This window comes from Xanthomonas sp. F1 (assembly GCF_014199855.1).
Map to the genome: position 1 here is coordinate 230686 of NZ_JACHOK010000004.1, position 112071 is coordinate 342756.

The 112071-nt window shown below is 69.6% G+C and carries 106 protein-coding genes and 1 riboswitch (2 of these 107 cut by a window edge); of the genes, 34 read left to right on the forward strand and 72 right to left on the reverse strand.

Going from position 1 to position 112071, the window contains the following annotated elements:
- The 39 genes from fliJ to GGR71_RS11860 all read right to left on the reverse strand — a co-directional run.
- Positions 1 to 388, reverse strand: partial view of a flagellar export protein FliJ gene (gene fliJ / locus GGR71_RS11670; protein ID WP_160947166.1) — the 5' portion only. It extends 74 nt beyond the left edge of the window; the window shows 388 of its 462 coding nt (coding positions 1-388); the start codon lies at positions 386 to 388; the stop codon falls past the left edge of the window.
- A gap of 3 nt (positions 389 to 391) precedes the next feature.
- Positions 392 to 1768 (reverse strand): FliI/YscN family ATPase, encoded by a 1377-nt coding sequence (locus GGR71_RS11675; protein ID WP_160958720.1) that lies wholly within the window; start codon positions 1766 to 1768, stop codon positions 392 to 394.
- A complete protein-coding gene (locus GGR71_RS11680) occupies positions 1765 to 2388 on the reverse strand; it encodes a FliH/SctL family protein (protein WP_048489841.1) in 624 nt (207 codons plus the stop codon). Before GGR71_RS11680 ends, GGR71_RS11675 begins: the two co-directional genes overlap by 4 nt.
- A complete protein-coding gene (gene fliG, locus GGR71_RS11685) occupies positions 2385 to 3374 on the reverse strand; it encodes a flagellar motor switch protein FliG (RefSeq protein ID WP_160958722.1) in 990 nt (329 codons plus the stop codon). Before fliG ends, GGR71_RS11680 begins: the two co-directional genes overlap by 4 nt.
- 10 nt (positions 3375 to 3384) lie before the next feature.
- Positions 3385 to 5106 carry a flagellar basal-body MS-ring/collar protein FliF gene (fliF, locus tag GGR71_RS11690; protein WP_160958725.1) on the reverse strand — a complete coding sequence of 574 codons (1722 nt, stop codon included), beginning with the start codon at positions 5104 to 5106 and terminating at the stop codon, positions 3385 to 3387.
- 12 nt (positions 5107 to 5118) lie between these two features.
- The gene (fliE, locus tag GGR71_RS11695) at positions 5119 to 5481 is read right to left on the reverse strand and encodes a flagellar hook-basal body complex protein FliE (protein ID WP_048489838.1); all 363 of its coding nucleotides are present in this window, start codon (positions 5479 to 5481) and stop codon (positions 5119 to 5121) included.
- A 242-nt stretch (positions 5482 to 5723) separates the two neighbouring features.
- Positions 5724 to 9248, reverse strand: coding sequence for a glycosyltransferase (locus GGR71_RS11700; protein WP_160958727.1), 3525 nt, complete (start codon positions 9246 to 9248; stop codon positions 5724 to 5726).
- 194 nt (positions 9249 to 9442) lie between these two features.
- Positions 9443 to 10726, reverse strand: a complete 1284-nt coding sequence (locus GGR71_RS11705; RefSeq protein WP_237474292.1) for an FkbM family methyltransferase — start codon at positions 10724 to 10726, stop codon at positions 9443 to 9445.
- A 144-nt stretch (positions 10727 to 10870) separates the two neighbouring features.
- A complete protein-coding gene (locus GGR71_RS11710; protein WP_160958730.1) occupies positions 10871 to 11488 on the reverse strand; it encodes an LbetaH domain-containing protein in 618 nt (205 codons plus the stop codon).
- Positions 11485 to 12624 carry an aromatic ring-hydroxylating oxygenase subunit alpha gene (locus GGR71_RS11715; protein WP_160958732.1) on the reverse strand — a complete coding sequence of 380 codons (1140 nt, stop codon included), beginning with the start codon at positions 12622 to 12624 and terminating at the stop codon, positions 11485 to 11487. The genes GGR71_RS11710 and GGR71_RS11715 overlap by 4 nt, the downstream gene beginning before the upstream one ends.
- A 25-nt stretch (positions 12625 to 12649) precedes the next feature.
- Positions 12650 to 13297, reverse strand: coding sequence for a NeuD/PglB/VioB family sugar acetyltransferase (locus GGR71_RS11720; protein ID WP_160958735.1), 648 nt, complete (start codon positions 13295 to 13297; stop codon positions 12650 to 12652).
- A complete protein-coding gene (locus GGR71_RS11725; protein WP_160958737.1) occupies positions 13294 to 14055 on the reverse strand; it encodes an SDR family NAD(P)-dependent oxidoreductase in 762 nt (253 codons plus the stop codon). The genes GGR71_RS11720 and GGR71_RS11725 overlap by 4 nt, the downstream gene beginning before the upstream one ends.
- Positions 14056 to 14069: 14 nt before the next feature.
- Entirely contained in the window at positions 14070 to 14831 is a 762-nt protein-coding gene (locus GGR71_RS11730) for an SDR family NAD(P)-dependent oxidoreductase (RefSeq protein ID WP_160958739.1), read from the reverse strand.
- A gap of 2 nt (positions 14832 to 14833) precedes the next feature.
- Complete coding sequence (locus GGR71_RS11735; protein WP_160958742.1) at positions 14834 to 15874, reverse strand: ketoacyl-ACP synthase III; 1041 nt, start codon at positions 15872 to 15874, stop codon at positions 14834 to 14836.
- A 1-nt stretch (position 15875) separates the two neighbouring features.
- Positions 15876 to 16100, reverse strand: coding sequence for an acyl carrier protein (locus GGR71_RS11740; RefSeq protein ID WP_048489828.1), 225 nt, complete (start codon positions 16098 to 16100; stop codon positions 15876 to 15878).
- Positions 16097 to 17275 (reverse strand): DegT/DnrJ/EryC1/StrS family aminotransferase, encoded by a 1179-nt coding sequence (locus tag GGR71_RS11745; RefSeq protein WP_160958744.1) that lies wholly within the window; start codon positions 17273 to 17275, stop codon positions 16097 to 16099. Before GGR71_RS11745 ends, GGR71_RS11740 begins: the two co-directional genes overlap by 4 nt.
- A gap of 290 nt (positions 17276 to 17565) precedes the next feature.
- Positions 17566 to 19053: a sigma-54 dependent transcriptional regulator gene (locus GGR71_RS11750; protein ID WP_160958747.1), complete on the reverse strand. Its 1488-nt coding sequence runs from the start codon at positions 19051 to 19053 to the stop codon at positions 17566 to 17568.
- Complete coding sequence (locus GGR71_RS11755; RefSeq protein WP_048489825.1) at positions 19050 to 19433, reverse strand: response regulator; 384 nt, start codon at positions 19431 to 19433, stop codon at positions 19050 to 19052. Before GGR71_RS11755 ends, GGR71_RS11750 begins: the two co-directional genes overlap by 4 nt.
- 15 nt (positions 19434 to 19448) lie before the next feature.
- Positions 19449 to 20852 carry an RNA polymerase factor sigma-54 gene (gene rpoN, locus GGR71_RS11760; protein ID WP_160958750.1) on the reverse strand — a complete coding sequence of 468 codons (1404 nt, stop codon included), beginning with the start codon at positions 20850 to 20852 and terminating at the stop codon, positions 19449 to 19451.
- A 268-nt stretch (positions 20853 to 21120) separates the two neighbouring features.
- Positions 21121 to 21753: a response regulator gene (locus tag GGR71_RS11765; RefSeq protein ID WP_017908534.1), complete on the reverse strand. Its 633-nt coding sequence runs from the start codon at positions 21751 to 21753 to the stop codon at positions 21121 to 21123.
- Positions 21754 to 21842: 89 nt separating this feature from the next.
- Complete coding sequence (locus tag GGR71_RS11770) at positions 21843 to 22421, reverse strand: PilZ domain-containing protein (protein ID WP_160958752.1); 579 nt, start codon at positions 22419 to 22421, stop codon at positions 21843 to 21845.
- Complete coding sequence (locus GGR71_RS11775) at positions 22418 to 22717, reverse strand: hypothetical protein (RefSeq protein WP_160958755.1); 300 nt, start codon at positions 22715 to 22717, stop codon at positions 22418 to 22420. The genes GGR71_RS11770 and GGR71_RS11775 overlap by 4 nt, the downstream gene beginning before the upstream one ends.
- Complete coding sequence (fliS, locus tag GGR71_RS11780; RefSeq protein ID WP_010341674.1) at positions 22714 to 23133, reverse strand: flagellar export chaperone FliS; 420 nt, start codon at positions 23131 to 23133, stop codon at positions 22714 to 22716. The genes GGR71_RS11775 and fliS overlap by 4 nt, the downstream gene beginning before the upstream one ends.
- Positions 23134 to 23279: 146 nt before the next feature.
- A complete protein-coding gene (fliD, locus tag GGR71_RS11785) occupies positions 23280 to 24602 on the reverse strand; it encodes a flagellar filament capping protein FliD (RefSeq protein ID WP_160958757.1) in 1323 nt (440 codons plus the stop codon).
- Positions 24603 to 24800: 198 nt separating this feature from the next.
- Entirely contained in the window at positions 24801 to 25988 is a 1188-nt protein-coding gene (locus GGR71_RS11790) for a flagellin (RefSeq protein ID WP_184451966.1), read from the reverse strand.
- Between the two features lie 95 nt (positions 25989 to 26083).
- Positions 26084 to 27271, reverse strand: coding sequence for a flagellin (locus GGR71_RS11795; protein ID WP_184451968.1), 1188 nt, complete (start codon positions 27269 to 27271; stop codon positions 26084 to 26086).
- Between the two features lie 951 nt (positions 27272 to 28222).
- Positions 28223 to 29410: a flagellin gene (locus GGR71_RS11800; protein WP_048489817.1), complete on the reverse strand. Its 1188-nt coding sequence runs from the start codon at positions 29408 to 29410 to the stop codon at positions 28223 to 28225.
- Positions 29411 to 29743: 333 nt separating this feature from the next.
- Complete coding sequence (gene flgL / locus GGR71_RS11805) at positions 29744 to 30949, reverse strand: flagellar hook-associated protein FlgL (protein WP_160960889.1); 1206 nt, start codon at positions 30947 to 30949, stop codon at positions 29744 to 29746.
- Entirely contained in the window at positions 30946 to 32820 is a 1875-nt protein-coding gene (gene flgK / locus GGR71_RS11810) for a flagellar hook-associated protein FlgK (RefSeq protein WP_160960887.1), read from the reverse strand. Before flgK ends, flgL begins: the two co-directional genes overlap by 4 nt.
- Positions 32821 to 32831: 11 nt before the next feature.
- Positions 32832 to 34040 (reverse strand): flagellar assembly peptidoglycan hydrolase FlgJ, encoded by a 1209-nt coding sequence (flgJ, locus tag GGR71_RS11815; RefSeq protein ID WP_160960884.1) that lies wholly within the window; start codon positions 34038 to 34040, stop codon positions 32832 to 32834.
- 1 nt (position 34041) lies between these two features.
- Positions 34042 to 35160: a flagellar basal body P-ring protein FlgI gene (locus GGR71_RS11820; protein WP_160960881.1), complete on the reverse strand. Its 1119-nt coding sequence runs from the start codon at positions 35158 to 35160 to the stop codon at positions 34042 to 34044.
- 8 nt (positions 35161 to 35168) lie between these two features.
- Positions 35169 to 35870, reverse strand: a complete 702-nt coding sequence (flgH, locus tag GGR71_RS11825; RefSeq protein ID WP_048489813.1) for a flagellar basal body L-ring protein FlgH — start codon at positions 35868 to 35870, stop codon at positions 35169 to 35171.
- Positions 35871 to 35893: 23 nt separating this feature from the next.
- Positions 35894 to 36679, reverse strand: coding sequence for a flagellar basal-body rod protein FlgG (flgG, locus tag GGR71_RS11830; RefSeq protein WP_048489812.1), 786 nt, complete (start codon positions 36677 to 36679; stop codon positions 35894 to 35896).
- Between the two features lie 102 nt (positions 36680 to 36781).
- Positions 36782 to 37537 carry a flagellar basal body rod protein FlgF gene (locus tag GGR71_RS11835; protein WP_160960879.1) on the reverse strand — a complete coding sequence of 252 codons (756 nt, stop codon included), beginning with the start codon at positions 37535 to 37537 and terminating at the stop codon, positions 36782 to 36784.
- 148 nt (positions 37538 to 37685) lie between these two features.
- Positions 37686 to 38909, reverse strand: a complete 1224-nt coding sequence (flgE, locus tag GGR71_RS11840; protein ID WP_160960876.1) for a flagellar hook protein FlgE — start codon at positions 38907 to 38909, stop codon at positions 37686 to 37688.
- Between the two features lie 30 nt (positions 38910 to 38939).
- On the reverse strand, positions 38940 to 39614 hold the full coding sequence (locus GGR71_RS11845; protein WP_160960874.1) for a flagellar hook capping FlgD N-terminal domain-containing protein: 675 nt from the start codon (positions 39612 to 39614) through the stop codon (positions 38940 to 38942).
- 41 nt (positions 39615 to 39655) lie between these two features.
- Positions 39656 to 40063 (reverse strand): flagellar basal body rod protein FlgC, encoded by a 408-nt coding sequence (flgC, locus tag GGR71_RS11850; RefSeq protein WP_160960872.1) that lies wholly within the window; start codon positions 40061 to 40063, stop codon positions 39656 to 39658.
- 2 nt (positions 40064 to 40065) lie between these two features.
- Entirely contained in the window at positions 40066 to 40464 is a 399-nt protein-coding gene (flgB, locus tag GGR71_RS11855) for a flagellar basal body rod protein FlgB (RefSeq protein WP_048489807.1), read from the reverse strand.
- 139 nt (positions 40465 to 40603) lie between these two features.
- Positions 40604 to 41551, reverse strand: coding sequence for a chemotaxis protein (locus tag GGR71_RS11860; RefSeq protein WP_048489859.1), 948 nt, complete (start codon positions 41549 to 41551; stop codon positions 40604 to 40606).
- 113 nt (positions 41552 to 41664) lie between these two features.
- On the opposite strand from GGR71_RS11860, the gene flgA reads away from it, so the two are divergent.
- The 4 genes from flgA to GGR71_RS11880 all read left to right on the forward strand — a co-directional run bounded on the left by flgA (position 41665) and on the right by GGR71_RS11880 (position 44336).
- The gene (flgA, locus tag GGR71_RS11865) at positions 41665 to 42309 is read left to right on the forward strand and encodes a flagellar basal body P-ring formation chaperone FlgA (RefSeq protein ID WP_160960870.1); all 645 of its coding nucleotides are present in this window, start codon (positions 41665 to 41667) and stop codon (positions 42307 to 42309) included.
- A gap of 66 nt (positions 42310 to 42375) precedes the next feature.
- Entirely contained in the window at positions 42376 to 42693 is a 318-nt protein-coding gene (flgM, locus tag GGR71_RS11870) for a flagellar biosynthesis anti-sigma factor FlgM (protein WP_160960867.1), read from the forward strand.
- Positions 42690 to 43034, forward strand: coding sequence for a flagella protein (locus tag GGR71_RS11875; protein WP_048489804.1), 345 nt, complete (start codon positions 42690 to 42692; stop codon positions 43032 to 43034). Before flgM ends, GGR71_RS11875 begins: the two co-directional genes overlap by 4 nt.
- A gap of 84 nt (positions 43035 to 43118) precedes the next feature.
- Positions 43119 to 44336 carry an ATP-binding protein gene (locus tag GGR71_RS11880; RefSeq protein WP_160960865.1) on the forward strand — a complete coding sequence of 406 codons (1218 nt, stop codon included), beginning with the start codon at positions 43119 to 43121 and terminating at the stop codon, positions 44334 to 44336.
- 173 nt (positions 44337 to 44509) lie between these two features.
- On the opposite strand, the gene GGR71_RS11885 is transcribed toward GGR71_RS11880, so the two are convergent.
- Both GGR71_RS11885 and GGR71_RS11890 read right to left on the reverse strand, forming a co-directional pair.
- Positions 44510 to 46234 carry an EAL domain-containing protein gene (locus GGR71_RS11885; RefSeq protein ID WP_160960862.1) on the reverse strand — a complete coding sequence of 575 codons (1725 nt, stop codon included), beginning with the start codon at positions 46232 to 46234 and terminating at the stop codon, positions 44510 to 44512.
- Positions 46235 to 46238: 4 nt separating this feature from the next.
- A complete protein-coding gene (locus GGR71_RS11890) occupies positions 46239 to 48341 on the reverse strand; it encodes a PAS domain-containing sensor histidine kinase (protein WP_237474397.1) in 2103 nt (700 codons plus the stop codon).
- Between the two features lie 163 nt (positions 48342 to 48504).
- Here GGR71_RS11890 and GGR71_RS11895 point away from each other — a divergent pair, with 163 nt between their 5' ends.
- The 3 genes from GGR71_RS11895 to GGR71_RS11905 all read left to right on the forward strand — a co-directional run bounded on the left by GGR71_RS11895 (position 48505) and on the right by GGR71_RS11905 (position 54909).
- Positions 48505 to 51294 (forward strand): EAL domain-containing protein, encoded by a 2790-nt coding sequence (locus tag GGR71_RS11895; RefSeq protein WP_160960859.1) that lies wholly within the window; start codon positions 48505 to 48507, stop codon positions 51292 to 51294.
- A gap of 521 nt (positions 51295 to 51815) precedes the next feature.
- Complete coding sequence (locus GGR71_RS11900; RefSeq protein WP_160960856.1) at positions 51816 to 53573, forward strand: ABC transporter permease; 1758 nt, start codon at positions 51816 to 51818, stop codon at positions 53571 to 53573.
- Positions 53574 to 53589: 16 nt separating this feature from the next.
- Positions 53590 to 54909 carry an ABC transporter ATP-binding protein gene (locus GGR71_RS11905; protein ID WP_048489799.1) on the forward strand — a complete coding sequence of 440 codons (1320 nt, stop codon included), beginning with the start codon at positions 53590 to 53592 and terminating at the stop codon, positions 54907 to 54909.
- A 652-nt stretch (positions 54910 to 55561) separates the two neighbouring features.
- On the opposite strand, the gene GGR71_RS11910 is transcribed toward GGR71_RS11905, so the two are convergent.
- The 6 genes from GGR71_RS11910 to GGR71_RS11935 all read right to left on the reverse strand — a co-directional run bounded on the left by GGR71_RS11910 (position 55562) and on the right by GGR71_RS11935 (position 60054).
- Positions 55562 to 55861 carry a hypothetical protein gene (locus GGR71_RS11910; protein WP_160960853.1) on the reverse strand — a complete coding sequence of 100 codons (300 nt, stop codon included), beginning with the start codon at positions 55859 to 55861 and terminating at the stop codon, positions 55562 to 55564.
- 131 nt (positions 55862 to 55992) lie between these two features.
- On the reverse strand, positions 55993 to 57183 hold the full coding sequence (locus GGR71_RS11915) for a methyl-accepting chemotaxis protein (protein WP_160960851.1): 1191 nt from the start codon (positions 57181 to 57183) through the stop codon (positions 55993 to 55995).
- Positions 57184 to 57342: 159 nt separating this feature from the next.
- Positions 57343 to 57957, reverse strand: a complete 615-nt coding sequence (hflD, locus tag GGR71_RS11920; protein WP_160960848.1) for a high frequency lysogenization protein HflD — start codon at positions 57955 to 57957, stop codon at positions 57343 to 57345.
- On the reverse strand, positions 57954 to 59096 hold the full coding sequence (gene mnmA, locus GGR71_RS11925; RefSeq protein WP_160960845.1) for a tRNA 2-thiouridine(34) synthase MnmA: 1143 nt from the start codon (positions 59094 to 59096) through the stop codon (positions 57954 to 57956). The genes hflD and mnmA overlap by 4 nt, the downstream gene beginning before the upstream one ends.
- Positions 59093 to 59551 carry an NUDIX hydrolase gene (locus GGR71_RS11930; protein WP_048489794.1) on the reverse strand — a complete coding sequence of 153 codons (459 nt, stop codon included), beginning with the start codon at positions 59549 to 59551 and terminating at the stop codon, positions 59093 to 59095. The genes mnmA and GGR71_RS11930 overlap by 4 nt, the downstream gene beginning before the upstream one ends.
- Positions 59551 to 60054, reverse strand: coding sequence for a hypothetical protein (locus GGR71_RS11935; RefSeq protein ID WP_160960843.1), 504 nt, complete (start codon positions 60052 to 60054; stop codon positions 59551 to 59553). Before GGR71_RS11935 ends, GGR71_RS11930 begins: the two co-directional genes overlap by 1 nt.
- 76 nt (positions 60055 to 60130) lie before the next feature.
- Between GGR71_RS11935 and clpS the strand changes: the two genes are divergently transcribed.
- Both clpS and clpA read left to right on the forward strand, forming a co-directional pair.
- Positions 60131 to 60451 carry an ATP-dependent Clp protease adapter ClpS gene (gene clpS, locus GGR71_RS11940; protein WP_019796528.1) on the forward strand — a complete coding sequence of 107 codons (321 nt, stop codon included), beginning with the start codon at positions 60131 to 60133 and terminating at the stop codon, positions 60449 to 60451.
- Positions 60452 to 60574: 123 nt separating this feature from the next.
- A complete protein-coding gene (gene clpA, locus GGR71_RS11945; protein WP_160960840.1) occupies positions 60575 to 62857 on the forward strand; it encodes an ATP-dependent Clp protease ATP-binding subunit ClpA in 2283 nt (760 codons plus the stop codon).
- 125 nt (positions 62858 to 62982) lie between these two features.
- Here the strand turns inward: clpA and infA are convergent, their stop codons facing one another.
- The 5 genes from infA to trxB all read right to left on the reverse strand — a co-directional run bounded on the left by infA (position 62983) and on the right by trxB (position 66997).
- On the reverse strand, positions 62983 to 63201 hold the full coding sequence (infA, locus tag GGR71_RS11950; protein WP_004425677.1) for a translation initiation factor IF-1: 219 nt from the start codon (positions 63199 to 63201) through the stop codon (positions 62983 to 62985).
- A 92-nt stretch (positions 63202 to 63293) separates the two neighbouring features.
- On the reverse strand, positions 63294 to 64031 hold the full coding sequence (aat, locus tag GGR71_RS11955) for a leucyl/phenylalanyl-tRNA--protein transferase (protein WP_160960837.1): 738 nt from the start codon (positions 64029 to 64031) through the stop codon (positions 63294 to 63296).
- Positions 64032 to 64053: 22 nt separating this feature from the next.
- Positions 64054 to 65193, reverse strand: coding sequence for a GNAT family N-acetyltransferase (locus GGR71_RS11960; RefSeq protein WP_160960834.1), 1140 nt, complete (start codon positions 65191 to 65193; stop codon positions 64054 to 64056).
- Positions 65190 to 66005 (reverse strand): hypothetical protein, encoded by an 816-nt coding sequence (locus tag GGR71_RS11965; protein ID WP_160960831.1) that lies wholly within the window; start codon positions 66003 to 66005, stop codon positions 65190 to 65192. Before GGR71_RS11965 ends, GGR71_RS11960 begins: the two co-directional genes overlap by 4 nt.
- A 20-nt stretch (positions 66006 to 66025) precedes the next feature.
- Positions 66026 to 66997 (reverse strand): thioredoxin-disulfide reductase, encoded by a 972-nt coding sequence (gene trxB / locus GGR71_RS11970; protein ID WP_160960828.1) that lies wholly within the window; start codon positions 66995 to 66997, stop codon positions 66026 to 66028.
- A 287-nt stretch (positions 66998 to 67284) separates the two neighbouring features.
- Here trxB and GGR71_RS11975 point away from each other — a divergent pair, with 287 nt between their 5' ends.
- From GGR71_RS11975 to lolA, 3 genes are all read left to right on the forward strand, one after another.
- Entirely contained in the window at positions 67285 to 69642 is a 2358-nt protein-coding gene (locus GGR71_RS11975) for a DNA translocase FtsK (RefSeq protein ID WP_017909556.1), read from the forward strand.
- Between the two features lie 53 nt (positions 69643 to 69695).
- Entirely contained in the window at positions 69696 to 71639 is a 1944-nt protein-coding gene (locus tag GGR71_RS11980) for a DUF3857 domain-containing transglutaminase family protein (RefSeq protein WP_456362617.1), read from the forward strand.
- A gap of 87 nt (positions 71640 to 71726) precedes the next feature.
- Positions 71727 to 72353, forward strand: coding sequence for an outer membrane lipoprotein chaperone LolA (gene lolA, locus GGR71_RS11985; RefSeq protein ID WP_160960825.1), 627 nt, complete (start codon positions 71727 to 71729; stop codon positions 72351 to 72353).
- 48 nt (positions 72354 to 72401) lie between these two features.
- On the opposite strand, the gene dmeF is transcribed toward lolA, so the two are convergent.
- Positions 72402 to 73517, reverse strand: a complete 1116-nt coding sequence (gene dmeF / locus GGR71_RS11990) for a CDF family Co(II)/Ni(II) efflux transporter DmeF (RefSeq protein WP_160960823.1) — start codon at positions 73515 to 73517, stop codon at positions 72402 to 72404.
- Between the two features lie 105 nt (positions 73518 to 73622).
- On the opposite strand from dmeF, the gene GGR71_RS11995 reads away from it, so the two are divergent.
- Both GGR71_RS11995 and crcB read left to right on the forward strand, forming a co-directional pair.
- Positions 73623 to 74996: a replication-associated recombination protein A gene (locus tag GGR71_RS11995; protein ID WP_160960820.1), complete on the forward strand. Its 1374-nt coding sequence runs from the start codon at positions 73623 to 73625 to the stop codon at positions 74994 to 74996.
- A gap of 1 nt (position 74997) precedes the next feature.
- Positions 74998 to 75067: riboswitch (Fluoride riboswitch) on the forward strand.
- Positions 75068 to 75177: 110 nt separating this feature from the next.
- Positions 75178 to 75597 carry a fluoride efflux transporter CrcB gene (crcB, locus tag GGR71_RS12000; protein ID WP_160960817.1) on the forward strand — a complete coding sequence of 140 codons (420 nt, stop codon included), beginning with the start codon at positions 75178 to 75180 and terminating at the stop codon, positions 75595 to 75597.
- 13 nt (positions 75598 to 75610) lie between these two features.
- Here the strand turns inward: crcB and GGR71_RS12005 are convergent, their stop codons facing one another.
- The 3 genes from GGR71_RS12005 to GGR71_RS12015 are packed head-to-tail and all read right to left on the reverse strand — an operon-like array spanning position 75611 to position 77891.
- Positions 75611 to 75943, reverse strand: coding sequence for a DUF3325 domain-containing protein (locus tag GGR71_RS12005; RefSeq protein ID WP_160960816.1), 333 nt, complete (start codon positions 75941 to 75943; stop codon positions 75611 to 75613).
- The gene (locus GGR71_RS12010; protein ID WP_160960815.1) at positions 75940 to 77556 is read right to left on the reverse strand and encodes a PepSY-associated TM helix domain-containing protein; all 1617 of its coding nucleotides are present in this window, start codon (positions 77554 to 77556) and stop codon (positions 75940 to 75942) included. Before GGR71_RS12010 ends, GGR71_RS12005 begins: the two co-directional genes overlap by 4 nt.
- Positions 77553 to 77891: a DUF3649 domain-containing protein gene (locus GGR71_RS12015; protein WP_160960814.1), complete on the reverse strand. Its 339-nt coding sequence runs from the start codon at positions 77889 to 77891 to the stop codon at positions 77553 to 77555. The genes GGR71_RS12010 and GGR71_RS12015 overlap by 4 nt, the downstream gene beginning before the upstream one ends.
- Before the next feature lie 420 nt (positions 77892 to 78311).
- Here GGR71_RS12015 and GGR71_RS12020 point away from each other — a divergent pair, with 420 nt between their 5' ends.
- The 3 genes from GGR71_RS12020 to GGR71_RS12030 all read left to right on the forward strand — a co-directional run bounded on the left by GGR71_RS12020 (position 78312) and on the right by GGR71_RS12030 (position 80382).
- On the forward strand, positions 78312 to 78767 hold the full coding sequence (locus tag GGR71_RS12020; protein WP_160960813.1) for a hypothetical protein: 456 nt from the start codon (positions 78312 to 78314) through the stop codon (positions 78765 to 78767).
- Between the two features lie 310 nt (positions 78768 to 79077).
- A complete protein-coding gene (locus GGR71_RS12025; protein ID WP_160960812.1) occupies positions 79078 to 79863 on the forward strand; it encodes a hypothetical protein in 786 nt (261 codons plus the stop codon).
- 159 nt (positions 79864 to 80022) lie between these two features.
- A complete protein-coding gene (locus GGR71_RS12030) occupies positions 80023 to 80382 on the forward strand; it encodes a response regulator (protein WP_160960811.1) in 360 nt (119 codons plus the stop codon).
- A gap of 38 nt (positions 80383 to 80420) precedes the next feature.
- Here GGR71_RS12030 and GGR71_RS12035 read toward each other — a convergent pair whose 3' ends face one another.
- From GGR71_RS12035 to GGR71_RS12100, 14 genes are all read right to left on the reverse strand, one after another.
- Positions 80421 to 81071 (reverse strand): TPR domain-containing protein, encoded by a 651-nt coding sequence (locus GGR71_RS12035; RefSeq protein ID WP_160960810.1) that lies wholly within the window; start codon positions 81069 to 81071, stop codon positions 80421 to 80423.
- A complete protein-coding gene (locus GGR71_RS12040; RefSeq protein ID WP_160960809.1) occupies positions 81068 to 81544 on the reverse strand; it encodes a cytochrome c-type biogenesis protein in 477 nt (158 codons plus the stop codon). Before GGR71_RS12040 ends, GGR71_RS12035 begins: the two co-directional genes overlap by 4 nt.
- Positions 81541 to 82083 (reverse strand): DsbE family thiol:disulfide interchange protein, encoded by a 543-nt coding sequence (locus tag GGR71_RS12045; protein WP_160960807.1) that lies wholly within the window; start codon positions 82081 to 82083, stop codon positions 81541 to 81543. Before GGR71_RS12045 ends, GGR71_RS12040 begins: the two co-directional genes overlap by 4 nt.
- The gene (locus GGR71_RS12050; protein WP_160960805.1) at positions 82080 to 84050 is read right to left on the reverse strand and encodes a heme lyase CcmF/NrfE family subunit; all 1971 of its coding nucleotides are present in this window, start codon (positions 84048 to 84050) and stop codon (positions 82080 to 82082) included. The genes GGR71_RS12045 and GGR71_RS12050 overlap by 4 nt, the downstream gene beginning before the upstream one ends.
- Before the next feature lie 37 nt (positions 84051 to 84087).
- Positions 84088 to 84567, reverse strand: coding sequence for a cytochrome c maturation protein CcmE (gene ccmE, locus GGR71_RS12055; protein WP_160960803.1), 480 nt, complete (start codon positions 84565 to 84567; stop codon positions 84088 to 84090).
- A complete protein-coding gene (gene ccmD / locus GGR71_RS12060; RefSeq protein WP_160960801.1) occupies positions 84551 to 84760 on the reverse strand; it encodes a heme exporter protein CcmD in 210 nt (69 codons plus the stop codon). The genes ccmE and ccmD overlap by 17 nt, the downstream gene beginning before the upstream one ends.
- The gene (locus GGR71_RS12065; RefSeq protein ID WP_160960799.1) at positions 84757 to 85563 is read right to left on the reverse strand and encodes a heme ABC transporter permease; all 807 of its coding nucleotides are present in this window, start codon (positions 85561 to 85563) and stop codon (positions 84757 to 84759) included. The genes ccmD and GGR71_RS12065 overlap by 4 nt, the downstream gene beginning before the upstream one ends.
- A gap of 8 nt (positions 85564 to 85571) precedes the next feature.
- Entirely contained in the window at positions 85572 to 86894 is a 1323-nt protein-coding gene (locus GGR71_RS12070; RefSeq protein WP_160960797.1) for a S8 family serine peptidase, read from the reverse strand.
- Complete coding sequence (locus GGR71_RS12075; RefSeq protein ID WP_160960795.1) at positions 86891 to 87532, reverse strand: zf-HC2 domain-containing protein; 642 nt, start codon at positions 87530 to 87532, stop codon at positions 86891 to 86893. Before GGR71_RS12075 ends, GGR71_RS12070 begins: the two co-directional genes overlap by 4 nt.
- Entirely contained in the window at positions 87532 to 88113 is a 582-nt protein-coding gene (locus GGR71_RS12080) for an RNA polymerase sigma factor (RefSeq protein ID WP_048489770.1), read from the reverse strand. Before GGR71_RS12080 ends, GGR71_RS12075 begins: the two co-directional genes overlap by 1 nt.
- Before the next feature lie 63 nt (positions 88114 to 88176).
- Positions 88177 to 88977 carry a hypothetical protein gene (locus GGR71_RS12085; RefSeq protein ID WP_343160826.1) on the reverse strand — a complete coding sequence of 267 codons (801 nt, stop codon included), beginning with the start codon at positions 88975 to 88977 and terminating at the stop codon, positions 88177 to 88179.
- A 129-nt stretch (positions 88978 to 89106) separates the two neighbouring features.
- Entirely contained in the window at positions 89107 to 89502 is a 396-nt protein-coding gene (locus GGR71_RS12090) for a c-type cytochrome (RefSeq protein WP_160960918.1), read from the reverse strand.
- Between the two features lie 23 nt (positions 89503 to 89525).
- The gene (locus GGR71_RS12095; protein ID WP_184451970.1) at positions 89526 to 90890 is read right to left on the reverse strand and encodes a cytochrome C; all 1365 of its coding nucleotides are present in this window, start codon (positions 90888 to 90890) and stop codon (positions 89526 to 89528) included.
- Between the two features lie 67 nt (positions 90891 to 90957).
- A complete protein-coding gene (locus GGR71_RS12100) occupies positions 90958 to 91470 on the reverse strand; it encodes a cytochrome b/b6 domain-containing protein (protein WP_184452001.1) in 513 nt (170 codons plus the stop codon).
- Between the two features lie 277 nt (positions 91471 to 91747).
- Between GGR71_RS12100 and GGR71_RS12105 the strand changes: the two genes are divergently transcribed.
- From GGR71_RS12105 to GGR71_RS12175, 15 genes are all read left to right on the forward strand, one after another.
- Complete coding sequence (locus tag GGR71_RS12105) at positions 91748 to 92164, forward strand: sugar 3,4-ketoisomerase (RefSeq protein WP_048489766.1); 417 nt, start codon at positions 91748 to 91750, stop codon at positions 92162 to 92164.
- Positions 92165 to 92167: 3 nt separating this feature from the next.
- Entirely contained in the window at positions 92168 to 92833 is a 666-nt protein-coding gene (locus tag GGR71_RS12110; protein ID WP_160960791.1) for an acetyltransferase, read from the forward strand.
- Between the two features lie 5 nt (positions 92834 to 92838).
- Positions 92839 to 93798: a glycoside hydrolase family protein gene (locus GGR71_RS12115; protein ID WP_160960789.1), complete on the forward strand. Its 960-nt coding sequence runs from the start codon at positions 92839 to 92841 to the stop codon at positions 93796 to 93798.
- Complete coding sequence (locus tag GGR71_RS12120) at positions 93785 to 94720, forward strand: GNAT family N-acetyltransferase (protein ID WP_160960787.1); 936 nt, start codon at positions 93785 to 93787, stop codon at positions 94718 to 94720. Before GGR71_RS12115 ends, GGR71_RS12120 begins: the two co-directional genes overlap by 14 nt.
- Positions 94717 to 95847 (forward strand): DegT/DnrJ/EryC1/StrS family aminotransferase, encoded by a 1131-nt coding sequence (locus GGR71_RS12125; protein ID WP_160960785.1) that lies wholly within the window; start codon positions 94717 to 94719, stop codon positions 95845 to 95847. The genes GGR71_RS12120 and GGR71_RS12125 overlap by 4 nt, the downstream gene beginning before the upstream one ends.
- Positions 95844 to 97097: an O-antigen translocase gene (locus GGR71_RS12130; RefSeq protein ID WP_160960783.1), complete on the forward strand. Its 1254-nt coding sequence runs from the start codon at positions 95844 to 95846 to the stop codon at positions 97095 to 97097. The genes GGR71_RS12125 and GGR71_RS12130 overlap by 4 nt, the downstream gene beginning before the upstream one ends.
- Entirely contained in the window at positions 97097 to 98038 is a 942-nt protein-coding gene (locus tag GGR71_RS12135; RefSeq protein ID WP_160960781.1) for a glycosyltransferase family 2 protein, read from the forward strand. Before GGR71_RS12130 ends, GGR71_RS12135 begins: the two co-directional genes overlap by 1 nt.
- Positions 98035 to 99201 (forward strand): hypothetical protein, encoded by a 1167-nt coding sequence (locus GGR71_RS12140; RefSeq protein ID WP_160960779.1) that lies wholly within the window; start codon positions 98035 to 98037, stop codon positions 99199 to 99201. Before GGR71_RS12135 ends, GGR71_RS12140 begins: the two co-directional genes overlap by 4 nt.
- A gap of 11 nt (positions 99202 to 99212) precedes the next feature.
- Positions 99213 to 100058, forward strand: a complete 846-nt coding sequence (locus GGR71_RS12145) for a Wzz/FepE/Etk N-terminal domain-containing protein (protein WP_160960915.1) — start codon at positions 99213 to 99215, stop codon at positions 100056 to 100058.
- A 108-nt stretch (positions 100059 to 100166) separates the two neighbouring features.
- The gene (locus GGR71_RS12150; RefSeq protein WP_160960777.1) at positions 100167 to 101015 is read left to right on the forward strand and encodes a methyltransferase domain-containing protein; all 849 of its coding nucleotides are present in this window, start codon (positions 100167 to 100169) and stop codon (positions 101013 to 101015) included.
- A 2-nt stretch (positions 101016 to 101017) separates the two neighbouring features.
- Positions 101018 to 102250 carry an amidohydrolase family protein gene (locus GGR71_RS12155; protein WP_160960775.1) on the forward strand — a complete coding sequence of 411 codons (1233 nt, stop codon included), beginning with the start codon at positions 101018 to 101020 and terminating at the stop codon, positions 102248 to 102250.
- On the forward strand, positions 102247 to 102942 hold the full coding sequence (locus GGR71_RS12160) for a class I SAM-dependent methyltransferase (RefSeq protein WP_160960773.1): 696 nt from the start codon (positions 102247 to 102249) through the stop codon (positions 102940 to 102942). The genes GGR71_RS12155 and GGR71_RS12160 overlap by 4 nt, the downstream gene beginning before the upstream one ends.
- Positions 102943 to 102965: 23 nt before the next feature.
- Positions 102966 to 104477: a B12-binding domain-containing radical SAM protein gene (locus tag GGR71_RS12165; protein WP_160960911.1), complete on the forward strand. Its 1512-nt coding sequence runs from the start codon at positions 102966 to 102968 to the stop codon at positions 104475 to 104477.
- A gap of 2 nt (positions 104478 to 104479) precedes the next feature.
- Complete coding sequence (locus GGR71_RS12170) at positions 104480 to 105628, forward strand: glycosyltransferase family 4 protein (protein ID WP_184451972.1); 1149 nt, start codon at positions 104480 to 104482, stop codon at positions 105626 to 105628.
- Positions 105625 to 106761: a glycosyltransferase family 4 protein gene (locus GGR71_RS12175; RefSeq protein ID WP_160960771.1), complete on the forward strand. Its 1137-nt coding sequence runs from the start codon at positions 105625 to 105627 to the stop codon at positions 106759 to 106761. Before GGR71_RS12170 ends, GGR71_RS12175 begins: the two co-directional genes overlap by 4 nt.
- Positions 106762 to 106902: 141 nt before the next feature.
- Here GGR71_RS12175 and GGR71_RS12180 read toward each other — a convergent pair whose 3' ends face one another.
- Complete coding sequence (locus GGR71_RS12180; protein WP_456362618.1) at positions 106903 to 108186, reverse strand: nucleotidyltransferase family protein; 1284 nt, start codon at positions 108184 to 108186, stop codon at positions 106903 to 106905.
- Positions 108183 to 109691: a B12-binding domain-containing radical SAM protein gene (locus GGR71_RS12185; RefSeq protein WP_160960769.1), complete on the reverse strand. Its 1509-nt coding sequence runs from the start codon at positions 109689 to 109691 to the stop codon at positions 108183 to 108185. Before GGR71_RS12185 ends, GGR71_RS12180 begins: the two co-directional genes overlap by 4 nt.
- A gap of 184 nt (positions 109692 to 109875) precedes the next feature.
- Between GGR71_RS12185 and GGR71_RS12190 the strand changes: the two genes are divergently transcribed.
- Both GGR71_RS12190 and GGR71_RS12195 read left to right on the forward strand, forming a co-directional pair.
- The gene (locus GGR71_RS12190) at positions 109876 to 110937 is read left to right on the forward strand and encodes a phosphoenolpyruvate carboxykinase (ATP) (RefSeq protein WP_160960767.1); all 1062 of its coding nucleotides are present in this window, start codon (positions 109876 to 109878) and stop codon (positions 110935 to 110937) included.
- A gap of 99 nt (positions 110938 to 111036) precedes the next feature.
- Positions 111037 to 112071, forward strand: partial view of an ABC transporter ATP-binding protein gene (locus tag GGR71_RS12195; protein WP_160960764.1) — the 5' portion only. The gene runs 687 nt beyond the window's last position; only the first 1035 of its 1722 coding nucleotides appear in the window; its start codon is at positions 111037 to 111039; its stop codon lies beyond the right edge, outside the window.

Sequence of the window (112071 nt, forward strand, 5' to 3'; positions counted from 1 at the left end):
TCTCGCGCTGGCTGCGGCGGTCGTCGACCTTGCGTTCCTGCGCGCGGTAGCTGGCCGCGAGCTGTTCCAGCACCTGCTTGTCGCGGCTGGCCAGCAGCAGCCGGCTGCGCTCCATCTCCACCTTTTCGCGGTTGCGGTCCACGGTCTGGCACTGCTGCTGCACCGCGCTCTCCAGCCGGTCCAGGAAGGCGCGGCGGTTGGCCAACTGCGCCAGGCTGGTCGCCGCCATCTGGCTGTTGGCGTACTCCTCGGCGTAGCGGCGCAGTTCCTCCAGCCGCGACTCGTGGGTGGCCAGGGCACGCTGGCGCTCGGCGAGATCGCGGGCGACCTCGTCTTCGTGCTGCTGGGCCCGGCGGAGCAGGGGATCGAGACGTTGCGATTGCATCATGGCTTAGTTCTCGCGGTCGACCAGGCGCTTCAGGGCGGCCTGGCTGTGGGGCAGATCTGCGGCTTTGGCGACGTCCTGTCCGAGGAATTCCATGATCTCCGGCCAGCGCTCCAGCGCTTCGTCCACCGCCGGGTCGTTGCCGCGCTGGTAGGCGCCGATGGTGATCAGGTCGCGGTTGGCCGAGTAGGCCGACACCAGCCGCTTCAGCGAGCGGATGCGCAGGCGCCACGGCTCGTCGGCGATGTCCTGGACCACGCGGCTCACCGAGGACTCGACGTCGATGGCCGGGTACAGCCCGCTGTCGGCGACGCGCCGCGACAGCAGGATATGGCCGTCGAGGATGGCGCGGGCGGCGTCGGCGATCGGGTCCTGCGGATCGTCGCCTTCGGTCAGTACGGTGTAGAAGGCGGTGATCGAACCACGGCCCTTGGCGCCGTTGCCGGCGCGTTCGACCAGCGCCGGCAGCTTGGCGAACACCGACGGCGGATAGCCGCGGGTGGTCGGCGGCTCGCCCACCGACAGGCCGATCTCGCGCTGGGCCTGGGCGAAGCGGGTCAGCGAGTCCATCAGCAGCAGCACGTTCAGGCCCTGGTCGCGGAACCACTCGGCGATGGCGGTGGCGCGGTAGGCGCCATGCAGGCGCGCCAGCGGCGGACGGTCGGCCGGGGCGGCGACGACCACGGCGCGGCGCAAGCCTTCCTCGCCCAGCGTGGTCTCGACGAAATCGCGCACTTCGCGGCCGCGTTCGCCGATCAGCCCGACCACGATCACGTCGGCGGCGGTGTAGCGGGTCATCATGCCCAGCAGGGTGGACTTGCCGACGCCGGAGCCGGCGAACAGGCCCACGCGCTGGCCGCGGCCGATCGGCAGCAGCGCGTTGATCGCGCGCACGCCGACGTCCAGCGGGGTGGTGATGGGTTCGCGCGCCAGCGGGTTGATCGACACGCCGGCCATGCCCACCGAGCCTTCGGCGCGGATCGGGCCCTTGCCGTCCAGCGGCACGCCATCCGAATCGATGACCCGGCCGAGCAGGCCTTCGCCCACTTCCACGCCGCCGCGGCGGTGCAGCGGCACCACCCGCGCATTGGGCAGCAGGCCGTGGGTTTCGGCGCTGGGCATCAGCGAGGTGCGGTCGCCGGAGAAGCCGACCACTTCGGCGTCGACCCAGCCGCCGTCGACCTCGACCTTGCAGGTGGCGCCCATCGGCGCCTCGCAGCCGACCGCTTCCAGGGTCAGGCCGACCGCCCGGCGCAGGATGCCTTCGCGGATCAGGCCGCGGCCGGCGGCCGCGTCCAGGTCGAGCCTGCCCAGGCGGCCGGCCAGGCGCAGGTTGCGCGCATCCAGCCAGTCGGCGGGGTGGGTGCCGGACAGCGCACTCACAGGCCCGCTCCGGACTTGCGCATCACCGTCTCCAGGGCCGCGCGCAGGCGCGCCTCCAGGGTACCGTCGATGCGCACCGATTCGGCGTGCACGCGCAGGTCGCCGCGGCTCAGGCTCAGGTCCGGCACCAGCCGGATGCCCTGGTCCATCATCGTCAGCAACGGGGTCAACGCGGCGATGTCGTCCGGGTGCAGGCGCACCTCGACGTCGCGGCGCGCGCCGCCGACCGCGTCCAGGGCCTCGGCGACCAGTTCCGACAGCAGCACCGGGTCGGCCTGGTAGGCGCGGCCGACCAGGCTGCCGGCGATGCGCACGGCCAGTTCGCCGAGCGCGCCGACCACTTCGTTCTCCAGCCGCGCCAGCGGCCGCGAGAAGTTGTCCAGGATGCCTTCGATCTGCGCGGTCAGGCGGCGGATCTCGGCCTGGCCCTGGGCCAGGCCTTCGGCGTGGCCGCGTTCGAAGCCTTCGTGCTGGGCCGCGGCCTCGATCGCCTGGATCTCCTCCAGGCTCGGCGGGCGCAGCACCGGCTCGTCCGGCAGCACGTCTTCGTACGGCTGCGCCGCCGACAGCGGCGGGGCATCGAGTTCCGGCGCCAGCCAGCGCACCACATTGCCGTTCATACCATGGCCTCCGCACCACCGCCGCCGAGGCTGATCACGCCCTCATCGGCCAGGCGCCGCACGATCGCCAGGATCTCCTTCTGCGCGGCCTCCACATCGGCCAGGCGTACCGGGCCGCGCGCCTCCATGTCTTCCAGCAGGATCTCGGCGGCGCGCTGGGACATGTTCTTGGTGATCTTGTCGCGCACCTTGATGTCGGCGCCGCGCAGGGCCAGGCCGAGGCGATCGCCGCTGACCTCGCGCAGCATGGTCTGCAGCCCGCGGTCGTCCAGCTCCACCAGGTTGTCGAACACGAACATCAGGTCCTGGATGCGGCTGCCCAGGTCGGCGTCGATCTTGCTGATCGCCGCCAGCACGCCCTGGTCGGCGCCGCTGTCCAGGAAGTTGAGGATGTTCGCCGCGACCTTGACCCCGCCCACGTTCGAGGACTTCAGGTTCTGGTTGCCGGAGAACTGCCGCTCCATGATCTCGTTGAGTTCGTTGAGCGCGTGCGGCGGGATGCCGTCGAGGGTGGCGATGCGCATCAGCACGTCGGCGCGGGTGCGCTCGGGCAGCAGCTTCAGCGCCTCGGCGGCCTGGTCGTTGTCCAGGTGCGCCATCACGATGGCGATGATCTGCGGATGCTCGTTGCGCACCAGGTCGGCGATCGCGCGCGGATCCATCCACTTCAGCGTGTCCAGGCCGGTGGTGTTGCGGCCCAGCAGGATGCGGTCGATCAGGCTGCCGGCCTTGTCGGCGCCAAGCGCCTGCACCAGCACGTTGCGGATGTAGTCGTCGGCGCCCACGCCCAGCGAGGTCTTGCTGCCCAGCTCGGCATTGAACTCTTCCATGACCTTGTCGACCTGGTCGCGCGAGATGCCGCTCAGCGTCGCCATGGCGATGCCGATCTTCTGCACCTCCTTGGGGTCCATGTGCTTGAGCACCTCGGCCGCGTCGGCCTCGCCGAGCGACAGCAGCAGCACGGCGGCGCGCTGGGTGCCGTTCATTGCATTCGCATCAGGCTTCACTGGCGACCCATCCCTTCACGACCTGCGCCACGCGCTTGGAATCCTGTTTGACCGCTTCGCGGGCCTGGCGCAACCGTTCTTCGTAGGCGTCGGGCAGGGCGATGGCGGGGTTGCCGCCGGTGCCGCCGCTGAGGCTGGCGGTGTCCTCGCCCAGCGACGGCAGCAGCGGGTTGTCGTCGTCGAGCATCGACAGCTTGGCGTCGCGCGGTTCGTTGCCGTCGCGGTCGTGGCCGACCGATGCGGCCGGCGCGGGACCGGCGATCTGGCGCAGCGCCGGGCGCAGCACGCCGAACAGCAGCGCCAGCACCACCGCAGCACCCAACACCAGGCGCAGGCCGTTCATCACCCGCGGATCTTCCCACCAACCGGGCTTGTCGGCCGCTTCCGGCGCCTGGCGGACGAACGGGGCGTTCATCACCGAGACGGTGTCGCCGCGCTCGGCGTTGAAGCCCACCGCCTGCTTGACCAGGCCTTCGATCCGGGTCAGCTCGGCGGCGCTGAGCGCCTGCTCGGTCATCTTGCCCTTGGCGCCCGGGCGCATCACGTGGTCCACCAGCACCGCCACCGAGACGCGCTTGATGCGGCCGGCCGGCTGCCGGGTGTGCTGCAGGGTACGGTCCAGTTCGTAGTTGCGGGTGGCGCTCTTGGAACTTTCGGTCGGCGTCGCGGCGGCGGTCTGCTGGGTGCCGGCAGTGCCGGGGGCGGGCGGGGCGCCGGTGGCGCCCGGCTGGCCCGGCGCGCTGCCCGGCGAGTTGCTGGTCGCGCCCGGTGCGCCCTGCGGACCGCTGGTGCTGGTGCTGCTGTCGCTGACCTGCTCGCTGCGCAGCTTCGGCGGGTCGCCGTTGTACAGCTCACGGGCTTCCTCGACCACCGAGAAGTCCATGTCCACGTTCACTTCCGGGTTGACCCGGCCGGGGCCGGTCATCGGCTCCAGCAGTTCGCGGATGCGCTGGTTGTAGGCGCTTTCCTGGCGCCGCACCTGGTCGAACTGGGCGGCGTTGAGCGCGGCGTCGCTGTTGGGGTCGGCGATGGTCAGCATGCGCCCGCTCTGGTCGACCACGGTGACGCGGTCCGGCGCCAGGTCGGGGATGCTGGAGGCGACCATGTTGACGATCGCATCGACCTGGTTGCGTTCCAGGGTGGTGCCGCCGCGCAGTTCCAGCACCACCGAGGCGCTGGCGGCCTCGCGCTGGCGGGTGAACGCGCTCGGCTTGGGGATGGCCAGGTGCACCCGCGCCTCGCGCACCGGGCGCAGGCTGGCGATGGTGCGCGCCAGTTCGGTTTCCAGGGCGTGCTGGTAGCGCGCGTTCTCCACGAACTGGCTGACCCCGAAGCCGGGATCCTTCTCCATCACCTCGAAGCCCATGTTGCCGTTGTCGGTCAGGCCGGAGCCGGCCAGCTTCAGCCGCGCGTCGTACAGCTTGTCCTCCGGCACGGTGATCGCACCGGTGGCCTGGTCGAGCTTGAACGGGATCTGCGCGGTGCGCAGCAGGTCGGTGGCTTCGGCGGTGCCTTTCTCGTCCAGGCCGGTGTACAGCGGGGTGTAGGCCGGCTTCTGCGACCAGAAGAACACGAACAGGCCGGCCGCCACGGCCACCGCGATCATCGCCATCAGGCCGATGCGACGGGTGAGCTGCAGGCTCTGCAGGCGGTCGAACCAGGCGCCCGCCTTCTCGGTGTTGAATGTCTCTTTGCTGATCGCAAGCGCCATCGTCTTCTACCCTTACAGCGGCATGTTCATCACGTCCTGGTACGCCTGGACGAGTCGGTTGCGGACTTCCACGGTAGCGCGAAACGCCACCTGGGACTGTTGTGCGGCCAGCATCACCTTGGCCAGGTCCGCGCTGGGATCGCCCAGTTCGAAGGCCTTGGCGAGCTCGCCGGACTTCTGCTGGGCCTCGTTCACGCCGCCGATCGCGTTGCGCAGGGTCTCGGTGAAGCTGGGGCCCTGCACGCCCTGGTTGCCGGCCAGGCCTTCGATCGCATTGCTGCGGCCGACATCGCCCACCCGCGTCTGCGCCGCCTGGCCGACCTGGCCCTGGTAGCTGCGGATCTGCGAAAGGATGGAGCTGATGGAGTCGCTCATACGGTGAAGTCCCTGCCGGGAGGCGGCTTGCCGGTATGCAATGCAAGCGGTGTGCCGAAACGGCATTCACGTGCCGCGCGGCTCCCGAACGGGCAGGGGCGGGGAAGTCCAGCGGCCGGTGACGGGTTCCCGGCGCAGGCAGCATGGAAGGCGCGGGTTAGGCAGCGGCTGCGCGTCGGCAGGTTGACGCTGTGCGCGTCGTCACGGTCGGGCGCCGGCGCGGCGATCCTGGTTGGCGGGTGCTAGTCCGGCAGCCAGGCGGTCCGCCACTCCTCCAGGTTGTCGCCCTGCAGCAGCCAGTCGCGCTGCACCGCCGCGCGCAGGGCGGTGCCGGCCGCAGCGCGTGCGTCGGCGTCGGCCAAGTGCGCGCGGATCGCATTGACCCAGTCGCGGAAGCGGTTCTTGACCAGGGTCACCGGCAGTCCGCCATCGCGGTAGGGCGGCAGGTCGCTGGCCACCACCGGATAGCCGCAGGCGCCGTACTCGAGCAGGCGCAGGTTGCTCTTGCAGCGGTTGAACAGGTTGTCTTCCAGCGGCGCCAACGCCAGGTCCAGGCCCAGCGCCGCCAGCGCCTGCGGATAGCGGGCGAAGTCCACGCCTGCGTGCACCTCGTGCACGTGCCGGCGCAGCCGCTCCGGGCACAGGCCCATGAACACCCAATGCACCTCGCCGGCCAGCGCCTGCACCACGTCGGCGATCAGCTCCAGGTCGCCGGTGTGGCTGAGCCCGCCGGCCCAGCCGACCCGCGGCTTGGCCGAGCCGGACGCCCCCGGTGCCGGCAGGGCGCCCCACAACTGCGGCTCCAGCCGGTTGCGCACCACGCGGATGTCGCCGTGCAGGCCGGCCAGCGCCTCGGCCAGGTCCGGCGTGGAGACGGTGACCCGGTCCACCAGCGTGGCGGCACGCCGCAGCGAACGCAGCACGTCCTTGGGCATCTGCTCGCGATGCGCGCTCTTCAGCGGCAGATTGGGCAGGTAGTCGTCCAGTTCGTAGACCATGAAGGCCTTGCCGAAGCGGCGCATGCGCTCCATGCGCGCCAGTTCCGCGTCGCCCACCCGGCGCTGCAGCACCACCGCATCGGCGCCGATGCGCGCAAGCTCCACCGGGTCGAGCAGGCGTGCGTAGTACAGGCCGTCGATCTGCGCGGACGCGGCCAGCGCCTGGAACGGCTGGATCACCCGGTACTGCCCACTGCCGAAGGTGTCGCCCGGATGGGCGAGCACCCGCGGCAGCGGCTTCCACGACAGCGGCTGCCAGGAGAATTCGGACTCGGTGAGCTGGAATCCGCCAGGCTGGTCCAGGCCCAGGCTGGGCGAATAGGCCGGATCCTGCGCCAGCACCGGCAACCAGCGCTGCAACAGGGCCTCGTCGGCGGCGTCGCTGCGGGTAGCCGGGGCCGGCTGCAGCAGCAGCGCCTGCGGCGTCCACACGGTCCAGGCGCCCACCGCGGCCGCGCGCAGGCACAGATCCACGTCGGCGCCGCCCTCGGCGAAGCCGGCCGCGTCGAATCCGGACAGGTGTTCGAACAGCGCCCGCCGCACCAGCAGGCAATGCGCCGACACTGCGCTGTAGCGATGGGCCACCTGCAGCCGGCCCATGTAGCCGGGCTGGGCCATCGCTTCGCCGGCGAAGGCGTGGCCGGCGCCGGGCAGCAGCCCTGGCAGCAGGCCGGCGTGGGTGATGCGGCCGTCGGCGGACACGCCCTTGGCGCCGACGATGCCGACTTCGGGTCGCTGCGCGTGGTTCATCAGCGCGTGCAGCCAACCGTCCTGCACCGCGGCGCTGTCGGCATCCAGGAACAGCAGGTATTCGCCCTGCGCCTGGGTGGCGGCGAGGTTGTGCGCCTCGGCCAGGGAGACCCGCTGTTCCAGCGCGAACACGCGGATGCGGCCGTTGCCCAGTTCGGCCACCGCCTGCATCCACGCGGTGGTCTCCGGGACCTGGCTGGCGTTGTCCACCAGCAGCAGTTCGTAGGCCGGGTAGGCGGTCTGTTCGAGCAGGCTGACCACCGCGCGCTGTAGTGCTGGCAGGTTGTCCTGTGCCAACAGGACGATCGAGACCGGCGGTTGCGCGGGATGGCCGTAGTCGATGCGGAACAGGCCGCCCGGCAGCGGTTCGACCGTGGCCTGCGGATAGCCGCGGGCCTGCAGGTGCGCGGCGATCGCGCGCTGGCGCGCTTGGCTGCCGGCCTCGGCGCTGGCCGGCGTGGCGACCAGCAGCGGCTCGGGCAGATGCGCGATGCCGTCGCCGCCGTCGCGCAGGAACAGGCGCAGGATCAGTTCGAGTTCGCTGGCGCCATCGTAGGCCGGGTCGAAGCCGCCCAGCGCCTGCACCGCGGCGCGGCGGAACACCCAGTGGCCGGCCGTGGCCAGCGGATTGCCCAGCAGCAGGTCCAGGTCCGGATCTGGCCGCAGCAGCGGCGCGAGGGTGTCCGCATCCACGGCCAGCCATTCGTCCGCATACAGCGCGTTGCATTGCGGCTGCTGTGCCAGTTCCAGCAACAGCCGCAGCAGGCCGCCGGCGTAGAAACGGCTGCCGGCCGCCACGCGCAGGCACCAGTCGCTGGCCGGTGACGCGTCCAGCGCGGCGGACAGCGCCGCGGCATCGGCCTCGGCCGGCAGCGGCGGCAGGCTCCGGACCCGCGGGTCCGGCCACGCTGCGCTGGAGGTGTCGCCCAGCACCAGCGCCTGCACCTGCGCGAACGCCGCGCCCTCCAGCAGCAGGCTGTCCAGGGTCGCCGCCAGCGCGGTGCGCTCGGCGCCACGTGCGTCGACCAGGACAGCCAGCCGCGGCGCGCCGCCGAGGGCGGCCAGGCGCGCGTCGAGCAGGTCGCGTTGCGCTGGCGTCACTGTCCGCCGCGCCTGCCAGTCGCGCAGCGCCGCTTGCACGCAGACGCGCGCGTAGGCGTCCTGGATCGCCTGCAGCAGGTCCACCGGCGTGCCCGGGCCGCCGGCCAGCGGCGTCACCGTGACCTGGCGGACGTCGCCATTGCCGCGGTACCAGCCCATCGCGCGCACGCCCTGGCGGAAGTTGGCATGGCCCTGGTCGCCGATGCCGGGCTGGTCGCGGCCGGCCTGGCTGTATTGCTCCTCCGACACCCGGAAGCGGGTCAACGGCCGTGCCAGCAGCGCCAGGTGGCCGCGATGCAGCAGCTTGGCGTACAGCGCCAGGTCGCCGACCCAGTTGATCACCTTGCCGGCCAGCGTCATCAGTTCGTCGCCGATCTCCAGCAGGTCGCTGCGCCGGCACAGCACGCAGCTGGGCTCGCCGACGAAGTTGATGGTGTGGTCGGCCAGGAACGACAGCAGCTCCGGCCCATCCAGCAGTACGTCGCCGGCGAACGGGAAGGCCGTGGCCGGGATGTCCTCCAGCGGCGCGCCGTGGCTGTCGATGCGCTGCCGGCGCGAGGAGGCCAGCAGCACGTCCGGCGCGGACTGTATCGCCGCGACCAGTGCGGCCACGCAGTCCGGCGCCAGCACGTCGTCGTCGTGCAGGAACTTCACGTACTCGCCCTGGGCCAGGGCGATGCCGCGGGCGGTGCTGCCGAGTTCGCCGTAGCGCTCCGGATTGCGGTGGTAGCGGATCGGGAACCGGGCAGTGGCCGCACGGCGTTCCACCACCTCGGCGAGCGCCTCGGTCGGGTTGTCGTCGCAGATGACCAGTTCCAGCGCCGGATAGGTCTGGGCCAGCACGCTGTCGAGCGCCTGCTCGAAGTAGCGCAGCTTGTAGGCCGGCATGACCACGCTGACCAGGGGCGGGTGGGGCATGAACGATGGACCGTGTCGGGAGGGGGCGCGGAGCGCACGCCGCGCCCGATCCATCGCGGATGCAACAACCATGCCGCTCGTCAGCCAGGTTGCAGCCGACATGGCTGGACCGCCGCGCCGCGATGGTTCCCATTTGTTACTGCCCGTGCGAAGCGGCAGAGGGAGGCCAGCGCGCCGCTAGCGGTCGCGGCAACTCATTCCACGTAGAGCACGGTGTCGTAGAAGTACAGCGAGTACTGGCGCAGGCGCAGCTTGGCATCCGGCAGGATCCGGTCCAGTTCGGCGACGATGTCCAGCAGGTCGAGCGCGTGGTGGTAGCAGGTGATGGCCATGCGCGGGCGGCAGCGCCGGATCAGTTCGGTGGCGCCGCGCAGCACCGTGGGCTCGAACCCCTCCACATCCATTTTCAGCAGGGTGGCGCGTTCGAGCACGTCGTCCAGGCGCAGGCAGGCGACGCGTGCGGCGCCGCTGCCGTCGAGCCGGCTGCCCATGGTGCCCTGGGCATCGAACGCGAGGGTGCCGGCGACATCGGCGACCGCCGCGTTGTACAGGGTGGTGCGGCCGCCGTCATCCGCAAGCCCTTGCTGCAGGGCGGCGAAGTTCTCCGGGTCCGGCTCGAAGGCGTGGATGGCCGCATAGCGGTCGCGGGCGGCAACGCGGAACTTACGCACGGTGTCGCCATCGTAGGCGCCGATGTCCACGTAGTGCTCGTTCGCCGCGATCCGGATCGGATGCGGGTTGCCCTGGAACATGGAGAAATACTCCTGTTCGCCCGGACACAGCACATCCAGCAAGGGTCGCCGATCGCCGTTCATGCGCATCTGCAGCACCGCATCGAGCGTCCGCACGCTCAGGGCGTCGGCCAGGCGATGGCGCACGGCGTCGAACCGTTGCGCATGCGCCAGCGTCTGCGCGCGCGTCGTCGGTCCGGTCTCGTAGATCAGGGTCATGTCCAGGGCGTACATGAGCTCCGGCAGATCGACGGCGCGGCCGCCGACCTGCTGCACCAACTGCGCAAAGTGCAGCCAGGTCGGGATCGAGTAGCCGCAGTTGATCGCGGGCAGACGGGCCAGGCTTGGGTCCTGACGCAGCGCTGCCGTCGGCAGCACCGCGTCGAAACCGTCGACCGGCATGGCCTGCGCATGCAGGACGTCGTCCAGCGCGAGGATGCTGATTCCCGGCGCTCTGGCGAGCAGCGCCGTGGCCGCAGCGGACGCGAAAAGTTTTCCAAGATGGGAGCTCGGGGCCAGGAAGATCGCACCGCCAGCGCGCTTGCAGGCATCGATCAGGTCGGCTTCGCGCTGACGCGCGGCCAGGTGGTCGGTCATGGGTCCACTCGAAAGGACGCGCCATCGGAGGCGCGCGGATGCTGGGAAGACGGATGCGAGGGGCGTGTCGCGTCGTAGCGCAATCAGGCCGCACGGCGATCGCCGCCCGCGAGCGATCCTAGCGAAGCCGGCTGCGCCAGAATCGTGCATGCATCCCAGCCCGGCGTGCTGTCGCACTTCGCGCCGTTTTGGGCAAAGTGAATCGACGAGGTCGGCACAGCGACGCCAATCCGTTGCTGGCGGAAACGCATATGTTCAAGAACACCACGACGCGCGCATTCGCGCGCGCCTGCGTCAACGCAGGATGCGGGCGCCGCCAGGCATCAGTGCGTCGTGGAAACAGCGGTCCGGCAACACGTCCGGCACGGTACCGGGCAGCAGCCATTCGCAGTGACGGCCGATCTTCGCACCGCTGCGGGTCATGCTGCCGCCGCCCAGGGTGCTGCCCTGACCGATCTGGGTGCCGCGGCCGAGGTGCACGCCGGCATGCAGGGTGACGCAGGCGCCGACGCGCGCGTCCTGTTCGACGATCACCTGGCGTTCCAGCCAGCTGCCGGCGCCGATGCTGCTGCCGGCCGCCAGGTTGCAGCCGGGGCCGACATGCACGTTGCCGAGCAGGCGCACGCCGTCATCGACGTGCGATTGCGGCCACACCAAGTCGATGCTGCCGTAGCCGGCCAGGCGCACGTCGGCGAGCAGCTTGTGCCGCGACTGGTTGACCGCGCGTTCGTCCATGGCGACGAACACGTCGGTCGCAGCGGGCGCATGGTTGGCGTGCAGGGCGCCAAGATCGAAGTTGTAGCGGTCCGGCGATTCCAATGCGATGACGACGTGGTCCAGCCCGCAGGCCTGCGCGGTGCGTTGCGCCTGCTCCAGCGCATGGCCCTGGCCGATCAGCACCAGCGTCTTCATGCCGCTTGCTCCAGCACGTTGGCGCGGTACCACAGGTGCTGGCGCACCAGCTCGGTCTCGTAGTCGCCGTGCATGAAGGAGCGCGAGTGCGGACCCAGGCCGGCCTGCAGGCGTTCCAGCACTGCGGTGTCCTCGGCGATCACCTGATGCTCGATGCGCATCAGTGTGCTGAGCAGGGCGGTGAAATCGGTCCGCTCGCTTTTACGCCGGGCGGTGGCCACCCACAGGTGGTAGTCGGTCTCGTCGGGCGAGACCGGGTCGTACTGCTGCAGCACGAAGGAGTCGCCACGCACGCTGTAGAAGTTCACGTTCGGATAGAGGAACCAGTTGTAGAACGCCGAATCCTCGCCGTAGCGCTCGCACAGCGGCCGGTACCAATGATCCTGCACCGCGATCTCGGCCTTGGCCGGGAAGCTCAGCGCATGCAGCGGGACCGGATCGCCGCCCTGCAGCAGTTGTTCCACCACCGAGGGGACTTCGGCGGGCCGCTCGACGTGCGCCGAGGGCTTGGGCGCCGCAGTCATCAGCGGGTTGAAGGTCTTGGGATGAATGAACGGGATATGGTTGTAATCCTTCACGTTCTCCATGTTGAGCTTCCAGTTGTAGCGCACGCGGTGGCAGCTGTAGATCAGCTGCGAATCCACGTGCGATGCCGCGGCGCGCAGGGTCTCCAGGAACGCAGGCGCGAACTGATCCTCCAACGGCAGCGGGTGCTCGGCCATGTTCACGAACAGCAGCTCGCCGACCTGCTGCACCTGCAGCTTGGTCAGGCAGATGCCGGCCTTCTCCTCGGCGGTGAACTGGTACAGGCCGGAGTTGGGCATCCCGCGCAGTTCGCCCTCGGCGCCGAACGACCAGGCGTGGTACGGGCACACCAGAGGACGCTTGCCGTGCGACTCGGTCTGGATCGCCGACTGCCGGTGCGGGCACTGGTTGAGGAAGGCGCGGATGCCGGCCTCGGTGCGCTGCACCAGCACCGGCACCCCGGCCACCTGGCGCGCGAAGAACTGGTTGCGCTCGCGCACCATGGAGGCGAAGCCGACGAAGATCCACAGCTTGCCGAACAGCCGCTGTTGTTCCAGGCGCAGGCTGTGCGGGCTGATGTAGTGCTCGGCGTCGAGGGCGTGGCGGGTCATGCGGAACGGCGTCCTGGGTGCTGGGTCAACGGCTGAAGATCGTACGCGCCGGATTCCCGGCGACGGTGACGTTGGGCGGCACGTCCTTGACCACCACGCTGCCGGCGCCGATCACCGCGCCGTCGCCGATCGCGATGCCGGGCAGCACGGTGGCATGCGGGTGGATGACCACGTCGTGGCCGATGCGCGCGCCGCCACCGATGAACACGAAGTTGCCGATCTGCACGTAATCGCCGATCACCACGTCGTGGCCGACGATGGTGGTGGCGAGGATGGTGACGAATTCGCCGATGCGGCTGTCCGCGCCGATCGACACGCCGACCTCGAACAGGCTGCCGCGTCCGATCGGCGTCTCCGACGCTTCGCGCAGGCGCGGGCGCAACACCATGAAGTCGGCGCCGCGCTCCAGCAGCGGTCGGCTGTAGCGGCGGCGCGCGGCCGGATCGCCGAGCGCGCAGACGAACAGGTCGCCGGGCACCGGCTGGTAGGTGTCCGGGTCGCCGAGCAGCGGCCAGCGCAGGCCGGCGCCGAGTGCGTTGCGGCTGTCCAGGAAGCCCTTGATGTCCCAAGCCTGGCCGTAGCCCGGATCGTCGTTGCAGGCCATCGCTGCGATGCCGCGGCCGAAGCCGCCGGCACCGACGATCAGCACGTGTTGCGGCGGCGCATCGCTCATGCGAACTCCACGCCGCCGTCCATGCTGAAGGCTTGGCCGGTGACCTTGCTGCTGGCGTCGGAGAGGAAGTACAGGCAGGCCAGGGCCACGTCCTCGGGGTCGCCGATGCCCAGCGGATAGCGCTTGCGGCTCTCCTCGAACCAGGCCTTGTCCTCGTTGATCAGGGTGGTCTCGACCAGGCCCGGGCACAGCGCATTGGCGCGGATCTGGCGCCGTGCCAGTTCCAGCGCCAGCGGCCGCAGCATGCCGATCAGCGCCGCCTTGGAGCCGGCGTAGGGGCCGACGCCGACGGTGCCGGTCAGCGCGGCGATCGAGGCGAGGAAGACGATGGAGCCGCCGGGGCGCAGCGCTTGGCGCGCGAGCAGATGGCGGGTCAGCATCGTCGGCGCGACGTAGTTGATCGTCATCACCTCGGTGAGGAAGCGCTCGCTGACCAGCTTCATCGGCGACAGGCCGCGGATGCCGGCGCTGTGCACCACACCGTCGAGCGGCCCGCTCTCGGTGGCCAGGCGCTGCACGGTGGCGGCGTCGCACAGGTCGCCGGCGAACAGGCGGTGGCCCTCGCCCGGCAAGGCGTCGAGCAGGGCCTGCAGCCGCGGCAGGTCGCGGCCGGCCACGAGCAGGTGCGCACCGGCGCCGGCGCAGGCCTTGGCCACCGCCTCGCCGATGCCCTTGGAGGCGCCGGTGACCAGGATGCGCTTGCCGTGCACGCCGTACAGCGTCTTCAGCAGCGCGGCGGGCGTTTCCGCAACGGACATGGGGGTCTCCGGGCTCATAGGCGAATCGGCAGGGACAGCCCGCCGTCGATGGTCAGGGTGCTGCGGGTGATCCAGCGGCTGGCGTCGGACAGCAGATAGGCCGCGCCGTTGGCGACATCGGCCGGGTCGATGCGGCCGAGCGGCGTCAGGGCGATCTTGTCGTCCATGTCGGCGGTGCTGCCCAGCCTGCTCAGCATCGGCGTGTCGACGTAGCCTGGGGCGATGCAGTTGGCGCGGATGCGGTGCCGGGCCTGTTCCAGCGCGAAGGACCGCACCGCGGCCTCCAGCGCCGCCTTGGACCCGGCGTAGCCGGCGCTGGCCTGCGGCGCGGCGCGCGCGGTCAGTGCCGAGACGTAGACCAGCGAGGCGCCTTCGTGCAGCTTGCGCTTGGCCAGCAACTGCTGGGTCAGGACGACCGGTGCCAGGTAGTTCACCGACAGCATCTGCTGCAGGTGCTTCTCGGCGGCCATCCGGAACGGCACCAGCGCGGCGATGCCGGCGCACGAGGCCAGGCCGTGATAGCGCTCGGCCGCCTCCAGCAGGCGTGTCCGGGTCGCGTCCTCGGTGAGGTCGCCGACGACGCTGCGGTGGCCCTCGCCGGGGAGCGCATCGGCGACCGCCTGCAGACGTTCCGCGTCGCGCCCGTTGAGCACCAGCGTCGCGCCCAGGCGCGCGCACAGACCGGCCACGGCGGCGCCGATGCCCGAGGAGGCACCGGTCACCAGGAGGGTCTTGCCCTGCAGCCCGAAGGCATCGGTCGTTGCAGAGAACGCCATCGTCAGGACTCGATCAGGTCGGGGAACACCGCGCCGTCGATATCGACCAGGCAGGTGCCCCAGGACAGGCCGATGCCGAAGCCGCACAGCAGCACGCGCTTGCGGCCTGCTTCCAGTTGCTTGTTGATTCGCGCGGTCATGGTCACCGGCAGCGAGGCGCCGCTGGTGTTGCCGAAATCGTGCAGGGTGGAAGGCACCTTTTCCGGCGGCAGGCCGAGCTTCTTGCGGATGGTTTCGTTGATCATCCGATTGGCCTGATGGAACACGAAGTAGTCGATCTCGTCCTTGGACACGCCGCTGTAGTCGAGCAGCTTCTGCACCGCCGGCGGCACCCGCTGGGTGGAGAAGCTCAACACCGCCACGCCGTCCAGTTGCAGGTCCACGCCGCGGTGCCAGTGGTCGTGCTCGTCGGCGCGGTACGGGATCAGGTGCTGCACCCCGACCGGTTCGCGGTGGCCGCCGACCGGCAGGATGATCGCGCGGTAGCCGCTGCCGTCGCTGTTGAGATCGAAATGCATCGGCGCCGCATCGGCGCTGAACTCCAGCGCGGTGGCGGTGCCCGAGTCGGAGAAGATCGGATCGTCGAAGTTGGCGCTGCGGTCGCCCACCAGCAGCAGGCCCTTCTTGACCCCGCCGGCGGCGATCATCGAGCCGAGCAGGTTGATGCCGAACGGGTAGGCCGAGCAGCCCAGATTGACGTCGAAGGCCACGGTGGCGTGCGACAGGCCCAGGCGGTCCTGCAGGATGATCGCGGTGGCCGGGATCGGATAGTCGGGCGACTGGGTGACCACGATCAGCGCATCGACCTCCTCGCGCTGCCACTGCAGACGCTCCAGCAGCACCTGCGCCGCGTCGAAGGCCAGGTCGGAGAAGCATTGCCAGTCCGCGGCCATGCGCCGGGTCTCGATGCCGATGTTGCGCACCAGCCGCTCGCGCTCGGAGCGGATCTGCGGCCGGCAATCGGTGAGGTTGGAGACGACGCGCTTGGGCACGCAGGTCGCCATGCCGGCGAAGCGCACGTTGTGCAGCGTGGAGGTCGGCATGCTACGCCCCGGTCAGCTGGTAGAGATCGCCCAGGGTGACCACGGCGGCGAGGTGCTCGCCGGTGATGGTCTTGCCGTACTCCATGTCGAACATCACGATCACGCCCAGCGCGGCCAGCGAATCCCACTCGGGCAGTTCGCGCAGGACGGTGTCCATGGTCACCTCGACCGGATTCTGGAAATCCGTGGCCGACAGGAAATTCTCGATAAACGTCTCTTGGCTCATGCTGCGGGTTCCACGGGTTGGGCGAAGGAGGGAAGGGCGAGGGTGCTGGCGGAGTCGGACGCGGGCATGACGCCGCCCGCCGCGGCAATCAGGTCGACGATGGCGTCCACCTGGTCGGCCGCCAGTCCGGGGAAGATCGGCAGGCACAGCACGCGGTCGGCCATCTGCCGGGCCACCGGCAGGCCGGCCGGGGCGGAGGAGGGCAGGCTACGGTACATCGGGAAATCGCTGATCAGCGGGTAGAAATAGCGGCGCACCAGGATGTCGTGGCTGCGCAGCAGCCGGTGCAGTTCGTCGCGGGCCAGCGGGAAGGCATCCTCGACCAGGATCGGGAACGAGGCGTAGTTGGACAGCGCCGGCGCCCGTGGCGCCAGGCAACGGATGCCCGGCACCTGCGCCAGGCGTTGCCGGTAATGCGCGTCGATCGCCCCGCGTTGTGCCAGCGCCGCATCGATGTGCTGCAGTTGCAGCAGCCCGAAGGCGGCGTTGATCTCGCTCATCTTGCCGTTGATGCCGGTCGCCACCACCGTGGTCTCGTCGACGAAACCGAAGTTCTTCAGACGGCTGATGCGCTGGTAGGTCTTGGCGTCCGGGCAGACGATGGCGCCGCCCTCGAAGGTGTTGAACACCTTGGTGGCGTGGAAGCTGAGCACGCTGAGGTCGCCGTGGCGCAGGATCGAGCCGCCTTCGTCCTTGACCCCGAACGCGTGCGCGGCGTCGTAGATGACCTTGAGGTTGTAGGTGTCGGCGATGCGCTCGATCGCGCTGGTGTCGCAGGGCGTGCCATAGCAGTGCACCGGCATGATCGCGGTGGTATGCGGAGTGATCGCCGCCTCGATCTTGAGCGGATCCAGATTCATGGTCTGCGGATCGATGTCCACGAACACCGGCTTGATGCCGCGCCACAGCAGCGAATGCGCGGTGGCGACGAACGAGTACGGCGTGGTGATGACCTCGCCGGTGATGCGCAGCGCCTGCAGCGCGGTCAGCAGCGCCAGCGTGCCGTTGGTCAGCAGCGCCAGATGGTTCACCCCCAGGTACTCGGCCAGCGCCTTTTCCAAGGCGCGGTGCATGTCGCCGCCGTTGGTCAGGATGCGGCTGCGCCAGATCTGCTCCAGATAGGGGACGAACGCCTCCAGGGGCGGCAGCAGCGGGCTGGTGACGGGGATGGACATGGGACCTGCCTGGCGACGGGTGGAAGTCCCCGGTGCGGAATGCGCCGCCCGGTGCTATGGAAACGTGAAGCAAGCCACATGCCAAAGAGGCTGTCTACTGCCGTGACGCCTCCCGGGAGGCAGCGACTGGCAGGACAACGGGCCGCGTGGCGAACGGTGATCGCGGGATGCGCGGCAGCGCCCACGATGCGCCGGTCGTGCCGCCGCGGGGATCGATGACAGGGGAGGGAGGTGCGTCGCGCTGGAGGCTGGCGCGCCGGGTGCGGCCGCACCCGGCGCCGTGCGCCGGCTCAGCTGGCCAGTTCGGTCTGGTCGCGGTCGATGCCGTACTTGCGCAGCTTCTCGACCAGCGTGGTGCGTCGCAGGCCCAGCAGTTGCGCCGCATGCGCGACCACGCCCTGGGTGCGCTCCAGCGCCTCGTTGATCAGCGCCAGCTCGATGTTGGCCATATGTCCGCGCAGGTCCAGGCCGCTTTCCGGCAGTGTCGCCGCGGCCGCGGCAGGCGCATCGGCATCCGCGCCGCCCGGCTTGCCGCCGGCGTGCAGGTCCACCACATTGGGCACGCGGCGCGCATCGGCGGCGATCGGCGCCGGCGGCGCGGACACGTCGATGGACGAGGCGAAGTCGCCGCGGTAGCGTGCCGGCAGGTCCTGGACCCGCACCAGGCCGCCCGGATGCAGCACCGCCAGACGCTCGACCAGATTCGTCAACTCGCGCACGTTGCCCGGCCACTCGTAGCTGCGCAGCGCCTGCAAGGCCTCTTCGGAGAAGCGCACTTCGCCGCGTCCGGTCCGCGCCAGCTGCGCGGCGATGGTGTGCACCAGCGCCGGCAGGTCGTCGCTGCGCTCGCGCAGCGCCGGCATCTCGATCGGGAATACGTTGAGCCGGTAGAACAGGTCCTCGCGGAACTGGTTGCCGGCGATGCGCTCTTCCAGGTTGCGGTGGGTGGCGGCGATCACCCGCACGTTGCAGCGGATGGTGACGTTGCCGCCGACCCGCTCGAAGCTGCGTTCCTGCAGCACGCGCAACAGCTTGACCTGCATCGGCAGGCTCATGTCGCCGATCTCGTCGAGCAGCAGGGTGCCGCCCTCGGCCATCTCGAAGCGGCCCTTGCGCGCGCTCAGCGCGCCGGTAAACGAGCCCTTCTCGTGGCCGAACAGTTCGCTCTCGAGCAGGTCCGGCGGGATCGCGCCGCAGTTGATCGCCACGAACGGGCCGTCGCGGCGCGGCGACTGCTGATGGATCGCGCGCGCCACCACTTCCTTGCCGGTGCCGGACTCGCCCAGCACCAGCACGGTGGTGTCGAAGGCGGCGACCTGGTCGATCAGCCGGCGCAGGCGGGTGACCGCCGCGCTGGTGCCGGTCGGGCCGTTGTCCTGTGCGGCACCGGCCTGGTGCTCGGCGTCCAGCCGCTTGAGACTGGCGCGGCGCAGCAGGGTTTCCAGTTGCGCGTGGCGCAACGGCGCTTCCAGTTGCCACACGTTGGCTTCGTGCAGACCGTGACGCTGGGCGAAGGCCTGTGCATCGCCGTTGAGCAGCAGCACCGGCGGCGGCAGCGAACTGCGTGCCACCCAGCCGAAGAAGGCATCGGCCTGCTCCTGGTCGTCGAGCCCGCCGACCAGGATCGCCATCCATTCGGTCTGCCGGTGACGGCCGGGCTGCACGTCGGCGACATCGGTGACCCAGCGCGGGTTGAGGTCCATGAATTCGAGCAGGCTCACGGTCCGCTCGGCGCGCACCGCATCGTCATCGATCACCAGGATCCGCGATTCGCTCATGCCGGCACCCCTTCGGTCCGAAGCCCCTCCAGGATCGGCATCACTTCCTGGATGTAGGACAGCTTGCTGACGAAGTTGTCGGCGCCGGCGCGCATGGCATGCTCGCGGTGCTCGGCATCGTCGAAATGGCTGGCGATCACGATGTACGGCGCCTGGTCCTGGGTCTTGATCAGGCGCGTGGCCTGCAGGCCGCCCATCTCCGGCATGGCCAGGTCCATCAGCACCACCTGCGGCCGCAGCGACTCGGAGCGCTCGATGGCCTCCAGGCCATTGGCGGCGCTGCCGATCACTTCCATCCACTCCAGCTTGCGGAAGTGGCGCATGGCGGCGTTGATGAAACCTTCGTGGTCGTCGACCAGAAGCACGGACAGTTTGTTCATATGCGTCGTTTTTCCTTAGCCCACACGGGCCAGCAGCGGTTTGCTGCCGCGGCGGCGTTCGCGTGCGGGAGCGATGTCCAATTGTTCACGATACTTGGCAACTGTGCGCCTTGCCACGTTTACGCCCTGTCGCGACAGCAGCCCGGCGATGGCCTCGTCGGCCAGGGGCCGCCCGGCCGGCTCGGATTCGATCAGGCGCCGGACCATGGCCCGCACCGCCTGCCCGGACACCGCGGCGCCTTCCAGGCGCACCGCAAAGAAGTGCTTCAGCTCGAAGGTGCCGCGTGGGGTCTGCAGGTACTTGCCGGTGGTGATGCGCGATATCGTCGACTCGTGCATGCCGATCGCCTCGGCCACTTCCTTCAGGGTCAACGGCGCCATCGCTTCCTCGCCCTTGACCAGGAACGCCGACTGGCGCTCGACGATGGCGCGAGTGGTACGCAGCAGGGTTTCGTAGCGCATCGACAGGCCGCGGGTCAGCCAGCGGGCCTCCTGCAGCATTTCGCGCAGCGGCTGCGCGGCGTCGCCGGCCTCGGCCAGGGCGCGCTCGTGCATCGGGTTGACGGTGACGCGGTGGGTGGTGGCCGGGTTCAGCGCCACCCGCCAGGTGCCGTCGGCATGCCAGGCGACCACGTCCGGCAGCACATGGCCAGCGTCCTGCGGCTGCAGGCTGTCGCCGGGCCGCGGCTGCAGCGACAGGATCAGCCGCACCGCCTCGCGCACGTCGTCGGTCTCGGCATCGAGCTGGCGCCCAAGCAGGGCGTAGTCGTGGCTGGCGAGCAGGTTGAGGTCGCCCTCTAGGATGCGCGCGGCGAGATGGCGGCCGGGCACGCGGCCGGGCAGGTCGCTCAGCTGCGCCTGCAGGCACTCGCGCAGGTCGCAGGCGCCAAGGCCGGCCGGGTCGCCGTGCAGCAGGCGCTGGCGTACCGCTTCGGCCTGCGCCACGGACAGGCCAAGGCGTGCGCTGGCCAATTGCTGCAGGGTGTCCAGCGGGCCGTCCAGGTAGCCGGCATCGTCGCAGTGTTCCAGCCAGAACGCGGCGGCTTCCAACTCCAGTGCCGGCAACTCCAGGGCCAGCCGCTGCAGCACGCGCAGGTGCGGATCGGTGGACTCGCCGGCGGCGATGCGCTGCATGCGGTCGTCTTCGCCGTCGTTCCAGCCGGCGGCCGGGATGTCCCACATCGAGGATTCGGGCAGTTCGTCGAACGCCGCCGTTTCCAGCGCCGCATCCTCGTGCTTCACCAGCGGCTCGATCACGCCCTCGGGCTCTTCCAGTTCGAGCAGCGGATTGGTCTCCAGCGCGCGGCGGATTTCCAGTTCCAGTTGCATGCCGTCGAGCTGCAGCAGCCGGATCGACTGCAGCAGTTGCGGGGTCAGATGCAGTTGCTGGCCCAGTTGGGCGGAAACGGTCGGCTTCATGCGGACTCCCTCGGTTCGGCGCCAACCCTCTGGCGCCCGTGGAACGCATACTGCTTGTCGCCCGACGGTAACAGAATCAGGGGGTTCCTGAGTAGAGTGGGTAAATTCCCGACAGGGTGTCAGGGATTTCCCGACCTGCGGGTGGTGAGCGCCGGACAGTCGACGGCGCAATGCCTTATCTGGCGGGCCTCGCCGGGAGCGGAACCCCCTGCTGACCGGTTAAGGCAAACACCATGCCAATGTCCCGTGTCGGGATGTCGTCCCCAGTTCAGCTCAGTTCGCCCTGATGGCGCGCGGCCAGCAGGACCAAGTCATTGGCGCGTCGGCAGCCCAGGGACTCCATCATCCGTGCGCGATGGGTCTCCACGGTCTTGACGCTGATGCCCAGGTCCGAGGCGATTTCCTTGTTGCTCTGGCCGCGGCCGATCTGGCGCAGGATCTCGCGCTGCCGCGGCGACAGGGCGGCGATGCCCACCGGACGCTCGCGGCCGAGCATCGGCGCGATCATCTTGGAGGAGATCTGCGGGCTCAGGAACACCTGGTTGGCGCTGGCTGCACGCAGCGCCAGCTCCAGTTCCAACGGGGCGGCGTCCTTGACCACGAAGCCGGTGGCGCCGCGGTCCAGTGCGTCGCGCACGTGCACCGGGTCGTCGTGCATCGACATCATCACCACCCGGGTCTTGGGCGAGCTGTGCAGCACGTCGGTGAGCGCGTCCAGGCCGCTGCGCCCGGGCAGCGACAGGTCCATCAGCACCAGATCGGGGCGGTGCAGGGTGGCCAGGTCCACGGCCTGCTGCGCGTTGCTGGCCTCGGCGACCACGTCGACGTCCGCAAACGTCTGCAGCAGCCGGCTCAGGCCGGCGCGTACCAGGGTGTGATCGTCGACGATGATGACTCGCACGGTGAGGTCCTTCTATTCAGATCCGCACCTTAGCCGAGCCGCTCGCCGCCGCCAACCTCGTCGCGGTGGCCGGGGCGGCGGGAGCCGGCTCAGCGTGCGCGCCGGCTGTCGGCGATCTGCCGGCGGTGCAGCCGGAACAGGTGGCGTTCCAAGGCCTCTTCCAGGCCGGGCGGCTGTGTCTCGAACCGTAGCCAAAGTTGCACGACGCCGGCGGTGGTGGCCTCGGCCAGTACCCTTACCGGCAGTTCCAGGTGGTCCGGCAGCCAGTCCGAGGGCTGCAGGCGCAGCAGGCCGGCGGCGCCGGCGCTGGCGCCGGAGCGCGCGCCCAGGTCCAGCCGCACTCCCCGGCGCGACCAGCACAGCGGCCGCAACGGCAGGGCATCCTCGTGCTGGCGGGCCAGCCGGCTCAGCAGCACCAGCATCAGGTCGAGCTTGGCCTCCATCCGCTGGGTCTGCGCGGTGGCCTCGCTGCGGTCGTCGCTGCCGTCCTCGCCGCGCAGATCCTCGATCTGCGCCAGGCTGCGCAACAGCGCCTCGCCGGCAGCGAGCCGGCCGGCGCCGTTGCCCAGGCGGAAATCCGCGGGCAACGCCAGTTCGCAACTGAGGGTGTCATGGAACAGTTCGGCGTCGGCCGGATGCTGTGCGGCGCCGTCCGAGCCGGTGTTCATCCCAGCAGTCCGGCCTGCGAATAGAGCCGCGCGGCATGGCTGGACTGGCGGCTGCTGCGCAGCCAGGCCGCGGCATGGTCGCGCTCCATGCGCATCTGCGCGGTCACCGCCTGCTGCAGGGCGAGCAGCGGCTTGAGCGCTTCGCGCGAGCGGTCGGCGCCGTCCTGCTGCAGATACGCCTGCAGGCGCCGCTCGTGGTCGGCGATCATGGCTTGCGCCAGTGCGTAGTCGTCGCCACGCAGGACCTCGCGCAACTCGTGCAGGTCGTTATGCAGGTCGGCGAGCTGGATGCTCACGACGCGTTCGCCGTGGCCAGTTCGCGCTGCTGTGCGGGAATCGCGGCCCAGGCCGCGTCGATCTCGCTGAGCAGTTCCAGCGCTTCGGTCAGCGCGGCGTCGTCGTTGTGCAGGTTGGCTTCGGTCAGCCGGTGCATCACGTAGTCGTAGAGCGCCGACAGGTTGCCGGCGATCTCGCCGCCGGCCTCGTGGTCGAGCGAGCCGTTGAGATGGCCGACGATGGCGCAGGCCTCGCCGATCGCCTTGCCCTTGCGCGCCTGGTCGCCCTGCGCGAGGCAGGCCTGGGCCTGGCGGATGCGCTGGCAGGCACCAGCGAACAGCATGGCGACCAGCTTGTGCGGATCGGCATCGGTGACGCTGGTGGAAATGCCCATCTTGCGATATTGCTCGGCGTACTGGCGGCTGGAACCGTACATGGAAAACTCCTCGGTGGATCGGCTGGCCTCCGCGCCGTGCCGGTGAGCGGCGACGCTGTGGTTGCTGCGGCCAATCCGTAATGACTGTCGATACTCTTCTATCGGCCGCAACGCGTCTCGACTTGAGCCGTGCGGCCGCGTGCGCGTCAGCTGAACTGCTTGGTCAGGCCGTCGCTCACGCTCTGCATCTGCGTCACCAACGTCTCCATTGCGGTGAAGCGCGCGGTGTACTGGTCGGTCAGGGTCTGCATGCGCTTGTCGAGATCGCTGAGCTGGTCGGTCAGATCGGAAATGTGCTTGTTGAGCGCGTCGGTGCGTTGGGTCAGCGTGCCGCTGGTGCTGTCCAGATTGCTCTTCAGCAGCGTGCTCATGCCGGTGCCGAAGCTGCCGTTGTTGCCGAGCAAGGTCTTGGCCGCAGACGGATCGGCCGCCGCGGCGGTATCGAACTTGGCGCTGTCGAAGCTCATCACCCCGTCCTTGTCGATGGTCACGCCCATCGCCATCAGGCCGCTGACGTTGTCGCTGACGAGCCGGCGCAGCGACTGCTGCAGGCCGCGCACCATCGCATCGCCGGTCATCGGCGAGGCCTTCTTGTTGGTGGCGTCGTAGGCGCTGGACGACTTGAGCACGCTGTTGGCGGAGTTGTAGGCGCTGACCAGGGCGGTCAGATTGGCCTTCAGCGGGGTGTTGTCGTTGGTGATGTTGAGATTGAAGGTGGTGCCGGCCACCGCCTTGGTGAGGTTGATCGCCACACCGGGCACCAGGTCGGCGATGGTGTTGCTGCTGGAGGTGCGCTGGAAGCCGTCCACCTTCACCACCGCGTCGGCGGCGGCAATGGTCTGGGTCAGGCCGCCGCTGTTGCCGGGCGGGTAGGTGAGATTGGCCAGGCCGCCGTCGCCGCCGGAGGTGGTGATGGTCAGCGCGCCCTTGGTGCCGGTGTCGACCGCGTTGAGCACCAGGTGGTCGCCATCGTCGGCGGTGACCACGCTGGCGGTCAGGCCGGCACCGTTGGCGGCCTTGTTGATGAAGGCGGCCACGTCGCTGAGCTTGCTGCCGGCATCGACGTTGACATTGAGCGTGGTGCTGCCGTAGGCGATGGTCAGGGTGCCGCCGCCGACCACGGCGCCGCTGGCGTAGGCCGACGAGGTGAGTTTCTGCGACTGCGCCAGCTTCACCACTTCGATGCCGTACCGGCCGGCATTGGCGCTGGAGGTGACGGTGGCGGTATAGCCGGCGCCATCGTCGATGGTCGCCTTGTAGGCGCCCTTGTCGGCGCTGTCGGACACCGTGCTCATCGCCGTCTGCAGGTTGGACAGCGCGCTCTTGATCGTGCTCAAGGACGACAGCTTCGCACTGGAGGCGGTACCGTCGCGATTGATCCGGTCTTCCTGCGGCTGGCGTTCCTTCGATACCAGTTTGGCGACGAAGGTCGGGATGTCCAAGCCTGAGCCGATTCCAGTGGTGGACATGGTGGCGGTCCTTGAGGTGGCCGGCGCGCGGTGCGCCAGCGGCTGAGGGGAGTATCGGCGCGCGGGGACGCTTCTTGAGCGTCGTCCGCGCGTCGCGACGGCTCCCCCTGGCAATGCAAATCCTGTGCCGCGGCGAGGCGTCAAAAAAAAGCCCCTCCTTGCGGAGGGGCTCCGGTGGTGCGGTGCGGCGGGCGACGCTTAGCCCTGGAGCAGGCTCAGCACGCTCTGCGGCGCCTGCTTGGCCTGGGCCAGCATCGCGGTGCCGGCCTGCTGCAGGATCTGCGTGCGGGTCAGCTCGGCGGTTTCCTTGGCGTAGTCGGTATCGCGGATGCGGCTGCGCGAGGCCGACAGGTTCTCCGAGGTGGAGCTCAGGTTGGCGATGGTGGAGGTGAAGCGGTTCTGGATCGCACCCATGTCGGCGCGCGAGGAGTTCACCGAGGTCAGCGCGTTGTCGATGATGCTCAGTGCCTTCTGCGCGCCCTGGAAGGTGGAGATGTCCACGTCCGCCAGGTAGTTGGTGGTGCCGGCGGTAGCAGTGGCGCTGGCGGCGATGCCGGCGTTGCTGAAGGTGATGCCGGTGGCGCCGGTGGCCGAGCCCGCGGTGAACGAGAAGTCCTGGCCGCCCTTGACCGATTCCAGCTTCAGCGCGCTGGTGGTCGGGTCGATCGAGGCGTACACGCCGGTCTGCGCCAGCTTGTCGTTGATCGCCGAGGCGATCTTCTTGGCGACATCCGCGCCGGCGTCGCCGTTGGCTACGGCGACCGAAGCGATGCTGACGCCGTTGACGACCATGCCGGAAAAGCTGCCGCTGGCGGTCGCGGTACCGGAGGCCAGGGCGGCCGAGCCGGTCTGGGTGGCGGCGAAGCCGGCCTTGCCCAGTGCGCTCGCGCTGGCGTTGACGATGCTGTTGATGCCGATGGTCTGGCCGGCGTCGGCGCCGACCTGGAACAGCGCGCCGGAGAACGAGCCGTCCAGCAGCTTGGTGCCGTTGAAGTTGGTCTGCTTGGAGACGCGGTCGATTTCCGAGGCCAGCTGTTTGACTTCCGAGTTCAGTGCGCCGCGGTCGGTGGTGGAGTTGGTCGCGTTGGACGACTGCACCGCCAGTTCGCGGATACGCTGCAGGTTGTTGCCGATTTCGACCATCGCGCCTTCGGCGGTCTGCGCCAGCGAGATGCCGTCGTTGGCGTTGCGCGAGGCCACGTCCAGACCACGGATCTGGGTGGTGAAGCGCTCGGAGATCGCCAGGCCGGCGGCGTCGTCCTTGGCGCTGTTGATGCGCAGGCCCGAGGACAGGCGCTGGATCGTCGTCGCCAGGCTGGCGCTGGTGGTGTTGAGGTTCCGCTGAGCGTTCAGCGACATTACGTTGGTGTTGATGACCTGTGCCATTTGGATACCTTAATTTTTAACGTGTGATATGGCTTCCGCTGCGAGGGCTTCTAATGGCGTAGAAGCCCTCGGCGGTGCATCGCGGCTTGCTGCGCTTAGCCCTGGAGCAGGCTCAGCACGCTCTGCGGTGCCTGCTTGGCCTGGGCCAGCATCGCGGTGCCGGCCTGCTGCAGGATCTGCGTGCGGGTCAGCTCGGCGGTTTCCTTGGCGTAGTCGGTGTCGCGGATGCGGCTGCGCGAGGCCGACAGGTTCTCCGAGGTGGAGCTCAGGTTGGCGATGGTTGAGGTGAAGCGGTTCTGGATCGCACCCATGTCGGCACGCGAGGAGTTCACCGCCGTCAGCGCGTTGTCGATGATGCTCATCGCCTTCTGCGCGCCCTGGAAGGTGGAGATGTCCACGTCCGCCAGGTAGTTGGTGGTGCCGGCGGTGGCGGTGGCGCTGGCGGCGATGCCGGCGTTGCTGAAGGTGATGCCGCTGGCGCCGGTGGCCGAGCCCGCGGTGAACGAGAAGTCCTGGCCGCCCTTGACCGATTCCAGCTTCAGCGCGCTGGTGGTCGGGTCGATCGAGGCGTACACGCCGGTCTGCGCCAGCTTGTCGTTGATCGCCGAGGCGATCTTCTTGGCGACATCCGCGCCGGCGTCGCCGTTGGCCACGGCAACCGAGGCGATGCTGACGCCGTTGACGACCATGCCGGAGAAGCTGCCGCTGGCGGTCGCGGTGCCGGAGGCCAGGGCGGCCGAGCCGGTCTGGGTGGCGGCGAAGCCGGACTTGCCCAACGCGGCGGCGCTGGCGTTGACGATGCTGTTGATGCCGATGGTCTGGCCGGCGTCGGCGCCGACCTGGAACAGCGCGCCGGAGAACGAGCCGTCCAGCAGCTTGGTGCCGTTGAAGTTGGTCTGGCTGGAGACGCGGTCGATTTCCGAGGCCAGCTGCTTGACTTCCGAGTTCAGCGCACCACGGTCGGTGGTGGAGTTGGTGGCGTTGGCCGACTGCACCGCCAGTTCGCGGATACGCTGCAGGTTGTTGCCGATTTCGACCATCGCGCCTTCGGCGGTCTGCGCCAGCGAGATGCCGTCGTTGGCGTTGCGCGAGGCCACGTCCAGACCACGGATCTGGGTGGTGAAGCGCTCGGAGATCGCCAGGCCGGCGGCGTCGTCCTTGGCGCTGTTGATGCGCAGGCCCGAGGACAGGCGCTGGATCGTCGTCGCCAGGCTGGCGCTGGTGGTGTTGAGGTTCCGCTGAGCGTTCAGCGACATTACGTTGGTATTGATGACCTGTGCCATTTGATATCTCCTCTAAGCGATTTGTCCGGCAACCCGTTGGTGCCTGGAGCCTCCGCAGGGGGCCATCAATTGGCCAGTGCCGCTGCTGATACAAGTAACGGCGGCCGGCGCGCAACCTTTAGTGATTTACTGCCGAAAATTTGGCGTTCCGGCGATTTGCGCGACACCAGAATCGTGGCGAAAGGCTTGTTTCGGCCGCGCGTTGGCAAACTTTAGGCTTCTCGCCCAAGTCCGGGAAAAAGCGGCCCGGATCTCGTCGAGGGCGATGTGCTCGATGCTCTCGATCGTGTGTCGCGTCGCCGACGCGAACGTTTGACCTGCCGGCATGCAGCGTGTCGTGGCGCAACGGCTTGGCCATCTCTCCTTCTATCTGTCTGATCGCTTTCCGACTGTCCTTGGCGATGAACTGGAAGGCGTGTCGGTCGTCTGGCGATATGGGCCATGCCGGGGTGCTTTCAGGTCGTGCAGTGCGTTCGTGCCCATCGTCATGCCCCTGCGTGCAAAACTGGCGTCCACCGTTCGAAGAAGGACATGATCTCGACCCACGTACGGTCTCGGCCTGCCCACCACAGCGCTCGCGTGTGCTTCGCATCGACGACCAAGCATTGCAGGCGGCGCCGGGAGCGCGGCCGCGGTCACCGCCAACTGCTGCACGCCATCCAGTCCACTGGTCACGGGGCGCGCAACAGCCCCGGCGGTCGGTGGTCGTGGCTGTCTTTCGTCGATCCCGCGTAACGCGTCGCATGCACCGGGATCACCGCGGATCGCATGGCCACGCCGTCAGCTCGCCACCGCCCGACCAGGCAGGGCAGGTTTCGCTCTCGGCGTCGAGGACTGCAACGCGCGGAGATGGCTGTTCATCCGGGATGCGACGGCCCGTGGCGGAAAGAAGGAACAAAAAAGGCCCCTCCTTGCGGAGGGGCCTCGGTGGTGCGGTGCGGCGGGCGACGCTTAGCCCTGGAGCAGGCTCAGCACGCTCTGCGGCGCCTGCTTGGCCTGGGCCAGCATCGCGGTGCCGGCCTGCTGCAGGATCTGCGTGCGGGTCAGCTCGGCGGTTTCCTTGGCGTAGTCGGTGTCGCGGATGCGGCTGCGCGAGGCCGACAGGTTCTCCGAGGTGGAGCTCAGGTTGGCGATGGTGGAGGTGAAGCGGTTCTGGATCGCACCCATGTCGGCACGCGAGGAGTTCACCGCCGTCAGCGCGTTGTCGATGATGCTCATCGCCTTCTGCGCGCCCTGGAAGGTGGAGATGTCCACGTCCGCCAGGTAGTTGGTGGTGCCGGCGGTGGCGGTGGCGCTGGCGGCGATGCCGGCGTTGCTGAAGGTGATACCGGTGGCGCCGGTGGCCGAGCCCGCGGTGAACGAGAAGTCCTGGCCGCCCTTGACCGATTCCAGCTTCAGCGCGCTGGTGGTCGGGTCGATCGAGGCGTACACGCCGGTCTGCGCCAGCTTGTCGTTGATCGCCGAGGCGATCTTCTTGGCGACATCCGCGCCGGCGTCGCCGTTGGCCACGGCGACCGAAGCGATGCTGACACCGTTGACGACCATGCCGGAGAAGCTGCCGCTGGCGGTCGCGGTGCCGGAGGCCAGGGCGGCCGAGCCGGTCTGGGTGGCGGCGAAGCCGGACTTGCCCAGCGCGGCGGCACTGGCGTTGACGATGGTGTTGATGCCGATGGTCTGGCCGGCGTCGGCGCCGACCTGGAACAGCGCGCCGGAGAACGAACCGTCCAGCAGCTTGGTGCCGTTGAAGTTGGTCTGGCTGGAGACGCGGTCGATTTCCGAGGCCAGCTGCTTGACTTCCGAGTTCAGCGCGCCGCGGTCGGTGCTGGAGTTGGTGGCGTTGGCCGACTGCACCGCCAGTTCGCGGATACGCTGCAGGTTGTTGCCGATTTCGACCATCGCGCCTTCGGCGGTCTGCGCCAGCGAGATGCCGTCGTTGGCGTTGCGCGAGGCCACGTCCAGACCGCGGATCTGGGTGGTGAAACGCTCGGAGATCGCCAGGCCGGCGGCGTCGTCCTTGGCGCTGTTGATGCGCAGGCCCGAGGACAGGCGCTGGATCGTCGTCGCCAGGCTGGTGCTGGTGGTGTTGAGGTTGCGCTGAGCGTTCAGCGACATTACGTTGGTATTGATGACCTGTGCCATTTTGATATCTCCTCTAAGCGATTTGTCCGGCAACCGGTTGGTGCCTGGAGTCTCCGCAGGGGGCCATCAATTGGCCAGTGCGGCTGGTGATATAAGTAACGGCGACAGGCGCGCAACCTTTAGCGATTTACTGCAGGAAATTTGCCGTTCCGGCGGTTCGCAAGCGGCCTGGAACAGGGCGGAGAGCCTTTCTCGGCCGCGGTCCTGCAAACTTTAGTGCGTCGTGCGAGTTGTCTACTCATCGAATGGCGATGGCGATCTTTTGTATAACGCAAAAGGCCCGGAGGCGTCGCCGCGCTCCGGGCCTTTTGGTATATCCAGTTTATCGCTTGATTACCCGAGCCGGTCGAACAGCGACATCTTCTGCATCTGGGTAAAGATGGTCTGTGCCGCTTTCAGCGCCGACTGTTCCAGCTGGTACTGGGAAATGGCCTGCGCGTAGTCGAGGTCGCGCAGCGAGGACAGGGTGGTCTTCAGGGTCACGTCGTTGGCGGCGCGCAGGTCGGTGGCGTTGTCGATCGCCGCGAGCTGGGCGCCACCGGCGGCGCGCGCGTCGATCATCTTCGACGAGGCCTGGGTGATGTCGCGCATCGACGATTGCAGGCCGTTCTGCAGCGCCGACTTGGCAGCGGGGGTGATCGGATCGGTGTTGAGCAGGTTCACCAGGTTGCTGATGGTGGAGAACACGTCCTTGGTGGTCGACGGCCCGATCTGGAAGCTGTCGCCGGCGGCGGGTGCGCCGTCCACGCGCATCTTCAGGCCGGGCAGGCCGATGCTCTCGCCGGCGGCATAGGTGCCGGTGTTGACCACGGTGCCACCGCTGTCGCGCACCTCGTAGGTGGTGGCGGCGGTGAACACGACGCTGTAGCTGCCGCCGTTCCAGGCGCTGCCGGAGCCGTCGCGGCTGAAATCCAGCAGCAGGCCGGTGCCGGTGTTGCCGGCGGCCGCGTGCGCGTCGACGGTGCCGTCGCCGGTGGGCACGCGCATGAAGATCTCGCTGCCGGGCAGGGTGTCGGAGACCTTGGTGTCCGGGGCTACTTCCACGCTGCGCTGGGTCTGGTTGCCGCTGTAGACCACGTTGCCGGCGACCACGGCGAACGGCGCGGCGTCGTCGGCGGTGCCGCCGAACAGGTAGCGGCCAGAGCCGTCGGTACTGTTGGACAGGCTCAGCAGGCTGTCGTGCAGGGTCTTCAGTTCCGCGGCGATGGCCTTGCGGTCGGGGGTGGTCAGCGCCGAACTATTGGCTTCCACCGTCAGATCCTTGACCCGGGCCATCAGGTCGCCGGCCTGCGACAGTGAGTTCTCCTGCAGGTTGAGCCGGTTCTGCACGTTGTTGGCGTTGTCGCCGAAGCGCGCCAGCGCGGCCACCGTGCGATCCAGGCTGACCGCGGTGCCCGCGGCGACCGGGTCGTCGGCCGCGCTGACGATGCGCTGGCCGGTGGACAGCTGCTGCTGCAGGTGCGAGATCGTCGCCTGCTTGCCGAGCATGGTGTTGAGCGACTGATTGAAGATCATGCCGCTGGAGATGCGATTGCTCATCGGACCGCGCTCAGGATGGACTGGAACAGGGTGTCGGCGGTGGAGATCAGGCGCGAGGCCGCCTGGTAGGCCTGCTGCAACCGCAGCATGTCCGCCGCTTCCTCGTCGAGGTTGACGCCGGACAGCGAGTCGCGCGCGTCCTGCGCGCTGCTCTGGATCACGTCCTGCGCGTCGGCGGCGTACTTGGCCTGGCGTGCCGCCGAGCCGACCGTCGTGGTCAGGCCCGCCACTGCGCCGTTGAGGGTGATGGTGCCGCCGTTGAACGCCTTGGCATCGTCCAGGTTGGACAGCAGCAAGGCGTTGCCGTTGTTGCTCGAGCCGACCCCGGTCGGACCTATCGCGAAGCTGTCGCCGGCGGACGGCATGCCGTCCATGGTCAGGCTCCAGCCGTTGGCGCTGATCGTTTGCCCCGCGGTGTAGGTCTGCGGCGCGCCGCCATTGATCGAGTAATGGCTGGAATCGATGAAGGCGATGTTCGCCGGCGTCAGCAGGTTGGCGTTGCTGGCGTTGGTCGCGGTGACATTGCTGACCTTGCCGGTGCCCAGGTTGCTCAGCGTGGCGCTGGCCTGGATCGGCGTCGCCGCGGCGATACGCGAAGGGTCGGTGATGGCCACCGACAGCTTGCTGATGGCGTTGGCCGTGGGCTGCAGCAGAAACTTGTCGCCGCTGGCGGCGGTGCCGGACACCTGCAGGGTCACGCCGTTGACTACGAACGGGTCGGCGCTGGAGCCGGAACCGGTCATGGGGACGCTGGCGCCGGTGTCGGCGCGGCTCGCGCTCCAGGCGGTGCCGTTGTAGGTCAGCAGCAGGTTCTGCCCGTCGAGCTTGCTCAGGTCGCTGACGTTGGCGGTGAATGCCGCGGTACCGGTGTTGGCGCTGCTGCCGTCCACGGTCGGCGGCGGCAGATTGAAGAAATCGCCGCCCATCTGCCCGTACAGGTCCATGCCGGCATGGTGCTGCTGGTTGTAGCTGCTGGCCACGCCGGTGGCGATGCGGCCGAGTTCGGCCTTGGTCGGGTCCAGGACGGTGCTGCGGAACTCCAGGAAGCCGCCGATCTGCCCGCCCAGCGCCTTTTCGCTCAGCGGGGTCGAGCCGCCCTGGGTCTTCACCGCGATCTGCAGCCGCTCCGGCTGGTAGGGATCGGGGCTGGCGACCAGCGTCGAGGCGTTGGTGCCGACCACCATCGCCTGGCCGCCGGAGGTGTAGACGTTCATCATCCCGCCGTCCTGCTGGATGACGCTGCCGCCGGTGTAGCCGATGAGCTGGCCGATCATCTGGTCGCGGCGGTCGAGCAGGTCCGGCGCGGCGGCATTGGCGTTGGAGCCGATCTGGCCGTTGAGCTTGGCGATCTCGGTGGCCAGGCGGTTGGCTTCGGCGGTGCCGGCCAGCAGGCCGTTGTTGACCTCGCTGCCGAGCGAATCGAGCTGGCCGTTGAGCTGCTTGAAGCGGGTGACCAGCGAATTGCCGGCGTCCAGCAGGTTCTGCCGGTTGGCGCTGGCCGAGGCGTTGGAGGACAGGCCGCTGGTGGCGTCGAAGAAGTTCGACCACTGCCCGGCGATGCTGGTGGCCTTGTCCGAGAACAGGCCGTCGACACGGCTGGACAGGCTGGACAGCTGCTTCAGTCGCGCGACTTCGCCGGTGCTGTCGAACAGGCGCGAGATCGCCAACTGGTCGGCGACGCGGGAGACGTCGGTGATCTGGGTACCGTTGCCGATGAACTCGCTGCCGTACTGGCTGGGGACCGTGGTCGCGAACGTCGTCCGCTGCCGGCTGTAGCCGTCGGTATTGATGTTGGCGACGTTGTGGCTGACCGTGGACAGGGCCCGCTGGAAGGCGAGCAGGGCGCCGGTACCGGTGGAGAGGATGGACATGGGCGGCTACCTCAACGGCGCACGAGGCCGGACGAATCGACGGTACTGGCCAGCACGCGCTCGATGCCGCCGGCGGCAGCGCTGCCGATCGCGGCGACCGCGCGGCCGATGGTCGGGCCGCCGGCGATGGCGGCGATCTTGGCCGCGTAGGCCGGGTCGGTGGCGTAGCCGGCGCGCTGCAGGCCCTGGGCGAAGCCGCGGATGTCGGTGCCGGCCTTCAGCGCCTGCTGGTAGCGCGGATTGGTCTTCAGCAGGCGCACGTAGTCGGCAAAGCTCTCTGCCGGCGAGGAATAGGCACGGAAATCGGCGGTCTGCGATTGCTTGACCCCGTCCACGTACTCGTGGGTACCGGTGGTCACGCGGTCGCCGCTCCAGCCGGTGGCCTTGATCCCGAACAGGTTGTTGGAACTGGCGCCGTCGCCGCGGGAGATGCCGCGTCGGCCCCAGCCGGTTTCCAGCGCGGCTTGCGCGACCAGGGCGCGTGCGTCCACGCCCAGTTCCTGCGCGGCCTTCTGCGCATGGTTCCAGATCTTGGCGACGAAGCCTTCGGGAGTGCGCTCGCCGAGGCTGGCCGCCGCGGCGTTGGCGGCCGCCGCGGCACTGGGATCGATGGCGGTGCCGCTGTCGGCGGCGGCCTGCACGTTCGACCAGCGGTCGTCGGCGCCGGCCCAGGACATCCCGGCGCTGCCGTCGGCCGGGCTGCTGCCGATGGCCTGATGCATGGCGCTGCTCTCGCGGCCGGCGATCATGTCCAACACCTGCTGCTGCGGGGCGGTGGCCGCCTCGGCGCCGCTCCACGGGCCGACGCCAGCGCCGGCGGCGGCACCGGCGCCGAGCGCGGCTTCGCCCTGCAGCGGCATCGGACCGTTGCCGGACTGGCCGGACACCAGCGAATAGGCCTTGGCCGCCTTGGCCGCGCCCAGCGACGTATTGGTGGGCGTGGCTGCGGCCGGCTGCCCGCCGCCCAGCTGCTTGGAGATCATCGCCGCCAGGCCCAGCCCCTTGCCGTCGGTCAGTCCCTTGGCCAGTTGCTGGTCGTACATGTCGCGGAAGGTCTGGTTCTCGCCCGGGAACAGCGAATTGCCGAAGCTGGCCTCGCGCATGCTCTTGACCAGCATGTTGGCGAACTGCCCTTCGAGCTGGCGCGAGACCTTGTCGATCTTGGCCGGATCGTTCTGGGTAGAGGCGTGCAGGTCGAAGGGAGCGGCCGAGATACGCATGTCAGATCACCTCCAGCTCCGCGCTCAGGGCACCGGCCTGCTTGAGCGCTTCCAGAATCGCGATCAGGTCGCCAGGAGCGGCGCCGACCTCGTTGACCGCCCGCACGATCTGATCCAGCGAGGTGCCGCCCTCGAACTTGAACATGCGGCTGCCTTCGTTGGTGGCGGTGATGGTGGACTTGGGCGTGGCCACGGTCTGGCCGCCGCTGAGCGCATTCGGCTGGCTGACCTGGGTGCCTTCGCTGATGGTCACCGTCAGCGAGCCGTGCGAGATCGCCGCCGGGCTGACCCGCACCTGCGAGCCGATCACCACCGTGCCGGTGCGGGCGTTGACCACGACCTTGGCCGCTGCCGCACCCGGCGACATCTCGACGTTCTCGATCCGCGCCAGCAGGCCGATGCGCGCGCTCTGGTCGGTGGGCGAACGCACCGCCACGGTGGAGCCGTCCACCGCGTGTGCGCTGCCCGGGCCGAAGGTGCTCTCCAGCGCGGAGACCATGCGCGAGACGGTGGTGAAATCGGGCTGATGCAGGTTCAGGGTGATCTCGCCGGTGTTGCCGAACACGTCCGGCAGCGCACGTTCCACCGTCGCGCCGTTGGGGATCAGGCCGACGCTGGGCACGTTCACCGAGATCCGCGAACCGTCCTTGCCCTGCGCGCCGAAGCCGCCGACCACCAGGTTGCCCTGGGCCACTGCATAGACCTGGCCGTCGGCGCCCTTCAGCGTCGCCATCAGCAGCGTGCCGCCACGCAGCGAGATGGCGTTGCCGATCGAGGAGACGGTGATGTCGATGGTCTGGCCCGGCTTGGCGAATGCAGGCAACTGCGCGCTGATCGCCACCGCGGCGACGTTCTTCAGCTGCGGATTGACATTGGCCGGCACGTTGACGCCCAGCTCGCCGAGCATGTTCTTCAGGCTCTGCACGGTGAAGGGCGCCTGGCTGGTGCGGTCGCCGCTGCCGTCCAGGCCGACCACCAGGCCGTAGCCGACCAGCGCGTTGTTGCGCACGCCGCCGACCTGGGCCAGGTCCTTGATGCGTTCGGCCGCGGCCGGGGCAGCCAGGCCCGCGCAAAGGGCGACGGCGGCAAGCAGGCGGCAGGGCAGGTACAGGAGAGTCATGGCGGGCCTCAGTACGGCGAGATGCGCGAGTTGAAGAAGCGGCTCAGCCAGCCCATCGCGTTGGACTGCGCGACCGCGCCGCGGCCGCCGTAGGCGATGCGCGCGTCGGCCACCTTGCTGGAAGGAATGGTGTTGTCCGGGGCGATGTCGGCGGCGCGCACCACACCCTGCACCTGCACCAGCTCGTCGCCCTGGTTCAGCCGCAGGTTCTTCTGGCCCTGGATCACCAGGTTGCCGTTGGGCAGGCGCTGCATCACGGTCACGGTGATGCTGCCCTGCATGGTGTTGCTCTGCGCGGTGTTGCCCTTGCCGGCGAAGCTGCGATCGCCGCTGGTGGAATTGTTGAGGATGTTGGTGCCATTGACGGTCAGCGGCGCGCCGAGCAGGGTCGGCGTGGCCATGGTCACCGCATCCTTCTTGCTGATGCTGGTGTTGGCGGTACTGCTGGCGTTGGTGCTTTCGACCAGGGTGATGGTCAACAGGTCGCCGACATCGCGGGCGCGGCGGTCCGAATACAGCTGCAGGCCGGGGCCGGCGGCGTAGATCGCACCGGCCGTGGGTTGCGCCTGCGGCGCCATCACCGGCGTGATCGGCGCCATCGGCGCGTACGGACGCACGTCGCCGGCGGCCACGCCCAGACCGGCGCAACCGCCGAGCAGGACCGGCAGCAGCAGCGCGGCGGAGAAGGAGAGAGAGGACAGGCGCGACATGGCGGATTCCGGAGGCGAGGGGATCAGACGTTGTTGTTCAGATAGCCGAGCATGGAGTCGGTGGTGGAGATGGCCTTGGCGTTCATCTCGTAGGCGCGCTGGGTCTCGATCATGCTGACCAGCTCTTCCACCACATTGACGTTGCTGCCTTCCAGCGCGCCCTGCGCGATCTTGCCCAGGCCGTTGAGGCCGGGCGTGCCGTTCGTCGCCGGGCCGGAGGCGGCGGTTTCCACGTACAGGTTCTGGCCCTGGGCCTGCAGGCCGGAGGGGTTGATGAAGTCGGTGAGGGTCAGCGAGCCGACCTGCAGCGCGGCAGCGGTGCCGGTGACCTGCACGCTGACCGTGCCGTCGGCACCGATGGTCACCGACTGCGCGCCTTCCGGGATCTGGATGCCCGGCTGGATCGCGTAGCCGCTGTTGGTGACCAATTGGCCCTGCGCATCGATCTGGAAACTGCCGTCGCGGGTGTAGGCCGTGGTGCCGTCCGGCATCTGCACTTCGAAGAAGCCGCGGCCGTTGACCATCACGTCCAGGGCGCGGCCGGTCTGCTGCTGGCTGCCCTGTTCGAAATCCTTGGCGGTGGCGACCACGCGCACGCCGGTACCGATCTGCAGGCCCGAGGGCAGCTGCGTCTGCGAGGAGCTGGCGCCGCCGGGCTGCCGCACCTGCTGGTACAGCAGGTCCTCGAAATTGGCGCGGTCGCGCTTGAAACCGGTGGTATTGGTGTTGGCCAGGTTGTTGGAGACGACCGACATGCGCGTCTGCTGCGCATCCAGTCCGGTCTTGGCGACCCACAAAGCCTGATTCATGACCCGAATTCCTCTGATGGTGGCCCCGGCACGACGCGCCGGGGGCGCAGGGAGTGATGCATGTGCCGTGCCAAACCGGCGCCGCTGGCGCCGCGGCGTGCCTTAGCCGTTCAGACGCAGCAGGGTGTTGGCCGACTGCGCGTTCTCGTCGCCGTTCTTGATGACCTTCACCTGCATTTCGAACTGGCGTTGCAGCTGGATCATCTGCACCAGTGCGCCGGCGGCATCGACGTTGCTGCCTTCCAGCACGCCGGTGTGCAGCGAGGCGCCGGTGGCGGGCGCGAAGGCCTTGGCCGGGTCGTCGCTGACGTTGCGCATCAAACCGTCGGCGCGGCGGGTGAGCTGGTCCGGCGGCGCCTGCACCACCTTGAGCGTGGCGATGGTGCTCATGGCGGTGGGCGCTTCGCCCAGCGGCACGATCGACACCGTGCCGTCGTTGCCGATCTCCAGCGACTGGTGCGGCGGAATCGCCACCGGATTGCCCTGGTCGTCGAGCACGGCATGACCGCTGGCGGTGACCAGCTGGCCATTCGGGGTCAGCGCCAATTCGCCGCCGCGCGTGTAGGCCTCCTTGCCGTCGGAAGCCTGCACCGCCAGCCAGCGATCGGTATCCAGCGACACGTCCAGCGGATTGCCGGTCTGGTGCTGCGCGCCGACGGCGCGATTGAAACCCTGGTCGATGTGCACCGCATCGATGCGCGACGGATAACCGGCGCCGGGAATCCGATACGCTTCGGTGTTGTCCAGCGCCGCCTTGAACCCGGAGGTCTCGACGTTGGCCAGGTTGTGCGACACCGTGGCCTGCGCCTGCAGCGAGGCGCGGGCGCCGGTCATGGCGACGTAGAGGGCTTTGTCCATGGGTGTGGGCCGTGATTCGAGAGGAGGGATTCGGGATTCGAAGGAGCGGCAGTGCCGCGGACGATCGGAAGTGGTGGCTCAAGCTGGCGCCCGGTCGACGGGACGCCAGCGGTGACGAATCACCAATCCCGAATCACCAATCCCGGCCTTAACGCATATTGATGATCGTCTGCGTGACCTGATCCTGGGTCGAGATCACCTGGGAGTTGGCCTGGAAGTTGCGTTGGGCGACGATCATGTTGACCAGCTGTTCGGTCAGGTCGACGGTGGAGGATTCCAGTGCGCCGGACTGCACGCTGCCGAAGTCCGAGGTCGCCGGTGCGCCGGTGCGGGCGATGCCCGAGGCCGAGCTTTCCGCCCAGGCGTTGTCGCCGAGCGAACTCAGGCCCTGCGGATTGACGAAGTTGGTCACCGCGATCTGGCCCAGCGCCTTGTCGGCGTTGTTCGAGTAGCGCGCGTAGACGATGCCCTTCTCGTCGATGCTGATCGAGTTGAGCTTGCCGCTGGCGTAGCCGTCCTGGGTCGAGCCGCGCAAGGCGAAGGCTTCGCCGTACTGGGTCGAGCCGAACACGTTCAGGTTCAGCGACAGGGTGCCCGCGCCGGTGCTCGGCGTGAAGGTGCCCAGCGCGATCTTGCCGTCGGCCGGGCTCACCAGCGCGCCGCTGTTGGAGAACTGCAGCGTGCTGGCGCCGCCGGCGGCGACGCCGTCCACGTAGTTGTAGACGGTCCACTGGTTGGGCGTGGAGGTCTTGACGAAGTACGAGGTCTGCACGTGGGCCACGCCCAGCGAGTCGTAGACCGTGGTGCCGCCGCTGGAGTTGTTGTAGCTGTTGGCGTCGTTCGGATTGAACGTGGTCACCGTCGGCGGCTGCGTGTTGCCGGGCAGGGTGAAGGTCAGATTGACCGTGCTGGTCTGCTTGGGCGGGCTGTCGGTGGTGAGCAGCTGCAGGTCGGTCAGGGTGCCGGCCGCGAAGCCGTTGCCGTTGCTGGCCGGCGGGAACACCTGCAGCCGGCCGCCCTGCGGATTGACCACATAACCGTTGGCGTCGGTCTGGAAGTTGCCGGCGCGCGAGTAGACGCGGGCGCCGTTGTTGGACAGGGTGAAGAAGCCGGAACCGGAGATGGCCAGGTCCAAACTACGCCCGGTCGGATCGATGGTGCCCTGCGAGAACTGCTGGGCGACGTTGCTGACGCGCACGCCCGAACCCACCGCGTTGCGCGCCAGGCCGTAGCCGTTGAGCGTGAACTGGTCGGCGAACTCGGCGCGCGAGCCCTTGAAGCCGGTGGTATTGGCGTTGGCGATGTTGTTGGCGGTGACGTTGAGGTCGGTATTGGCCGCCCTGAGGCCGGACAGCGATGTATTGAAACCCATGGTGGACTCCTGTGGATGGTCGGCGTGGCGTTAGCTGACGCGGAGGACGTTGGTCAGCGGCGTGGTGCCGAGCCCGGTCAGATCGAGATAGATGCCGTCCGATCCGATGATGGCGCTCTCGACCGGCGCCTGGACGTAGGTGGACAGGGACAGTTGGTTGCCCTGGGCATCGGTCTGCCCAGCGGTGATGCTGTAGCTGCCGGCCGGCATGCGCTTGCCGCTGGCGTCGGTGCCGTCCCAGGCGAAATCGAGCTGGCCGGCCTTGTCGGCGGTCAGGCTGATCTTCTTGATCGGCTGGCCGTTGGCGTCGCTGACGGTGACGTCCACCACGCCCGCGGCCTTGGCCGCGACCAGGCCGCCGGTGCTGCCCTCGGCGCCCAGCGGCAGCGATGCCGACGGCACCAGCACCTTGTGCCCGATCAGGTTGGCGCCGCGCAGCACCTGGTCGGTGCTCATCGACGAGGACAGCGCGGTGACGGTCTTGTTGAGGTCGCCGATGCCCTGCACGGTGGACAGCTGCGCCATCTGCGCGACCATCTGACTGTTGTCCATCGGCTTGAGCGGATCCTGGTGCTGCAGCTGCTCGGTCATCAGCTTCAGGAAGTCGGCCTGCTGCAGCGCCTTGTTCTTGGTGGTGCTGGTGTTGCCCGAGGCGTTCAGGCCGAGGTTGGAATAGGTATCGGTGGAGGTGGTGACGCTGGTCATGGAGGTGGTCCTGGGACGTGACGCGGCGGAAGGAGGGCGGCTCAGCGGCCCATGGTCAGAGTGGCCAGCGCCAGTTCCTTGGCGGTGTTGAGGACCTCCACGCCGGCCTGGTAATTGCGCGAGGCGGAGATCAGGTTGACCATCTGCGAGACCGGATCCACATCGGGCGAATAGATGTAGCCGTCGGCGTCGGCAAGCGGATGGCCGGGTTCGTAGCGCTTGATCGGCGGTGCGTTGGTCGTGGCGATTTGCTTGACGTTGACCGAGGTCAGGCTGCTGTCGTGCGGGTTGCGCACCGCCTGGAAGATCGGCTCGATCGGCTTGTAGGCCGCCTCCGCCGAACCGGCCACCGAATCGGCGTTGGACAGGTTGCTGGCGATGGTGCTCATGCGCACCGACTGCGCATGCAGCGCGGAGCCGGCGACGTCGAAGATCGGCAGGTTGCTCATGCTTATTGCCCCGTGATCGCGGTGAGCATGCTGCGCACCTTGGATTCGACGAAGCTCAGCGAGGCGCGGTACTCCAGCGCGGCGCGGCCGTAGGCGGCGCGTTCTGCGTCCGGATCGACCGTGTTGCCGTCCAGGCTGGGCTGGCTGGCGGCACGGGTGACCTGGAACGGGTTCAGGCCATCGCCGCCGACCGCGATGTGGCGGCTGTCGTCGACCGCGAGCTGGGTCCCTTCGCGCTGCCCCTGCGCGGCACGCATCGCCGCGTCGAAATCCAGGTCCTGGGCCTTGTACCCGGGCGTGTCGACGTTGCTGAGGTTGCTGGCGATCAGCTTCATGCGCTGCTCGCGCAGCGGCAGGGCATCGCCGTGGACGCCAAAGTAGGCTGTGATCGGATTGGACATGGCACGATCCCGCGGTTCGTTGCCGAAACCACAGGCAAGGCGCGTGCCAAAGCCGGGCGCAGCGCCCGGGAGATCAGGGGGTTGGCCGCGGGTGCGAGGGGCCGTCAGGCAGGCCCCGCGGCGGGGCGGGGCGCCTGGGTCAGGCCGCCTGTGCGGCCGCGGCGACGACCCGCAACCGGGTCAGCACGTACTCGGCCAACTCGTTGGGGCTGTACTTGGCCACGAAGGCATTGGCGCCGACGCGCTCGACCATCGCATTGTTGAACACGCCCGACAGCGACGTGTGCAACAGCACGTACAGGCCGGACAGGCCGGCATGGCGGCGGATTTCCGTCGTCAGCGTATAGCCGTCCATCGCCGGCATCTCGATGTCCGAGATCACCATGGCGTAGCGCTCGGCCGGATTCTCGCCGGCGGCGTGGATCTGCAAGAGATGGTCCAGGGCCTGGCGGCCGTCCGACAGCAGGGTCGCGGCGACGCCGAGCTGGTCCAGCACGCTGCGGATCTGCTGCCGCGCCACCCGCGAGTCGTCGACCACCAGCACCTGCAACTGCGGGCCGGTGAGCGCCAGCGACGGGTCCAGGTTGGCCTCGACCCGGGTCTGGGCGATGTCGGCCAGCACGCTTTCCACGTCGATGACCTGGATCAGCTCGCCCTGGAAGCGGGTCACCGCGGTCAGGTAGCTGGACTCGGCGCCCAGTTCCGGCGGCGGATGGATGTCCTCCACCGCGATGTTGACGATGCGCTCCACGCCGCTGACCAGGAAGCCCTGGACCGAGCGGTTGAACTCGGTCACCACCAGATAGCCTGGCGCGGTGTCCGCGTTCGGCTCGCGCTCCGGGTGGCCGATGGCCAGGCCCAGGTCGAGCACCGGCACCGAGCGCCCGCGCACGTCGGCGACGCCGGAGAATTGCAGCGGCAGCCCGGGCACCTGGAACAGTTCCGGCCGGCGCAGCACTTCCTGCACCTTGAACACGTTCACGCCAAAAAGCTGACGACCGCCCAGCCGGAACAACAGCAGGGCAAGCCGGTTGTGGCCCGCCAAGCGGGTGCGCTGGTCGATTCGGTTGAGGAGGTCATGACTCATGGCGTTCATATCGGCGCTGTCGCGGCGGAACTTGAGGGCGCGGCGCGGATCGGGCGCACGGTTTTCGGCACGGCGTTTGCATGGTGTCGGCGACCTTTCCGAGAGAGACGGCGATGCGCCCGATCCTATTGCTGGTCCTGCTGGCGGCGACGCCGGCCTGGGCCGCGGACTTCCAGTCGGTGGACTCGATCCGTGCCGCGGCGCTGTCCCTGGCCGGTGCCGACGCCGATGCCGAGGCGACCCTGGACCCGTCGGTGCGGGTGCCGTTGTGCCCGGTGCCGCTGCAGGCGCAGCCGACCGGCACCACGACCGTGGAAGTGAGCTGCCCGCGCGACACCGGCTGGCGGCTGTTCGTGCCGGTCAAGGTGCGGCGCATGCAGCACGTGCTGGTGCTGGCGCGTGGCCTGTCCGCTGGAGAAACCATCGGCGCCGCCGATATCGTCCCCGAGAAGCGCGACGCGGCGCGCATCGTCGGCGCCGCGATGACCGAGCCGGAGCTGGCGATCGGCAAGGTGGTGCGGCGGACCCTGCCGGCCGGCACCTTGTTGTCCGCCACCGATCTGGTGGCGCCGCGGCTGGTCCGGCGCGGCGACAATGTGGCGCTGGTGGCCCGCAGCGGCGGCCTGGAAGTGCGGATGGCCGGGCGCGCACTGGGCGACGCGGGCGAAAACGAGCGGGTGACCGTCGAAAACCTGTCGTCCCGGCGTATCGTTCAGGGAGCTGTGTCACAAAACGGCGACGTTTTAGTGACGCGCTAAGATCCCGGCTAAAGTTCTCCGACGCTGTGCCGTTACCTACACCGAACCCGTAACAGGATGTCCGTCATGACCCAGAAAATTGAAGGGAGTTTGCCGAGCCCGGCCACCCTTCGCACGTCGTCCGTCTCGACCAAGGCCGCCTCCGGCGCGTCCGAGGAAGGTAAGGACCGTGCGGTCGGTGCGGCCGCAGCCACCGACAGCCTGCGCCTGACCGGCGAGGCCTCCGGCCTGCAGACCCTGCAACGCCAGCTCTCGGCCGCTCCGGCGGTGGACAGCAGCCGCGTCGATGCGGTGCGCGCGGCGCTGCAGAACGGCAGCTACAAGATCAACCCCGACGCGATCGCCAGCCGCATGATCGACATGGATCGGCAACTCGGCGCATGAACACGTCCGTGACCAACCCCCTGCAGCAGCTCAGCGACGCGCTCGCCGGCGAGCGCCAGGCGTTGTTGGATCACAACGTGGAAGGTCTCATGCAGGCGACCAGCGCCAAGCTGGCGGCACTGCGCGCACTGGAGGCCGATGTGCCCGCCGGCGCCGAGGCCGAACTGCGCCTGCGCGAGCTGGCCGACGCCAACCGCGCCAATGGCGCGCTGCTGTCGCGGCGCCGACGCGAGGTCAACTGGGCCCTGCGCCACCTCGGCCGCAGCGAGAGCGCGTCGTCCTACGACGCCAACGGCGAGTCCAGCACGCCGCTCGCGCAGCGTCCCCTGGCAGTGGCGTAAGCCGCAGCGCGTCCCAGTGCGGGGCGCGCATCCGCCGGCGGCAACGGCGTATATTGGGCATCCATCGATCGCCCGCCGCCCGTCGTGAATTTCGCCGAAATCAACCCCAACGAAGCGCTTGTCCTGCCCGCGCGCGAGCACCTGCTCGCCCTGAGCGAACTGTTGTACGAAGGCGTGGTGCTGTTCCGCGCCGATGGCCAGCTGCTGATGGCCAACAGCGCCGCGCGCCGCCATCTTTCCGGCGCCGATGCCGGCCTGGCTGCACATCTGGCGCAGTGGCTGCCGAGCGATGCGCTGTCGCAGGCGCGCTCCAGCGGCCGCTGGAGCGGCAGCCTGCCGACCGAGCACCACGTGGTGCTGGCGCACCTGTACTTCCATGCCGATGCCAGCGGCGGCCATTACCTGATGCTCATCCAGGGCATCGAAGGCCAGCAGGACTACGAACAGGAGCTGCAGCAGCGCCATGCCGAACTGCGCCAGGCCTACCTGCGCCTCAACGGCGCCCAGGAAAAACTGTTGCAGTCGGAGAAGATGGCCTCGATCGGCCAGCTCGCTGCCGGCGTCGCCCACGAGATCAACAACCCGATCGGCTATGTCCACTCCAACCTGGGCAGCCTGCAGGAGTACCTGCGCAGCCTGTTCACCCTGATCGAGGCCTACGAGCGCGCCCTGCGCGCGCCCGATCCGAAGGCCTTGATCCCGGAGATCGACGACATCCGCAACCGCTTCGACATCGACTTCATCAGCCGCGACCTGCCGCAGTTGATGGCCGAGTCGCGCGAAGGCATCGAGCGGGTCACCCGCATCGTCCGCGACCTCAAGGACTTTTCCTACTCCGGTCGCGAGGAATCGTGGAAGCTGGTGGACCTGCACTCGGGCCTGGAATCCACGATCAACATCATCTGGAACGAGCTCAAGTACAAGGTCACCCTGGAGCGCCACTACGGCAACCTGCCGCTGGTGGAGTGCCTGCCGTCCGAACTCAACCAGGTGTACATGAACCTGCTGCTCAACGCCGGCCAGGCGATCGGCGAGCGCGGCACCATCGTGGTCAGCACCGGCCAGGACGGCGAAGAGGTGTGGATCGAGTTCAAGGACTCCGGCGCTGGCATTCCGGCGGACCTGCTGCAGCGCATCTTCGACCCGTTCTTCACCACCAAGCCGGTCGGCAGCGGCACCGGCCTGGGCCTGTCGATCTCCTACGGCATCATCAACAAGCACCACGGCCGCATCGACGTGAGCAGCACCGTGGGCGAGGGGTCCACGTTCCGCATCCTGATTCCGGTTAGGCAGCCGAAGTAGCTGAGAGGCTGGGATTCGGGAGTGGGGATTCGGGATTGGCAAAAGCAGCTTTGCGTTTGCTGGTCCCGTCCATGCGTGTCAATCAAACGCCGACACCGCCGTTTTTACCAATCCCAATGCCGAATCCCGGCTTTTGAGCGAATCCCCAATCCCCAATGTCGAATCCCGGCCCCTCAGGGCCCCGCGTCCCGGCGTTGTTCGTCGTGGGTGCGGAAGGCCTGGCGGATGTGTTCGCGGAGTTCGTCGTCGTTCCACGGCTTGGTCAGGAAGCGGTAGATCGCGCCGCGGTTGATCGCGTCGGTGACGGTGGCCAGGTCGGTATAGCCGGACAGCACCAGGCGGATGGTATCCGGGTAGAGCATCTTCACCCGTCCCAGGAACTCGGTGCCGCTCATGTCGGACATGCGCTGGTCGGACAGGATCACCTGCACGTCGTTGGTGGCGAGCAGGTCGAAGGCGTCGCGGACGTTGCCGGCGGCGAGGATGCGGTAACCGTCGCGGCGGAACAGGCGCACCAGCGAGCGCAGCACGTTCTCTTCGTCGTCGAGCAGCAGCAGGGTGCGGTCCGGGCGGGTCTCGGTGAACGATTCCGGGCGCAGGTAGCGCCGGCGCAGGGCCATGCCTGCGGCTTCGGCCGACATCGGTTCGCCGAACAGGTAGCCCTGGAAGATGTCGCAGTCGTTGCGGCGCAGGAAGCCGAGCTGCGCCTGCGATTCGACGCCGTTGGCGATCACCACCATGCCCAGTTGGTGGCCCATGGCGATGATCGCGCGGGCGATCGCCGCCTCGCGGTTGCCGGCCGGCGCGCTCTTGATGAAGCTGCGGTCGATCTTGAGCTTGTCCACCGGGTAGCGCACCAGCGCGCTGAGGCTGGAATCGCCGGTACCGAAGTTGTCCAGGCTCAGGCTGATGCCTTCGCGGCACAGGTTGGCCAGGGTCTCGTGGACGAAGTTGACGTTGTTGGTCAGCGCGCTTTCGTTGATCTCCAGCACCATCATCTGCGGCGGTACCCCGGCCGCCTGCAGCGCCGACATCACCTCGTTGAAGAAGGTCGGGCGCAGCAGCTGCAGGGTGGAGACGTTGACCGCGATGGTGAAGTCGTCGAAACCCTGGTCGCGCCACAGCCGCGCCTGGCGCAACGCGCCTTCCATCACCCAGGTGCCGATCTGCACGATCACGCCCAGGCGTTCGGCGGTGCGCATGAAGCGTTCCGGCACCAGGATGCCCAGGGTCGGCGACTGCCAACGCAGCAGCGATTCCATGCCGACCACGCGGCCGTCGCGGGCGCTGACCATCGGCTGGTAGCGCAGGCGCAGCTCGCCGTTAGGAATGGCATCGACGATCTGCCGCGAGATGATGCTCTCGCTGTGCGCGCTGGGCGGGCCGTCGGCGGCGTACAGGCGCACCAGGTTGCCGCCTTCGCGCGCGGCCTGGTAGACCGCGTCCTCTGCGAAGTCGAGCAGGGTCGACAGGCGCGTGGAATGTTCCGGGCACAGGCTCACGCCGATCTTGCCGGTCATGAACAGGGTGTACGGCAGCACCGACAGCGGCAGTTCGATCTGCTGCCGGATCTCCTCGGCGAAGGCTTCCGGCGGCGGCACGTCGGCGGTGCGGGGCACCGCCATCACCAGTTCGTCGCTGCCGTGGCGCCACAGCAGGCCGCGGCCACGCAGATGCGCCTGCAGCCGGTGCGCGAGCAGCGCCAGCGCCTGGTCGCCGACCTCCGGGCTCATGTTCTCGTTGATCGAGGCGAAGTGGTCGATGTCGATGTGCAGCAGCATCACCCCCGGCCCGCCGGCGAGCGCCTCGGCGATCATGCCGGTCAGGGCGGGATGGCCCGCACCCAGGCGCGACGGCAGTTCGTCGTCCACGGGTACGGCGCTGGCGGGATTCCACATCGGCTCAGGTTCCAGGCGGGGGCGACGGCGGTGCCGCGGTGGTGTAGGGCAGGCACAGCGTCACCCGGGTGCCGGCGCCGGGGGCGGTGTCGATCTGCAGGGTACCGCCGGCGCTCTGCGCGCGCTCGCGCATCACGATCAGGCCCAGGCCGCGCGGCCCGGCCGGATCGAAGCCGTCGCCATCGTCGACCACTTCCAGGCGCAGGCGCTGGCGCTCCTCGTCGCCGAGGGTCATCCGCACCTCGCCAGCGCTGGCGTGGCGCAGCACGTTGGTCAGGCTCTCCTGGGCGATGCGGAAACAGGCCTGCTCGACCTCCCCGCTGGGGCGCTCGGGCAGGGCGGCGATGTCCAGGTGCAGGTGCACCGGCGAGGCGCGGAACAGCATGCCGGCCTGCCAGCGCAGCGCCGCTTCCAGGCCCAGCGCGTCCAACTGCGGCGGCCGCAGCAGGGTGGAGAGGTTGCGCAGCTTGGTGATGCTGCTGTCGGCCAGATTCACGATCTCGCTCAAGTCTTCGCGACGGCGCTCGGCGTCGGTCTCGTCCAGCGCCGCGTGCGCGGACAGCTTCATCGCGGTGATCGCCTGGCCGATGTCGTCGTGCAGGTCGCGCGAGATCGCGCGGCGTTCGTCTTCCTGCAGCGAGAACAGGCGCCGCGCCATCGCCTGCAGTTCGCGGTTGCTCTGCGCCAGCGCATCGCGCATGCGCTCCGGTTCGCTGAGGTCGCGCACGATCAGCAGCTTGCAGTCGCGACCGCTGTAGCGGACGTTGCCGAACGACAGCCCGGCGTGGAACAGCGAGCCGTCGCGGCGGCACATGCGTGCGGTGGCGCCGCGTTCGCCCTTGGCACCGGCCGCGCCCATCCGCTGTCGCACCAGCGCCAGGTCGGCGCTGTCGACCAGGCCCTGCAGCGGCTCGCCGAGCAGGTTCTCGCCCTCGAAACCGAACTGTCCGGCGCAGGCGGCGTTGGCGTACAGCACGTGTTCCTGGTGCAGGATCGCCACGCCGTCCGGCAGCACCCGCACCAGTTCGCGGAACTGCTCCTCGCGCTCGTGCAGCAGGCGCCGCGAGCGCTCGTGCTCGGTCACGTCCTGCAAGGTGCCGTGCACGCAGGCACTGCCCGCGTCGTCGCTGGAGGATTCGGCGCGCAGGTGCAGCATGCGCGCCTGGCCGTCGGCGGCCAGCACCGGCAACAGCATGTCCAGTTGCAGCGGCGCGCTGCCGCACAGGTCCTCGATCACCCGCTGGATGCGTGCCTGCGACGGCACGTCGGGCGGCACCAACAGCTCTTCCAGGCGGTGCTGGCGCGGCTGTTCCGGCACGCGCCGGCCGAGCATCCGGTAGACCTGCTCGGAGTAACTGCCCAGGCCGCTGGCCCGGTCCAGTTGCCACGACCCCAGTCGCGCGATCGACTGCGCCTCCTGCAGATGCTGCAGGGCCTGGTCGCGGCGGCGCTGCGCGTCGTACTCGGCACTGCGGTCGCTGATCACCACCAGCCGCGCCTGCCGGCCGTGGTAGTCCAGGCTGGTGCTGCGCGCCTCGGCCATGCACTGGCTGCCGTCGCGCAGGCGCAGCGGCTCGGCCACCACGCAGGTCTTGGACGGGGTCTGCCGGATCGTCTCGATCACCTCGGCCAGGCGGGCGCTGGCGCTGGGCGGCCACAGCCGGGCCAGCTCCAGGCCGACGAACTCGTCGTGCGACCAGCCGAAGAAGGCGACCGCGGCGGGGTTCACATCGAGGATGCGCAGGCTCTCCAGGTCGTAGACCAGCATCGGGCTGGGGTTGGCGTGGAACATCTGCCGGTAGCCGGCCTCCGACAGCGCCAGCCGGGTGTGCGCCTGCACCGCGGCGCGCACCAGCGGGCGCAGCAGGTAGTAGAGGGCGACTGCGGTCAGGGCCAGGAACAGGGCGTCGTTGGTGAGCTGAAGAACGACCAACGTGTCGGGATCGTCTACGAAATGAACCAGAACCAGATCGCTGCCGATCGACAGCGCCAGCCCCAGCAGTACGTACAGTAACACCACGCGCCAGATGCCGCGGTCCAGGCGTTGCGCCAGGCGCATGCCGGAGGTCGCCTGGATGGGCAGGGAACTGTCGCGTTGTGGTTGCATGCCCCGGCAGCCTGCTGCGGTGGTCCGTGTCCGGCAGACATCTTAGCCGCTGACGGCTGCGGCGGCCCATCGCCGAACGGTGCGGGCGCTCAATTAATGCCAGCGGATGCCGTTATCACCTTCGACCGCTGGCCTTCAGGGCGGCGAAACGGAGTATCTCGGCGTGGATCAAGGCGTCATCGCAAGCTTGCTGCAGCACCCGCTCACCTCGGCGCTCGTCCTCCTGGACGCCGATGGCAGGCCGCTGGCGGCGAACCGGGCAGCGCAGGCGTTGGAACTGCCGCGCACCGTGGAGGCGTACGCCGAGCTGTTGCGTGCGGCCCGCGAGCGCCTGCTCGGCGGCGAGACCATGCTGGCCTGCGCCTTGCCCGGTACCGCCGGGCGGCGCCTGGACGGCTGGCTGCGTGCGGTCCGCGACGACGGCGGCGGCCTGCTGGCCTACACCCTCAGCGTGCCCGAACCGGTCGGCAGCGACGGCGCGACCCGCTGGGAGATCGCCCTGGACAGCGCCGAGCACGGCCTGTGGGACTGGGACATCCCCAGCGACACCATTTTCCGCTCCGAGCGCTGGAAGCGCATGCTCGGCTACGCCGGCGATGCCCCGGCCGACGGCCTGAACGCGCTGCTGCCGCTGGTCCACAGCGACGACCAGGAACGCCTGCGCCAGGCGATCCGCGCGCATTTCGAGGGCCGCACCGAAACCTACATGTGCGAGTTCCGGCTGCGCCGGCAGGATGGGCAGTGGCACTGGATCCTGGACCGCGGCCGCATCGTCGCGCGCACTGCCGACGGCAGCCCGCTGCGCATGATCGGCACGCATACCGACATCCACGAGCAGAAGCTGCTCGAGCAGCGCCTGCGCGACCAGCAGACCCTGCTGCGCGAGGCGCAGCGCATGACCCGCATGGGCAGCTGGTCCTGGGACCCGTTGCGCGACCGGGTGTGGTGCTCGCGCGAGTTCCTGCGCGTCACCGGCCTGGACGAGCAGCAGGCGCCGAGCAGCCGCGGCTGGCTGCGCCTGCTCAGCCGCGATTCGATGGTGCAGCTGATCTCGATCTGGCGGCGCATGGCGCGCGAGGCCAAGCCGGCCAATTTCGAGGTCGAGCTGGTGCGTGGCAGCGAGTCGCCGTTGCACCTGCGGGTGTGGGCGCAGCCGCAGGTGGAGGCCGACGGCCGCATCCAGCGCGTGCTCGGCCAGGTGCAGAACATCACCGAGCAGCGCCAGACCGATGCGCTGATCCGCTGGCGCACCGAGTTGCTCAACCGGGTCTCGGCCCTGGGCAAGATCGGCGGCTGCGAGATCGAGGTCGGCACCCGGCGCATGCAGTGGACCGAGGAGTGCTACCGCATCCATGGCCTGCGCAAGGAGGCCATCGATCTGGACCACGCGCTGGCGTTGTATACCCAGGATTCGCGCGATGCGTTCGAGTCGGCGCTGGTGCGCATCACCGAGGGCGGCCTGCCGGAGCAACTGGACCTGTGCTTCCACCGCCCGTCCGGGCAGCGCATCTGGGTGCAGGTGCTGATCGAGCTGGACGAACGCGACGGCCTGCCGCCGCGCTTCGTGGTGCTGTTCCGCGACATCACCCGCGAGCGCGAGGCCAGCGAGCGCATCGAGCTGCTGGCCCATTACGACCTGCTGACCGGTCTGCCAAACCGGCAGTTGCTGCGCGAGCAGGCCGAGAAGGCGATGAACGAGGCGGTGGAGCGCGGCACCACGCTGGCGATGCTGTTCGTCGACCTGGACGGCTTCAAGAGCATCAACGATTCCTTCGGCCACGCCACTGGCGACGCGCTGCTGAAGCTGGCGGCCACCCGCATGCACCAGCAACTGCGCACCAGCGACCTGTTCGGCCGCTTCAGCGGCGACGAGTTCGTCGTGGTGCTGCGCGACCTGGCCGAGCCCGGCGACGCCGGTCACGTGGCGCGCAAGCTGATCGCGGCGCTGGCCGAGCCGCTGCACAGCGGCGAGAACGTGATCAAGATCGGCGCCAGCATCGGCATCGCGCTGATGGAGGAGGGGCGCCAGGACTTCGACGGCCTGTTGCGCGCGGCCGATGCGGCGATGTACGCGGCCAAGGAATCCGGGCGCAACACCTGCCACTACTACAGCCAGGACGTGCTGCTGCGCGCGCAGCGGCGCCTGGAGATCGAGCACGCCCTGCACGGCGCGCTGGACCGCGAGGAGTTCTCGCTGGTGTACCAGCCGCTGGTGCATGCGGCGGGCGAACGGGCGCCGGCGGTGGAAGCGCTGTTGCGCTGGCACCGCCCCGGCCACGGCCACTGCAACCCGGCCGAGTTCATCCCGATCGCCGAGGAATGCGGCGAGATCGTGCGCCTGGGCGACTGGGTGATCGGCGAGGCCTGCCGCCAGGCCGCAGCCTGGGATGCGGCGGGACTGAGCTTCGACCGGGTCTCGGTGAACGTCTCGGCCATGCAGTTGCGCGACCGCGGCTTCGCCGAGCGGGTGATCGACCTGTGCCAGCGCAACGGCTGGTCGCCGAAGCGGCTGGAGCTGGAGTTGACCGAGTCGGCGCTGATCCGCGACAGCGAGTCGCTGCGCCGCTGCTTCGAACTGTTCGAGCAGGAAGGCGTACTGCTGGCGGTGGACGATTTCGGCACCGGTTTCTCCAACCTGCATTACCTCAACCGCTTCCCGGTGCAGCGCCTGAAGATCGACCGCAGCTTCGTGCAGGACATGCTGCACGACAGCGGCACCGCCAAGGTCACCCAAGCGATCGTGCAGCTCGGCCACGCGCTGGGCATGCAGGTGGTGGCCGAGGGCGTGGAGACGGTGCAGGAAGAGGCGCTGCTGCGCGAGCAAGGCTGCGACGAGATCCAGGGCTATCTGCACTCGCGGCCGCTGCCGCCGCGCGAGCTGGCCGCCTGGTTGCGCGCGCGCCAGCAGGTGGCGCCGGCGACCCATCCGCGGCTGGTGCTGGCTGCGCAGTGAATGCGCGGCGCGGCGCACGCCGCGCGGACTTGCGGCGGCGCAGCAGCTGGCTATACTGCGCGCGCCCATCGTTTTCCGGCCAGAGGCCACCTTCCTTGGACAGTCATCCTAGACCGACGCTGCAGCGACAGAGCTGACAGGACCGCCACGGTCTGGGTCGTCCCAGATGGGTCCCGTCCGCTCAGGACGGGATCGTTCGCCAGCCCTTCGCGGCGCTGGCCTTGATTCCGAGAATGCGCAAGCCCGATCCGCGAGGACTCCGAGCGTAGCCCCTGGCGTTGCCCATCGTCGGAGCCGCCCATGCGCCTGCCATCGCCATCGTCCTTGATTCATCGCTCGCTGCGCGATTGCGTGGCGCGGCGACGGCGTGCGTGCGCCATCCAGCCGGTACATGCCGGCGCGGCCGGCAGCGGCTGACGCACGGCGTACATCTTCCCCGGTCACACTGGGCGGTCCGCTTCGCGACCCGCGCCAGCGTCCTTCTCCTGCGGCGCACGCTGCCGCTCCTGCCGGATTTCCTCATGCTGCCATTCGCCCGCGACCGCTCCGCGCCCGGACAGCTCGCCGCACGTCCCGGCGTGCTGCCCAATTTGCACGATCTGGCGGTGTTCGCGCTGCTGCTGGGCCTGGGCGCGCTGCTACTGCACGGTGCGTCCGACATGCGCGCGCCGCTGCCGCCGGCCGGCACCGCCGCGGTGTCGCTGGATCTGTGGCAGTTGCCCGAGTACGGCCTGCGCACCACGTTGCGCATGTTCGCGGCGATGGCCGCCTCGCTGGTGTTCACCTTCGTGGTGGCGACCCTGGCCGCCAAGAGCCGGCGCGCCGAGCGGGTGATCGTGCCGGCGCTGGACATCCTGCAGTCGGTGCCGGTGCTGGGCTTCCTCACCTTCACCGTGACCTTCTTCCTGGGCCTGTTCCCAGGCCGCCAGATCGGCGCCGAGCTGGCCTCGATCTTCGCCATCTTCACCAGCCAGGCCTGGAACATGGCGTTCTCGTTCTACCAGTCGCTGCGCAACGTGCCGCGCGACCTGGACGAGGTGTCGCGCGGCTTCGGGCTCAGCGCCTGGCAGCGCTTCTGGCGTCTGGAGGCGCCGTACGCCACGCCCTCGCTGATCTGGAACATGATGATGTCCATGTCCGGCGGCTGGTTCTTCGTGGTCGCCTCCGAGGCGATCAGCGTCGGCGACCACACCCTGGAACTGCCCGGCATCGGCTCGTACCTGGCGCTGGCGATCGCCCAGCGCAACTTCGCCGCGGTCGGCTGGGCAGTCGTCGCAATGGCAGTGCTGATCGCGCTGTACGACCAGTTGCTGTTCCGTCCGATCGTGGCCTGGTCGGACAAGTTCCGCGCCGAACTCACCGCCTCGCAGGACAAGCCGCAGTCGTGGCTGTACGACCTGCTGCGGCGCACGCGCCTGGCCAAGCGCCTGGTGGCGCCGCTGGCTTGGGTCTGGCAGCGCGCCATGCTGGTGCGCTGGACGCCGCGGCGCCAGCCGCAGCCTGTGGCGGCACCACGCGCATCCGGCCGCAGCGGGGTCTGGGGCGATCGACTGTGGAGCGCGGCGCTGGCCTTGGCCGGCGCGGCCGCGGCCTGGTTCGCCTACGACTACGGCCGCCGCCATCTGGGCCTGCACGACCTGTCCGAGGCCTTTGGCGGCGGCCTGGCCACGTTGCTGCGGGTGGTGGTGCTGATCGCCCTGGCCAGCGTGGTGTGGGTGCCGATCGGGGTGTGGATCGGGCTGCGTCCGAAGGTGGCGCAGCGGGTGCAGCCGCTGGCGCAGTTCCTGGCCGCGTTCCCGGCCAACGTGCTGTTCCCGTTCGCGGTGCTGGCCATCGTCAGCACCGGTGCCGATCCCAACATCTGGCTGTCGCCGCTGATGATCCTCGGCACCCAGTGGTACATCCTGTTCAACGTGATCGCCGGCGCCAGCGCGTTCCCCACCGATCTGCGCGAGGCCGCGACCATCTACCACCTGCGCTCGTGGACCTGGTGGCGACGGGTGATCCTGCCCGGCATCTTCCCGTACTACATCACCGGTGCGCTGACCGCGTCGGGCGGCTCCTGGAACGCCAGCATCGTGGCCGAACTGGCCAGTTGGGGCCACACCCAGGTGCAGGCCTACGGCCTCGGCGCCTACATCGCCCGCGCCACCGCGGCCGGCGACGGCCCGCGGGTGCTGCTCGGGGTGGCGGTGATGTCGTTGTTCGTGACCCTCTTCAACCGCGCGGTCTGGCGACGGCTGTACGTTTTCGCCGAACGCCGCCTGCGTTTCGACTGATTCCTGGAGACCGACCATGAGCTATTCCGCAAGCGTGCCCGAGCGCGCCCCGCTGGTCCGCGTGCAGGGCGTGCGCAAGAGCTACGACAAGGGCGGGGCGACGCCGCTGGTGGTGCTGGAGGACGTCGACCTGACCCTGCACTCGGGGCAGATCGTCGGCCTGCTCGGCCGTTCCGGTTCGGGCAAGTCGACCCTGCTGCGCGCCATCGCCGGGCTGCTGCAGCCCAGTGCCGGCAGCATCGCCTTCCGCGATGCCGCGCCGGGCCAGGTGGCCGACGACATCGCCATGGTGTTCCAGAGCTTCGCCCTGTTCCCGTGGCTGACCGTGCTGCAGAACGTGGAAGTGGGCCTGGAGGCGCGCGGCGTGGCCGCCGACGAGCGCCGCCGGCGCGCCCTGGCGGCGATCGACCTGATCGGCCTGGACGGCTACGAGGGCGCCTACCCGAAGGAACTATCCGGCGGCATGCGCCAGCGCGTGGGCCTGGCGCGGGCGCTGGTGGTGCGACCGAAGCTGCTGCTGATGGACGAGCCGTTCTCGGCGCTGGACGTGCTGACCGCCGAGACCCTGCGCACCGACCTGCTGGACCTGTGGTCGGAAGGGCGCATGCCGATCGAATCGATCCTGATGGTCACCCACAACATCGAAGAGGCGGTGCTGATGTGCGACCGCATCGTGATCTTCGGCGCCAATCCGGGGCGGGTGATCGGCGAGATCGAGGTGACCCTGCCGCAGCCGCGCAATCGCCTGGCGCCGGCGTTCCGCGCCTTGGTCGACGACATCTACGCGCGCATGACCGCCAGCCCGCAGCGGCCGCAGACCCGCGAGGGCGTGTTCCCGGGCAGCGGCATCGCCATGGTCTTGCCGCGCGTGTCGAGCAACCTGCTGGCCGGCCTGATCGAAGCGGTGGCGGCCGAGCCTTATCACGGCCGCGCCGACCTGCCGCCGCTGGCGGCCGGCCTGCAACTGGAAGTGGACGAACTGTTCCCGATCGCCGAGACCCTGCAACTGCTGCGCTTCGCCGTATTCGAACAGGGCGACCTGCAGCTGACCCCGGCCGGGCAACGCTTCGCCGAGCTGGGTACCGACGCGCGCAAGCAGTTGTTCGCCCAGCACCTGGCCACCTACGTGCCGCTGGCCGCGCACATCCGCCGCGTGCTCGACGAGCGTCCGGCGCATCACGCCCCGGCACGCCGCTTCCGCGACGAACTGGAAGACCACATGTCCGAGGCCTATGCGGCGGAGACGGTGCAGGCGGTGACCAGCTGGGCGCGCTACGCCGAATACTTCGCCTACGACAAGCAGGCGGACCTGTTCTCGCTGGAGAATCCGAGCTAGCCGGGGGAAGCGTGCAGGCTGTGCGTAGGAACGGCTTCAGCCGCGACCCGACGCCGGACATTGCCGGGGCGACGTCAGTCGCGATCCGGCATCCACGGTGGTCTGGGCTGCGACGGATGGCACGACGTTAAAGAGGGCAGTCCCCACGCGCGAGGCCGGTTGTGGGAGGGACTTCAGTCCTGACTGCAGGAGCATCAACGCGCCGGATGGCGTCGTGCATCGCGACTGAAGTCGCTCCCACCGTGACGCTTCGCCGCGACCCGACGCCCGACATTGCGGAAGCAGCTTCCGGCGTGCGCCTGGATGCGAATGTCGGTCGATGTGCCGCATCTCGCCGCCGAATCCGCCCTTACATCGCAGACATCGCGATCTGATCGCGGCAGTTGTGGGAGGGACTTCAGTCCCGACTGCATACGGCCGGACAGGCATGCGTCGCTCGTTTGTCGCGATCGAACGGCATCCCGCACCGCTGCCTTTTGCAGTGGTCCAGCGAGCCCAGGCGTCGCCTTGTAGGAGCGAATATTCGGCTCGGCCTTATGCACCAAGCGAAATCGAAGGTGGCGAGGCGAAGGGGAAATTTTTTGCAGTGCCCTGAACGCAGCCCCGCACCAGGCTCCGCTCGCCGCCCGCAATCGCGGCAGCTGCGCTCGACTCAGTCGCCGTCGTAGAGCGGGAAGTGCACCAGCGGCGCCGGCGTGCCGGCGGCAGCGACCGCGCTGCCGTTCAGGCCCATGTCCCAGGCCAGGCCGGCCCAGACCGGGTCGTCGATACGCGCGTCCTGCTGTGCCGGCGCGCGCACGATCAGCAACTGCCGCAGTTCGGCCTGGGCCAGCGTCTCCAGCCGCCGCAGCGCATGGCCGGGCTGGCGCGGCGCGGTCACCGGCCGCAGGCCCGGATCGGCCACCGGCTCGGACGAGGGCGCATGCGTGCTGCTGCTTTCATCGCAGGACATGGCCGCAACTCGGGACAAGGACTGGAGAGGCATCGACATCGACGGGGCCGGACGGGAAGGGCAGAGACGACAAGCCCCGGCAGGGGCCGGGGACTCGTCGGTTCATGGCACGGAGGGCGACAAGGCGGGCTTTAGAACAGCTCGACCGTGCCGGCGCCCATGCTCTGCTGCGCCACCGGCTTGTGCGGCGGGCGCTCCCACTCGGTGCGCATGTCGCGCAGGCGGTTGCCGACCCGCTGCAGGGCGTCGATCAGTTCGTGGTCGAACACGCCGCCATTGCGGTGCAGCAGTTCCTGCAGCGCCACGGCCTCGCGGTTGATCGCGGTCAGGCGGTCCAGGTGGGTGTGCACGCCGCCCAGGGCCTGGGTCGCGATGTCCTCGAACTGCAGGGCGCGCACCGCTTCGGCGACGCTGCTGTCGATGGCGCGGCCGCACTCGGAGATCTCGCGCATGCCGTCGCCCAGCGAGTGGTTGATCGCGGCCACGTTGTCCAGCATCGCCGCGGCCTCGGCCCGCGCCTCGCGGGAGCGGTCCATGTCGCGCGAGGCCATGTTCGAGACCGTCTCGCGGACCTTGGCGATGGCGTCCTTGGAGCTGTGCGCCAGCTTGCGGATCTGCTCGTTGAAGGTGGTCGAGCGCTCGGACAGGTTGCGCACCTCGTCGGCCACCACCGCGAAGCCGCGGCCCGCCTCGCCGGCACGCGCCGCTTCGATCGCCGCGTTCAGCGCCAGCAGGTTGGTCTGGTCGGCGATCGACTTGACGTCCTCCAGCAGGGCGAAGATGCCGTCCAGGTGCTGGGACATGTCGTCGATGTAGTGCACCGTGGTGCTGCTCTGGCCGCTGACCTGCTCCAACGCCTCGACCAACTGCTCCATGCGTTGGCTGGCATGCTGGGCGAAGCGGGCCACGTCCACCCCGGCGCCGCCGTCTTCGCCGGCGCGGTCGACGATGCGGGCCAGCGCCACGCTCTGCTGCCGCGACTTGCGGTTCATCGCCTCGAAGCTGCCGCCCAGGCCGCTGACGGCTTGGCGGATCAGTTCGCGGGCACGTTCGATCTCGGAGCGGGAACCCTCGATCTCGTTGCCGACGAAGCTGCGCAGCTCGTTCAGCAGGTGGTCCTGCTCGCGCATGACCTTGGCCTGCTCCGGCGAGCGCCGGGTCTGGCTGTACGCGGTCCAGCCGGCGAAGCCGAGCCAGCTCAGCGTCATCGTGGTGAGGATGGCCCAACGGACCGGGGCCGGCCAGTCGAAGCCGGCGGCGATGGGGAACAGCAGCGTCAGGGCGAGCGGGGCGGCCAGACGGATCAGGAGGCGTGAGTACATGGACGTTCTCGGCAGATTCACGATTGCTGTATCGGCCGTCCCCCCCGGGTCTTTAGCAACGCGGTGAGCGGATCATCGAAACCTGCCGACATTCGTACGATCTGCGTCGCAGAACGACCGCGGGCGGCGCTTTGCCGACCCGCGTCAGCCCCCAGGGGCTCAGCGCAGCGCGCGGTCCACGGTCTCGCGCATGCGCCGCTTGGCCAGCAGGAAATCCCACAGGCTGCCGCCCATCTGCCGCCACAGCACCGCCGCGCGCACCGCCGCCAGCAGCAGCGCGCGGATCTCCGCCACCACCCCGGCCTGGCCCAGGTAGTGCGGATTGCCTTGCACCATCACCCGCGGGCGCAAGTGGCTGATGGTGTCGGCGTAGAGCTGGCCCAGCGCGGCGATCACCTCCGGGTGGGTGCTGTCGCCGTGACGCTCCAGCACCGGCGCGATCCGGGCCAGGCCCGCGTCGACCTTGGCATCCGTCTCCGCATCGCCGGCGAAGCGCCGTTCCAGCTGGATCACCGCCAGCGCCAGCCGCGGCAGCACCTCGTCCTGGCCCTGGTTGCGGAAATAGTTGTGCAGCAGGCGCAGGCCCGGCGCCAGGTCGGCACGGCGGCCATAGACCGCCTCGGGACTGGGCGCGTCGATGCGGAACACGCTGTCGAGCAGGGTGCGCACCAGCGACGCCTCCGACTGGCCGGTCTCGGCGATGCGCCGCACCTGCTGCAGGGCCTGGGCAAGGCCCGCCAGCGCCAGCATGCGTGCGTCCATGGAATCGGTCATCGAATGGTGTCCTCGTGTGCGGCGGGTGCGTGCTGCGCCAGGCGGCGCTCCAGCGGGGCATCGGTGGTGGCGATCACGGCGCCGCCCAGGCATTCCTCGCCGTGGTACAGCACCAGCGACTGCCCCGGGGTGACGGCGCGCTGCGGACGCGCGAAGCGCACCGACAGGGTGCCGTCGTCGCCGACCGCGACCGTGCACGGCTCGTCGGCCTGGCGATAGCGGGTCTGCGCGGTGCAGTCGAAACGCCGTGCCGGCGGCGCGCCGGCGATCCAGTGGGCAGTCTCGGACTGCAGCCAGTTGGCCATCAGGTAGGGGCTGTCGCGGTCCTGGTCGACGTACAGCACGTTGCGGGCGACGTCCTTGCCGATCACGTACCACGGCGCCGCGGCGCGTCCGCGCACCCCGCCGATGTTCAGGCCCTCGCGCTGGCCCAGGGTGAAGTAGAACACCCCCGGGTGCTCGGCCACGACCTGCTCGTGCGGGTCGCGGATCTCGCCGCGTTTTGCCGGCAGGTAGCGGCCGAGGAATTGGCGGAAATCGCGTTCGCCGATGAAGCAGATGCCGGTGGAATCCTTCTTGGCATGGGTCGGCAGGCCGGCTTCGCGGGCGATGCGGCGCACCTGCTCCTTGGGCAGTTCGCCGACCGGGAACAGGGTCGCGGCCAGTTGCGCCTGACCCAACTGGTGCAGGAAGTAGCTCTGATCCTTGTTGCGGTCCAGCCCGCGCAGCAGCCGCCAGCGGCCGCCGACGCAGTCCACCCGCGCGTAGTGGCCGGTGGCGATGCGCTCGGCACCGAGCTCGCGTGCCGCGTCCAGGAAATGCTTGAACTTGACCTCGCGGTTGCACAGCACGTCCGGGTTGGGCGTGCGCCCGGCGGCGTACTCGGCCAGGAAGTGCGCGAACACGCCTTGCCAGTACGCCTGCGAAAAGTCGCGGAAATGGAACGGGATGCCCAGCCGCCCGCACACCGCCACCGCGTCGCGGCGGTCGTCGTCGGCGCGGCACTCGCCGCTGCCGTCGTCGGCCCAGTTCTGCATGAACAGGCCGGACACCGCTGCGCCCTGCTGGACCAGTTGCCAGGCCGCCACCGACGAATCCACGCCGCCGGAGATCCCGACCATGACCGCTGCGCCGCTCATGCCACCTGCCGCAGCATGTCCAGCGGGTAGCGGCGCCCGGCCAGGAAATCGGCCACCACCTGCCACACCAGCGGGCTGCGCCAGCGCGGCGCGGCGGCCTCCAGCTCGGCCGGGGTCATCCACAGCGCGCGCACGATGCCGGTGTCCAGCGGCCGCTGCGGGTCGTGTGCGACCGGGTCGGCGGCGAAGGCGAAGCGCAGGTAGTGGCGGCCGGTGTCGGCCTTCCACTGGTAGGCGCCGATGAAGGCGGTCGGCTGCACCTGCCAGCCGGTTTCCTCCAGCGTCTCGCGCACCGCGGCCTCGATCAGGCGTTCGTCCGGCTCCAGGTGGCCGGCCGGCTGGTTCAGCACCAGCGCGCCAGCGATCGCTTCCTCGACCTGCAGCAGACGCCCGTCGCGCACCACCACCGTGGCCACGGTCACATCCGGCTGCCAGGGTTCCGCGGCCGCCGTCATCAGAACAGGTCCTTGCCGCCGTTGAGTTCGGCGTCCATCGCGTCGGCGCCGCGTGCGGCCGCCTCCAGCGCCTCGCGCAACGCCGCATCGTCGGCATCGGCGGGGATCTTGACCACGAACACCGCGGTGCCGCCCTGGCGCACCCAGCCGCCGAGGATGTCCGACTGCGCGTCTTCCAGCAGCCGGTTGGCGACCTTGGCGGGCAGGCTGTCGCCCTGCGCCTGGTAGGCCGGCGACCACACCTCGCGGATGCGGTAACTGCCGAAGGTCTCCACCGGCGAGCGCACATAGGTGAGCTGCTTGCGCTCGCGGCCCTGGTCGCGCAGGCCGAACAGCACCTGGTAATCGCCGTCCTCGTCGGCCTGCACGTCGTAGCCCAGCGCCTGCAGGCGCTTGCCCAGCGCCGCGTCCGGCGGCTCGGCGACGGCCGGCATGGCCGCGGCGAGCAGCGCGGCGAGCAGCGGAACCTTGGGGAACATCGTCGAATGCATGCGCAGCGCCATCGAAAGGAAGGGAATTGTGCGGGCAGGACCGGCGATCGTCCAATCCGCGCCGGCAGCCCCCGTATATAATGGGCGGATGCCCCGCAAGAATTCCCCCGAGCACGATCATGGCGTCATGGTGGAGACCGGCAAGCCGGAAATCGCCCGCCCGCCGATGTATCAGGTGCTGCTGCTGAACGACGACTACACCCCGATGGATTTCGTGGTGACCGTGTTGCAGCAGTTCTTCTCCCTGGACCTGGAGCGCGCCACCCAGGTGATGCTGCACGTGCATACCCGCGGCCGCGGCGTCTGCGGGGTCTATACCCGCGAGGTGGCTGAATCCAAGGTGGCTCAGGTGAACGAGTTCTCGCGGATGAACCAACATCCCCTGTTGTGCACGATGGAAAAAGCCTGATAGTGGGAGGCGTCGGTCACCGGTTTGCCCGGACTAACGCGGTGTGAACACACTGATCCGATAGGGTTGTGGAAATTCGCAACTCAAGCCACATATTGTTGGCAACAGACGTCGGAGTAGACCATGTTCAGCAAAGATCTCGAGCAGACCATCGGCCAGTGCTACAAGCGCGCCCGGGAAGCCCGTCATGAGTTCATGACGGTGGAGCACCTGCTGTTGGCGCTGCTCGACAATCCCTCCGCCCAGGCCGTGCTCAAGGCCTGCGGCGCCGACGTCGAACGCCTGCGCAGCGACCTGGAACAGGCCATCGAAGCCTCGGTGGCGCGCCTGGCCGACGACGACGGCCGCGACACCCAGCCCACCCTGGGCTTCCAGCGGGTGCTGCAGCGCGCGGTCTATCACGTGCAGTCCTCGGGCAAGAAGGAGGTCAGCGGCGCCAATGTGCTGGTGGCGATCTTCGGCGAGAAGGACTCGCATGCGGTGTATTTCCTGAACCAGCAGGACATCACCCGCCTGGATATTGTCAATTACCTCTCCCACGGCATCGCCAAAATGGGCGAGGACGGCGAGCACGCCGCGCCGACCGACGGCGAACCCAAGGGCGAGGCGGGCGAGGGCGAACCGAAGGGCGACGCCCTGGCCGAGTACGCCACCAATCTGAACGAGCAGGCCCGCAACGGCCGCATCGACCCGCTGGTGGGCCGCGCCGATGAGATCGAGCGCACCATCCAGGTGCTGTGCCGCCGCCGCAAGAACAACCCGCTGTACGTGGGCGAGGCCGGCGTGGGCAAGACCGCCATCGCCGAAGGCCTGGCCAAGCGCATCGTCGAGGGCAGCGTGCCCGCGGTACTGGCCGATGCAGTGATCTTCTCGCTCGACCTGGGCGCGCTGGTCGCCGGCACCAAGTACCGCGGCGACTTCGAAAAGCGCCTGAAGGGCGTGCTGACTTCGCTGAAGAAGGTGCCCAATGCGGTGCTGTTCATCGACGAGATCCACACCATCATCGGCGCCGGTTCCGCCTCCGGCGGCACCATGGACGCGTCCAACCTGATCAAGCCGGCGCTGTCTTCGGGTGAACTGCGCTGCATCGGCTCGACCACGTTCCAGGAATACCGCGGCATCTTCGAGAAGGACCGCGCCCTGGCGCGGCGCTTCCAGAAGATCGACATCGTCGAGCCGACCGTGGGCGAGACCTTCGAGATCCTGCAGGGCCTCAAGCCCAAGTACGAGGCGCACCACGGCGTGACCTACGCCGACGACGCGCTGCAGGCGGCGGTGGACCTGTCGGTCAAGCACATCGGCGACCGGCTGCTGCCGGACAAGGCGATCGACGTGATCGACGAGGCCGGCGCGCGCCAGCGGCTGCTGCCCGAAGGCCAGCGCAAGGAACTGATCGACATCGAGGAGATCGAGACCATCGTCGCCAAGATGGCGCGGATCCCGGCCAAGCAGGTCAGCGCCACCGACAAGGACGTGCTGCAGCACCTGGAGCGCAACCTGAAGATGGTGATCTTCGGCCAGGATCCGGCGATCGAGACGCTGTCCTCGTCGATCAAGCTGGCGCGCTCGGGCCTGGCCAATCCGGAGAAGCCGATCGGCAACTTCCTGTTCGCCGGCCCCACCGGCGTGGGCAAGACCGAGGTCACCAAGCAGTTGGCGCTGCAGTTGGGCATCGAGCTGGTGCGCTTCGACATGTCCGAGTACATGGAGCCGCATTCGATCAGCCGCCTGATCGGCGCGCCCCCGGGCTACGTCGGCTTCGACCAGGGCGGCCTGCTGACCGAGAAGATCGTCAAGACCCCGCACTGCGTACTGCTGCTGGACGAGGTCGAGAAGGCGCACCCGGACATCTTCAACATCCTGTTGCAGGTCATGGACCGCGGCGTGCTCACCGACACCAATGGGCGCGAGGCCAACTTCAAGAACGTGATCCTGGTGATGACCACCAATGCCGGTGCCACCCAGGCCTCGCGACGCTCGATCGGTTTCACCCAGCAGGACCACTCCACCGATGCGATGGAGATCATCCGCCGCAGCTTCACCCCGGAGTTCCGCAACCGCCTGGACGCGGTGGTGCAGTTCCAACCGCTGGCCTTCAGCCACATCCTGCGCGTCGTCGACAAGTTCGTGATCGAGCTGGAGATGCTGCTGCAGGAGAAGCACGTGTCGCTGTCGGCCACCCCGACCGCGCGCGACTGGCTGGCCCAGCACGGCTTCGACCCGCTGATGGGCGCGCGGCCGATGGCGCGGGTGATCCAGGACAAGGTCAAGCGCCCGCTGGCCGACGAGTTGCTGTTCGGCAAGCTGGTCAACGGCGGCCGCGTCACCATCGACGTGCGCGACGGCGAGCTGGTGGTCGACACCCAGGCCGAGCCGGAGCGCCTGCTGCCGGCGACGGTGGACTGAGGCCGACAGGCGCGACGAAAGGCGGCTGCAGAGGCTGCAGCCGCCTGGCGAGGTCACCGTCGTTCCATCGTTGCAGACGCGAAAGGCGGCCAGTGGCCGCCTTCTTCATGTCCGCCCGTAGCGGATTACTTCATGCGGTAGGTGATGCGACCCTTGGTCAGGTCGTACGGGGTCATTTCGACCTTCACCCGGTCGCCGGTCAGGATGCGGATGTAGTTCTTGCGCATGCGGCCGGAGATGTGGGCGATGATTTCGTGCCCGTTTTCCAGCTTGACCCGGAACGTGGTATTGGGCAACGTCTCGCTGACGGTGCCTTCGAATTCGATGGAGTCGTCTTTCGACATGTAATCCTGTGCGATTCGGAACGGCCAAAGGCCTGAAGAGCGAGGATTTTACTCGCCTGGGCCGCGCCATGCAAAGTTTGCGTTAATCCCGCTCAGGCCTGGGCCAGTTCTGCGGCCGCCAGGGTGCCAAACTGCGCCGTCCACGGCGCGGGCTCGGCCGGCGCCGCCACCAGCGGCGCGATGGTCTCCAGGAAGCGCGCACGCGGCCAGCGCTCGGCGCCCAGGCTGAGCAGGTGGTCGTTCTCCACCTGCGCGTCGATCAGCGGCCAGCCCCAGCCGTGCAGGCGCCGCGCCAGTGCCGCCAACGCCACCTTGGAGCCGCCGCTGCGGGCGCTGAACATGCTTTCGCCGAAGAACATGCGCCCGCGCGCAACCCCGTAGATGCCGCCGACCAGGGTGCTGCCATCGAACACTTCCACCGAATGCGCGTGGCCGGCCCGGTGCAGGGCCAGATAGGCGTCGCGCATCGGGACGGTGATCCAGGTGCCGTCCTGGCCAGGGCGCGGGATCTGCGCGCAGGCGTCGATGACCTGGGCGAAGGCGGTGTCGGCGCGCACCGTCCACGGGGAGTGGCGCAGGCTGCGGCGGAAGCGCGAGGACAGGCGCACGCCATCGCTGCGGAACACGGTGCGCGGGTCCGGGCTCCACCACAGGATCGGTTCGCCGTCGGAGTACCAGGGGAAGATGCCCTGCGCATAGGCCGCGAGCAGGCGCGTCGACGACAGGTCGCCACCGACCGCGAGCAGGCCGTCCGGCTCGCGCAGGGCGCTGGACGGCGGCGGGAACGGCGCGGCGGGATCGGCCGCGAGCAGGGCAGGGAGACGACGCATCGCTGGCAGCGTAGCCGATGCCTCAGGCGTCGTGGCGGAACGGCGAATGGCACTGCAGCGCCGCCGCGTGCTGGCGCACCTCGGCGCGTTCCTGCGCGCACCATTCGGCCAGCGGCACGCGGAAGCCGGGGTCGGCGATCCAGTGGCGGCTGCGCACCAGCCGCGGCAGGAAGCCACGGGCGATCTTGTGCTGGCCCTGTGCGCCCGGCTCGAAGCGGGTCAGACCCTCGCGCAGGCAGTATTCGATGCCCTGGTAGTAGCAGGTCTCGAAATGCAGGCCGGGCAGGGGTTCGCCACCCCAGTAGCGGCCGTACAAGGTGTCGCCGCCGCGCAGGCAGAACGCGCCGGCCACTGGGACTCCCTGGTGCATGGCGAGAAAGATCAGCAGGTTGCGCGGCATCGTTCGCGCAAGATGTGAGAAGAACTCCAGCGTCAGCGCCGGCGAATTCCCGTAGTCGTCGAAGGTGCGCAGATAGAATCCGTACATCGCCTGCAGGTCGGCGGCGCTGGCCTCGTCGCCGTGCAGCACGCGGAAATCGATGCCGGCGCGCTGCACCTTGGCCCGCTCCTGACGGATGTTCTTTCGGTGCTTGTGGTCCATCGCGCCCAGGTAGTCGTCGAACCCGGTCCAGCCGGCATCGTTGTGCCACTGGTACTGCACGTCGTTGCGTTCCAGCCAGTCGGCGCCGAACGCGGCGTCCTCGTCGGCGCGGTGGAAATTGACGTGGGCCGAGGACAGGCCGGTGCGCTCGGTCAGCGCCTGCATGGCCGCGAGCAGTTCCTGTTGCGCCGCCAGCTCGCGCGCCAGCAGCCGCGGCCCGGTCACCGGCGAGTAGGGCACCGCGCACAGCCACTTGGGGAAGTAGTCCTGGCCGTAGCGCGCATAGGCATGCGCCCAGGCATGGTCGAACACGAATTCGCCGTGCGAGTTGCTTTTGACGTACCCGGGCGCCGCCGCGACCAGCGTCTCGCCGTCCCACACGGTGAGATGCAGCGGACTCCAGCCCCAGTCCGGGCGCAGGCAGCCGCGCTGCTCCAGGCCGGCCAGGAAGGCGTGGGCAACGAACGGATTGCGGCCGTCGTGCAGGGCGTCCCAGTCGGCGGCATCCACGCTGGTCAGACCGGAAAGCCACCTGATGCGAGAGTGCCCGCCGCCCTTCATCGCGGCGGCGGTTTTTTCGTCGGCGCGGTCGCGGGAAACGTCAGGGGCATCCGTACGCCGCGCTGATCGTCGGGCCCTGCGCACGCCAGTCCATCCGTTGGCAGCCAGGTGAGCGGTGCGGACAGTGCAGCCAGTAGCGCGGGGTTGCTTGCGCCTGCAGGCGGCGGCGCCTCGCCCACACTGACCTGAGGCGGGCAGAAGCGGTAGTTCGCCTGCAGCGTGAGGTTGTTCTCGCACGGCGTCCGTCCTCGCGTCGCAGCCACGATGGCGGGGGTCACCGCCCTTGGGATGATGTCCGCCAGCGCGAGCGTATAGGCGCCGGATGCCGCGTCAGGTCCCTTCGCGTCCTTTGCAAGGCGCTCCGATTCGATGAACAAGGGCACCGCTGCGCTCAACGAAGGGCTTCCGCTCGGCAGGCCACGCACCGCGAACAATCCCAGATAGTACGCGGCATCCTTGTCGCCCCCTTGGCGGGCGGTCCGCAGGAACTGCGCGATCAGCGCTTGCTTGGTCTGGCTATAGACGGTGCCATCGAGCAGGCACTCGGCCCATAGCTTGCCCAGCCGTGCGGCGGAGGCTACATCGCCAGCTTGCGCCTGCCGTTGGGTCACCGCCAGTTGTTCGTGCTCGGGCTTCAGTAACGCGGTCAGCGACTGCGGGTTGGCAGGGTCGTACATCACCTTGAACAGCATGTCGCCCTGACCACGGCCGGCGGCAATCAGTTCGTCGTGGTCGAGGCAGACCGGGTTGGGTGCGGCCGCCGCTTGTACCGCGAAGGCCGCGCCGGACAGGAGTCCGGCGAAGCTCGACATCAGGCAGCGGCGAGTGGGCCTCATTCGGAAATCTTGTCCAGATACCGCTCGGCGTCCAGCGCGGCCATGCAGCCGAAGCCGGCCGAGGTGATCGCCTGGCGGTAGTGCTGGTCGGCGACGTCGCCAGCGGCGAACACGCCCGGCACCGAGGTCTCGGTGGCGGCGCCGCCGAGGCCGGAACGGATCTCCAGGTAGCCGTTGTGCATCGCCAATTGGCCGTCGAACAGCTGGGTGTTCGGGTGATGGCCGATGGCGACGAAGAAGCCGTGCGCTTCCAGGTCGCGGGTGCTGCCGTCCTGCACCGACTTGACCCGTACGCCGGTGACGCCGGCCTCGTTGCCCAGCACCTCGTCCACCTGGTGGTGCCAGACGGTCTCGATCTTGCCGGCGGCGACCTTGGCGAACAGCTTGTCCTGCATGATCTTCTCCGCGCGCAGGGTATCGCGGCGGTGCACCAGATAGACCTTGCGGGCGATGTTGGACAGGTACAGCGCCTCTTCCACGGCGGTGTTGCCGCCACCGACCACGACCACGTCCTGGTCCTTGTAGAAGAAGCCGTCGCAGGTGGCGCAGGCGGACACGCCGCGGCCCTTGAACGCTTCTTCCGAGGGGATGCCCAGGTACTTGGCGGTGGCGCCGGTGGCGATGATCAGCGCGTCGCAGGTGTAGTCGCCACTGTCGCCGCTGAGCCGGAACGGGCGCTGCGACAGGTCGGCGGTGTGGATGTGGTCGAAGATCACCTCGGTCTCGAAGCGCTCGGCATGCGCCTGCATGCGCGCCATCAGGTCCGGGCCCATCAGGCCGTGGGGGTCGCCGGGCCAGTTGTCGACCTCGGTGGTGGTCATCAGCTGGCCGCCCTGCTGCAGGCCGGTGATCACCACCGGCTTGAGGTTGGCGCGCGCGGCGTAGACCGCGGCGGTCCAGCCGGCCGGGCCGGAACCCAGGATCAGCAGGCGGGAATGCTTGGCGGAATTGGCGGCAGAGGGGCTCATGTATACTCGCGAACAGGGTGAAATGGCGGCGGAAACGCGGCATTGCGCGGGTTCCGGCGAAGGCGCATAGAGTGGCGGCCGGCCTGGAACGAATCAAGCCGCGTGGCGGAAACGCTGCGGCCCGTCGCCACTGCCGGCGTCCCTCGCGCACCGTTGCGCGCCTTCACCGGATGCCGCAGAGGCAGGTCGGCGCAAGGCCGGACGATTCAGGTGCCGACTGCTGAAATGCAAGGGCGGGTCGTTTATTATCAATCACTAACGATGCATTTCTAAGGTCTGGTCATAGCGTGGCGAAGCAGGTTCCGGAACGCGGCAAATCCCAGGGCGCCAATGCGGCGGCACGCAAGCAGGGTGCCGCGCCCAACCCACGCCGGCAGAAGCTGTGGCGTGATCTGGCGCTGATCGCGATCGCGCCGCTGCTGCTGTACCTGCTGGCCAGCCTGGCCACCTACTCGGCGACCGATCCCGGCTGGTCACATACCGGCAGCGTGGTCGCGCCGGTGCACAACATGGGCGGCAAGTTCGGCGCCTGGATCGCCGACGTGCTGCTGCAACTGTTCGGCTACGTGGCCTTCCTGCTGCCGGTGGTGATCGGTGCGATCTCCTGGATCGCGCTGTTCGGCATGGACCAGGACGGCGATGGCGAGGCCGACCTGGGCCCGGCGCTGCGCCTGGTCGGCATCGTCGGCTTCCTGATCGCGGCCACCGGGTTGCTGCACCTGCGCCTGTTCGCCGGCGACGTGGCCGGGGCCGGCGGCATCCTCGGCAAGCTGGTCGGCAATTCGCTCGGCGCCGGCTTCGGCGCGCTCGGCGCCAACCTGTTCGTGCTGGTGCTGCTGCTGGTGTCGGTGACCCTGGCCACCGGGCTGTCCTGGTTCGCGGTGATGGAGCGCATCGGCAAGGCGGTGATGACCCTGCCGGCGCTGGCCCGCCGCGGTACCCAGCAGGCCAACGAGTGGCAGCAGACCCGCGCCATGCGCGAGGAGCGCGAGGAAGTGCGCAAGGTCGACGCGGTGCAGCGCGCCAAGCGCGAGCCGGTGAAGATCGAGCCGCCGCCGGCGCCGGTGGTGGAGAAGAGCGAGCGCGCCAAGCGCGAGCAGCAGATCCCGCTGTTCCACGGGACCGGCAGCGACCCATCCGGGGTGCCGCCGCTGGCGCTGCTGGACGATCCAAAGCCGCAGGCCAAGGGCTATTCCGAGGAGACCCTGGAAACCCTGTCGCGGCAGATCGAGTTCAAGCTCAAGGACTTCCGCATCGAGGCGCAGGTGGTCGGCGCCTATCCGGGCCCGGTCATCACCCGCTTCGAGATCGAGCCGGCGCCGGGCATCAAGGTCAGCCAGATCAGCTCGCTGGACAAGGACATCGCCCGCGGCCTGTCGGTGAAGTCGGTGCGCGTGGTCGACGTGATCCCGGGCAAGTCGGTGATCGGCCTGGAGATCCCCAACGTCAGCCGCGAGATGATCTATCTCAGCGAACTGCTGCGCTCCAAGGAATACGACAAGTCGGCCAGCCCACTGACCCTGGCCCTGGGCAAGGACATCGCCGGGCGCCCGACCGTGGCCGACCTGGCGCGCATGCCGCACCTGCTGGTCGCCGGCACCACCGGCTCGGGCAAGTCGGTGGCGGTCAACGCGATGGTGCTGAGCCTGCTGTACAAGGCCTCGGCCAAGGACCTGCGGATGCTGATGATCGACCCGAAGATGCTCGAACTGAGCGTCTACCAGGGCATCCCGCATCTGCTGGCGCCCGTGGTCACCGACATGAAGGAGGCCGCCAACGGCCTGCGCTGGTGTGTGGCGGAGATGGAGCGCCGCTACAAGCTGATGAGCGCGGTCGGCGTGCGCAACCTGGCCGGCTTCAACAAGAAGGTCAAGGACGCGCAGGACGCCGGGCAGCCGCTGATGGACCCGCTGTTCAAGCCCAACCCGGACTTGGCCGAGGCGCCGCGGCCGCTGGACACGCTGCCGTTCATCGTCATCTTCATCGACGAATTCGCCGACATGATGATGATCGTCGGCAAGAAGGTCGAGGAGCTGATCGCACGCCTGGCGCAGAAGGCCCGCGCCGCCGGCATCCACCTGATCCTGGCCACCCAGCGCCCGTCGGTGGACGTGATCACCGGCCTGATCAAGGCCAACATCCCGACCCGCATCGCCTTCCAGGTCAGCTCCAAGATCGACTCGCGCACCATCCTCGACCAGTCCGGCGCCGAGACCCTGCTCGGCCACGGCGACATGCTGTACCTGCCGCCGGGCACGGCGATGCCGGACCGCGTGCACGGCGCCTTCGTCAGCGACGAGGAAGTGCACCGGGTGGTCGAGCACCTCAAGGCCAGCGGCCCGGCCGACTACATCGAGGGCGTGCTCGACGAGGTGCAGACCATGGGCGACGGCACCGTGATCGGTGCCACTGGCTTGCCAGAAGCCGGCGGCGGGGGCGGCGACGAGTCCGACCCGCTGTACGACGAGGCCCTGCGCATCGTCACCGAAACCCGCCGCGCCTCGATCTCCGGCGTGCAGCGGCGGCTGAAGATCGGCTACAACCGCGCCGCGCGGCTGATCGAGGCGATGGAAGCCGCCGGCGTGGTCAGCCCGCCCGAACACAACGGCGACCGCAGCGTGCTGGCGCCGCCGCCGCCGAAGTGAACCGCACCGTGCCGCCCGCCGGCCGTGGCCGGCGCCTGCCTGGACTGGGACCTGTGCGCGCCGCGCGCTGGCTGTGCGGCGTGGCGCTGCTGGCGCTGGCCGGGGTCGCGGCCGCGCAACCGGCGCCGGCCGCGCGCCGCGACACCGAGCAACAGCCCGCGGCAGCCGCACCGGTGGTCAGCAACAACTACAGCTACGTGCGCTACCGCGCCGACTACGAGGTGCGCGAGGACGCCACCAGCGTGGAGACCGACGAGTATGAGCTGCTGCTCAAGACCAAGGCCGGCGTCGACCAGTTCAGCCAGGTGCGGCTGGGCTACAGCGAGAAGCTGGAAACGCTGGAGGTGCTGGCCGCCTACACGCTGACCCCGGACGGGCTGCGCCACGACGTGCCGGCCGACAAGATCTACACCCAGGAAAGCTATTCGAGCGCGGCGGCGGCGATGTACGCCGACCGCAAGGTCAAGGTGGTGGTGTTCCCCAACCTGATGCCCGGCGCGCGCCTGGTGTACCGGGTGCGCCGCACCCAGAACGTCCCGTACTTCATCGGCTACTTCAGCCTGTGGGAGACCTTCAGCGTGTTCTCCCAGTACGACGACGCCACGGTGACCCTGGTGGCGCCGCGGCGCCTGCAGATGCACCTGTACACGCGCGGCGTGCAGGGCAGTAACACGCCAACGATCGACGGCGAGCAGGCGCGCTGGGAATGGCATTACAGCCGCCGCGAGCCGATGAAGAGCCAGAACTGGGCCGCGGCGACCTGGGAGTTCAGCCCGACCATCATGGCCAGCAGCTTCCGCCGCTGGGCACAGATGGCCCAGGCCTACCAGCACAGCAGCGCCGCCGCCGCGCAGGTCACGCCCAAGGTGCGCGCCCGCGCCGAGCAGATCACCGCCGGCATCACGGACCGCCGCGCGCAGGCCGCGGCGCTGTACGAGTGGGTGGCGCGCAACATCCGCTACGTGGCGGTGTACCTGGGCAACGGTGGGCTGCAGCCGAACAGCGCCGACAGCATCCTCGACAACCACTACGGCGACTGCAAGGACCACACCGTGGTGCTGGAAGCGCTGCTGGCGGCCAAGGGCATCGCCAGTACGCCGGTGCTGCTCGGTGCGCAGGGCGGGCCGACCCTGCCCGAGGTGCCGGTACTGGGCCGCTTCAACCACGCCATCACCTATCTGCCCGAGTTCAAGCTGTACGTGGACTCGACCAGCCCGTCCGCGCGTTTCGGCCAGTTGCCGGCCGGCGACCTGGGCGTGCCGGTACTGCACACCGCCGACGGCACCGTGGCGCGCACGCCGCCGGACGACGCCAAGGTCAACCGTTATCTGGTCGAGACCGATTACCGCTTCGCCGCCGACGGCAGCCTGAGCGGCATCACCCGCCTGGACAGCGGCGACGTCGGCGAGGTTGGCCTGCGCACGATGTTCGTGCAGCTCAACGCGCAGAACCGCACCCGCATCGAGGAGTCGATCGTCGCCGCCTCCGGCTTCGATGGGAGCGGCGAGCTGTTGCTGCAGGGCACGCCGCAGGACCTGGGCCGGCCGTTCGGCTACGCCTACCGGTTCCGCGCCCACGACTACGTGGACTTCGGCGTGGTCGGCGGCATGAGCCTGCCGCTGATGCCCGGCGCCGACTCGGTGCGCGGGGTCTACAGCACGGCCTCGGCCGAGCGCAATCTGACCCCGTTCTACTGCAACGACAACGCGCGCAGCGAGACCTACCGGCTGACCTTCCCGGACAGCGTGCCGATCATCGCGATCCCGGCCGACACCCATTTCCGCAACGCCGCCGGCGAGTACGCCGCGACCTGGGTGCGCGACGGACAGACCGTGACCGCCACGCACACGCTGCACCGGCGCGCGATCCACGGCCCGGCGGCGCTGTGCCAGCCGCAGGACTACGCCGCCTTCCGCGAGTTGTACCAGCAGGTGCGGCGCGGCTTCCGCGGCCAGATCCTGTACGGCGACCTCAGCCGGATGCAGACCGGGCCTTAGCCGTGGGTCGGCCGGCCCACGCGCTCTGATCGCCTATTCAGGCGCGGCGCGTCACACTCCCCACACTCCATCCGGAAATCCATCCGCATGCTTCGCACACTCCGCTACACCGTCCTCGCCACCGCGCTGCTGGCCGGCTCCGCCTTCGCCGGCGCCCGCGAGGACCTCACCGCCTTCACTCGCGGGCTGAAGGGCCTGGACGGCCAGTTCGCGCAGAAGGTCTACGACGGCAAGGGCACGCTGAAGGAAAGCGCCAGCGGCCGCGTCGCGCTGTCGGCGCCGCGCCTGTTCCGCTGGGAGTACCGCAAGCCCTATACCCAGCTGATCGTCGCCGACGGCAGCAAGGTGTGGGTCTACGACCCGGACCTGAAGCAGGCCACGGTGCGCGCGCAGGGCAGCGAGGAACAGAACAGCCCGCTGACCGCGCTGATCGACCCGGGCCGGCTCGACCGCCAGTACGACGTCAGCGAAGAGGCGGTAGCCCGCGACGGGCTGCAGTGGCTGACCATGACCCCGAAGGTGGACACCGAGGCCAGCTTCCAGATGGCCAAGCTGGGCTTCGACCGCAACGGCCTGGCGCGCATGGAAGTGGTCGACCCGGTCGGCCAGCGCACTGACATCAGTTTCAGCGACTGGAAGCGCAATCCGGCTTTCGCCAGCGGTACCTTCCGCTACGTCCCGGACAAGGACGTGGACGTGGTCGGCGACCAGTGAATCACCTGCCGCCGCGCGCCGCCGACCGGCGCGTGGCGGCCTTGCCGGTCACTCGCAGGTCTGCACTTCGATACTGACGTGGCCCAGCGTGGCCACCCCTGACAGACGCGCGTGGTAGAACGCCGCCGGCCGTGGCCGGTGGGTCACCAGCGACACGATCGCCGCATGCTGGCCGGGACCGACCCGCCACACGTGCAGGTCGGCGATGCGTTCGTCGTCCTGCTGCAGGCGGTCGCGGATCTGCGCCTGCAGCGCCGCCGGCGCCGAGGCGTCGAGCAGCACCGCGCCGGTGTCGCGCAGCAGCGCCAGCGACCAGCGCGCGATGACGATGGCGCCGACGATGCCCATCAGCGCATCGGTCCAGGCCCAGCCCAGATACTTGGCCAGCAGCAGGGCGACGATCGCCATCACCGAGGTCAGCGCGTCGGCCAGCACGTGCATGTAGGCCGAGCGCAGGTTGTGGTCGGCGTGTGCGTGCCGATCGTGGCCGGCCGCCTGCGCGGGTGCGGCGTGGGCGTGCGCAGGCCCGCGGTGATCGTGGTGATCGTGAGGGTGGTGATGGTCGTGACCATGCGCGTGATCGTGGTCATGCCCAGCGTGGTGCGCGTGCGCATGGTCGTCATGCCGGTGAGCGGCATGCGCATGGCCGTGCCCGTGATGATGGCTGTGCCCATGCCCATGCCCATGCCCATGATCATGATGGTGGTCGGCGCCCAGCATCCAGGCGCTGAGCAGGTTCACCAGCAGGCCCAGCGCCGCGATCCACAGCGCCTCGTCGTAGGCGATGTGCACCGGCTGCGCCAGGCGCAGTGCCGACTCCACGCCGATGCCCAGGGCGATCAGTGCCAGGATCAGCGCGCTGGAGAAACCGGCCAGGTCGCCGACCTTGCCGGTGCCGAAGGTGAAGCGGGGGTTGTGCCGGTGCCGGCGCGCGAACCAGTAGGCGAAGCCGGCCAGCGACAGCGCGCCGGCGTGGGTGGCCATGTGCAGGCCGTCGGCCAGCAGCGCCATCGAGCCGGTCCACCAGCCGGCGACGATCTCCACGATCATCATCGCGGCGGTCAGCGCCACCACCGCCCAGGTGCGGCGCGCATTGCGCTCGTGGCGCGTGCCGAGGAAGTCGTGCTGATGGGTGAACGCGTCCAGGGTGTCGTGGTGGCTCATGGCGGGGGTCGGCCGGGCAGGGAAGCGCCGCGATTCTAGCGCTGGCGTCGATGCCGTGCAGGCTTGCGGCACGGCGTAGACGGGCCGCGGCGATAGAATGGGCGCATGGCCAAACGCAGACCCTTCGCTTCCGATACGCCTGACCTGCTGAGCGTCGACCGCGAGGCCATGCGCCCGCTGGCCGAGCGCATGCGCCCGCGCACGCTCGACGAGATGGTCGGGCAGAAGCGCCTGCTGGCACCGAGCAGTGCGCTGCGCCGCGCGGTCGCGTCCGGCCGGGTGCATTCGATGATCCTGTGGGGGCCGCCCGGCTGCGGCAAGACCACCCTGGCACTGCTGTTGGCGCAGTACGCCAAGGCCGAATTCAAGGCGATCTCGGCGGTGCTGTCCGGCCTGCCGGAAGTGCGGTTGGTGCTGGCCGAGGCCGCGCAGCGTTTCGCCGACGGGCGCCGCACGGTGCTGTTCGTCGACGAGGTGCACCGTTTCAACAAGGCGCAGCAGGATGCGTTCCTGCCGCACATCGAGCGCGGCACCATCCTGTTCGTCGGCGCCACCACCGAGAATCCCTCTTTCGAGCTGAATTCGGCGCTGCTGTCGCGCTGCCGCGTGCACGTGCTGGAAGCGGTGCCGCCGCAGGACATCGCCGAAGCGCTGCAGCGGGCGCTACACGATCCAGAGCGTGGGCTCGGCGCCGAGCAACTGCAGGTCTCCGACGCGGCGCTGCTGGAGATCGCCGGCGCCGCTGACGGCGACGTGCGGCGTGCGCTGACCCTGCTGGAGATCGCCGCCGAACTGGCCCAGGATGAGGGCGGCGAAATCACCGCGCAGACCCTGCAGCAGGTCCTGGCCGACCGCACCCGCCGCTTCGACAAGGGCGGCGAGCAGTTCTATGACCAGATCTCGGCGCTGCACAAGTCGGTGCGCAGCTCCAACCCGGACGCGGCACTGTACTGGCTCACACGCATGCTCGACGGCGGCTGCGACCCGTCCTATCTGGCGCGGCGGCTGACCCGCATGGCGATCGAGGACATCGGCCTGGCCGACCCGCGCGCGCAGTCGATGGCGCTGGAAGCCTGGGACATCTACGAGCGCCTGGGCAGTCCCGAAGGCGAACTGGCCTTCGCGCAACTGGTGCTGTACCTGGCCAGCACCGCCAAGTCCAACGCCGGCTATGCCGCGTTCAACCAGGCCAAGGCCGAAGTGCGCGAGACCGGCACCCAGGAGGTGCCGCTGCACCTGCGCAACGCGCCGACCAAGCTGATGAAGACCCTGGGCTACGGCGCCGACTACCAGTACGACCACGACGCCGAAGGCGGCATCGCCCTGGACCAGACCGGCTTCCCTGACGCGATGGGCGAGCGGGTGTACTACCGGCCGGTGGAGCGCGGCCTGGAGATCAAGCTCAAGGACAAACTCGACCGCCTGCGCGCCGCGCGCGAGCAGGCGCGGGCTGACAAGGCCGGGCGATCGCCGTCATAATCGGCGCACAGGAGATGGCATTCCTCCTTGAACCGCCCGCAACACTGCGCGCTGATGATGCCTGCCCAACCCCCGCCGGGGTGGCAGGCGCGCGCCTCGGCATCGTCCTTGTGGAGAATCCGATGCCCGTTCCTTCTCGTTGTTCTGCTGCCGCTCCGGCGTTCGCCTCGCGGAGGCGCGCATGAACCTGACTCTCTGGTGGCAGCAACTGCTGCTGGCGATGGCCGGCGGCGCGGTCGGCTCCGGCCTGCGTTTCGCGGTCGGCAGCGCGTTGCTGCAGCGCTACGGCGCCGGCTTCCCGTGGGGCACCTTGGCGGTGAACCTCGCCGGCGCCTTCGTCGGCGGCTTCCTGCTGGTGTGGATCGAAGGCCGCGGCGCCAGCGCGCCATATTGGCGGGCACTGCTGATCGTCGGCCTGATCGGCGGGCTGACCACGTTCTCCTCGCTGATGATGGAAAGCATGGTGTTCGTGCGCAACGGTCGCCTCGGCATGGTGCCGTTGTACCTGGCGATCACCCTGGCGGCGGGGCTGGTGCTGGTGTTCGCCGGCGCGCGCGCCGCCGCGGAACTGCGGCCGCCGACGGTGACTGCCGGCCGCTGAGCGAAGCGAGGGTCTAGCCCAACAGCGCGGCGCCCACGCCGAGCGGGGGCGCCAGCAGCGCAAGCGGCACGATCAGCCGCGGCCGGTACGGCAGCAGGCCCAGGGTCAGCAGCGCCGCGCTGGCGCTGAGCGAACCCACCCACAGCACCGGACCGATGCCCCAGCCGCGCGCGGCCACGCAGCAGGCGAACGCCGCGCCCAGCAGCAGCCAGCCGGCGACCTGCAGTTGCCGCAGGCGTGGCGCGGCGGCGCGGCGCGCACCGTACAGCTCGAGTTGGTGCTTCTCCATGCCCAGACACAGCGCGACGAAGCCGGAGAACGCCAGGCACAGGCCGAGCACGGTCATGCGCCCTCCGTAGCCAACACCGGCTTGCCCGATCCGCCGCGTTCGCGGGCGCGGCGTTCGGCCGCCGACAGCGGCGGTTGCCAGCGTTGCATGCGCCGCGCGGCCAGCGCCAGGGCCAGGCCGAGGAACAGGCAGACCAGGTCGAATCCGGCCAGCGCCCAGTCGCCGGCCAGCAGGCTCACGCCCAGGTGCGCGTCGGTGGTGATGGCGTTGAGCAGCGGCAGCAAGCCGAACAGCGCCGCGCCCGCATACAGTTGCCAGGCCCACATCGCGCGTTTCGGCCACACCTGTGCGGCAATCAGGGCCGCGGCCCAGGCCAGGAAGAACATTGCCGCTTCGCGCTCCGGGCGCGATTCCAGTTGCAGCGGCAGCAGCCGGTTGCCCCAGAAGTAGGCGGCGAAGGCGATCGGCAGTCCGGCCACGGTGCCGATGTTGAGCGCGTCGACCAGGCGCAGGCCCAGGCCGATGCGGCCGGCCTTGGCGTGCTTGGGCCGCTCCTTGACCGCCCACAGGATCGCGCCGCTGGCCACCATCAGGCAGCCGAGCAGGCCGCAGCCGAAGAACAGCCAGCGCAGCCAGGGCCCGGCGAAGTGCGCCAGGTGCAGGCCGTACAGGGTGCTGCGGGTTTCCGCGGCGGCGCCGAGTTCGCCGCTGCGGCCGAGTACTTGGCCGGTAGCCGCGTCCAGCAGCAGCGAGGGCGTGGTGTAGCCCAGCCGCTGGCCATCGCCCTGGCGGATCTGGATCGTTGCGGCGGTGTCGCCGGCGTTGTACACGGTGAAGCCGGCGATCGGCGCCTGCGCGCCCCATTCGCGGCGGGCCACGTCCAGCAGTTGCGCGATCGGCAGCATGTGCCCGGGCGTGCCACTGGCCTCGCGCAGGTTCTGCGGCTCCTGGAAGGCCTCGGCATAGAACGCCTGCTCGGCGTCCGGGTAGGCGGTCTGGATGCCCCAGGGCAGGTACATCAGCATCAGCGTGACCAGCCCGGTGTAAGTGATCATCGCGTGGTAGGGCAGGGCGAGCACCGCGCTGGCATTGTGGAAGTCCAGCCACGAGCGCTGGCCCTTGGCCGGGCGGAAGGTGAAGAAGTCCTTGAAGATCTTCTTGTGGGTGATCACGCCGCTGATGATCGCCACCAGCATGAACATCGCGCAGAAGCCGACGATGTAGCGCGCCCACAGCGCCGGCAGGTAGTGCAGGTCGAAGTGCAGGCGGTAGAAGAAATCGCCGCCGCGGGTGTCGCGGGTCTGGCTGGCCGCGCCGCTGACCGGGTCGAGCAGGGCGCTGCCGAACATCTCCTTGCGGCTCTGGCGGGCGCCGTCGGCCGGCGGTGGATTGCGCCAGAACAGGTCGGTGAACGGCGCGCGCGGGCTGGCCAGCGACACGAACCATTGCGGCGACTGCGGCGCCTCGCGCTGCAGCAGCGCCACCGCACGTGCGGCCACCACGTCGGGGGCCAGTTCTGCGCGCGGCAGTTCCGGGCGCATCCAGCGGCTGATCTCGTTGCGAAAATAGCTGGCGGTGCCGGCCATGAAGATCAGCAGCAGCACCCAGGACACCAGCAGCCCGCTCCAGGTGTGCAGCCAGGCCATCGATTGGCGGAATCCCTGCTTCATGGCGCGTGCTGCTGCAGCCAGGCGATGGCCAGCGCCATCGGCGCCAGCAGCGCCACGATGCCCAGCCAGGCGCGCCCGGCGCTGCGCGCGGCGAACGCCCACAGGGCCGTGCAGGCGCAGACCAGGATGCCCAGCATCATGCCGCTCAACACCGCCTGCGCACGCAGCGACGGCCACAGCAATGGCAGCAGCACGGAGGTGGCCGCGGCCAGCGCATAGCCGCCGACGATCGCGGCCAAGCTGCGCGCCAGCACGCCCAGCCAGGGCGGCAGGGTGCGGCGGACGGTAGCTGCAGGAACAGTGGCGCGCTGCGGCGCTGGCGGAACTGGGTGCATGGAGGCCTGTCGAAAAGGGCACCGGCTTGGCGACGGGCTAGGCGGAGCGAGCGGCAGCAGCGAGAACTGCAGGTTGGTTAATGATACGCATTCCTATCTGTCAGACGCAATGCGAGCTGCGGATATGGCTGTAGGCGGACGTATGGTCTGCGAAGTCCCAGAGATCGGTTTGGAGGGCCTGGAAGCCCATCAAGCGGCAACGCGGGGTAGGAGAGGCACGCTTTGCCGAGGCCGACCGTCGCTATCCCCTTGGCGGACGCTGCATCCGCTTCCCGTCTCGACTGGCCGGCCTCCGAGGCGGCCGGCGGCACTCGGCCGAAGGGGGTCATCTGGTAGACACCTGGCACCAGGTCTTGTGGCCGGTCGTGCATGGGGATAGCGTCCGGTGATGCGCATCCGTCTGCCAGGGAAGATCGGGTCATGAACCTCGCAAGAAATCTGCTGAACGTCGTATGCGCGGCTCAGCTTCTCGCCGCTCCACTCTTCGCCATCGCAGCCCCCTCGTCGCAAGTCACCATCACGACCACTGCGACCTATGCGGACAGATCTGCTGAAAAACAGGCGGTGGTGACTTGGCTCCAACAGCATGCCGAGTCTGTCAACGGGCATCTGATCGGGGAGGTCGACAAACTGCGAGACGTGACTGTCACGTACACCCGTACCACTGACGGTCGCGTGCGTCCGCAGGCGCCGGGGGATGCCCCGCCGACGCCGCTACCGCCCGGGCAGCCAGGAGACACATACTCCGTGTCGAACTGCACTGGTGGCGTCTCCCAGTCGTGGAGCTACACGTTCGTTTCCAGCTCCAAGGGAGGCGGCTGGGTGCTGGTTGATTACAAGTACGCGAAGAAAGCCTGCGGCTCCGACGGTGCTTGAATAGCGGAGAGTCGATAGCCGCGGCAAGAGGTGTACGACCAGAAGAACGGGCCTGGAAGGTCCGTTTTTTCTTTGTCGAAGTTGTTCTCTGGCATGCCGCATGCCACGCGAACGGGTAGGGGATTCCCGACAAGCTAACGCGGGGTTTGGCTAGGGCAATGCCGACAAAATCGTGATGAAGTTCACGAATCGAGTGCGGCTTGGCCGGTTCACGCCACTGGGCTCGATGCCGACGCGCAAGCAAGCGCGCTCCACGGCGTCTCGTTTGCGCACCCATCCTATCGCATCCGGACCACAAGGAAGTCGCATCATGGAAGGTTTTCTGAGTCGCGCGGTTCGCCGCCTGTCCCGTGCCCAGCGCGGCATTGCCGCCACGCTGTTGTGCCTGTCGCTGCTGTTGCTGTCGTTCCATGGCCACGCCGCGCCGGTGCCCGGCGGTTCGTGGCAGAAATCGTGCAAGAACCCGAGCATGAGCGGCACGATGCTCAGCGCCGACTGCAAGACCGGGACCATCACGCTGTTCGGCGGCGGCAACGGCTGGCGGCATACCATCATCCAGCGCACCGATCTGTGTTCGGGCGATCTGAGCAACGACCACGGCCGGCTGAAGTGCAACCGCGGCATCTACACCTCGAGCCTGCCCGCGTCGGCCAACAAGACCTGCGACGACGTGTTCCGCGACAAGGGCGTGCTGTACGCGATGTGCCGCAAGAAGAGCGGCGGCTACCGGACCAACGCGCTGTTCCTGCAGACGCAGTGCCTGTCGGCCGTGAACAACGATGGCGTGTTGTCCTGCTCGACGGCGCCGCCGGCATGTGCGCCGACCATCTCGGCGGTGGCGGCGAACAAGGGCTTCAACGTGCACGGCAGCTGCTTCCTGCCGAACCACGCGGTGTACTTTCGCTATGTCGACAACAATCTCAAGAACGTCTTCGGCCAGGGCAGCTCCAACGCGGCGGGCAGCTTCGATTTCAACACCGGGCCGATCTGCGTCTACCCCGGCCCGGTGGCGATTTCCGCCAACGACGGGCGCAGTTCCAGCAGCGACGTGACCGGCACCTTGTGGAGCAATACCGTCGTCATGACCTGCCCGTAACCCGTGCTGGCGCGTTTGACGATGCGCCGCGGTGTGAGCCGGGGACTGGCCGGGCGTGTCCATCGGCAGTGGCGCCGATCGCCAGAGTGCCGCACCATCGAGCGAACCACGCGGCTGCGCGCAGCCGCGTGGTTTTTTTCGACTGCACAGGGACACGCGATGAAGATTCTGGTGGTGGACGATTACCGCACGATGCGGCGCGTGATTCGCATGCTGTTGGGCCAGCTCGGCTACGACGACGTGATCGAGGCGGCCGATGGCGAGGCGGCACTGGCCGCGATGCGGGCAGAAAAGATCGGCCTGGTCATTTCCGATGCGAACATGGAACCGATGACCGGCCTGGAGTTGCTGCGGACGGTGCGCCGCGACGCGAAGCTGAAAAGCACACCGTTCCTGATGGTGGTCACGGAGGGGCGCAGCGAAAAGGTGATCGAGATCCGCGAAGCAGGCGTCAGCGGCTACATCGTCAAGCCGTTCAATGCGGACATGCTGAAGGAAAAGATCGCGTACGTGCTCTGATTGGGCCGCCGAGCGCGGTGGCGATCGGGAGGTTCGCGTCAGTGTGGCGTGGCGGTCGCTGCGTTTGCTTTTGCCGTCATCGCTTCGGCGGCAGCGATCTTCTGCGTCACCGCCTCGCGCAGTGGCGACGACGCCGGCAGCAAGGTCAACAGGTGACGCCAGTCGCCGGCCGCAGCGGCGTAGCGCTGCTGCTGGAAGGCGGCGATGCCGCGCACCCATAGGGCGCGCTGATTGTCCGGTTGCTGCGCCAGCACCCGGTCGAGCATGGCGCGTGCGGCGCTGCCGACGGCGAGATCGGTGCGTTGCGCCATGTCGGTCTCGGCCCAGCCGAGCAGGGCCTCGACATTGTCCGGGGCGATCCGCAGGGCTTGCGCATAGGCCTGCTGCGCGTCGTGGGGGCGCCGCGCCTGTTGCGCGTCCCAAGCCTGCTGCAGCCAGCCTTGCAACAGCTGCGCGGGCTGGTCCGGCGCGGCCGGCGGCAGCGGTTGTAGCGGGACGCCGGCCAGGGCCGCCGGCGTGCCGATGCGCCAGTACAGGCTGGCGCCGAGCAGCGGCAGGCTCAGCGCCAGCAGCAGCGCGACGCCGCGCTGCGCACCTGCGCCGGGACGCTGGACGAGCAGCGGACGCAGTACTGCGAACAGACCGATGCCGAGCATCGCCGCGGCGGCGAGGAGAAAGCCCGGCGTCACCAGGCGTCCTCCGCGTCCGTTTCCGCCGTTGCGGCGCCGATGGCGCGGCGGCGTTGCCGCAACGTCGCCAGCACCATCGCGGCGCCGCCCAGCAGCAACAGCGCCGGCCCGAACCACAGCAGCCAGGTAGCCGGCGCCAGCGGCGGGTCGTACAGGACGAAGGCCGAATAGCGATCGACCATGTACTGCTTGATCTGCGCATCGCTGCGCCCGGCCTGCAATTGCGCGAACACCTGGTGGCGCAGGTCGCGCGCCAGGGCCGCATCGGAATCGGCCAGGTTCTCGTTCTGGCAGACCAGGCAGCGCAACTGCGCGGTCAGCTGCTGGAAGCGCTGTTCTTCCACGCGGTCGCGGAATGGTAACGGGTCCACCGCCTGGGCAAGCGCCGGCAATGCGCCGCCCAGCAGCCACAGCAGCACCAGCAACCGCCACCACGGCGTGCGCCGGCGCCTGCGTGCGGCGATCGCGCTCATCGCCGCGCCTCGTCGAGCGCCGCGATCGCCGGACGCAGCTCGTCGGCCAGCACCTGCGGCGTCAGCACGCCGACGTGCTTGTAGCGGACCACGCCATCGGCATCGATCAGGAAGGTTTCCGGGGCGCCGTACACGCCCAAGTCGATCGCACGCTGGCCATCGGCGTCCACCAGCACCAGCGCATAGGGATTGCCGCGCTGTGCCAGCCAGGCGGCGGTGTCGTGCGGGTCGTCGCGATAGGCATAGCCGACCAGTGTCACGCCCAGTTGCCGACCCTGCGCCATCAGCAGCGGATGCTCCTCGCTGCAGGCCATGCACCAGCTGCCGAACACGTTGAGCAGATACGGGCGGCCGCGCAACGCCTGGCTGCCGCTGCGCAGCTCCGGCCGGTCCAGGCGCGGCAACGCAAACGCTGGCACCGGCTTGCCCAGCAATGGCGAGGGCACCTCGCGCGGATCGTGGCTGCGGCTCCACCACAGGCCGAAGCCGAACAGCACGGCCAGCAGCACGAACGCGCCCAGCGGCAGCAGCCGGCTCATGGCGCGGCTCCGGCGAGGGCGGCCGGCGTGGCCGCGTTGTCCGCAGCCGGCTGGGCGCGCAAGCGGCGCGCACCGGCGCTGACGAAGCCGCCGAGCATCATCAGCAGGCCGCCGGCCCAGATCCAGCGGATGAAGGGCTTGTCGTACAGGCGCAGGGTCCAGCCATATTCGATGTGCTGGTCGTCGACCGGTTCGCCCAGCGCGACATATAGATCGCGCAGCACGCCGGCGTCGATCGCCGCCTCGGTCTGGATCCGTTCGCTGCTGTACAGGCGCTTCTGCGGATGCAGCACCGCCACCACGGCGCCGTCGCGCAGCACGGTCACCGTGCCTTGCTCGGCTTTCCAGTTGGGGCCGTCGACCAGGCGCACGCCATCGAAGCGGAACGCGTGCGTGCCGACCTGCGCGCTCTGGCCGGGATCCAGGCGCACGTCGCGCTCCACCGACAGGCTTTCCGACAGCAGCACGCCGGCCACGAACACCGCGACCCCGGCGTGCGCGAGCAGCATGCCGGCCAGTTCGGCAGGGAAGCGCCGGCCGCGTGGGGCGCTGCGCCAGCGGGTGAGCGCATACAGCGCAGTGCCGACGCCGACCCAGGCCGCAGCGGCGACGCCGGCCACCGTGCGCAGCGTGCCCGCGCTCAGCAACCACGCCAGCAGCGCGCAGGCCAGCGCGGCCAGCCCGGCGCGCGCGGCCACCGCGCGCAGTGCGCCCGGCTCGGTGCGGCCCCAGCGCAGGTAGGGGCCGAACGGCAACAGCAGCACCACCGGCAGCATCAGCAGCGGGAACAGCAGGCCGAAGTAGGGCGGCCCGACCGAGATCTTGCCCAGCCGCAGCGCATCGCCGAGCAGCGGAAACAGCGTGCCCAGCAGCACCATCGCCGCGGCCACGCTGAGCATCAGGTTGCCGACCAGGATCGCGGTCTCCCGCGACAGCGCGGCGAACGGCTTGCCCGCGGCCAGGCGCGGCGCACGCAGCGCGTACAGCAGCAGCGAGCCGCCGACCACCAGCACCAGGAAGCCGAGGATGTACAGGCCGCGGCGCGGGTCGGCGGCGAAGGCGTGCACCGAGGTCAGCACGCCGGAGCGCACCAGGAAGGTCCCCAGCAACGACAGCGAGAACGCCAGGATCGACAGCAGGAGGGTCCAGGCGCCGAGCGCGCCGCGCTTCTCGGTGACCGCCTGGGTGTGGATCAGCGCCGCGCCCACCAGCCACGGCATGAAGCTGGCGTTCTCCACCGGGTCCCAGAACCACCAGCCGCCCCAGCCCAGCTCGGCATAGGCCCACCAGCTACCGGCGACGATGCCGGCACTGAGGAAGCCCCAGGCCACGTTGGTCCACGGCCGTGCCCAGCGCACCCAGGCCTGCTGCTGTTCGCCGCCAAGCAGGGCGGCGATGGCGAAGGCGAAGGCCACCGAGAAACCGACATAGCCGGTGTACAGCACCGGCGGGTGGAACACCATGCCCGGGTCCTGCAGCACCGGGTTGAGTTCGCTGCCGTCGCGCGGCATCGGCGACAGCCGCGCGAACGGATTGGAAGTGAACAGGACGAAGGCCAGGAAGCCGCTGGAGATCAGCCCGAGCACGCCGAGCACGCGCGCCGCGAAGGCTTCCGGCAGGTGCCGGCCGCTGCGCGCCAGCGCCACCGTCCACAGGTTGAGGATGGCGATCCACAGTAGCAGCGAGCCTTCGTGCGCGCCCCACACCGCGGCCAGCCGGTAGTACCAGGGCTGCGCCAGGTTGGCGTTGGCGGCGACGTAGCGCACCGAGAAATCCAGCTGCAGCAACACGTAAGCGAGCAGGCCGAAGGCCAGCCATGCGAAACCGGCCTGGGCGTAGGCGGCCGGCCGCGCCACCGCCATCCAGGCGCGCTCGCCGCGCCAGGCGCCCAGCAGCGGCAGCACCGCCTGCACCAGCGCCAGCAGCAGGGCCAGGATCAGCGCGCATTGGCCGAGTTCGGCGCTCATCGCGCGGCTATTCCGGCGCGGCAGGGCGCGATCGCACTCATGGTCGTGCCGTCGCCGCAGCGGCCGCCGAGGTGTTGCCGACGTGGGCGCGATCGGCATGCGCCTGCGCCATCGCGTCCTTCAATTCCTGCGGCATGTAGGTTTCGTCGTGCTTTGCCAGCACTTCGGTGGCGACGAAGCGTGCGCCCTGCATCGAGCCGGTGGCGATCACCGCCTGGTTGTCGCGGAACAGGTCGGGCAGGATGCCGGTGTAGGCGACGGCGGTGGCGCCGGCCTTGTCGATCACGGTGAACCGCACCTGCAGCGAATCGGCGCTGCGCACGATCGAACCGGCCTTGACCATGCCGCCGAGCCGGAACACCCGGTAGTCGCGGGCGGCGCCGGCCTGCACCTGGCTCGGCGTGAACAGATAGCTGATGTTGTGCTGCAGGGCCAGCACGAACAGGCCGGTGGCCAGCGCCGCGGCGCCGAGCAACAGCAGCACCAGCAGCAGGCGGCGCTTACGGGTGGGGTGCATCGCGAACTCCGGCGGCGGCAGTGCCGCGGGCGCGGCGGACCTGTTCGCGCGCCACCTGCGCACGGATCCCGGCGAGCAGTCGGCGCTGGCGGCGACGCGGCAGCGCGCTGTCCAGGATCAGCACCACCAGCGCCAGCGCGTACGCGCTCCACACGTAGACGGCGTAGCCGCCCATCGCCCAGAACCCGCTCATGCCGCGTGTTCCGCGGGCAGCGGCACAGCGTCCGTGGGCGAGGCCGGCCTGGGTGCGGCCTGCAGCGCGATCGCACGCACCCAGGCCTTGCCGCGCTCCAGCGCCAGCAGGTCGGTGCGCATGCGCCCGCACAGGCTGGCGACGTAGTAGCACTTGCTGGCGACTACCCCAGTCAGCAGCGGCCACAGCATCGACAGCGGCATCTTCGACGGGCCCAGCACGCGCACGGTGGAGCCCTGGTGCAGGGTGTTCCACCAGACCACCGAGTAATGCACGATCGGCAGATTGATCAGCCCGACCAGCGCCAGCAGCGCGGCGGCGCGTGCGCCCTGGCGCGGATCGTCGATGGCACGGTGCAGGCCGATCACGCCCAGGTACAGGAACAGCAGCACCAGTTCCGAGGTCAGCCGCGCGTCCCAGGTCCACCAGGTGCCCCACATCGGCCGGCCCCACAGCGAGCCGGTGCACAGGGTGACGAAGGTGAAGGCCGCGCCGATCGGTGCCGAGGCCATGCAGGCGATTTCCGCCAGCTTGATCCGCCATACCAGCGCGACCAGGCCGGCCATGCCCATCGCCGCATAGACGAACAGGCTCATCCACGCGCACGGCACATGCACGAAGAGGATGCGGTAGGCATCGTGCTGCTGGTAATCCGGCGGCGCCAGCACCAGCCCGCCATAACAGGCCACGGCGCCGAGCAGCACGGCCGCGGCCAGGCTCCACGGGCGCACCGCGCCGGCCACGCGGTAGAAGGTCGGCGGCGCGCCGAGCCGGTGCAACCAGAGCGGGATCCAGGAACGCATGGGGGCCTTCAGCGGGCGAGGGGAGCGCTGCGCGGCAGCGCCTGTACCGCGGCGGCGGCATCGACTTGCAGCAGACCGTCGCGCGTGCGGCTGGTGCGCAGCAGCAGGTCGTGCACGCGGCGCGCATCCAGTTGCGGCGCCAGCGCCAGCAGCAGCGCGACCACGCCGCTGACGTGGGCGGTGGCCATCGACGAGCCGGAGGTGAAGTCGTAGCCGCCGTTGGGCTGGGTGGTGAGGATGTCCTCGCCCGGCGCGCTGAGCACGCCTGCCGGCGCCGGCGTGGCGGCGCTGCTGCGCACCACGATCACCCCGGGAATGCCATCGGGAAACCCGTCCATGCGGCCGTTGGGCGGCATCGCCGCGACCACGATGCGGCCATCGCGCAGCAACTGTTCCAGCAGCTTGCGCAGCAGCGGATCGGCCGGGCCGCCGAGGCTGAGATTGATGATGCGGGTGCGGGTGTCGCCGATGGCCGCCAGCGCCTTGGCCAGGGTGAAGGAATTGCAGCCGGCACCCGCGCCGGGGCGCTGCGGATACCAGCAGGCCTTGTACACGTCGAGCATCGCCTTCGGCGCGATGCCGACGATGCCCAGATGGTTGTTGCTGCCGGCGGCGATGATGCCGGCGACCTCGGTGCCGTGGTGGTCGCGGTTGAACGCGCCCGGATCGGCGGCGACCAGGTCGCGGGTGTTGCGCAGGCGCCCGCGCAGGTCCGGATGCGCGGTGTCCACGCCGGTGTCGACGATCGCCACGTCCACGCCCTGGCCCTGGCTCAGCGCCTGCGCGGTGGCCGCGTTGGTGGCGGCGAAGCCGCGCTGCATGTCCACATAGGGATCGTTGTAGCGCAGCGGCTGCGCCGGCGCGGCCGTGGCCTGGCTGTCGGCCGAATACGTGCCGAAGTCCTGCAGCGGCTGCGACAGTGCCACGCGGTCGTCCTTGGCCAGTTGCGCCAGCAGCGCGGCGCGGTCGCTGCCCGGTGCCGGTTCCAGCACCACGCAGTACAGCCCCAGCGCCTTGATCGGCCAGCCGGCGACCTGGCGCAGGCCGTAGCGCTTGTTCAGCGCCTGCAGGGTGGCGACGGCCTGGGTCCCGGCGCCGTAGTAGCGGGCGGAGGCGTAGCCGAGCAGGTTGGAGCCGGCGTGGCGGCTCGGCGCGGCCATCGGGTTGGCCACGGCGAGGACGATCTGGCGCTCGCTGTCCAGCGCCGGCGACGGATCCAGGCTGGGCGCCTTGGCCGCGGGCACAGGATCGGCGACGGCCGCCGGCGCGGCGTGGGCGCAGGCACCCAGGCCCAGGCAGGCGACGAGCAGGCTGGCGAGATGCAGCTTCATGGCGCGGCGATCGGCTCCGCCAGGCGGATGCCGGCGGTGGCGCGCAACTGCTGCACGCTGCGCTGCGGCTGTGCCGCCGATCCGGCCTGGGTCGGCACCACGGTGTAGGCGCCGGCGGCGTTGGGGCCGCCGATCACCCGCAACTGCAGCTTGCGCAGCAGCACGTCCCAGTCGGCCAGGGTCATGCGCGCATCCGGCACCACCCGGATCGCGTCGGCGGCCAGCGGTTGCGCGGCGTCGCTGAGGGTGCGGTAGGCGGTGCTGCGCTCGTGTTCGGCGGACAGGCGCATGCCCAGCACGCCCAGGCCCACCGCCTGCAGCAGTGCGGCGGCGACCAGGGCCCGCGTGGTCCAGCTGGTGCGGCTGCGCTGCGGCTGCGCCTGCGGCACCGGCGCGTCCAGGCGCTGCAGCAGGCGCTGCAGCCCGGCCTCGGCGTCCACCGGCACGTCACTGGGCAGGGTCATGGCCAGGCGCAGGCGGCTCTGCTGGGCGAACTCGGCGCTGCAGTGCTGGCACTTGGCCAGGTGCGCCACCAGCCACTCGTTGTCTTCTTCCGTGGCGCTGTCCTGCAGCACCCACGGCATCAGTTCCCAGGCATGCGCGCACTCGTTGCCCGGCTCGTTGAAGCCCGTTTTCATCACGCGCTCTCCGTCAGCGTGGACGCGCCGCCGGCCAATCCCGGCAGCACATTGCGAAGCTTGACCCGGGCATGGAACAGCCGGGCTTTGATGGTGCCCACCGGGCACTGCATGATCGCGGCCACTTCTTCCAGCTTGTGGCCGAGGCCGTAGACCAGTTCCACCACCAGGCGCTGGTCGGCCGACAGGCGTTCCAGGCCCTTGCCCAGCCAGTCGCGCAGCTCGCGGTCCTCGTCCGGGTCGGCTGCCGCGGCGTGGTCCTCGGCGGCCACGCCGTCGTCGATGGCGTCGTCGCTGTGGTGGCGGATCGCCTTGAGCCCGCAGCGGTAGGCGATGCCCATGATCCAGGTCGAGACCTGCGAGTCGCCGCGGAAGTCGCCGGCCTTCTGCCAGACGATCCAGAAGCAGTCGTTGATCGCCTCCTCGATGATGTCCGGGCGCCGGGTCAGCCGCGACAGGAATCGGCACAGGCGGCCGTGGTAGGCGCGGTACAGGCGGGTCAGCGCCTCGCGGTCGCTGGCCGCCATGCGCCGGAGCAGCATGCGGTCGGTGGCATCGCCGAGCAGGTCGGTGTCGTTCATGGGGGCAGGTGTGGCAACGGGCACCGGTATGTGCCGGGGCGGCACGGAAAGGTTGCGCTCGACTCAGAAGCTGCGGGAGACGCTGGCCACCCAGGGCCACAGGCCGCGGTCGGCATAGCCGCTGCGGGCGTTGCTGAACACCCGGTCCACTTCCACGCTCCAGCGCCCGGCGTTCCAGATCAGCCCGGCGTGGCCGTAGCGATAGTGGTGTGTGGCATACGGCAGTCCGTACAGGGCTTGCGGGGCTTCGCTGATGCCGACGCCGGCCGACAGCGACAGCGGACCGGCCAGCGGCTGGTGCGCAGTGACGTCGAGCGCGCCATACCAGCGCTGGCGCAGGCGGCTGTCGGGCAGGCGGAACGCGGCCACCGACAGGCTCAGGCGGTCGCGGTAGCTCCAGCCCAGGCTGACTTCATCTCGGTTGAACAGGCGGTTGGCGCGCGCGCCGGGGTAGCGGTACAGCAACGCCTCGGCCTGCAGCTGCCAGCTGTCGGACAGGGTCCAGCTGCGCGACAGGCCGACGCTGCTCATCAGCACCTTGCCCGGTGCGTCCAGCGCCACACTGGCCGAGCCGCTCAGCGACCAGCCCGGCGCCGGCAGCCAGAACAGCGCGCCCTGCAGGGTCGGAGTGTCGCGGGTCAGCGCGATACCGCGGTCGACCAGCTGCGAGCTGATCCCGGCGGCACCGCCGACATCGCCGGCTCTCGCCGCCGGTGCGTGCAGGGCGGCGAGCGCCAGGCCCACGGCCAGCGCCGCACCGGCGCCTGGACGCACTGACGGCCGGGCTGTCGCGGCGAGCCGGCCCACGCGCACGTTCAGCATGCCCGGGCCGCCCCACGGTGCCGGGGTGCGGCGGGAAGCCACGACGATGTGCCGCGGACGGCAGGGAGAAAACGCACGGTGGCTCGAGGCTCGCAGGTCAGGGATCGGACACGGGCGCGGCGCGGTGGCCGGCCCGTGGGGCGCCGAATATGACCCGATCGGGCAGCGAGTTCAATGCAGGCTGTGCAGGTAGGCGATCAGGTCCTGCAACTGCTTGGCATCGTCCAGGCCGTCGTACTTCATCTTGCCGCCCGGCAGGGCCTTGGACGCCGGTTGCGACAGGTAGCTGCGCAGCTTGTCGTCGCTCCAGGTCCACTGGCTCTGCTTCATCGCGTCGGAGTAGGCGTAGTCCGGCACGCTGCCGGCGCGGCGCCCGGCCACGCCGAACAGGGTCGGGCCCTTCTTGTTCTTGGCCGGCGCGGCGCTGTGGCATTCGGCGCATTCGCTGGCGAACACGCCGGCGCCGGGCGCGCCGCCGGCGGCATGCGCGGACGGCGCCACCGCGGCGACCAGCGGCAGCAGGGCGGCCAGCAGGGTGCACAGGGACAAGGCGTTGGTGCGTTTCATGGGGGAAGCTCCGTGCGGGGGAATCAGAAAGCGAGGCTCAGGCTCAGCGCGAACTGGTTGAGGTCGCGCGGACGGGTGACCGGGGTGGCCCCGAACACGTTGCCGGTGCTGCCGTTGAACTTGCTGAAACGGAACCAGGTCGCGGACAGGCGCAGGTTGGAGATCGACGAGTAGCTGTCGTCCTTGCCGAACGGCGCCCACGAGGCGCTGATCAGGTTGCTGGTGGTGTCCGGCGCGCCGTACGGGCGGTAGCGGAACGGATCGTCCGAGCCGGTGTTGATGAAGTGCGCCAGCAGCAGGCTGTAGCTCTGCTTGTAGGTGTAGTTGAGGCTGATCGACTGGTCGCGCACGCTGGCCCGGCGCGGGCCGGCCAGGGCCGGGTTGGTCAGGTCGATCAGCGCGCTGCCGTAGCGGCGGCGCTCGTAGATGTTGAGGTAGCCGAGCTTGAGGATGTGCTCGCGGGTGCCCAGGAACTGGTAGTTGAGGTCGTAGCCGAGATCGGTGAAGTCGTCGCGCGGGCCGGTGCTGCGCGGCAGCTGCCTGCGCGTGGTGAGTGCGACCACGCCGGCGGAGAAGAACTGCCGCTTGAGGTCCTTCATGTAGCTCAGGCGCAGGTAGCCGGTGTCGCTGAGCTTGCCGGGATCGCCGCCGACGGCGTAGCCCAGGTCGTCCTGGGTCGACACCGGCAGGGCGGTGTAGGTGCCGAGTTCGCCGTACCAGTTGCGATCGTACAGGCCGTAGACGCTGGTGCCGATCACCCGGTTGGACAGCGAGGACTGGTTGAGCAGGGTGGTCGAACTGGAATAGGCCGAGGCCGGACCCAGGCCGGAGGCGTTGGGCAGCATGCCGATCGGGTCCTGGCTGCCGGGGTTGTTGTTGACGCTGACGCCGAGCAGGGTGTCCTTGCCGCCGAGCTGGAAGCTCTTGACCACCGCGCGCAGGTCCACGTTGTCCAGGCGCGTGGTGTAGTCGTTCTTGCCGTTGTTGGTGGTGGCGACCTTGACGTAGCCGCCGACGTTGTCGGTGATGCGCCCGGCCAGGTACAGGTCGGCCTCGCTGAAACGGGTGCGGCTCTCGCCGCGCGCCGGCACGCTGCGGTTGGCGGTGAGCTGTGCGGAGGCCGGGATCTTGGTGCCGTTGCCGTCGCTGTCGGTGTAGCCGCCGAGCTTGAAGCGCATGCCGTACGGGGTCAGCGCCGGGCCGTAGGCGCCGATGTGGCAGTCGGCGCAGGACGAGCCGGTCTGCCGCGCGAACGCCGGCACCGCGGCCGCGCGCGGGCTCAGCACCAGCAGCAGCGAACCCAGCGCCGACCACAGCAGCGCCTGCTCGGCGCCGCGCGTCCTGTCGCTGCGGGAGAAGGTGGAGGGGGACGAAGGGGACTGGTGCATGCGGAAAGTCCTTTGGCAGGCGGGTGGGGGCGGCGACGGACGGAAACGCGGGAACGGGAGACGCGGCTCAGCGGCGGCGCAGGAACGGCACCATGCGTTGCAGCACGGCGTCGCGGCGGACGAGGTGGTGCCAGAGGGCCGCGCCGATGTGCAGCAGGATCAGGCCGAGCAGCAGCCAGGCCGCATCCACATGCCAGGCACCCAGGGTGTCGGCGAGATCGGGATCGGGCGCGACCAGCTCGGGCAGGGTGGCGCCGAACAGGTGCACCGGCTTGCCCATCGATTGACTCAGCGCCCAACCCAGCACCGGCAAGGTCAGCAGCAGCGCGTACATCACCACGTGGGTGGCGCCGGCCATGAAGCGCATCAGCGCCAAGCCGGCCTCCGCGTCGTGACGCTTGCCCAGACGCATGCGCAACGCCACGCGCACGCAGAACAGGCCGAGCACGAACAGGCCGAAGTGGCGATGGCCTTCCAGCAACCACTGCCGCCACATGCGGCCTTCGACTTCTTCGCGCAGCAGGATCAGTCCCGCCGCCAGCACCAGGCACAGCACGGTGAGCCAGTGCAGCCACACCATCGGCCGCGGCAATGGCGTCGACGCGTCGGGTGGGGAGACAGGCGGTTTCGGGGCGGCCGGCGTGGGCGAGGTCATGGCGGTACGCGGTGTCCTGGAAGGCGACGATGCGGGGCCGCGGCACGATGCAGTCGGGGCATCGTTGCAGCGGTGGTCGTCGATGGGTGCCGGCGCGGTGGCGAAAGGTTGCGTCACGGTGCGGGGCGGCGTGCGCAACCTTTCCGCAGACCCGCGGCACTCAGCCTGGACACTCCGATGTGGAGCCCGGTCGGGCACTCTGATGGCAATCGAACGAATCCAGTTGCGGACGCACGGCGACGCGCGCGGCCAGCTCGTGGCGCTGGAGCAACAGCGCGACGTGCCTTTCGACATCCGCCGCGTGTATTACCTGTTCGCCACCCGCAACGGCGTGCACCGCGGCCAGCATGCGCACCGCCATCTCAACCAGTTGGCGGTGGCGCTGCACGGATCGGTGTCGTTCCTGCTCGACGACGGCAGCGGCCCGATGCAGGTGGTGCTGGACGATCCGCGGCAGGGCCTGTTGCTCGGCAGCATGGTCTGGCGCGATCTGTACGACTTCAGCGCGGACTGCGTCTTGATGGTGCTGGCCGACCAGGCCTACGACCCCACCGACTACATCTTCGACTACGACGAGTTCCTGCGCGAAGCGGCGGGCCTACGTCGGCAGGAGGCCTAGACCATGGCGCGTCCCTTGGTCATCGTCGGCGCCGGCGAACTGGCGCAGATCGCCTGCGAATATTTCACCCATGACAGCGACTACGAGGTGCTGGCCTTCAGCGCGGAGCGCGACTACCTGTCCGCGCCGACCCTGGCCGGCCTGCCGGTGGTGGCCTACGAAGAGCTCGAACAGCGATATCCGCCGTCGCAGGTGGAGGTGTTCGTGGCGATCCCGGCCAGCGGCCTCAACCGGCTGCGCACGCGCTTCTATCTGGACGCCAAGCGCCGCGGCTACCGCATGGCCAGCTACGTCAGCTCGCACGCCTTCGTCTGGCGCAACGTGGAACTGGGCGAGCACTGCTTCGTGTTCGAGCACAACGTGCTGCAGCCGTTCACCCGCATCGGCGCCAACTGCATCCTGTGGAGCGGCAACCATGTGGGCCACCGCACCGTGATCCACGACCATGTGTTCGTGGCCTCGCACGCGGTGATTTCCGGCTATTGCGAGATCGGCGCGTCCAGCTTCGTCGGGGTCAATGCCACGCTCAGCGACCGGGTCAAGGTGGCCGCCGACAACGTGATCGGCGCCGGCGCGCTGCTGACCCGCGACACCGAGCCCGGACGCATCTATGTCGGTGCGCCTGCACGGGCGGTGGCCGGCAAGTCCAGCTTCGACGTGGACCTGTGAGGCGCATGTTCGCCTGGCACAAACGCGGATTGGTGTTCGACACCGCGCGCGACGGCGTCGGTGGCTGGATGCAGCACTCGGCGCTGACGCCGACGCCGTTGCGGCTGGATGCCGAACGCCTGCGCATCTACGCCGGCTTCCGCGACGAGGCCGGGGTCAGCCGTATCGGCTATGTCGACGTGCGCGCCGAGGATCCAACCCGGGTGCTGGGCGTTAGCGCCGAACCCGTGCTGGACATCGGCCGCGCCGGCTGTTTCGACGACAACGGCATGATCCTCGGCGACGTGGTGCAGGGGCCGGGCGGCCTGTACATGTTCTATGTCGGCTTCCAGCAGGCGGCGCGGGCCAAGTTCCTGGCCTTCACCGGCCTGGCGGTGTCCACCGACGGCGGCGACACGTTCCAGCGCCGCCAGGACACGCCGCTGCTGGACCGGGCGCCGGGCCGCAGCACCATCGCCGCGGTGCATTCGGCGCGCTATCGCGATGGCCGCTGGCAGCTGTGGTACGCGGTGGGCGACGACTGGGAGTGGATCGGCGGCACGCCGTATCCGCGCTACCACATCCGCTGCGTGGAGACCGACGACCTGCAGGCGATCCCACGGCAGGACACGGTCTGCCTGCAGCCGCAAGGCGACGAATATCGCATCGGCCGCCCGCGGGTGTACCGGCACGATGGCCGCTACCTGATGTATTTCACCCATGGCAGCCGCACCGGCGCCTATCTGCCCGGCATGGCGGTCAGCGACGACGGCCGCCAGTGGCAGCGCTGCGACGCGGCGTTGGGCCTGCCGCTGTCGGCCGAGGGCTGGGACGCACGCACGCTGTGCTACCCGGCGTTGATCCGCCACGGCGAGCGCCTGCTGCTGTTCTACAACGGCAACGCCATGGGCCGCGATGGTTTCGGCGTGGCCGAGGCGGACTTGCCCGCCGGCATGGTGTGGGAGGACGGCGATGCTGTCGGTTAGGGCCTACACCGCGGCCGATGCGCCGGCGTGGGACGCCGTGGTGACTGCCTCGCGCAACGGCAATCTGCTGCACCGGCGTGGCTATATGGATTACCACGCCGCACGCTTCGTCGATGCCTCGTTGCTGATCGAGCACGCCGGCACGCCGGTGGCGGTGTTTCCGGCCAACCGCGATGGCGACGCGGTGACCAGCCATGCCGGGCTCAGCTATGCCGGCTTGGTGTCGACCCACGCGCTGCGTGCGACGGCGACGCTGGAGGCGTTCGAGCGCATCGCGGCGCACTACCGCGGCGCCGGCGTACGCACGCTGCTATACAAGGCGGTGCCGCATCTGTTCCACCGCAGCCCGGCGGAAGAGGACCTGTACGCGCTGCATCGGTTGGGTGCGCGCCTGCAGCGCCGCGACCTGTCCTCGGCAGTACCGCTGCACGAACCGCCACGCTTCGCCGCTGCGCGCAAGCGTTCGGTGGCCAAGGCGCGCCGCGCCGGGCTGCGCGTGCAACGGGTGGAGGATCCGGCGCCACTGCATGCGCTGCTCGGCGAGGTGCTGCAACGCCACGACGCACGCCCGACCCACAGCCTGGACGAACTGCGCCTGCTGTGTGCGCGCTTCCCGGCGCAGATCGTGCCCTATGAAGTGCGCGATGGCGCGGACCTGCTGGCCGGCACGCTGGTGTACGACTTCGGCCACGTCGTCCACACCCAGTACCTGGCCTGCTCGGAGCAGGGTCGCCGTGCCGATGCGCTGAGCCTGCTGCTGGCCGAACTGATCGAGCAGGTCTACGCGCAACGCGCGTTCCTCAGCCTGGGCATTTCCACCGAGCAGCAGGGTCAGGTGCTCAATGCCGGCCTGGTCGAGCAGAAGGAGCGCTTCGGTGCACGCGCCGTGGTCCACGATTTCTACCATTGGGAGTTGCAATGAGTCTGCCGCCGGCCAGCGTGCCGTTCCTCGACCTGCGCGCCAGCAACGCGCGCCATGCCGACGAGCTCAAGGCCGCTGCTGCGCGGGTGATCGATTCCGGCTGGTACGTGCTCGGCGAGGAACTGGAGGCGTTCGAGCGCGAGTTCGCCGCCTACTGCGGCACCGCCCACGCCATCGGTGTCGGCAACGGCATGGACGCGCTGACCCTGATCCTGCGTGGCTACCGCGCACTGGGCCGGTTGCGCGAAGGCGACGAGGTGCTGGTGCCGGGGAATACCTTCATCGCCAGCTTCCTGGCGATCAGCGAGAACCGGCTGCGGCCGGTGCCGCTGGAGCCGGAGGCGGCCAGCTTCAATCTGGACCCGGCGCAGGTGGAACGCGCGATCGGCCCGCGCACCAAGGCGATCCTGGCGGTGCACCTGTATGGGCAGCTGGCCGACATGGCCGCGCTGCGCAGCATCGCCGAGCAGCATGGCCTGCTGCTGATCGAGGACGCGGCGCAGGCGCACGGCGCACGCCGCGACGACCGCCATGCAGGCAGCTTCGGCGATGCCGCCGGCTTCAGCTTTTTCCCCGGCAAGAATCTGGGAGCGCTCGGCGACGGCGGCGCGGTGACCACCGACGACGGTGCGCTGGCGGCGCAACTGCGGGTGCTGCGCAACTACGGTTCGGACATCAAGTACCGGCACCTGCTGCAGGGCGTGAACTCGCGCCTGGACGAACTGCAGGCGGCGCTGTTGCGGGTCAAGCTGCGCCATCTGGATGCCGACATCGCCGCGCGCCGCGCGATCGCCCAGCGCTACCTGCACGGCATCGCCCATCCGCAGATCGCCTTGCCGCAGGTGGCCGACCCGGCCGCGCATGCCTGGCACCTGTTCGTGGTGCGCTGTGCGCAGCGCGACGCCCTTCAGCAGCATCTGCAGGCCCAGGGCGTGCACTGCCTGGTGCATTACCCGACGCCGCCGCACCGGCAGCCGGCCTATCCGGAACTGACCACGCTGCAGCTGCCGCTGTGCGAGCGGCTCGGCACCGAAGTGCTCAGCCTGCCGATCGGCCCGACCCTGGACGCTGCGGCGGTGGCGCAGGTCATCGACGCCTGCCAGCGTTTCGGTGGCGTGGCGGCATGAACGTGCTGCGCAGCGGCATGTACAGCGGCGTGGCCACCGCGGCCAAGCTGCTGTCCGCGTTGCTGGTGCTGAAGCTGGTGGCGGTGTACGCCGGCCCGGCCGGGGTCGCCCGGCTCGGCCAGTTCACCAGCCTGATGTCGTTGCTGGCGGTGGTGGCCGGCGGCGGCATCGGTGCCGGCGTGGTCAAGTACGTGGCCGAGTATCGCGACGATGCGCAGTCGCTGACCCGGCTGCTCGGCAGTGCTCTCGGCTACGCCTGCGTCGCCGCGGTCGCGATGGGCGTGGCCGCGCTGCTGTGCAGCCGCTTGATCGCCGAGCGCCTGCTCGGCGACGCGCAGTACCAGCCGCTGATCTGCGTGCTGGCGGGGGCGCAGCTCGGCATTGCGCTGGCCAACTACATCCTGGCGGTGGTCAACGGCTTCATGGACGTGCGCCGGCTGGCCTTCATCCAGGTTGCCGGCGCGGTACTGAGCGTGCTGCTGGTGGCCGTCCTGGCGCATGGGCTTGGCTTGTATGGCGCGCTGCTGGGGCTGGTGCTGGGGCAGGTGGCCTGGCTGTGCGCCGCGGTGCCGGCGCTGCGGCGCAGCCCGTACTTCCGCCGCGAGATGCTGCGCATCCGTTTCGACCCGGCGATGGTGCGGCGGCTGGCCGCGTTCTCGGCGATGACCCTGGCCTCGGCGCTGCTGCCGCTGCTGGTCAACATCGGCGTGCGCGATCACCTGGCCGGCCAGTTCGGCTGGCAGCAGGTCGGTTACTGGCAGGCGGTGAGCCGCGTCTCCGATGCCTATCTGCTGTTCTTCACCACCGCCATCAACGTCTACTACCTGCCCAAGCTGGCGGCGCTGCATACGCGGCAGGCGCTGTGGCAGGAGCTGCGCGGTGCCTACCGCTACGTGCTGCCGGCGGTGATCCTCGCCGCGGCGGCGGTGTACCTGTGCCGCGACTGGATCACCCAACTGCTGTTCTCGGCCGATTTTGCCGCCGCGCTGCCGCTGTACGCGCCGCAACTACTCGGCGACGTGCTCAAGATCGCCTCCTTCGTGCTGTCCTACCTGATGCTGGCCAAGGCGATGACGCGGCTGTTCGTGTTCTCCGAATGTCTGTTCGCCGCCAGCTACCTGGGCCTGGTGGTGCTGTTCACCGCGCGCATGGGGCTGATCGGCGCGGCCTACGCGTTCGCCTGCAACTACGCCCTGTACCTGGCGTTCAACGTGCTGGTGGTGCGCCGCTACCTGCGAGGACTTGGCTGATGGACGCACCACGCACACCGCCGACGCTGCCATTGGTGTCGATCCTGATCCCGGCCTACAACCACGCGCGCTTCGTGCAGCGCTGCCTGGACAGCGTCCTCGAGGATCCGTACCCGAACAAGGAACTGGTGATCGTCGACGATGGCTCCAGCGACGGCACCGCCGCGTGCATCGCCGCGTGGATCGCGCAGCACGGCGAGCGGCTGCATGTGCGCTTCTGGCCGCGCGAGAACCTCGGCATCGCCGCCACGCTCAACCATCTGGTGGCGATGGCACGTGGCGAGTTCCTGCGCCTGGGCGCGAGCGACGACTACCTGCTGCCTGGCGGGCTGGGCGTGCAGGTGGCGTACCTGGGCGCGCATCCGCACAAGGCCGCAGTGATCGGCGACGCCATCGTGGTCGACACCCACGGCCGCACCGTGCACCAGAGCAGCATGCGCGACCTGCACGGCGTGGACAAACGCCTGTACCTGAGCGAGGCCGGCATCCGCCGCGCGGTGATCCGCCATTGGGCGGTGAGCGGGGCGGTGGCGCTGGTCCGGCGCAGCGCGCTGCAGCCGGGCGCGGAATGGGACGAAGGTCTGCGCATCGAGGACTGGGACTTCTTCCTGCGCCTGGTTGCCCGCGACGCGCTGGGTTTCCTGGACGTGGCGGTCTGCGCCTACCGCGTGCACGACCACAACGCCAGCCGTACCCGGCACCTGCCCAGCCGCCTGGCCAACCTGGCCGAGTCGCGGCAGGTGGCGCTGCGTCGCGCGCGCTTGTTCGATCCGGCCTGCCGCACCCTGCTGCACGCGCAGGCGCACTACATCGCCGCCAAGATCGCGTTCCTGCGGCGCAGCCCGCTGGCCTTGGCTGGGCATCTGCTGGCGCATGCATGGCTGTCGCTGTTGGCGCGACTGCGCCAGGTCGGCCAACCGCCGCTGGCCGAGCGCGCATGAGCCGCCTGCTGCGCCTGCCGTCGGCGTATTTCGGCCTGCCGCTGCTGCTGAGCTGCGCGCTGGCCCTGCTCACCTTCGACCTGCCGCCGGGCTATCTCGTCGGCGTCGCACTGCTGGCCGCCGTGGCGTTGGCAACGCTGGGGCTGGATGCGCTGCTCGGCATCCGCCTGCCGCCGCTGGCGGCATTCCGTGCGCGCGAGTACGCCGGCACTCGCGAGGCCTTCGTCGCGCTGGGCCTGGCCGCCGCGGTGGGGATGTTCTGTCTGTTCGACCTGCTGCTGTTCCCGATCCCGCTGCTGCACAACCCGTCCGCCTACGCCGACCTCAGCCCGCTGCAATCGCATGTGCGGCATGTGTCGAACATGTGCTGGATCCTGCCGCCGATCGGCCTACTGTGCGTGCGCGAGCGCAGCGTGCGCAATGCGTTGCTGCTCGCAGGCTTCGCCTTCCCGGTGCTGGTGATCGACCGCAACCGCCTGTTCGCGGCGGTGTTCAGTGTCGGCCTGTTGGTCTTGCTGCGCCGCGACCCGGTACGGCCGCTGCCATGGAAGCGGGTGCTGGCGCTGCTGTGCGCCGGCGCTGCGGCGTTCTCGCTGCTGGGCACGCTGCGCTCCGGCTCGCTGGAGTCGGTGGCGCTGCCGTTCGGCGACCTGTACCGGGCCGCGCCGCAGGGCATCAAGTGGCTGCTGCTGTACATCGGCGCCGGCCCGTATAACTTCGGCGCGCTGCTCAGCAAGGGCTACGAGAACGCCAGTTTCCTGGTCAACCAACTGGTGCCGCTGAGCGGTTCCATCGCCACGGCCGGGACCGGCATCCCGCTGGATGCACCGAACATCAATGTCGGCACCGAGTTCCTGCCGTTCCTGCTGGCCGGCGGCCCCGCCGCCGCGCTGGCGGCGATGCTGGCGCTGTACGCGGCGCTGCTGTGGAGCGTGCGCCTGCTCGGCCGCGGCGTGGCGCTGTTCAACCTGCTGGTGTTCCTGCGCATCGCCTACGCCTGTGTGATGTCGCCGTTCGCGCCGCAGGCGTTCACCTGGACCAATGCCGGCTTCGTCGTGCTGTGCCTGCTGCTGCACGCCTGCAGCGGCTTGCTGCCGAACCGCCGCGATGCCGCACCAGTTGCGGCTCTGCCTTCCGTTTCCCCGAGATCCCCGCTGCCATGACCGATACCGCCATGCACCAAGACGAAATCTACCTGATCGACCTGTGGCGGATCCTGCGGCGCGAATGGCGCTGGTGCCTGCTGCCGCTGCTGCTGGCGTTGGCGTTGGCGGCGCTGTTCCTGCACGGCGCGACCCGCCAGTGGCAGGCCACCGCCTGGGTGCAGGTCGGCGAATTCGGCCCGACCCCGGCCGGGCGCGATCCCAAGCTGGAACCGTTCCAGCGGGTGATCGACCGGATCAAGACGCGGCAGTTCCAGGAACAGGTGCTGCACAGCGCCGGCGTGGCCCTGGACAGCCGCCAGGCGGCGCTGTACCGCGACAGCCTCAAGCTGGATCCGGACCCGTACGCCAACCTGATCCAGCTGACCCTGCGCGCGCAGTCGCCGCAACAGGCACGGCAGCTGGCCACGGCCACCATCGCGCAGCTGCAGGCGCTGCACCAGCGCATCCAGGCCGGCCCGTTGCAACAGGCGCACGCCAGGCTGGAGGACCTGGCTGCCGAACTGGCGGCCACCCAAGCCGAGCGCGAGCGCCTGCTGCAACAGCAGCGCGAGGGCCATGGCAGCACGGAGCAGCAGTTGCTCGGCAACCTGCTGCTGTCGGAGAAGAACAACACGATCCGCAGCCTCAAGGCCGAACGCGAGGATCTGCTCGGCCGGCTCGGGGCGCGCTACACCTACGACACCTCGGCGCCCTGGGAGACCTATGTGCCGCCGCGCGCGGCGTTCCCCAATCCGGTGCTGGTGCTGGCCGCGGCGCTGCTGGCCGGGCTCGGTGGCGGCGTGCTGGCCGCGGTGGCGCGCAATGCGCTGCGCCGGCGGCAGGCGCGGCCGGCACGGGCGCACGCCGCCGCATAACGGCGTCTCGCCGATTCAACCAAACGCCCCCGCAGCCGCACCTACCTGCAGTCCCGCGCGCTCGATGCGCGCGGATTCCGACAAGGGCAGGGCAGTGGAGAGGTGCAGGTGACAGCGAATGGCAAGGCGGGCGCCGCGGCGCACACGAGCACTCTGGATCCGGTGCGATTGCTGGACACGCAGCGCGCCTTCGACAGCGTGGCCGCCGACTACGATGGCCCACGCGGCAACAACGCGCTGATCCAGCGCATGCGCACCACCTTGTGGGACACGGTCGCCACCCAGCTGCCGGTCGGTTCGCGCCTGGTCGACCTGGGCTGCGGCACCGGCCTGGACGCGCACGCCTTCGCCCAGCGCGGCTACCGCGTGCTGGCCACCGACTGGTCGCCGCAGATGGTCGAGCGCACCCGCGGCCGCGCGCAGGATCCGAGCCTGCACGGCCGGCTCAGCGTGGCGCACGTCGGCATCCAGCAACTGGATCTGCTCGACGGCGAGTTCGACGGCATGTACTCCAACTTCGGCCCGCTCAACTGCGCGCCGGATCTGCCCGACGTCGCGAGCCACTGCGCGCGGCTGCTGCGCCGCGATGGCCGCCTGGTGTTCTCGGTGATCGGCCGCCTGTGCCCGTGGGAGCTGGGGCACTACCTGCTGCGCGGCCGCCTGCGCCGCGCCGCCGTCCGTGCCGCGCGTGGCGCCACCGCGGTGGGCATGAACGGGCATACGATCTGGACCTGGTACTACTTCCCGCGCGAGTTCTACCGCGCGTTCGCGCCGCATTTCGAATTGGAGTCGTACCGCGCGCTCAGCCTGTGCCTGCCGCCGCCGTACCTGGTCGACCACTACCAGCGCCATCCGCGCCTGGGCGAGGCGCTGGGTCGACTCGATGACCGCGTCGGCGGCTGGCCGCTACTGCGCGACATGGGCGATCACTTCCTGATCGTGCTGCGCAAGCGCTGAGCATGGCCGCATCAGCCGCCTCCGTGGACGTCTGTCTGGACGGTGCGCGCATCACGCATGCCACCAGCGCGGTGCACGCCCCGCTGGCACTACGCGCCGGCCGCATCGCCGCGGCGGCCACACCGGCCGCGCTGCGCCTCGATCTGCATGGGCAATTGGTGCTGCCAGGCTTGATCAACGCCCACGAGCATCTGCACGTCAATGCGGTGCCGCCGTTGCCGCAGGCTGCGCCGTTCGCCAACAGCTATGCCTGGATCGACGCCTTCGCCGCGCATTTCCGCACGCCGGCGGTGGCGGGCGCACTGGCCGTGCCCAAGCCGCTGCGGCTGCGCCATGGCGGGTTGAAGAACCTGCTGGCAGGGGTGACCTGTGTGGCCCACCACGATCTCTGGCATGCGGCGCTGGATGCGACCGACTTCCCGGTGGCGCTGCTGCGCGACTTCGGCTGGAGCTACACCTTGCATGGTCCCGACTACGGGCCGCCGCTGGCGCAGAGCTTCGCCGCAGCAGCGGACGCCGGCTGGCCGTGGATGATCCACCTGGCCGAAGGCACCGACGCGGTGGCCGCCGGCGAACTCGCCGAGCTGGACCGGCGCGGCTGTCTGGCCGACAACACGGTGCTGATCCACGGGGTAGGCCTGGGCGCGGATGACGCCGCCCGCGTGCTCGCCTGCGGCGCGGCAGTGGTGTGGTGCCCGAGCAGCAACCTGAACCTGCTCGGACGCACCCTCGACCCGCAGCGCCTGAGCGCGGCCGGGCGCCTGGCGCTGGGCAGCGATGCGCGGGTCAGCGGCGGCCGCGACCTGCTCGACGACCTGCGCCTGGCCGCCGCCCATGGGCTGGATGCGACCCAGGCGCTGGCCCTAGCCACGACTGCCGCGGCCGACATCCTGCGCTTGCCGGATCGCGGACATCTGACGCCGGGCGCACATGCCGATCTGCTGATCGTCGCCGACCGTGGCGGCGCGCCTGCGAACAGCCTGGTCGGGCTGCCGCGCAGCGCACTGCGCGCAGTGGTACGCGACGGGCGGCCGCGGATCGCCGATCCCGATTTCGCGCCGTGGTTCGCCGCCGCCGGCGTGGACACGGTGCCGGTGACGCTGGACGGCGTGCCGAAGCTGCTGGCCGCAGAGCTGGCCGATCCCGCGCTGCTCGCGTTGGAGCCTGGCCTGGAATTCCAGGTTGCACCGCCGCGTTCACGCCCGACGCACCTGTCGCAGGAATGCCCCGCATGAGCGCCGTCCCGACCCTCGATCCGCTCGCCGCCTACGCGCTGTGGGCGGACAGCTACCCGGCGCAGGCACACAACCCGGTGATGCAGGCCGAGCAGCGCGCCATGCTGGCCTTGCTGCCACCCTCGTTGCGCGGCCAGCACGTGCTCGATGCCGGCTGCGGCAGCGGACGCTACCTGCTGCATGCGCTGCAGCGTGGCGCCGAGCACGTCACCGGCGCGGACCTGTCGCCGCAGATGCTGGCACGCGCCGCGCAGGAACTTGGCGACGTCGATGCCGGCCGCTACACGCTGCGCGAAGGCAGCCTGGAGGCTTTGCCGCTTGCCGATGCCAGCGTCGACCTGAGCCTCTGCGCGCTGGCGCTGGGGCATCTGCCGCAGTTGCCGCCGGCCCTGGCCGAGCTGCGCCGCGTCACCCGGCCCGGCGGCTGGGTACTGTGCAGCGACGTGCACCCGATCGGCCCGGCGCTGGGCTGGCGCCGCGATTTCAAGGCCGGCGGCCAGCGCTACGCGGTGCGCCACACCCAGCACCTGTACAGCCACTGGCACGCCGCCTGCGCCGCGCTCGGGCTCGCCATCGACGCGGTCAGCGAACCGATGCTCGACCCGGCGGACATTCTCGCCGGCGCCCATTTCGATCCCGCTGCATTGCAGGTGCCGGTGGCCCTGGTGCTGCGGCTGCGGCGCCTGCCGTGACCCCCGTCCTGCGCTCGCCCGGTATGTCCTCCACGCCCAATACGCTGCTGGTCAATCCCACCATCACCAAGCCGTCCAGCGCCCGCTTTCCGCTGTCGCTGCTGAACCTGGCGGCGGCACTGGACCGCCACGGCGACAGCCGCATCATCGACGGCAACGTCGACCGCGACTTCATCGACCGCAGCCTGCAGGCGCTGCAGGAACGGCACTACGACGCGGTCGGCATCAGCGTGATGGGCGGGCCGCAACTGGCGCCGTCGATCGCGCTGTCGCAGGCCATTCGCGCGCGCTTCCCGGCGCTGCCGATCGTCTGGGGCGGCTATTTTCCCACGCTGTACCCGGACACCGCGTTGGCCGCGCCGTACGTGGACTACGCGATCCGCGCGCAGGGCGAGGAAACCTTGCCGGAACTGCTGGCCGCCTTGCGCGGCGAGGGGCCGACGCTGGCGCAGGTCGATGGGCTGTCCTGGAAGCACGACGGCACCGTGGTGCACAACCGCAACCGCGCCTTCCAGCGCGGCGACGCGCTGCCGTCGCTGCCGTACGAGAAGCTCGGCGAGCCGCGCCGCTACCTCGGCCGCACCTTCCTCGGCAATCGCACCGCCTCGCACCAGGCTGCGCTGGGCTGCCGTTTCCGCTGCACCTTCTGCGGGGTGGCGGCGATGTTCGGCGGCGCCACCGCCTTGCCCACGGCGGCACGCCTGGAGCGCGAGCTGGGCTATCTGAAATACGGTCTGGGCGCGGACTCGATCCAGTTCTTCGACCACAACTTCTTCGACCGCGAAGCCGACATGATCCCACTGCTGGAGGTGATGGCGAAGCTGGAGATGCCCTGGTGGTGCTACGCGCGCGCCGACGCGTTGCTCAACCTCTCCGAAAGCACCTGGAAGCTGGTGCGCAAGAGCCGCCTGCGCATGGCCTACATCGGCGCGGAGTCGCCGAGCGGGGCGATGCTCAAGGAGATCCGCAAGGGCACGCGGCCGGACCAGACCCTGGAAGTGGCCGAGCTGTGTCGGCGCAACGGGGTGATCCCGGAACTGTCGTTCATGGTTGCACCGCCGCAGGACAGCGAGCGCGAGACCGAGCAGACCTTCGAGTTCATTCGCGAACTGAAGCGGATCAACCCACAGTCGGAGATCATCGTCTACGTGTACACGCCGCTGCCGGAGAGCAGCCGCCACGAGAAGGACCGCGGCCGCCGTACGGGCATGCCCTTGCTCGACCGCCACGGCGTGCCGGTGCAGTTCCCGCGCACGCCGGAGGAGTGGGCGCAGCCGCAGTGGGTGGACTACGCCTGCCACGCCGATGCGCCCTGGCTCACCGATGCGCTGCGCCAGCGCATCCGCGATTTCGTCACCGTGCTCGGCTGCCGCTATCCCACCGCGCAGGACCAGCGCTCGCCGGGCTGGGCCAAGCGCGGCCTCAGCGCACTGGCCGCGTGGCGCTACCGCCACCGGCGCTACGACCGGCCATGGGAACTGAACCTCGCCAATCGGCTGGTGCGCCTGCACCGGCCGCAAGTGTCCGGGATCTGAGCATGGCCGGCAACGTCGCCCGCGCCGTGCACGCCGTGCAGCTCAACTTCGTGCCGCTGCCGGACGGGGTGACGCCGGAGCAGGCGTTCGCGCTGTGGCCGTCGCTGGCCGATATCGCCGAGGCGGTGGCCAGCGCCGGCACGCGTGTTTCAGTGATCCAGGCTGCCGCGGTCGATGCGCAGCTGCAGCGCAACGGCGTGAGCTACCACTTCGTGCGGCGTACCGATGCGGGGCGCCGGCGCCATCTGCGCCGCATCGCCGCGTTGCTGGCCGAGCTCGACGCCGACGTGGTGCACGTGCACGGCCTGCAGTTCGCCCGCGAGGCGGCGACGCTGGCACGCTGGCGGCCGTCGCGGCCGATCCTGCTGCAGGACCACGCCAACCGTCCGCCGCGCTGGTGGCGGCGGCCGCAGTGGCGACGCTGGTACGCCGCGGCCGCCGGCATCGCCTTCACCTCGCTGGACCTGGCGCGCGGCTTCGTCGGTACCGGGTTGTTCGCCGGCTCCACGCGCCTGTTCGCCATTCCCGAATCCAGTTGCCGCTTCACTCCCGGCGAGCGCGACCAGGCGCGGCGCGACAGCGGATTGCATGGCGCGCCCTGCGTGCTGTGGGTCGGCCATCTGAGCGAGGGCAAGGATCCGCTCACCGTGCTCGACGGCGTGGCCCGCGCCAGCGTGCAGTTGCCCGGCATGCAGCTGTTCTGCGCGTTCGGCGATGCGCCGCTGCTACCGATGGTGCAGCAGCGCATCCAGGCCGATCCGCGCCTGGCCGGCCGCGTGCACCTGCTGGGCCGGGTGGAGCACGCGCAGATCCAGACCCTGATGCGCGCGGCCGACCTGTTCGTGTCGGGCAGCCTGGGCGAGAGCTGCGGCTACGCCGCGCTGGAGGCCTATGCCTGCGGCGCGGTGCCGGTGCTGACCGACATCCCGGCGTTCCGTGCGCTCAGCGATGGCGGCCGGATCGGAGCGCTGTGGCCTTGCGGCGACGCCGAACGCCTGGCGGCCGCGCTGCTGCAGGCCTCGCGCGATGGGCCGTCGCGGGCGCTGGTGCGCGCGCATTTCGATGCGCAGCTGTCGTTCGCGGCCGTCGGGCGGCGCTGGGCGCGGGCCTACGCGCAGCTGCTCGGCGCCGCGCCGCGGAGCGCGGCATGAAGCTGGCGCTGGTGGTGCCGGGCGGCGTCGACCGCAGCGGCGAGTACCGGGTGATTCCCGCCTTCCTGAGCCTGATCGAACGCCTGGCACGCGTGCACGACTTGCACGTCTTCGTGCTGCACCAGGAGCCGCTGCCGGCGCAGTGGGAGCTGCTGGGCGCACACATCCACAACATCGGCGCGGTGCGCACGCGCTGGCGCGCGATCGCCGCGATCCGCGCCGAGCACCGCCGCGCGCCGTTCGACGCGGTGCAGTCGCTGTTTTCCGGCCACTGCAGCCTGATCGCGGTGGCGGCAGCGCGCTGGCTGAAGCGGCCGAGCCTCGTCCACATCGCCGGCGGCGAACTGGTCGCGCTGCACGCGATCGGCTACGGCGGCCGGCGCAAATGGCAGGGGCGGCTGCGCGAGGCGCTGGTGTTGCGCCTGGCGAACGCGGTCACCGCGGCCAGTGCGCCAATCCTCGACAGCCTGCAGGCGCTGGGCATCGCCGCCGAACGCGTGCCGCTGGGCGTGGACCTGCGCGCCTGGCCGCCGCGTCCGCCGCGTACGCGCGGCGACGGACCGGCGCGGCTGCTGCACGTGGCCAGCCTCAACCCGGTCAAGGACCAGGCGACCCTGTTGCACGCACTCGCCGCGCTGGCCCGCACCGACGTCGACTTCCGCATCGACCTGGTCGGCGTGGACACGCTGGACGGGGCGATGCAGCGTCTGGTCGCCACGCTGGGCCTGGGCGAGCGCGTGCGCTTCCTCGGCTTCAAGACCCAGCGCGAATTGCGGCCGTTGGTGGAGACGGCGGATCTGCTGGTGCTGTCGTCGCAGCACGAGGCCGGGCCGCTGGTGCTGCTGGAAGCGGCGGTGGCCGGGGTGCCGACCGTGGGCACCGCGGTCGGGCATCTGCAGGAGTGGGCGCCGTCGGCGGCGCTGGCGGTGCCGGTGGGCGACTGGGCCGGGCTGGCCGATGCACTGCGCCAGGTGCTCAGCGACGACGAACTGCGCCTGCGCCTGGCCTGGGCGGCGCAATGCCGCGCCGTGCGCGAGGACGCCGACTACAGCGTGCGCGGCTTCACCGCGCTGTACCATCGGCTCTGCGCACCGCGCAACGCCGATGGCCGGCGCGCGGCGCAGAATGGCTGAGGTGTGGCGCGGCGTTTCGGCGCTTCGCCTTTAAGACGGCATCGTGTCTTGTCGTAGGAGCGGCTTCAGCCGCGATACGCGTCCCCGGCAATGGCTGTCGCGGCTGAAGCCGCTCCTACGACGGTTCTATGAGGGTGTGCGTCAGTCAGAAGACGGCGCATACCCCTGCAGCGCGGTCCGCACCGCGTACAGCGTGTCCATCCGCGGCACCGGCCGCAGCAGGCGCTGCAGTACGCGGCGACGCTGCGGCAGGCGCACCCAGTCCTGGCCCTGCAGCCACAACTGGGTACGGATCATTTCGGCACGTTCCTGCCGGCTTTCCGCCGATGGCTGCAGACGCTGGCGCAGATACTCCAGCACCTCGCGACCCGAGCGCGCCCACTCGGTGCCCGGCAGTGCCGGCAGCCACAGTTGCGAGCACGACGCCGCGGTCAGGTCCAGCCCGCGCGCGCGCAGCCGCAGCAGCGGCGGGCATTGCGCACGCAGTTGCTTCAGTACCGCAGACGGAATCGCGGCGCGGTAGTAGCGCAGCATCAGCCGCAGCGGCGGCCATGCCCACCAGGCATCGGCGCCGGTCAGCACCTGCCAGTCGCTGGCGCGCATGCGCGGAGCGAGCAGGGCCAGGTCGTGCAGGTGCATCAGCCGCAGGCTGCGGCTGCACAGCCCGCCGGCCGCGTGCAGCAGCAGGTGGCGCATCAGCGCGCCGTTGCTCGGGTAGGGATTCAATCCGGGCTTGCCGTCGGGCGGTAAGAGCGGCGTGCCGAGGTCGACGGTGCGCAGCGGCAGGCGCTCCTGGATGCGCACGTGCAGTTCGATATTGATCGGGGTGTCGCGGTGCTCGCCCAGTGCCGGCACCGCCTGCGCCTGCGCCGGGCGGAAGGTCTGGTGCTTCCACTGCACGAACTCGGCCACGTAACCCAGCGCGGCGAGCAGCGTGGCGGCACGCTCAGCGTCCTCGGGGCGTACCAGCAGGTCGATGTCGGCCATCGGACGGTCGCCGGGCCGATAGAGGCCTAGCGCATGCAGCGCCGCGCCCTTCAGCGGCACGATCGCCAGGCCGGCGGTCTGCGCCAGGGCGTCGATCCGCTGCAGCAGCGCGGCGATGCGCTGGTAGCGCTGCGCCACGTGCTCGCGTTGCCCGTCCAGGAACGCGCGCCATGCCCGGTCCGGCCACTGCGAGCGCTGGCTCAGCAATGGCGCTACGCCGTGCGCGACAGCCGCCGCTGCGGCCAGTTGCCAGTGCAGACCGCTCCAGTCCGGCATCGCCGCACCAGGGCGTGCCAGCTCGTGCGCCAGGGTTTCGGTGGCCAGGCGCAGGCCACGGCCGATGCGCCGCAGCGGCAGGTGCGCCGGCGTCGCCGCGGGTGCCACTGTCGGCAGGTCGGCCGCCATGGCCGGATTCGGCGGCGTCGCCAGGTCGCTCATGCGCGCTGCACCAGGGGGATGCGGCGGCCGCTAGCGGCGGCGACGGCCTCGGCCGCCGGCACTGGTGGCGCCTCGGTCCGGTGCTGCGCCTCGCGCGCGATCAGCGCCGCCCAGTCGGCTTCCAGCGCTGCCCAGTCCTGCGCGTGCGCCAGCGGCGGGCGCGTGGCCTCGCGGCATTGCAGGTCCACCTGCCGGTGCAGCAGGTCGCGCACCTGGCGATAGAACGCCGAGTCGTAGGCACCGCGGAACATCATCGCCAGGTCGTCGCTGTCCTGCCAGTGCGTCTTGCGCCCGAGCTGGTCCTTGACCTGTTGATGGAACACGGTGCCGGGCAGGGGGTAGGACACGCTGACGCCGATGTCGTCCGGGCGCGCCTGCGCTACCAGCCGGCGGGTGGCGAGGATGTCGTCGAGTTGTTCGTCCAGATAGCCCAATTGCAGGAAGAAGCCGACGCGGATGCCCTGCGTGCCCAAGCGCTGGCGCGCGGCGATCACGCCATCCACGTCGGTGCCCTTGGTCATCTTGTCGAGGATGCGCTGGCTGCCGCTCTCCGCGCCGATCCAGGCTTCGCGGCAGCCGGCCCGCGCCAGGGCCGCGGTCATGCGCTCGCTGCACAGGTCGGCGCGGGTCTGGATGGTGAAGGGCACCGCGCCGTCGGCGGCGGCCAGCGCATCGGCGAAGTCCTCCACCCAGTCGATGTGGAAGCCGAAGATGTCGTCGGCCATCCACACATGGTCGGGCGCGAAGTTACGCTTGAGCTGGGTCATCTCCGCGGCCACGTCCTGCGCCTCGCGGCGCTTGTAGTGATTGCCCCAGATCGGCTTGGCGCACCAGTTGCAGCGGAACGGGCAGCCGCGCGAGGCGGCCATGTTCAGGCTGAAATGGCCGTGCCGCCGCTGCCAGAACGCACGATAGCGGGCGATGTCCAGCAGGTCCCAGGCCGCCGTCACCGACAGCCGCGGATCCGGCGGCCGCGCGCCGATCTGTGCGCGCTTGAGCTGTGGCATCGCCGCGCTGGCCACCTCGGCGATGCCGGCCACCCAGCGCGCCGGGTCGATGTCCGGTTCCGCCTGCAGGCGCGCCACCAGTTCCAGCAAGGCCGCGATGCCTTCGCCGATCAGCACCGCGTCGGCACCGGCAGCGAGAAACGCTTCCGGATGGTCCGATGCATCGGAGCCGGCGACGATCACCCGGCTGCCGCCGGCGCGCGCCTCGGCGATCATCCGGCACGCGGCCTCGCGCATCCGGCTCAGGCACATCTTGGTGAGGAAGTTGAAGTTGTCCTCGTAGAACACCACCAGGTCCGGCCGCTGCGCACGGACGGCGTGGTCGTAGTCCTCCACGCCCTCGGCCAGCATCGCGTCGAACAGCGTCACCGCGTGCCCGTGCTGGCGCAGCAGCGCCGCCACCTGCAGCGTGGCCAGCGGCGGGTAGGGCTTGCCGCGCTCCCATTGCTTGGGATCGTAGCGCAGGAAGTAGGAGTGGCTGACCTGGATCTTGAGCATCGGCGAAAGGTCTCGTTCGGCGCCGCGGGGGAGGGGCGCATGCAGCGATGGCCGCGCGCAGGTGGCCGTGGCGGTAGGTGCCGGGGCTGCGCCGTTTGGTTGCGCGAAACACCGGCATCGCCCGCGCAACCTTTGGCCGTGGCAGGCGCACCCACGCTGCATTCACCCAAGCCACTCTTCTCCGATGCAGCGATCGACCGTGCGTGTTCTGGACGTGGAAACAAGCGACCACGCCACGCCTGTCGTCGCCGTGGGCGGTGCCTGCGATCCGTTCCACACCCAGCTGCGGCGCCCGCACACGCTCAGCAAGCAACTGCTCGGCGGCCGCTTTCACTTCGAGAGCAACAGTCCGGCGCTGCTGGCATTGGTGGAAGCGGCATTCGGCGCGGTGCCGGCGCATCGCCTGCCGGAGAGCGCCGCGTTCCGCATCGAGCTGACCCTGGTGGACCGTGGCGAGGCGCCCTACGCGCTGGCGGTGGAGCCACCGCCGGTGCAGACCCATTCCGGCGCTGGCGTGCTGAGCGGCGTGATCGATGCGCACAACTACGTGGTGCTGGCGCCCGAACAGGGCAGGGCGCTGGTGGTGGTGTCCGAGGACATGCTCGCGCACGCCTACCATGTGCGTTACGAGCTGATCGAGTTCGCCGTGTTCGTGCTTGCCGCACGCGGCATGCGCCTGGTGCCGCTGCATGGCGCCTGCGTCGGCCGCGACGGCCGCGGCGTGCTGCTGCTCGGCGGCAGCGGCGCCGGCAAGTCGACCCTGGCGCTGCACAGCCTGTTGCGCGGCCTGGAGTTTCTCGCCGAGGACGCCCTGTTCGTCGCGCCGCAGTACCTGCTTGCCACCGGCATCGGCAACTTCCTGCATCTGCGGCCGGAACTGCTGTGCCTGCTCGATCCGCAGACCCGCGCCTGGATCGCCGCGGCGCCCATGATTCGCCGCCGCAGCGGCGCGCTCAAGCACGAGGTGGACATCCGCCAGGGCGAGGGACGCCTGGCACAGGCACCGTTGCGGCTCGCCGCGGTCGTGTTCGTCTCGGCCACCATGGCCGCCGATCCGCAGCAACTGCTGCAGCCGATGCCCGACGCGGACGTGGCGGCACGCCTGGCCGCGGACCAGCCCTACGCCGCGGGCCAGCCGCACTGGCCGTTGTTCGCGCGCCAGTTGCAGCGGCTGGGCGTGTACGAGCTGCAGCGCGGCATGCATCCGGAGGCCTCGGTCGATGCGCTGCAGACGCTGCTGGCCTGAGTCCTTGCACGATGTGACGGTGCCGGCGATGCGTATCGCTGGCGCGCGGGAAAGTGGGCTGCGCGCCGCTTCGATGGTCCGCCGCACGGACGCACGCCGATGAGCGTGCGTCCCGACCCAGCGTCGCACCTGCTGCGTGCCTTCATTGCCGTACTCGGCCGCGGCGAGCGCCTGCGGATCACCTGGTACGTGCTGCTGTCGCTGCTCGGCGCGCTGGCCGGCGCGCTCGCCGCGGTCGCGCTGGTGCCGCTGGTGCAACCCGGCCATGTGCTGAGCCTGGCCGGGCGTGCCTTGCCATTGCCGAACAGCTTCCTCGCGCAGACCCTGCTGTTCGTCGCCGCCAGCAGCGGCTTCGCCGTGTCGCGTTGGTGGGGCACACGACTGGCCGCAGACCTGGCCAGCCGCCACGCGCTGGACCTGCGCCGGCAGGTACATGCGCGGTTGCTGCAGGCGCCGCTGCCAGCCCTGGCCGATGCCAGCTCGGCGGAAATCGCCAACCTGCTCACCTACAACGTCGAGATCGTGGTGCAGGGCTTCAGCGCCCTGCTGCAGCTGCTGGTCGCGGCGATCACCGCGGCGGTGAGCCTGGCCGCGGCGTTCCTGGTCTCGCCCATGCTGGTGCTGGCCCTGCCGCCGCTGCTGGCGCTGGGCCTGCTCGCCTTTCGCATTGCCGGCCACGAACAGGCCCGTGTCAGCCGCCAGTACGTCGCCGACATGACCCGGCTGTTCTGGCTCAGCGAAGACTTCCCGCGGCGCCTGCGTCATGTGCGCTCGTTCGCCCGCGAGGCGCGCGAGCAGGAGGCCTACGAAGCGATCGCTGGTCGGCTCGCCTATGGCTACGCGCGGCAGCAGGCGCTGGTCGCCTCCGGTCGCCTGCTGCTGGAACTGGCAGCGGTGGCGGCCATCGCCGCGATCATGCTGCTGGCTGGGGTGTGGCACGGCATCGACCGCGGCGCGCTGATCACCGTCGGCCTGCTGCTGGGACGGCTGCTGCCGTACCTGGTCTCGACCCGGCAGAGCGTGCAGCAACTGCGCTCGGCCGCACCGGCGCTGGAGCTGTGGCAGCGCTACGTGGCGCTCGGCACGTCAGCGCCCGCGTTGCAGGGCGCGGAGGCAGCGCAATCCAGCGCAGCC

Bases quoted from the DNA above. Each gene is read 5' to 3' on its own strand.
- GGR71_RS11680 (WP_048489841.1), bottom strand. From the start codon at position 2,388: ATGAACGGCAATGTGGTGCGCTGGCTGGCGCCGGAACTCGATGCCCCG.
- fliG (WP_160958722.1), bottom strand. From the start codon at position 3,374: ATGAACGGCACCCAGCGCGCCGCCGTGCTGCTGCTGTCGCTCGGCGAG.
- fliF (WP_160958725.1), bottom strand. From the start codon at position 5,106: ATGGCGCTTGCGATCAGCAAAGAGACATTCAACACCGAGAAGGCGGGC.
- fliE (WP_048489838.1), bottom strand. From the start codon at position 5,481: ATGAGCGACTCCATCAGCTCCATCCTTTCGCAGATCCGCAGCTACCAG.
- GGR71_RS11700 (WP_160958727.1), bottom strand. From the start codon at position 9,248: ATGCCCCACCCGCCCCTGGTCAGCGTGGTCATGCCGGCCTACAAGCTG.
- GGR71_RS11705 (WP_237474292.1), bottom strand. From the start codon at position 10,726: ATGCACGATTCTGGCGCAGCCGGCTTCGCTAGGATCGCTCGCGGGCGG.
- GGR71_RS11710 (WP_160958730.1), bottom strand. From the start codon at position 11,488: ATGAAGACGCTGGTGCTGATCGGCCAGGGCCATGCGCTGGAGCAGGCG.
- GGR71_RS11715 (WP_160958732.1), bottom strand. From the start codon at position 12,624: ATGACCCGCCACGCCCTCGACGCCGAGCACTACATCAGCCCGCACAGC.
- GGR71_RS11720 (WP_160958735.1), bottom strand. From the start codon at position 13,297: ATGAGCGATGCGCCGCCGCAACACGTGCTGATCGTCGGTGCCGGCGGC.
- GGR71_RS11725 (WP_160958737.1), bottom strand. From the start codon at position 14,055: ATGTCCGTTGCGGAAACGCCCGCCGCGCTGCTGAAGACGCTGTACGGC.
- GGR71_RS11730 (WP_160958739.1), bottom strand. From the start codon at position 14,831: ATGGCGTTCTCTGCAACGACCGATGCCTTCGGGCTGCAGGGCAAGACC.
- GGR71_RS11735 (WP_160958742.1), bottom strand. From the start codon at position 15,874: ATGCCGACCTCCACGCTGCACAACGTGCGCTTCGCCGGCATGGCGACC.
- GGR71_RS11740 (WP_048489828.1), bottom strand. From the start codon at position 16,100: ATGAGCCAAGAGACGTTTATCGAGAATTTCCTGTCGGCCACGGATTTC.
- GGR71_RS11745 (WP_160958744.1), bottom strand. From the start codon at position 17,275: ATGTCCATCCCCGTCACCAGCCCGCTGCTGCCGCCCCTGGAGGCGTTC.
- GGR71_RS11750 (WP_160958747.1), bottom strand. From the start codon at position 19,053: ATGAGCGAATCGCGGATCCTGGTGATCGATGACGATGCGGTGCGCGCC.
- GGR71_RS11755 (WP_048489825.1), bottom strand. From the start codon at position 19,433: ATGAACAAACTGTCCGTGCTTCTGGTCGACGACCACGAAGGTTTCATC.
- rpoN (WP_160958750.1), bottom strand. From the start codon at position 20,852: ATGAAGCCGACCGTTTCCGCCCAACTGGGCCAGCAACTGCATCTGACC.
- GGR71_RS11770 (WP_160958752.1), bottom strand. From the start codon at position 22,421: ATGAACACCGGCTCGGACGGCGCCGCACAGCATCCGGCCGACGCCGAA.
- fliS (WP_010341674.1), bottom strand. From the start codon at position 23,133: ATGTACGGTTCCAGCCGCCAGTACGCCGAGCAATATCGCAAGATGGGC.
- fliD (WP_160958757.1), bottom strand. From the start codon at position 24,602: ATGTCCACCACTGGAATCGGCTCAGGCTTGGACATCCCGACCTTCGTC.
- GGR71_RS11790 (WP_184451966.1), bottom strand. From the start codon at position 25,988: ATGGCACAGGTCATCAACACCAACGTAATGTCGCTGAACGCTCAGCGG.
- GGR71_RS11795 (WP_184451968.1), bottom strand. From the start codon at position 27,271: ATGGCACAGGTCATCAATACCAACGTAATGTCGCTGAACGCTCAGCGG.
- GGR71_RS11800 (WP_048489817.1), bottom strand. From the start codon at position 29,410: ATGGCACAGGTCATCAATACCAACGTAATGTCGCTGAACGCTCAGCGC.
- flgL (WP_160960889.1), bottom strand. From the start codon at position 30,949: ATGAGCAATCGCATCTCCAGCGGCATGATCTTCAATCAGTCGCTCAAC.
- flgK (WP_160960887.1), bottom strand. From the start codon at position 32,820: ATGTCCATCCTCTCCACCGGTACCGGCGCCCTGCTCGCCTTCCAGCGG.
- flgJ (WP_160960884.1), bottom strand. From the start codon at position 34,040: ATGCGTATCTCGGCCGCTCCCTTCGACCTGCACGCCTCTACCCAGAAC.
- GGR71_RS11820 (WP_160960881.1), bottom strand. From the start codon at position 35,160: ATGACTCTCCTGTACCTGCCCTGCCGCCTGCTTGCCGCCGTCGCCCTT.
- flgH (WP_048489813.1), bottom strand. From the start codon at position 35,870: ATGTCGCGCCTGTCCTCTCTCTCCTTCTCCGCCGCGCTGCTGCTGCCG.
- flgG (WP_048489812.1), bottom strand. From the start codon at position 36,679: ATGAATCAGGCTTTGTGGGTCGCCAAGACCGGACTGGATGCGCAGCAG.
- GGR71_RS11835 (WP_160960879.1), bottom strand. From the start codon at position 37,537: ATGGACAAAGCCCTCTACGTCGCCATGACCGGCGCCCGCGCCTCGCTG.
- flgE (WP_160960876.1), bottom strand. From the start codon at position 38,909: ATGGGTTTCAATACATCGCTGTCCGGCCTCAGGGCGGCCAATACCGAC.
- GGR71_RS11845 (WP_160960874.1), bottom strand. From the start codon at position 39,614: ATGACCAGCGTCACCACCTCCACCGATACCTATTCCAACCTCGGCCTG.
- flgC (WP_160960872.1), bottom strand. From the start codon at position 40,063: ATGAGCAACCTGCCGATCTTCGACGTCGCCGGCTCCGCGCTGCATGCG.
- flgB (WP_048489807.1), bottom strand. From the start codon at position 40,464: ATGTCCAATCCGATCACAGCCTACTTTGGCGTCCACGGCGATGCCCTG.
- GGR71_RS11860 (WP_048489859.1), bottom strand. From the start codon at position 41,551: ATGAGTCATGACCTCCTCAACCGAATCGACCAGCGCACCCGCTTGGCG.
- flgA (WP_160960870.1), top strand. From the start codon at position 41,665: ATGCGCCCGATCCTATTGCTGGTCCTGCTGGCGGCGACGCCGGCCTGG.
- flgM (WP_160960867.1), top strand. From the start codon at position 42,376: ATGACCCAGAAAATTGAAGGGAGTTTGCCGAGCCCGGCCACCCTTCGC.
- GGR71_RS11875 (WP_048489804.1), top strand. From the start codon at position 42,690: ATGAACACGTCCGTGACCAACCCCCTGCAGCAGCTCAGCGACGCGCTC.
- GGR71_RS11885 (WP_160960862.1), bottom strand. From the start codon at position 46,234: ATGTGGAATCCCGCCAGCGCCGTACCCGTGGACGACGAACTGCCGTCG.
- GGR71_RS11890 (WP_237474397.1), bottom strand. From the start codon at position 48,341: ATGCAACCACAACGCGACAGTTCCCTGCCCATCCAGGCGACCTCCGGC.
- GGR71_RS11900 (WP_160960856.1), top strand. From the start codon at position 51,816: ATGCTGCCATTCGCCCGCGACCGCTCCGCGCCCGGACAGCTCGCCGCA.
- GGR71_RS11905 (WP_048489799.1), top strand. From the start codon at position 53,590: ATGAGCTATTCCGCAAGCGTGCCCGAGCGCGCCCCGCTGGTCCGCGTG.
- GGR71_RS11910 (WP_160960853.1), bottom strand. From the start codon at position 55,861: ATGTCCTGCGATGAAAGCAGCAGCACGCATGCGCCCTCGTCCGAGCCG.
- GGR71_RS11915 (WP_160960851.1), bottom strand. From the start codon at position 57,183: ATGTACTCACGCCTCCTGATCCGTCTGGCCGCCCCGCTCGCCCTGACG.
- hflD (WP_160960848.1), bottom strand. From the start codon at position 57,957: ATGACCGATTCCATGGACGCACGCATGCTGGCGCTGGCGGGCCTTGCC.
- mnmA (WP_160960845.1), bottom strand. From the start codon at position 59,096: ATGAGCGGCGCAGCGGTCATGGTCGGGATCTCCGGCGGCGTGGATTCG.
- GGR71_RS11930 (WP_048489794.1), bottom strand. From the start codon at position 59,551: ATGACGGCGGCCGCGGAACCCTGGCAGCCGGATGTGACCGTGGCCACG.
- GGR71_RS11935 (WP_160960843.1), bottom strand. From the start codon at position 60,054: ATGGCGCTGCGCATGCATTCGACGATGTTCCCCAAGGTTCCGCTGCTC.
- clpS (WP_019796528.1), top strand. From the start codon at position 60,131: ATGCCCCGCAAGAATTCCCCCGAGCACGATCATGGCGTCATGGTGGAG.
- clpA (WP_160960840.1), top strand. From the start codon at position 60,575: ATGTTCAGCAAAGATCTCGAGCAGACCATCGGCCAGTGCTACAAGCGC.
- infA (WP_004425677.1), bottom strand. From the start codon at position 63,201: ATGTCGAAAGACGACTCCATCGAATTCGAAGGCACCGTCAGCGAGACG.
- aat (WP_160960837.1), bottom strand. From the start codon at position 64,031: ATGCGTCGTCTCCCTGCCCTGCTCGCGGCCGATCCCGCCGCGCCGTTC.
- GGR71_RS11960 (WP_160960834.1), bottom strand. From the start codon at position 65,193: ATGAAGGGCGGCGGGCACTCTCGCATCAGGTGGCTTTCCGGTCTGACC.
- GGR71_RS11965 (WP_160960831.1), bottom strand. From the start codon at position 66,005: ATGTCGAGCTTCGCCGGACTCCTGTCCGGCGCGGCCTTCGCGGTACAA.
- trxB (WP_160960828.1), bottom strand. From the start codon at position 66,997: ATGAGCCCCTCTGCCGCCAATTCCGCCAAGCATTCCCGCCTGCTGATC.
- lolA (WP_160960825.1), top strand. From the start codon at position 71,727: ATGCTTCGCACACTCCGCTACACCGTCCTCGCCACCGCGCTGCTGGCC.
- dmeF (WP_160960823.1), bottom strand. From the start codon at position 73,517: ATGAGCCACCACGACACCCTGGACGCGTTCACCCATCAGCACGACTTC.
- GGR71_RS11995 (WP_160960820.1), top strand. From the start codon at position 73,623: ATGGCCAAACGCAGACCCTTCGCTTCCGATACGCCTGACCTGCTGAGC.
- crcB (WP_160960817.1), top strand. From the start codon at position 75,178: ATGAACCTGACTCTCTGGTGGCAGCAACTGCTGCTGGCGATGGCCGGC.
- GGR71_RS12005 (WP_160960816.1), bottom strand. From the start codon at position 75,943: ATGACCGTGCTCGGCCTGTGCCTGGCGTTCTCCGGCTTCGTCGCGCTG.
- GGR71_RS12010 (WP_160960815.1), bottom strand. From the start codon at position 77,556: ATGAAGCAGGGATTCCGCCAATCGATGGCCTGGCTGCACACCTGGAGC.
- GGR71_RS12015 (WP_160960814.1), bottom strand. From the start codon at position 77,891: ATGCACCCAGTTCCGCCAGCGCCGCAGCGCGCCACTGTTCCTGCAGCT.
- GGR71_RS12020 (WP_160960813.1), top strand. From the start codon at position 78,312: ATGAACCTCGCAAGAAATCTGCTGAACGTCGTATGCGCGGCTCAGCTT.
- GGR71_RS12025 (WP_160960812.1), top strand. From the start codon at position 79,078: ATGGAAGGTTTTCTGAGTCGCGCGGTTCGCCGCCTGTCCCGTGCCCAG.
- GGR71_RS12030 (WP_160960811.1), top strand. From the start codon at position 80,023: ATGAAGATTCTGGTGGTGGACGATTACCGCACGATGCGGCGCGTGATT.
- GGR71_RS12040 (WP_160960809.1), bottom strand. From the start codon at position 81,544: ATGAGCGCGATCGCCGCACGCAGGCGCCGGCGCACGCCGTGGTGGCGG.
- GGR71_RS12045 (WP_160960807.1), bottom strand. From the start codon at position 82,083: ATGAGCCGGCTGCTGCCGCTGGGCGCGTTCGTGCTGCTGGCCGTGCTG.
- GGR71_RS12050 (WP_160960805.1), bottom strand. From the start codon at position 84,050: ATGAGCGCCGAACTCGGCCAATGCGCGCTGATCCTGGCCCTGCTGCTG.
- ccmE (WP_160960803.1), bottom strand. From the start codon at position 84,567: ATGCACCCCACCCGTAAGCGCCGCCTGCTGCTGGTGCTGCTGTTGCTC.
- ccmD (WP_160960801.1), bottom strand. From the start codon at position 84,760: ATGAGCGGGTTCTGGGCGATGGGCGGCTACGCCGTCTACGTGTGGAGC.
- GGR71_RS12065 (WP_160960799.1), bottom strand. From the start codon at position 85,563: ATGCGTTCCTGGATCCCGCTCTGGTTGCACCGGCTCGGCGCGCCGCCG.
- GGR71_RS12070 (WP_160960797.1), bottom strand. From the start codon at position 86,894: ATGAAGCTGCATCTCGCCAGCCTGCTCGTCGCCTGCCTGGGCCTGGGT.
- GGR71_RS12075 (WP_160960795.1), bottom strand. From the start codon at position 87,532: ATGAAAACGGGCTTCAACGAGCCGGGCAACGAGTGCGCGCATGCCTGG.
- GGR71_RS12080 (WP_048489770.1), bottom strand. From the start codon at position 88,113: ATGAACGACACCGACCTGCTCGGCGATGCCACCGACCGCATGCTGCTC.
- GGR71_RS12090 (WP_160960918.1), bottom strand. From the start codon at position 89,502: ATGAAACGCACCAACGCCTTGTCCCTGTGCACCCTGCTGGCCGCCCTG.
- GGR71_RS12095 (WP_184451970.1), bottom strand. From the start codon at position 90,890: ATGCACCAGTCCCCTTCGTCCCCCTCCACCTTCTCCCGCAGCGACAGG.
- GGR71_RS12100 (WP_184452001.1), bottom strand. From the start codon at position 91,470: ATGGTGTGGCTGCACTGGCTCACCGTGCTGTGCCTGGTGCTGGCGGCG.
- GGR71_RS12105 (WP_048489766.1), top strand. From the start codon at position 91,748: ATGGCAATCGAACGAATCCAGTTGCGGACGCACGGCGACGCGCGCGGC.
- GGR71_RS12110 (WP_160960791.1), top strand. From the start codon at position 92,168: ATGGCGCGTCCCTTGGTCATCGTCGGCGCCGGCGAACTGGCGCAGATC.
- GGR71_RS12115 (WP_160960789.1), top strand. From the start codon at position 92,839: ATGTTCGCCTGGCACAAACGCGGATTGGTGTTCGACACCGCGCGCGAC.
- GGR71_RS12120 (WP_160960787.1), top strand. From the start codon at position 93,785: ATGCTGTCGGTTAGGGCCTACACCGCGGCCGATGCGCCGGCGTGGGAC.
- GGR71_RS12125 (WP_160960785.1), top strand. From the start codon at position 94,717: ATGAGTCTGCCGCCGGCCAGCGTGCCGTTCCTCGACCTGCGCGCCAGC.
- GGR71_RS12130 (WP_160960783.1), top strand. From the start codon at position 95,844: ATGAACGTGCTGCGCAGCGGCATGTACAGCGGCGTGGCCACCGCGGCC.
- GGR71_RS12135 (WP_160960781.1), top strand. From the start codon at position 97,097: ATGGACGCACCACGCACACCGCCGACGCTGCCATTGGTGTCGATCCTG.
- GGR71_RS12140 (WP_160960779.1), top strand. From the start codon at position 98,035: ATGAGCCGCCTGCTGCGCCTGCCGTCGGCGTATTTCGGCCTGCCGCTG.
- GGR71_RS12145 (WP_160960915.1), top strand. From the start codon at position 99,213: ATGCACCAAGACGAAATCTACCTGATCGACCTGTGGCGGATCCTGCGG.
- GGR71_RS12155 (WP_160960775.1), top strand. From the start codon at position 101,018: ATGGCCGCATCAGCCGCCTCCGTGGACGTCTGTCTGGACGGTGCGCGC.
- GGR71_RS12160 (WP_160960773.1), top strand. From the start codon at position 102,247: ATGAGCGCCGTCCCGACCCTCGATCCGCTCGCCGCCTACGCGCTGTGG.
- GGR71_RS12165 (WP_160960911.1), top strand. From the start codon at position 102,966: ATGTCCTCCACGCCCAATACGCTGCTGGTCAATCCCACCATCACCAAG.
- GGR71_RS12170 (WP_184451972.1), top strand. From the start codon at position 104,480: ATGGCCGGCAACGTCGCCCGCGCCGTGCACGCCGTGCAGCTCAACTTC.
- GGR71_RS12175 (WP_160960771.1), top strand. From the start codon at position 105,625: ATGAAGCTGGCGCTGGTGGTGCCGGGCGGCGTCGACCGCAGCGGCGAG.
- GGR71_RS12180 (WP_456362618.1), bottom strand. From the start codon at position 108,186: ATGAGCGACCTGGCGACGCCGCCGAATCCGGCCATGGCGGCCGACCTG.
- GGR71_RS12185 (WP_160960769.1), bottom strand. From the start codon at position 109,691: ATGCTCAAGATCCAGGTCAGCCACTCCTACTTCCTGCGCTACGATCCC.
- GGR71_RS12190 (WP_160960767.1), top strand. From the start codon at position 109,876: ATGCAGCGATCGACCGTGCGTGTTCTGGACGTGGAAACAAGCGACCAC.